87 protein-coding genes, 2 tRNA genes and 2 pseudogenes are annotated in these 89656 nt (G+C 49.0%); 45 read left to right on the plus strand and 46 right to left on the minus strand.

What is annotated here, in order from left to right; all coding sequences use genetic code 11:
- The 4 genes and pseudogenes from MPL1_RS07095 to MPL1_RS07110 all read left to right on the plus strand — a co-directional run.
- Positions 1-528 (plus strand): annotated as a pseudogene (locus tag MPL1_RS07095) (ABC transporter substrate-binding protein); the annotation flags it as partial.
- Positions 529-534: 6 nt separating this feature from the next.
- The gene (locus tag MPL1_RS07100; RefSeq protein ID WP_009726445.1) at positions 535-1917 is read left to right on the plus strand and encodes an ABC transporter permease; all 1383 of its coding nucleotides are present in this window, start codon (positions 535-537) and stop codon (positions 1915-1917) included.
- Positions 1910-3085 carry an ABC transporter permease gene (locus MPL1_RS07105; RefSeq protein WP_009726446.1) on the plus strand — a complete coding sequence of 392 codons (1176 nt, stop codon included), beginning with the start codon at positions 1910-1912 and terminating at the stop codon, positions 3083-3085. The genes MPL1_RS07100 and MPL1_RS07105 overlap by 8 nt, the downstream gene beginning before the upstream one ends.
- Positions 3086-3087: 2 nt before the next feature.
- A complete protein-coding gene (locus MPL1_RS07110; protein ID WP_009726447.1) occupies positions 3088-4749 on the plus strand; it encodes an ABC transporter ATP-binding protein in 1662 nt (553 codons plus the stop codon).
- 321 nt (positions 4750-5070) lie between these two features.
- On the opposite strand, the gene MPL1_RS07115 is transcribed toward MPL1_RS07110, so the two are convergent.
- From MPL1_RS07115 to MPL1_RS07150, 8 genes are all read right to left on the minus strand, one after another.
- A tRNA-Arg gene (locus MPL1_RS07115) sits at positions 5071-5147 on the minus strand.
- A gap of 60 nt (positions 5148-5207) precedes the next feature.
- Positions 5208-5297 (minus strand) — tRNA-Ser (locus tag MPL1_RS07120).
- A 56-nt stretch (positions 5298-5353) separates the two neighbouring features.
- Positions 5354-5539 (minus strand): carbon storage regulator CsrA, encoded by a 186-nt coding sequence (gene csrA / locus MPL1_RS07125; RefSeq protein ID WP_009726448.1) that lies wholly within the window; start codon positions 5537-5539, stop codon positions 5354-5356.
- 233 nt (positions 5540-5772) lie between these two features.
- Positions 5773-6990 carry an aspartate kinase gene (locus MPL1_RS07130; protein WP_009726449.1) on the minus strand — a complete coding sequence of 406 codons (1218 nt, stop codon included), beginning with the start codon at positions 6988-6990 and terminating at the stop codon, positions 5773-5775.
- A gap of 4 nt (positions 6991-6994) precedes the next feature.
- Positions 6995-9598, minus strand: a complete 2604-nt coding sequence (gene alaS / locus MPL1_RS07135; protein ID WP_009726450.1) for an alanine--tRNA ligase — start codon at positions 9596-9598, stop codon at positions 6995-6997.
- On the minus strand, positions 9582-10040 hold the full coding sequence (gene recX, locus MPL1_RS07140) for a recombination regulator RecX (RefSeq protein ID WP_009726451.1): 459 nt from the start codon (positions 10038-10040) through the stop codon (positions 9582-9584). Before recX ends, alaS begins: the two co-directional genes overlap by 17 nt.
- Positions 10037-11077 (minus strand): recombinase RecA, encoded by a 1041-nt coding sequence (recA, locus tag MPL1_RS07145; RefSeq protein ID WP_009726452.1) that lies wholly within the window; start codon positions 11075-11077, stop codon positions 10037-10039. Before recA ends, recX begins: the two co-directional genes overlap by 4 nt.
- 156 nt (positions 11078-11233) lie before the next feature.
- A complete protein-coding gene (locus MPL1_RS07150) occupies positions 11234-11746 on the minus strand; it encodes a CinA family protein (protein ID WP_009726453.1) in 513 nt (170 codons plus the stop codon).
- A gap of 17 nt (positions 11747-11763) precedes the next feature.
- Between MPL1_RS07150 and mutS the strand changes: the two genes are divergently transcribed.
- Positions 11764-14328 (plus strand): DNA mismatch repair protein MutS, encoded by a 2565-nt coding sequence (gene mutS / locus MPL1_RS07155; RefSeq protein ID WP_009726454.1) that lies wholly within the window; start codon positions 11764-11766, stop codon positions 14326-14328.
- Positions 14329-14455: 127 nt separating this feature from the next.
- Here mutS and MPL1_RS07160 read toward each other — a convergent pair whose 3' ends face one another.
- Positions 14456-14722, minus strand: coding sequence for a YcgL domain-containing protein (locus MPL1_RS07160; protein WP_009726455.1), 267 nt, complete (start codon positions 14720-14722; stop codon positions 14456-14458).
- 32 nt (positions 14723-14754) lie between these two features.
- The gene (locus MPL1_RS07165; RefSeq protein WP_009726456.1) at positions 14755-15174 is read right to left on the minus strand and encodes an OsmC family protein; all 420 of its coding nucleotides are present in this window, start codon (positions 15172-15174) and stop codon (positions 14755-14757) included.
- A 100-nt stretch (positions 15175-15274) separates the two neighbouring features.
- Between MPL1_RS07165 and crp the strand changes: the two genes are divergently transcribed.
- Complete coding sequence (gene crp / locus MPL1_RS07170) at positions 15275-15940, plus strand: cAMP-activated global transcriptional regulator CRP (RefSeq protein WP_009726457.1); 666 nt, start codon at positions 15275-15277, stop codon at positions 15938-15940.
- Between the two features lie 149 nt (positions 15941-16089).
- On the opposite strand, the gene trpC is transcribed toward crp, so the two are convergent.
- The 6 genes from trpC to rpe are packed head-to-tail and all read right to left on the minus strand — an operon-like array spanning position 16090 to position 20890.
- Entirely contained in the window at positions 16090-16887 is a 798-nt protein-coding gene (trpC, locus tag MPL1_RS07175) for an indole-3-glycerol phosphate synthase TrpC (RefSeq protein ID WP_009726458.1), read from the minus strand.
- Positions 16884-17921, minus strand: coding sequence for an anthranilate phosphoribosyltransferase (gene trpD, locus MPL1_RS07180; RefSeq protein ID WP_009726459.1), 1038 nt, complete (start codon positions 17919-17921; stop codon positions 16884-16886). The genes trpC and trpD overlap by 4 nt, the downstream gene beginning before the upstream one ends.
- On the minus strand, positions 17914-18501 hold the full coding sequence (locus MPL1_RS07185; RefSeq protein ID WP_009726460.1) for an aminodeoxychorismate/anthranilate synthase component II: 588 nt from the start codon (positions 18499-18501) through the stop codon (positions 17914-17916). The genes trpD and MPL1_RS07185 overlap by 8 nt, the downstream gene beginning before the upstream one ends.
- A 13-nt stretch (positions 18502-18514) precedes the next feature.
- Positions 18515-20014: an anthranilate synthase component I gene (gene trpE / locus MPL1_RS07190; protein WP_009726461.1), complete on the minus strand. Its 1500-nt coding sequence runs from the start codon at positions 20012-20014 to the stop codon at positions 18515-18517.
- Positions 20015-20063: 49 nt separating this feature from the next.
- A complete protein-coding gene (locus MPL1_RS14290) occupies positions 20064-20195 on the minus strand; it encodes a hypothetical protein (protein WP_268743758.1) in 132 nt (43 codons plus the stop codon).
- Between the two features lie 2 nt (positions 20196-20197).
- Positions 20198-20890, minus strand: a complete 693-nt coding sequence (rpe, locus tag MPL1_RS07195) for a ribulose-phosphate 3-epimerase (protein ID WP_009726462.1) — start codon at positions 20888-20890, stop codon at positions 20198-20200.
- A gap of 159 nt (positions 20891-21049) precedes the next feature.
- Here rpe and MPL1_RS07200 point away from each other — a divergent pair, with 159 nt between their 5' ends.
- The 6 genes from MPL1_RS07200 (at position 21050) to MPL1_RS07225 (ending at position 26926) form a co-directional block, all read left to right on the plus strand.
- Positions 21050-21967: a DUF3530 family protein gene (locus tag MPL1_RS07200; protein WP_040576971.1), complete on the plus strand. Its 918-nt coding sequence runs from the start codon at positions 21050-21052 to the stop codon at positions 21965-21967.
- On the plus strand, positions 21967-22767 hold the full coding sequence (locus MPL1_RS07205; protein ID WP_009726464.1) for a spermine/spermidine synthase domain-containing protein: 801 nt from the start codon (positions 21967-21969) through the stop codon (positions 22765-22767). The genes MPL1_RS07200 and MPL1_RS07205 overlap by 1 nt, the downstream gene beginning before the upstream one ends.
- Before the next feature lie 103 nt (positions 22768-22870).
- Positions 22871-23428, plus strand: a complete 558-nt coding sequence (locus MPL1_RS07210; protein ID WP_009726465.1) for a L,D-transpeptidase family protein — start codon at positions 22871-22873, stop codon at positions 23426-23428.
- 80 nt (positions 23429-23508) lie between these two features.
- Positions 23509-25689 (plus strand): YgiQ family radical SAM protein, encoded by a 2181-nt coding sequence (locus MPL1_RS07215; protein WP_009726466.1) that lies wholly within the window; start codon positions 23509-23511, stop codon positions 25687-25689.
- 99 nt (positions 25690-25788) lie between these two features.
- Positions 25789-26331: a cytochrome b gene (locus tag MPL1_RS07220; RefSeq protein WP_009726467.1), complete on the plus strand. Its 543-nt coding sequence runs from the start codon at positions 25789-25791 to the stop codon at positions 26329-26331.
- 16 nt (positions 26332-26347) lie between these two features.
- Positions 26348-26926 carry a YceI family protein gene (locus MPL1_RS07225; RefSeq protein ID WP_009726468.1) on the plus strand — a complete coding sequence of 193 codons (579 nt, stop codon included), beginning with the start codon at positions 26348-26350 and terminating at the stop codon, positions 26924-26926.
- A 1-nt stretch (position 26927) separates the two neighbouring features.
- Here the strand turns inward: MPL1_RS07225 and MPL1_RS07230 are convergent, their stop codons facing one another.
- Together MPL1_RS07230 and MPL1_RS14295 are read right to left on the minus strand one after the other, a co-directional pair.
- On the minus strand, positions 26928-27164 hold the full coding sequence (locus tag MPL1_RS07230) for a hypothetical protein (RefSeq protein ID WP_009726469.1): 237 nt from the start codon (positions 27162-27164) through the stop codon (positions 26928-26930).
- 47 nt (positions 27165-27211) lie between these two features.
- Positions 27212-27346 (minus strand): hypothetical protein, encoded by a 135-nt coding sequence (locus MPL1_RS14295; protein WP_009726470.1) that lies wholly within the window; start codon positions 27344-27346, stop codon positions 27212-27214.
- Between the two features lie 121 nt (positions 27347-27467).
- Here MPL1_RS14295 and tsaB point away from each other — a divergent pair, with 121 nt between their 5' ends.
- Genes tsaB through cmoB form a run of 3 tightly spaced genes read left to right on the plus strand, consistent with a single transcriptional unit; the run spans position 27468 to position 29850 of the window.
- Positions 27468-28151, plus strand: a complete 684-nt coding sequence (gene tsaB, locus MPL1_RS07235) for a tRNA (adenosine(37)-N6)-threonylcarbamoyltransferase complex dimerization subunit type 1 TsaB (RefSeq protein ID WP_009726471.1) — start codon at positions 27468-27470, stop codon at positions 28149-28151.
- Positions 28151-28882, plus strand: a complete 732-nt coding sequence (gene cmoA, locus MPL1_RS07240) for a carboxy-S-adenosyl-L-methionine synthase CmoA (protein ID WP_009726472.1) — start codon at positions 28151-28153, stop codon at positions 28880-28882. The genes tsaB and cmoA overlap by 1 nt, the downstream gene beginning before the upstream one ends.
- A complete protein-coding gene (gene cmoB, locus MPL1_RS07245) occupies positions 28879-29850 on the plus strand; it encodes a tRNA 5-methoxyuridine(34)/uridine 5-oxyacetic acid(34) synthase CmoB (protein ID WP_009726473.1) in 972 nt (323 codons plus the stop codon). Before cmoA ends, cmoB begins: the two co-directional genes overlap by 4 nt.
- Before the next feature lie 4 nt (positions 29851-29854).
- On the opposite strand, the gene MPL1_RS07250 is transcribed toward cmoB, so the two are convergent.
- Positions 29855-30238, minus strand: coding sequence for a hypothetical protein (locus tag MPL1_RS07250; RefSeq protein WP_235045549.1), 384 nt, complete (start codon positions 30236-30238; stop codon positions 29855-29857).
- Positions 30239-30520: 282 nt separating this feature from the next.
- On the opposite strand from MPL1_RS07250, the gene MPL1_RS07255 reads away from it, so the two are divergent.
- Complete coding sequence (locus MPL1_RS07255) at positions 30521-31453, plus strand: ZIP family metal transporter (RefSeq protein ID WP_009726475.1); 933 nt, start codon at positions 30521-30523, stop codon at positions 31451-31453.
- 7 nt (positions 31454-31460) lie between these two features.
- Here the strand turns inward: MPL1_RS07255 and MPL1_RS07260 are convergent, their stop codons facing one another.
- The 4 genes from MPL1_RS07260 to MPL1_RS07275 all read right to left on the minus strand — a co-directional run bounded on the left by MPL1_RS07260 (position 31461) and on the right by MPL1_RS07275 (position 35416).
- Positions 31461-33227, minus strand: coding sequence for an SLC13 family permease (locus tag MPL1_RS07260; protein ID WP_009726476.1), 1767 nt, complete (start codon positions 33225-33227; stop codon positions 31461-31463).
- 121 nt (positions 33228-33348) lie between these two features.
- The gene (locus MPL1_RS07265) at positions 33349-33885 is read right to left on the minus strand and encodes a lipocalin family protein (protein ID WP_009726477.1); all 537 of its coding nucleotides are present in this window, start codon (positions 33883-33885) and stop codon (positions 33349-33351) included.
- A 70-nt stretch (positions 33886-33955) separates the two neighbouring features.
- Entirely contained in the window at positions 33956-34765 is an 810-nt protein-coding gene (locus MPL1_RS07270; RefSeq protein ID WP_009726478.1) for an ion transporter, read from the minus strand.
- A gap of 150 nt (positions 34766-34915) precedes the next feature.
- Positions 34916-35416, minus strand: coding sequence for a hypothetical protein (locus tag MPL1_RS07275; RefSeq protein ID WP_040576972.1), 501 nt, complete (start codon positions 35414-35416; stop codon positions 34916-34918).
- A 189-nt stretch (positions 35417-35605) separates the two neighbouring features.
- Between MPL1_RS07275 and MPL1_RS07280 the strand changes: the two genes are divergently transcribed.
- From MPL1_RS07280 to MPL1_RS07335, 12 genes are all read left to right on the plus strand, one after another.
- Positions 35606-37636, plus strand: a complete 2031-nt coding sequence (locus tag MPL1_RS07280) for an EAL domain-containing protein (protein WP_161604012.1) — start codon at positions 35606-35608, stop codon at positions 37634-37636.
- A gap of 208 nt (positions 37637-37844) precedes the next feature.
- Complete coding sequence (locus MPL1_RS07285) at positions 37845-38258, plus strand: TraR/DksA C4-type zinc finger protein (RefSeq protein WP_009726481.1); 414 nt, start codon at positions 37845-37847, stop codon at positions 38256-38258.
- A complete protein-coding gene (gene zigA, locus MPL1_RS07290) occupies positions 38239-39453 on the plus strand; it encodes a zinc metallochaperone GTPase ZigA (protein ID WP_009726482.1) in 1215 nt (404 codons plus the stop codon). Before MPL1_RS07285 ends, zigA begins: the two co-directional genes overlap by 20 nt.
- The gene (locus tag MPL1_RS07295; protein WP_009726483.1) at positions 39453-40106 is read left to right on the plus strand and encodes a DUF1826 domain-containing protein; all 654 of its coding nucleotides are present in this window, start codon (positions 39453-39455) and stop codon (positions 40104-40106) included. Before zigA ends, MPL1_RS07295 begins: the two co-directional genes overlap by 1 nt.
- Before the next feature lie 22 nt (positions 40107-40128).
- Positions 40129-40731 carry a ZrgA family zinc uptake protein gene (locus MPL1_RS13435; RefSeq protein ID WP_083859216.1) on the plus strand — a complete coding sequence of 201 codons (603 nt, stop codon included), beginning with the start codon at positions 40129-40131 and terminating at the stop codon, positions 40729-40731.
- The gene (locus MPL1_RS07305; RefSeq protein WP_009726485.1) at positions 40728-41183 is read left to right on the plus strand and encodes a Fur family transcriptional regulator; all 456 of its coding nucleotides are present in this window, start codon (positions 40728-40730) and stop codon (positions 41181-41183) included. The genes MPL1_RS13435 and MPL1_RS07305 overlap by 4 nt, the downstream gene beginning before the upstream one ends.
- A 115-nt stretch (positions 41184-41298) precedes the next feature.
- Positions 41299-42000, plus strand: a complete 702-nt coding sequence (locus MPL1_RS07310; protein WP_009726486.1) for an ABC transporter ATP-binding protein — start codon at positions 41299-41301, stop codon at positions 41998-42000.
- Positions 42001-42018: 18 nt separating this feature from the next.
- Positions 42019-44022: a TonB-dependent receptor gene (locus MPL1_RS07315; RefSeq protein WP_009726487.1), complete on the plus strand. Its 2004-nt coding sequence runs from the start codon at positions 42019-42021 to the stop codon at positions 44020-44022.
- Complete coding sequence (locus tag MPL1_RS07320; RefSeq protein ID WP_009726488.1) at positions 44022-45455, plus strand: DUF3526 domain-containing protein; 1434 nt, start codon at positions 44022-44024, stop codon at positions 45453-45455. Before MPL1_RS07315 ends, MPL1_RS07320 begins: the two co-directional genes overlap by 1 nt.
- A gap of 44 nt (positions 45456-45499) precedes the next feature.
- Positions 45500-46822 (plus strand): DUF3526 domain-containing protein, encoded by a 1323-nt coding sequence (locus MPL1_RS07325; RefSeq protein ID WP_235045550.1) that lies wholly within the window; start codon positions 45500-45502, stop codon positions 46820-46822.
- Positions 46822-47835, plus strand: coding sequence for a CobW family GTP-binding protein (locus MPL1_RS13700; RefSeq protein WP_009726490.1), 1014 nt, complete (start codon positions 46822-46824; stop codon positions 47833-47835). The genes MPL1_RS07325 and MPL1_RS13700 overlap by 1 nt, the downstream gene beginning before the upstream one ends.
- Positions 47816-49459: a formylmethanofuran dehydrogenase subunit A gene (locus tag MPL1_RS07335; protein ID WP_009726491.1), complete on the plus strand. Its 1644-nt coding sequence runs from the start codon at positions 47816-47818 to the stop codon at positions 49457-49459. Before MPL1_RS13700 ends, MPL1_RS07335 begins: the two co-directional genes overlap by 20 nt.
- An 8-nt stretch (positions 49460-49467) precedes the next feature.
- Here MPL1_RS07335 and MPL1_RS07340 read toward each other — a convergent pair whose 3' ends face one another.
- Positions 49468-50037: a DUF3299 domain-containing protein gene (locus MPL1_RS07340; RefSeq protein ID WP_009726492.1), complete on the minus strand. Its 570-nt coding sequence runs from the start codon at positions 50035-50037 to the stop codon at positions 49468-49470.
- Between the two features lie 52 nt (positions 50038-50089).
- Here MPL1_RS07340 and MPL1_RS07345 point away from each other — a divergent pair, with 52 nt between their 5' ends.
- Complete coding sequence (locus tag MPL1_RS07345) at positions 50090-50797, plus strand: ABC transporter ATP-binding protein (protein ID WP_009726493.1); 708 nt, start codon at positions 50090-50092, stop codon at positions 50795-50797.
- The gene (locus MPL1_RS07350) at positions 50787-52031 is read left to right on the plus strand and encodes an ABC transporter permease (protein ID WP_009726494.1); all 1245 of its coding nucleotides are present in this window, start codon (positions 50787-50789) and stop codon (positions 52029-52031) included. Before MPL1_RS07345 ends, MPL1_RS07350 begins: the two co-directional genes overlap by 11 nt.
- A gap of 11 nt (positions 52032-52042) precedes the next feature.
- Here the strand turns inward: MPL1_RS07350 and MPL1_RS07355 are convergent, their stop codons facing one another.
- Positions 52043-52429 carry a hypothetical protein gene (locus tag MPL1_RS07355; protein ID WP_051057034.1) on the minus strand — a complete coding sequence of 129 codons (387 nt, stop codon included), beginning with the start codon at positions 52427-52429 and terminating at the stop codon, positions 52043-52045.
- A 130-nt stretch (positions 52430-52559) separates the two neighbouring features.
- On the opposite strand from MPL1_RS07355, the gene MPL1_RS07360 reads away from it, so the two are divergent.
- Positions 52560-52877: a hypothetical protein gene (locus tag MPL1_RS07360; protein WP_009726496.1), complete on the plus strand. Its 318-nt coding sequence runs from the start codon at positions 52560-52562 to the stop codon at positions 52875-52877.
- A 12-nt stretch (positions 52878-52889) separates the two neighbouring features.
- On the opposite strand, the gene MPL1_RS07365 is transcribed toward MPL1_RS07360, so the two are convergent.
- From MPL1_RS07365 to MPL1_RS13445, 3 genes are all read right to left on the minus strand, one after another.
- Positions 52890-53483, minus strand: coding sequence for a TetR/AcrR family transcriptional regulator (locus tag MPL1_RS07365; protein WP_009726497.1), 594 nt, complete (start codon positions 53481-53483; stop codon positions 52890-52892).
- 100 nt (positions 53484-53583) lie between these two features.
- Positions 53584-53655, minus strand: coding sequence for a pyrroloquinoline quinone precursor peptide PqqA (gene pqqA / locus MPL1_RS13440; protein ID WP_081443609.1), 72 nt, complete (start codon positions 53653-53655; stop codon positions 53584-53586).
- 186 nt (positions 53656-53841) lie between these two features.
- Positions 53842-54048, minus strand: a complete 207-nt coding sequence (locus tag MPL1_RS13445; protein ID WP_009726498.1) for a cold-shock protein — start codon at positions 54046-54048, stop codon at positions 53842-53844.
- 436 nt (positions 54049-54484) lie between these two features.
- Between MPL1_RS13445 and MPL1_RS07375 the strand changes: the two genes are divergently transcribed.
- Together MPL1_RS07375 and MPL1_RS07380 are read left to right on the plus strand one after the other, a co-directional pair.
- Complete coding sequence (locus tag MPL1_RS07375) at positions 54485-55558, plus strand: NAD(P)-dependent alcohol dehydrogenase (protein ID WP_009726499.1); 1074 nt, start codon at positions 54485-54487, stop codon at positions 55556-55558.
- Positions 55559-55642: 84 nt separating this feature from the next.
- The gene (locus tag MPL1_RS07380) at positions 55643-56050 is read left to right on the plus strand and encodes a surface-adhesin E family protein (protein ID WP_009726500.1); all 408 of its coding nucleotides are present in this window, start codon (positions 55643-55645) and stop codon (positions 56048-56050) included.
- Between the two features lie 69 nt (positions 56051-56119).
- On the opposite strand, the gene MPL1_RS07385 is transcribed toward MPL1_RS07380, so the two are convergent.
- Positions 56120-56485 (minus strand): cupin domain-containing protein, encoded by a 366-nt coding sequence (locus tag MPL1_RS07385; RefSeq protein WP_235045551.1) that lies wholly within the window; start codon positions 56483-56485, stop codon positions 56120-56122.
- Positions 56486-56633: 148 nt separating this feature from the next.
- Here MPL1_RS07385 and MPL1_RS07390 point away from each other — a divergent pair, with 148 nt between their 5' ends.
- The gene (locus MPL1_RS07390) at positions 56634-56984 is read left to right on the plus strand and encodes a DUF3147 family protein (RefSeq protein WP_009726502.1); all 351 of its coding nucleotides are present in this window, start codon (positions 56634-56636) and stop codon (positions 56982-56984) included.
- On the opposite strand, the gene MPL1_RS07395 is transcribed toward MPL1_RS07390, so the two are convergent.
- Complete coding sequence (locus MPL1_RS07395; protein WP_009726503.1) at positions 56931-58691, minus strand: NAD-dependent malic enzyme; 1761 nt, start codon at positions 58689-58691, stop codon at positions 56931-56933. The genes MPL1_RS07390 and MPL1_RS07395 overlap by 54 nt on opposite strands.
- 153 nt (positions 58692-58844) lie before the next feature.
- Here MPL1_RS07395 and MPL1_RS07400 point away from each other — a divergent pair, with 153 nt between their 5' ends.
- Positions 58845-59147, plus strand: coding sequence for a hypothetical protein (locus MPL1_RS07400; RefSeq protein ID WP_009726504.1), 303 nt, complete (start codon positions 58845-58847; stop codon positions 59145-59147).
- A 26-nt stretch (positions 59148-59173) separates the two neighbouring features.
- Here the strand turns inward: MPL1_RS07400 and MPL1_RS07405 are convergent, their stop codons facing one another.
- Entirely contained in the window at positions 59174-59815 is a 642-nt protein-coding gene (locus MPL1_RS07405; protein WP_009726505.1) for an arylesterase, read from the minus strand.
- 48 nt (positions 59816-59863) lie between these two features.
- Between MPL1_RS07405 and MPL1_RS07410 the strand changes: the two genes are divergently transcribed.
- Complete coding sequence (locus tag MPL1_RS07410) at positions 59864-60583, plus strand: ABC transporter ATP-binding protein (protein ID WP_009726506.1); 720 nt, start codon at positions 59864-59866, stop codon at positions 60581-60583.
- An 88-nt stretch (positions 60584-60671) separates the two neighbouring features.
- Positions 60672-63146, plus strand: coding sequence for an ABC transporter permease (locus MPL1_RS07415; RefSeq protein ID WP_009726507.1), 2475 nt, complete (start codon positions 60672-60674; stop codon positions 63144-63146).
- A gap of 1 nt (position 63147) precedes the next feature.
- On the opposite strand, the gene MPL1_RS07420 is transcribed toward MPL1_RS07415, so the two are convergent.
- Positions 63148-64611: a sensor domain-containing diguanylate cyclase gene (locus tag MPL1_RS07420; protein WP_009726508.1), complete on the minus strand. Its 1464-nt coding sequence runs from the start codon at positions 64609-64611 to the stop codon at positions 63148-63150.
- A gap of 66 nt (positions 64612-64677) precedes the next feature.
- A complete protein-coding gene (locus MPL1_RS07425; RefSeq protein WP_009726509.1) occupies positions 64678-65358 on the minus strand; it encodes a haloacid dehalogenase type II in 681 nt (226 codons plus the stop codon).
- Positions 65359-65511: 153 nt separating this feature from the next.
- Here MPL1_RS07425 and mtgA point away from each other — a divergent pair, with 153 nt between their 5' ends.
- Both mtgA and MPL1_RS07435 read left to right on the plus strand, forming a co-directional pair.
- A complete protein-coding gene (mtgA, locus tag MPL1_RS07430; RefSeq protein WP_009726510.1) occupies positions 65512-66207 on the plus strand; it encodes a monofunctional biosynthetic peptidoglycan transglycosylase in 696 nt (231 codons plus the stop codon).
- 274 nt (positions 66208-66481) lie between these two features.
- Entirely contained in the window at positions 66482-67294 is an 813-nt protein-coding gene (locus MPL1_RS07435; RefSeq protein ID WP_009726511.1) for a hypothetical protein, read from the plus strand.
- A 61-nt stretch (positions 67295-67355) separates the two neighbouring features.
- Here the strand turns inward: MPL1_RS07435 and secD are convergent, their stop codons facing one another.
- The 5 genes from secD to MPL1_RS07460 all read right to left on the minus strand — a co-directional run bounded on the left by secD (position 67356) and on the right by MPL1_RS07460 (position 74848).
- On the minus strand, positions 67356-69881 hold the full coding sequence (gene secD / locus MPL1_RS07440; protein ID WP_009726512.1) for a protein translocase subunit SecD: 2526 nt from the start codon (positions 69879-69881) through the stop codon (positions 67356-67358).
- 45 nt (positions 69882-69926) lie between these two features.
- Positions 69927-70307 carry a hypothetical protein gene (locus MPL1_RS07445; RefSeq protein ID WP_009726513.1) on the minus strand — a complete coding sequence of 127 codons (381 nt, stop codon included), beginning with the start codon at positions 70305-70307 and terminating at the stop codon, positions 69927-69929.
- Between the two features lie 123 nt (positions 70308-70430).
- Positions 70431-71843 (minus strand): D-alanyl-D-alanine carboxypeptidase/D-alanyl-D-alanine endopeptidase, encoded by a 1413-nt coding sequence (gene dacB, locus MPL1_RS07450; protein ID WP_009726514.1) that lies wholly within the window; start codon positions 71841-71843, stop codon positions 70431-70433.
- Positions 71844-71955: 112 nt separating this feature from the next.
- The gene (locus MPL1_RS07455) at positions 71956-72483 is read right to left on the minus strand and encodes a hypothetical protein (protein ID WP_040576987.1); all 528 of its coding nucleotides are present in this window, start codon (positions 72481-72483) and stop codon (positions 71956-71958) included.
- Positions 72484-72703: 220 nt separating this feature from the next.
- Positions 72704-74848, minus strand: a complete 2145-nt coding sequence (locus MPL1_RS07460; RefSeq protein ID WP_009726516.1) for a methyl-accepting chemotaxis protein — start codon at positions 74846-74848, stop codon at positions 72704-72706.
- A 313-nt stretch (positions 74849-75161) separates the two neighbouring features.
- Here MPL1_RS07460 and fae point away from each other — a divergent pair, with 313 nt between their 5' ends.
- Positions 75162-75713 (plus strand): formaldehyde-activating enzyme, encoded by a 552-nt coding sequence (fae, locus tag MPL1_RS07465; protein ID WP_009726517.1) that lies wholly within the window; start codon positions 75162-75164, stop codon positions 75711-75713.
- Between the two features lie 47 nt (positions 75714-75760).
- Here fae and MPL1_RS07470 read toward each other — a convergent pair whose 3' ends face one another.
- From MPL1_RS07470 to MPL1_RS07480, 3 genes are read right to left on the minus strand one after another with little or no spacing between them, the layout of a single operon-like run.
- Complete coding sequence (locus MPL1_RS07470) at positions 75761-77239, minus strand: DUF3482 domain-containing protein (RefSeq protein ID WP_009726518.1); 1479 nt, start codon at positions 77237-77239, stop codon at positions 75761-75763.
- Complete coding sequence (locus tag MPL1_RS07475; protein WP_009726519.1) at positions 77236-78678, minus strand: DUF2868 domain-containing protein; 1443 nt, start codon at positions 78676-78678, stop codon at positions 77236-77238. The genes MPL1_RS07470 and MPL1_RS07475 overlap by 4 nt, the downstream gene beginning before the upstream one ends.
- A 36-nt stretch (positions 78679-78714) precedes the next feature.
- Positions 78715-79074 (minus strand): DUF4870 family protein, encoded by a 360-nt coding sequence (locus tag MPL1_RS07480; protein WP_009726520.1) that lies wholly within the window; start codon positions 79072-79074, stop codon positions 78715-78717.
- A gap of 211 nt (positions 79075-79285) precedes the next feature.
- Here MPL1_RS07480 and MPL1_RS07485 point away from each other — a divergent pair, with 211 nt between their 5' ends.
- The 5 genes from MPL1_RS07485 (at position 79286) to MPL1_RS07505 (ending at position 83828) form a co-directional block, all read left to right on the plus strand.
- Complete coding sequence (locus tag MPL1_RS07485; protein ID WP_009726521.1) at positions 79286-79816, plus strand: rhodanese-like domain-containing protein; 531 nt, start codon at positions 79286-79288, stop codon at positions 79814-79816.
- Positions 79817-79821: 5 nt separating this feature from the next.
- Entirely contained in the window at positions 79822-80655 is an 834-nt protein-coding gene (locus MPL1_RS07490) for a sulfite exporter TauE/SafE family protein (protein ID WP_009726522.1), read from the plus strand.
- Between the two features lie 4 nt (positions 80656-80659).
- Complete coding sequence (locus MPL1_RS07495; protein ID WP_009726523.1) at positions 80660-81361, plus strand: MBL fold metallo-hydrolase; 702 nt, start codon at positions 80660-80662, stop codon at positions 81359-81361.
- A 245-nt stretch (positions 81362-81606) separates the two neighbouring features.
- The gene (locus tag MPL1_RS07500; RefSeq protein ID WP_009726524.1) at positions 81607-83256 is read left to right on the plus strand and encodes a methyl-accepting chemotaxis protein; all 1650 of its coding nucleotides are present in this window, start codon (positions 81607-81609) and stop codon (positions 83254-83256) included.
- A gap of 104 nt (positions 83257-83360) precedes the next feature.
- Positions 83361-83828 (plus strand): hypothetical protein, encoded by a 468-nt coding sequence (locus MPL1_RS07505; RefSeq protein ID WP_009726525.1) that lies wholly within the window; start codon positions 83361-83363, stop codon positions 83826-83828.
- A gap of 36 nt (positions 83829-83864) precedes the next feature.
- Here the strand turns inward: MPL1_RS07505 and MPL1_RS07510 are convergent, their stop codons facing one another.
- From MPL1_RS07510 to MPL1_RS07530, 5 genes and pseudogenes are all read right to left on the minus strand, one after another.
- On the minus strand, positions 83865-84917 hold the full coding sequence (locus MPL1_RS07510) for an NAD(P)-dependent alcohol dehydrogenase (protein WP_009726526.1): 1053 nt from the start codon (positions 84915-84917) through the stop codon (positions 83865-83867).
- A 122-nt stretch (positions 84918-85039) separates the two neighbouring features.
- Positions 85040-87233 (minus strand): annotated as a pseudogene (gene katG, locus MPL1_RS07515) (catalase/peroxidase HPI).
- Between the two features lie 147 nt (positions 87234-87380).
- Positions 87381-87701 carry a hypothetical protein gene (locus MPL1_RS07520; protein WP_009726527.1) on the minus strand — a complete coding sequence of 107 codons (321 nt, stop codon included), beginning with the start codon at positions 87699-87701 and terminating at the stop codon, positions 87381-87383.
- 164 nt (positions 87702-87865) lie between these two features.
- On the minus strand, positions 87866-88537 hold the full coding sequence (locus tag MPL1_RS07525) for a response regulator (protein ID WP_235045552.1): 672 nt from the start codon (positions 88535-88537) through the stop codon (positions 87866-87868).
- The coding region (locus MPL1_RS07530) for a sensor histidine kinase (protein ID WP_009726529.1) at positions 88534-89656 on the minus strand (1123 nt) is incomplete at its 5' end. The genes MPL1_RS07525 and MPL1_RS07530, both read right to left, overlap by 4 nt.

Here is an 89656-nt window from a genome sequence, read left to right on the forward strand (position 1 = left end):
GGACGCTGTCAGGGAAATAATTTCGAATTTGAAATGACTTTCTTTCAGGACAATGAAGATACCCGACGTATGGTTTTGTTCCTGAGAGATCTCTACGCCAGAGCAGGTATTCTGATGAGACCACGACCTACAGAATGGTCAGTGATGATTGAGAATATCCAGCAAAAGGATTTTGATGCCATCACACTGGGCTGGACCTCGGGTATCGAGATAGATATTTTCCAGATGTTCCATTCCACTCAGACGATGGAGGGTGGGGATAACTTTATCAATTATCGAAACCCTCAGCTGGATGAGTTGATTGACAAGGCCCGTGCAGAAGTCGATGAAACCAAACGGATGAAACTTTGGCACGCTGCGGAACGAATTCTGGTCGAAGATCAGCCATACACCTTCCTGTTTCGCAGGAACACATTGGCATTTGTCGATAGCCGTATCGCCAATCTTAACGAAACTGCATTGGGTTTGAACTTGATGATGGTGCCGGTTGAAATATACGTGCCGGCCTCGAAACAACGCAGACGGTAACCGCAAATGCTGAACTATCTGTTGCGACGCATGTTGCTGATGGTGCCGACGCTGTTCGGCATCACCCTGGTCGTATTTATTGTGATGGCGGCAGCGCCGGGCGGAATCAGTGCTCAATCTCTGGTTGATGGTACCGATCTCGAGCCGGAAACAAGACAGGCACTTGAAGACTACTACAACCGACTCTATGGCCTGGATCAACCAGCACCGATTCAATATCTGAGGTGGTTGAACAATATTTCACCGATCGGCTGGGAGAGAGAGATTGACGGCTCGCTGGGAGAGTTTTCACTGACAAAGGGCGTCGATTTTGGTGTGAGTTTTCGTTACGGCCGACCGGTGACAGCGCTTTTGGCTGAACGTTTACCCATCACCTTGTTACTCAATGTGCTATCCATTCCGCTGATTTATGCAATTTCCATCGCGATTGGCGTTCAGGCAGCACGATCCAGAGGTGGACGCTTCGATGTCACCTCCAACGTATTCTTGCTAGGGCTATGGTCTGTGCCGACCATGTTGGCAGGGGTGTTGTTTATCGGTTTTTTCGCCTCTGAGCAGTATTGGCAGTGGTTTCCCACCGCAGGACTGGTAAGGAGGGAAGCGATTGATCAGACATTTTTACCGTTGATGTCAGGCCCAGCAGATCTGTTGTTAGTGTTTTTCTGTCTTGGTCTTGTCACTTCACTGCTTATCTGGGCCGCCGCAAAAGCACCGCTGGCAATGCGACTATGGGGTGGCACGGCCATTGGGGCTGTGCTTGGTTATCTGATGGCATTTGATTTGGTTGGTGCTGGCTTTGGCATCAGCCATCTCATTCTAATGATTGCTGCGGCGCTTTTGGTCAGACTGCTTGCAGGACTGGGCAGTCACCCTCTGAGAATTGTTTTTGCCGGTGGTTTGGGCGTCGGGCTTGGTTTAGGCCTTGCTAAATTATTCGGTGTCGAATTCTTACACGGTGGCTATCTGTTTGATCGCATCTGGCATCTCATTCTCCCAGTGATTGCTCTCTCATATGGTGGCCTGGCTTTTCTGGCCAAACTGACCCGATCCTCGCTGCTGGAAAATCTTGCGGCTGACTATGCAAGAACTGCCAGAGCTAAAGGCGTCGATGAGGAAACAGTGCTTTGGCGACATGTGTTCAGAAACTCCTTGTTGCCACTGATTACCGTTTCCGCAACATTACTGCCCAGCTTGTTGGCAGGTTCGGTGATTGTTGAGAGTATTTTCAGTATTGATGGCATGGGCAAACTAGCGGTCGAGGCTGTGCAAACACGCGACAGGGAGCTGGTGCTTTCGGTGACGCTAATTTCAGGTTTGCTGACACTGGCAGGCTATCTTCTGGCTGATATTGCCTATGCAATTGCTGATCCGAGGGTGAGTTATGACTGACATGGCAATACAGCGTTCCAGGCCCTGGTCGGCACAAGTGCTCGGTACCTTATTGAAGAGAACCGGTGCCAGAATCGGTTTAGTGTGGATTTTGCTGCTGGTGATTGTGGCAACGTTTTCTCCATTTATTGCCAGCAGTCATCCGATTTATATGGTCGTTGACGGGCAGACTAGCAGCCCATTGCTCAGACACCTCGATCCGCTGGACTGGGTCTGGCTGGCGGGTTTTTTTCTGGCTATTGTTGTATTTTTCCTCAAACTGGCTATCTGGAAACGATTGTTAATTTGGCTGGGAGGTTTAGCGGTTTCGGCAATATTGGCCTATTCCATCGCTGCGCCACCGGTCTTGGTGATATATGAACAGTACCGTGAAATGGAAGCTGCCGGGCAAGTCGAGTTCGTGCTAAGGGCGCCGATTCCATACTCGGCCAAGGATTATCTGAGAGATTTTGGTGACACTGGCATCGAGGCGCCGCTTGCTGCTTCACAGCGCCTGCATTTTCTGGGTACTGAAGAAAATGGTGCTGACGTGGCAGCACGCATGATTCACGCATCCAGAATTGCCCTCGGCATCGGCTTTATCGCCACGGGTATCGCTCTGGTCATCGGCACTATTATCGGCGGGCTGATGGGCTATTTTTCCGGCATTATCGATATTATCGGTATGCGATTGGTGGAGATATTTGAGGCCATCCCAACCTTGTTCTTATTGTTGTCGTTTGTGGCATTTTTTGGCCGCTCTATTTATATGATGATGATCATTATCGGCATAACTTCATGGTCGGGATATGCGCGCTATGTCCGTGCAGAGTTCCTCAAGCTTCGGCAGCAGGACTTCGTCCAATCAGCAGTCGCCTGCGGTCTGCCGCTTCGATCAATTTTGTTCAGACACATGCTGCCCAATGGCCTTGCGCCGTTGCTGGTCGCGGCTAGTTTTGGTGTTGCTTCAGCGATTCTGGCGGAAGCAACACTGAGTTTCCTTGGCTTAGGGTTGGTTGATGACCCTTCATGGGGGCAAATGCTAAATCAGGCAGTGCAGTCATCGACCTTTAACTGGTGGCTGGCAGTATTTCCAGGTGGGGCCATTTTCATGACAGTCTTTGCCTACAATTTATTGGGCGAATCACTGCGTGATGCTGTTGATCCCCACACTCGCAAGGGGCACTGATAGTGAGTTGTCTGCTGCAAATCGATCAATTAGTCACCGAACTGGGCGAAGGCGACTCATGGATGCGCGCTGTTGATGGCATCAGCTTAACGGTTGAGGCAGGGCAGACCTGTTGTCTTGTTGGCGAATCCGGCAGTGGTAAGTCAGTCACCGCCTTGTCTGTCATGGGTCTATTACCCTATGGCAGATATCGACATCCAGAAGGCCGTATCCGCCTGTTTGATCAACAGGGCGGTTCAGAAGAATTGCTGTTGGCTGAAGAAAGTCTGCTACGCAAAGTGCGCGGTGGGCGCATCGGCATGATCTTTCAGGAACCAATGACTTCGTTAAATCCTGTGCTGACTATTGGTGAGCAACTGGAAGAAGTGCTTCAGCTTCACCAACCAGAACTTGATGTCACGGAAAGAAAACAACGCGTCATCAATGCACTCAAAGAGGTTCGCATTCCGCAAGCGGAAAGCCGTGTGAATGAATATCCACATCGACTGTCTGGTGGACAGCGGCAGCGCGTGATGATCGCCATGGCATTGATTTGTGAGCCGGATTTATTGATAGCAGATGAACCGACCACAGCACTGGATGTGACGGTACAGGCCGAAATTCTCAAACTGATGCGAGAGCTTCAGCAGAAACATGGCATGGGCATGTTGTTTATCACGCATGACTTTGGAGTGGTCGCCCAAATCGCTGATACCGTGGGTGTAATGCGTAAAGGCAAACTTGTCGAGTCCGGCCCAGCGGCTGAAGTGTTAACACAGCCAAAACACGAATATACCCAAAGTCTGATTGCCGCATTGCCAGAGCGATTGCCAAAACCCAGTCGACCCAGTGTTCAACATGATACTTTACTGGAAGTCCGTGATTTATCGGTCTATTTCCCGGTGCGCCGAGGTTTGATGCGCAGGGTAGTGGATAACTTCAAGGCCGTAGATCAAGTGTCCTTAAAGGTAAACAGTGGTGAAGTTGTGGCGCTGGTTGGTGAATCAGGATGTGGTAAGACCACGCTGGGAAGAGCCTTGTTAAGGTTACAAGATGTAACGGCAGGCTCTATCTTTTTGCAAGGACAGGATATTACTCACCTGGCGGCGAAGTCGTTGCGCAGTCTGCGCAGACAAATGCAGGTGGTCTTTCAGGATCCCGGTTCCAGCCTTAATCCACGTCTTCCAATTTTCACCACGCTGGTAGAACCGATGCGTGTGCATGGTGTGGGGCGTGATGATGAAGAGCGAACTCAACGTGCGGCTGCATTGTTGGACAGGGTAGAAATGCCGACAGATAGCCTGTGGCGATACCCTCATGAGTTTTCCGGTGGTCAGCGACAACGACTGGCCATCGCCAGAGCTTTGGTACTTGAACCAAAGTTTATTCTCTGTGATGAAATCACCTCGGCGCTGGATGTTTCGGTTCAGGCAGGCATTTTGCGACTACTCAGACGATTGGTCGATGAAGAAGGTCTGGGCATGTTGTTTATCACGCACAATATGGGCGTGGTTGAATATCTGGCAGACAGAATGGCCGTTATGCATTCGGGAAAACTTGTTGAAACCGGTGTGACGGAGTCAGTGCTCAAATCTCCAGAGAATGACTATACCCGCGATCTGCTCGCCGCTGTGCCACGTCTGGACGATTCGCTACAACTGCGTTGGGGCAGCACAGCGGTTTAATCAAAAGCTTTCATCAGTAATATCTGTCTGTCACTCGCCCTCAGCCACTTGAATCCGGCTTGTACTGTCCGGCTATCGATAGAAAATCTGAATAAAAAAAAGGATGGTCAAAAAATTTGACCATCCTAGTGTCAACAGACATTAGAGAGAAATGTGCCAACGGGGGTGCGGTTCCGTCGGTAATACTATGACAACCTGAATTCGAAAAATTTCCCCAAGAGGATAATTTTTTATAAATTTTCCAACAGTTGTTTAATTTAGACACAAACAAAAAAGCAGCTATCGATGTATCGATAACTGCTTGATTGTTTCACCATTAAATGGCGCGCATGGAAGGATTCGAACCTCCGACCGCCTGGTTCGTAGCCAGGTACTCTATCCAGCTGAGCTACATGCGCATTAAGCGTGGAATTATACTTTTTTAACCATTCATCCGCAAGCTGTAAAGCGAACAAAAATGGCGGAGAGCGAGGGATTCGAACCCTCGATAGGGGTTAACCTATACGCCCTTAGCAGGGGCGCGCCTTCAGCCTCTCGGCCAGCTCTCCATCAAAGCCGCCCATTATATCAGGTATCTGATATTTGGCTAGCTATAATTGAGAATTCAACCGATGTTTGGCTGATCTTTTTCTGCTTGGATACGATCGTAAATTTCTTCACGATGAACGGTGACGTCTTTAGGTGCATCGACGCCAATTCTGACTTGATTTCCTTTCACTCCAAGAACATTGACCACGATATCGTCGCCGATGATGAGTGATTCTCCTACTCTGCGTGTCAGTATTAACATAATTTTCCCCTTACTCTCAAAAATGACGCGAAGCAACAGCGGAGAAAATTGACTCCATTCATGTTTGGCCTCGTGCCAGGTCCGTTTTTTCATCATTAGGAGAGGTCTCTTGTGCCTCTCTTGCATCTCAGACAGCAAACTTTTGCAATCTATCCCATTGTGTACAACATATTATATCAGTCATACACAAGGAAGCGATAGGGGAGAACCTGATTTGTTTCAGTAACTTATTTTCAGGCCTGTTCCAGATTAAAAGCTTTGTGCAAAGCTCTGACGCCAAGTTCAAGGTATTTTTCGTCAACAACGACCGAAATTTTAATTTCAGAAGTCGAGATCATGCTGATGTTGATATTCTCAGCCGCCAGCGCACTGAACATTGTGCTGGCAATTCCGGCATGTGAACGCATGCCAACACCCACCACCGAAATCTTGGCGATTTTCTCATCGCCGGTCACCTGACGAGCTGACAATTCCTGACAAATTTTTTGCAGGATATTCATTGCCGTCTGAAAGTCGTTGCGATGGACGGTGAAAGTGAAATCAGTCGTTGAGTCATGACCGATATTTTGAATGATCATGTCGACTTCGATGTTTTGTGCAGCGATAGGCCCCAAAATTTTTGCTGCCACGCCGGGCTGATCCGGCACACCTTCTATGGTGAGTTTTGCTTCGTCGCGGTTGAACGCAATACCTGAAATCAGTGCTTGTTCCATTGATGCTTCCTCAGACGTTATCAGCGTTCCACCACCCTCTGTGAAAGAGGAGAGTACGCGTAACGGTACGTTATATTTACTGGCAAATTCGACTGAGCGAATTTGCAAAACTTTGGCACCGAGACTGGCCATTTCCAGCATTTCTTCGAATGTGATGCGATCCAGCCGGCGAGCCTCGGGCACAACGCGGGGATCCGTGGTGTAAACACCATCCACATCGGTATATATCTGACATTCGTCAGCTTTCAGTGCGGCTGCTAGTGCTACAGCGGTTGTGTCTGAGCCACCTCGACCCAGCGTGGTGATGTTGCCCAGTTCATCACAGCCCTGGAAGCCCGCAACAACGACAACTTTGGCTGCAGACAAATCGGCACGAATTTTCTCGTCATCAATTTGCATGATGCGTGCCTTGTTGTGCGCATTGTCAGTGAGGATACGAACTTGTGGTCCGGTATAGGAGGTTGCTGGCATGCCCATTTGTTCTAAAGCAAGGCTTAGCAAGGCAATGGTGACTTGCTCGCCCGTTGACAATAAAACATCCACTTCACGGCCACGCGGATGATCATGCAGTTCGTTTGCCAGCCCAAGTAAACGGTTGGTTTCGCCGCTCATTGCCGAGACGACTACCACTACGTCATGGCCGTCATTGCGATACTGAATGACTTTTTTGGCGACTTCACGGATGCGATCAACAGTGCCGACCGATGTGCCACCGTATTTTTGAACGATTAATGCCATGCTGTCATTTATCCAATTGTGATTTCACCCAGTCATTGACTGAGGCGAGTGCATTTTCAAGATGTTGCAATTCAGTGCCGCCACCTTGCGCCATATCTGGACGACCGCCACCTTTGCCACCGACTTGTTTGGCGACATGGGCGACCAGATCGCCGGCGCGAATTTTATCGGTAATATCTTTGCTTACACCAGCAATAAAAGTAATTTTTTCGTCTTCGATGACTGAAAGCACGATGGCTGCCGAACCCAGTTTATTTTTGAGTTGATCCACAGCGTCACGTAAAGCTTTGGCATCACCTGCTTCCAGTTGGGCAGCAAGTACTTTGATACCGTTGATATCGGTCGCCTGAGAAGCGATATCCTGACCCGCGCTACTGGCCAGTTTGGCCTTGAGTGCTTCAAGTTCTTTTTCAAGCTGTCTGCTACGTTGAACCAGTTGCGCAGTTTTGTCCTCGACATTGTCCGCTTTGGCTTTGACCAAATCTGAAATTTTGCGCAGCCGATTTTCAGAATCTTCAATATAGTCGAGCGCCGCATCGCCGGTGACAGCCTCAATACGACGAACGCCTGAGGCGATACCTGTTTCACTGATAATCTTGAACAGGCCAATATCACCGGTTCTGCCGGCATGTGTGCCGCCACACAGTTCGATTGAGAAGTCCCCCATACTCAGTACGCGCACTTCATCCTCATATTTCTCACCGAACAGGGCCATTGCACCACTTTCACGGGCTTTTTCGATGGCCATCAACCGTGTTTCAATCGTGTGATTGATACGGATCTGCTGATTCACCAGGCGTTCAATTTCTCTTAGTTGGGCAGGGGAGACCGGCTCGAAGTGAGAGAAATCGAAACGTAAACGTTGTGCATCGACCAGTGAGCCTTTTTGCGTGACATGTTCACCCAGCAGTTGCCTTAATGCCGCATGCAACAAGTGTGTCGCCGAGTGGTTAAGTGCAGTGGCCAGCCGATTACTTTCGTTGACATGGGCAATGACTTTTTGGCCGAGCTCAAAGCTGCCATGCTTGCATTCACCGATATGAGTAAATGCTTTGCCTTGCTTACGGGTGTCTGTAACAACAAAATGAGCGCCCGCGGTGTTAATTTCACCCTGGTCACCGACTTGACCGCCCGATTCGGCATAAAACGGTGTGTGGTCGAGAACGATAATGCCTTGTTCGCCAGCATTTAGACTCGAAACATTCTCGCCGTTGACAAGAATGGCAGTGATGGTCGCTTCATCACGTACATGGTCATAGCCGCAGAATAAAGTTTCACCCTCGATAACCAGGTTATCCGATAATCCGCCACCAAACTGGCTGGCACTGCGGGCACGATTGCGCTGATCTTCCATGTGCCGCTCAAAGCCAGCGATATCAATGGTCAATCCGCGTTCACGGGCTATATCAGCGGTCAGGTCAATTGGAAAACCATAGGTATCGTAGAGCAGGAACACGGTTTCACCCGGTATTTCCTTGTCCGCCATTTCTTCAATCGCGTGCTCCAGAATCTTCAGACCATTATCCAAGGTGTCGGCAAAACGGTTTTCTTCCATCAACAAGCTGCGTTCGACCTGTGCTTGTGCTTGCGCCAGTTCGGGAAATGCCTCACCCATCACTTCAGTCAATGGGGCTACCAGCTTGTGGAAAAAGGCTTGTTTCAGTCCAAGTTTGTGTCCGTGGCGGATGGCCCGGCGAATGATTCTGCGCAGCACATAGCCACGACCTTCGTTTGAGGGTTGTACACCGTCGGTGATCATAAAAGCGCAGGAGCGAATATGGTCGGCAATCACGCGCAATGATGTGTGGCTGCTGTCTTCGACACCGGAGAGCTTCTGAATTGAAGCGATCAGATGCTTAAACAGATCGATCTCGTAATTGTTATGTACATCCTGCAAAACTGCGGCCAGGCGTTCAAGCCCCATACCGGTATCAACGGATGGCTTGGGCAGCGGTGTCAACGTGCCGTCGGCGGCGCGATCAAACTGCATGAACACCAGATTCCAGATCTCGATGTAGCGGTCACCATCTTCCTCTGGCGTACCTGGGGGGCCACCAGGAATACTTGGGCCATGATCGTAAAAAATTTCCGAGCATGGGCCGCAGGGACCGGTGTCGCCCATCGACCAGAAGTTATCTTTGGCTCCGATACGTGAGAAACGGGCAGGGTCGATGCCGATTTCCTTAAGCCAGATATCAGCGGCTTCGTCATCTTCTTCGAATACAGTGACCCACAGTTTGTCGGCGGGCAATTGCAATGTTTCCGTGAGAAATTGCCAGGCGTATTGGATGGCTTCGCGTTTGAAGTAATCACCGAAGCTGAAGTTACCCAACATTTCGAAAAAGGTGTGATGACGCGCGGTGTAACCAACGTTTTCCAGATCATTGTGTTTACCACCAGCACGCACACAGCGTTGTGTGGTTACCGCTCGGGTGTATTTTCGATGTTCCAGTCCGAGAAACACATCCTTGAATTGCACCATGCCGGCATTGGTAAACAGCAATGTCGGATCGTTGGCCGGAATCAAGGGGCTGCTGGAGACCACTTCATGGCCTTTCTGCTCGAAAAAATCGAGGAACAATTTACGAATGTCAGCGCTGGTTTTCATGTGAGCCTAAGTCAAAACTTTCTGTAATGTGTTCATGAGAAAAGCCCCGGTATTGCATGAAACGTTGCTGTTTTGCACGTTCCGTGAAATCCCGCGGCCCTTGCTCTCCAAAGCGCTTGCATCGTACTGTATCTGCAAGCGCAAACCAATCTATTTCTGAGTCCCGCATCACCGTCTGAATAAGCTCGGCATTGATGCCTTTTTGGCGCAGCTCATGTTCGATGCGCTGCGGCCCCATGCCTTTCTGGCTTCGATAACGAAGGTAGTTTTGTGCAAAACGCTGGTCGCTTTGTAACCCCTGCTCGCAGAGTTTTTGCAGGCAATTTTCTATCTCTGTCGGGTCAAGATCATGTTGCCCGAGTTTTTGCCGAAGTTCACTGGCACTGTGCTCACGCCGTGCCAGCAGTCCGATGGCGATAGTCTCAGCAGAGCGTTGCTTCACACTTCGACTTCGTCATCCATATCCGCCGAGTTGTTGGCTTTGATGTTTTTTGGCAACAGAACTTCACGCAGTTTAGCTTCGATTTCAGCGGCAACTTCGTTGTTTTCCTTAAGAAATGCCCGGACATTATCTTTGCCCTGACCAATACGGTTGCCGTTATAGCTATACCAGGCACCTGCTTTTTCGACGATGTTTTCCTGAACGCCGAGGTCGATTAGTTCGCCTTCACGGGAAATGCCTTCGCCGTAGAGTATGTCAAACTCGACTTGTTTGAATGGCGGAGCCACTTTGTTCTTGACGATCTTGACGCGTGTTTCGTTGCCCAGGATCTCGTCGCCTTTCTTGATAGCCCCAATACGACGGATATCCAGCCGAACGGATGCATAAAACTTCAGCGCATTACCACCTGTTGTGGTTTCGGGATTACCAAACATCACACCAATTTTCATACGAATCTGGTTGATGAAAATCACCAGTGTGTTGGAGCGTTTGATATTGGCGGTGAGTTTACGAAGTGCTTGTGACATCAGGCGCGCTTGCAGACCCATGTGACTGTCGCCCATGTCACCTTCGATCTCAGCTTTAGGGGTCAGTGCGGCTACTGAATCCACCACCACGATGTCGACGGCACCTGAACGTACCAGCATGTCTGTAATTTCCAGGGCTTGTTCACCGGTGTCCGGTTGTGACACCAGCAGATCGTCAATATTCACGCCCAGTTTTTCAGCATACAGGGGGTCGAGGGCATGTTCAGCATCAACAAAGGCAGCGGTACCGCCGAGTTTTTGCATTTCTGCAATGGCATGCAAGGTGAGTGTGGTTTTACCAGAGGACTCAGGGCCGTAAATTTCGATAACCCGGCCTCGCGGCAAGCCGCCGATACCCAGTGCGATATCGAGACCAATAGAGCCGGTAGAGACGGCATCAATGTCACGGGCGGCAGTTCCATCGCCAAGTCGCATGACCGCACCCTTGCCAAATTGTTTTTCTATTTGACCAAGCGCTGCGCCCAGTGCTTTTTTCTTGTTTTCATCCATCTAGACAACCCCTGAGTTGATGTTCGGAAAGTGTTCGATTATCCCACAGAATAGTCTCGGTCTCTAGGGTCTGTTAATCTTTCATAGCCCTCAATGTTGTGACGTTATCGCTGGTATATCGCGCTTGAACACCGCTCAGAGCGGAGAGTTGTCGTGTTAATGGCCCGTGGTCATGTTTCCAGTTTTCAGCAGGCCTTCGATCGCTGTTGCAACGGCAGCACGACGAACCTCATCCCGGTTCCCGGCAAAATGATGTGTTGCGGTGGTTACTGTGCCTGTTCGGTCTGCCCAGGCAAAGCACACCATACCTACTGGTTTCTCGGGGCTGCCGCCTGTTGGGCCGGCGATTCCGGTTATGGCAACCGATATGGTCGCTTCGGGTTCAGCGAGGGCGCCAGCAGCCATCTCGGCAGCGGTTTGTTCACTTACTGCACCAAATGTTGATAAAGTTCGTGGGCTGACGTTGAGGAAGCGCTGCTTTGCGTGATTGCTGTAACTGACAATGCCATAGAGAAACCAGGCCGAGCTTCCGGCCCGATCAGTACAGCATTTTGCCAGCCAACCACCAGTGCATGACTCGGCGGTCACCAACATGTTTTGGCCGGATGTCATGGCGTTTGCCAGGGCTTGCGTCAGAGACTGAAGATGAGCATCAGAATAACGTTCCATAGGCTACACTTATAGACATGTCTGAAAATTCACATCATACGCCGATGATGCAGCAATATCTGCAGATCAAAGGTGAACATCCCGATCAGCTGCTGTTTTATCGAATGGGTGACTTTTACGAGCTTTTTTTCGATGACGCTCATCGTGCAGCTGAGTTGCTTGATATTACCCTGACAGCCCGTGGCAACAGCAATGGTAAACCGATTCCCATGGCGGGGGTGCCTTATCACGCCGCCGAAAATTATCTGGCAAAACTGGTCAAGCTGGGGGTGTCGGTTGCCATTTGTGAACAGATTGGCGATCCGGCAAAAAGCAAAGGACCTGTCGAACGTCAGGTTGTCAGGATACTGACACCGGGTACCTTGACCGATGAAGCGCTGCTGGATAGTCGGCGTGAAAATCTGCTGGTCTCGGTGCATACGGATAAAAACAGCTTTGGCATTGCGGCTGCCGAAATCAGCAGTGGACGCTTTGTGGTACTTGAGGTTGACAGCGAAGAAGCACTTGATGCGGAGCTTGCCAGATTGCAACCCGCTGAACTGCTGTTGAGTGAGTCATCAAGTTATCAACCTTCGCTGACCTGCCAGCTACGATCATTGCCAGAATGGCATTTTGAATATGAATCTTCCAGACGTCGTCTCTGTGAACATTTTGTCACGCAGGATCTTAAAGGCTTTGGCTGTGACGCCATGGCTGCTGCGATCAGTGCCGCGGGGTGTCTGCTCAATTATGCACAGCAAACCCAACGCCATGCCTTGCCACATCTTCGAGGTCTGAGCGTTGAAAGCGTCTCTGACAGTATTGGTCTGGATCCTCAAACACGACGCAATCTGGAAATTGAGCAAAATCTCAGAGGTCAGCGAGATAACACCTTACTGTCGGTACTTGATCGCACAGCAACGCCAATGGGTTCAAGACTATTACGTCGCTGGCTGCTACGGCCGTTGACCCAGCATACGATTCTCAGAGAACGACAACAGGCGATTCAATCATTTCTGGATGCGCAGCAAAGCGATGAGCTGCATCAAACACTCAAACATATCGGCGATATCGAGCGAATTCTGTCGCGCATGTCATTGCGCAGTGCCCGCCCCAGAGACTTTGTGCAGCTCAGAAAGTTACTCGGTTTGTTACCACAGTTACACCAGCTGCTTGCGATTCATGGCAGTGGTCGGCTAAAGCAGCTCAAGCGTTCACTGGGCGAGTTCAATGAACTCAGACAACTGCTTGATAAGGCCATCATTGATGAACCGCCCATGCTGATTCGCGATGGTGGAGTATTGGCGCCGGGCTATAACGCAGAGCTGGATCGGCTGCGTGATTTACAACGCAATGCCAATGGCTTTCTGGAAGCTTTGGAACTCAAGGAAAAGCAGAGAACCGGCGTGAATTCGCTCAAGGTTGGTTACAACCGGGTACAGGGTTACTACATCGAATTGAGCAAATCTCATGATGTCAGTCTGCCAGATGAATATGTGCGGCGGCAGACACTCAAAAATGCCGAAAGATACATCACGCCAGAGCTCAAAGGCTTTGAGGATCAGGTTCTCAGTGCCAGTGACAAGGCACTGGCATTGGAAAAAGCACTCTACGAAGCGTTATTTGATTTGCTGGCCCCTGATCTGCCTGCCTTGTTTCAATCGGCGGCCGCTGTGGCAGAGATTGATGTACTCAGTGCTTTGGCGGAAAGGGCACATTCACTCGATTATGTAATGCCGCAACTGACCGACGAGTCAGTCCTGGATATTCAGGCAGGGCGACATCCAGTTGTCGAGTTGTCGCAGTCAACGCCGTTTTGTGCCAATGACTTACGGTTTGATGGGCAACAGACTTTGTTTGTACTGACCGGCCCCAATATGGGCGGAAAGTCGACGTATATGCGTCAGGTTGCATTGATTGTGCTGATGGCACATATCGGTAGCTTTGTGCCTGCAGAGCGTGCAGTGATAGGGCCAATTGACCAGATTTTCACTCGTATCGGTGCTGCCGATGATCTTGCCGGCGGCCGTTCGACCTTTATGGTGGAGATGAATGAAGCGGCCAATATCCTCAACAATGCCACAGCCAACAGTCTGGTGTTAATGGATGAAGTCGGGCGGGGCACCAGCACTTTTGATGGTTTGGCGCTGGCCTGGAGTTGTGCCGAGCGCTTGGTTCGCGATATTGGGGCTTACACACTGTTTGCCACGCATTATTACGAAATGACTCAATTGCCGACCCTGTTTCCAAAAGCTCACAACTTGCATCTGGATGCGGTGGAATACGGTGACAAGATAGTCTTCCTGCACCAGGTGAAAAGTGGTGCGGCCAGTCAGAGCTATGGTCTTCAGGTGGCTCGTCTCGCAGGGGTTCCACAATCAGTCATTGATGCCGCTAAGTTGAAGCTAAGAGAGCTGGAATCCACCCAAATAAGAACGGAAAATTCGCCGTCGCAAGCCGATTTGTTTGTCAGCGTTTCAACAGAGCTGCGACTGGAACAGCGGCTCAAGGAGATTAATCCTAACGAGCTGACTCCACTGGAAGCACTGAATTTACTGGCTGAGCTCAAATCCCTGGCACAAGGGTCTGTTGATCGGTCCTAGCCGTTATTCTGGCGTGAGTTTTTGTGTTCAACGACACCAAAGTGCCGCGATGATCGATGCTGCACAGGTATTTTGCTCGACCTTCATCGCCAAAAAGAGCATTGTCGATATGCTTGTGGTTGAGCGGTCAGTGTTTGAGGTTGCTGCTGGTCTGATGAATACTGCTGGGGGGCATTTGAATATGAAAGCCCTGGGTTGTCAGGTTGTGCATCACGACGCTGACATCTTCTCTGGCAAGTTTCTTTTCCGGGTGGAGTTCCAGTGTCATGACCATGTCAGGTGATTGGCCCATTACTTTGACTAGAGCTTCAGGTAGTACAGAGAAATCATCTTTGTCTCGCAGGTAGAGGTAGAGCTCTTCTTTTTTCCGGCTTTTGTAAATGTATGTCTTCATTGGCAATGCAGTGATCTTGATTGAGTGGAAGATTATTCGCTGTCGATGACTACAAATTCGTGGCTGATTTCAGCAGTTTTCCCGAGCATGATCGAAGCCGAGCAGTATTTTTCTGTCGACATTTTCACAGCGCGTTCAACAAAGTTTGTTTTCAGTTGTTTACCGGTGACCGTGTATTTGATGTGTATTTTGGTGAAGACTTTTGGTGCTTCTTCGCTTCGCTCTGCGTCAATTTCGACCACGCAATCCTGTACGTCTTGACGAGATTTTTTCAGGATTTCGATGACGTCATAAGAGGTGCATCCACCCAGACCAAGCAACAACAACTCCATGGGGCGCATTCCGGTGCCATGACCGCCTGCTTCTGCAGGCCCATCCATCACGACGGTATGCCCGGTTCCCGATTCGCCGAGGAACATGACATCCTCTACCCATTTGATGCGCGCTTTCATGATGGCTCCCTGAATAAAAAATACGTAATAATTTTGCCATATTCGCCATGTTTAGGCAGAATTAATTGGATGTCGAACAACCAAGGATATAGTGGCCGCAATGAAAGTGGATTACCACAAACATAAAGCGATTGAGCAGGGACTTGCCAGCTTTTTTCAACTGTGTCACTCGCGCACATATCCTGCCAAGAGCATTATCATCCGTCCGGGTGACCCTGCATCGACGCTTTACTATCTGCGTGAAGGCTCTGTCAGTATCTGCATTGAAAACGAAGAAGGTGAAGAATTGGTCATCGCCTATTTGAATCAAGGCGACTTTCTTGGTGAGATCGGTTTGTTTACGGATGTTGGTGACAGACAGGTGATTGTCAGGGCCAGAAGCAGTTGTCGCACCGAGGAAATCAGTTATCAGCAGATTCGTGCGATGGCGGATACCCAGCTCAAGGATTGTTATCCAACGCTATTGCAATTGTTATCAGAACAGATGGCAAGAAGACTGCTGAGCACAACGCGTAAAGCGACAGATATGGTATTTCTGGATGTGGCAGGCCGAGTTGAATCAGCGTTGCGGGAACTGGCGGAACAACCGGATGCAATGCGTCACCCAGATGGTATACAAATCAAGGTGACACGCCAGGAAATCAGCCGAATTGTCGGTTGTTCACGTGAGATGGTGGGCCGTGTACTGAAGGAATTGCAGGAAGCGGATGTACTCTGGGCGCACGGCAAAACCGTAGTGATTTATCCGCGTAAGGAAGATAATTAGGCCTTAGGTAACAGCGCATAAAAAATGCCGGAACATGTAAATGCTCCGGCATTTTTTTGGTATCAAAGTCTGAATTCGCCTGCACCTGTTCCACCTGCAAGCAAACAAATCCCCAGCACAACTGGCATATAGATTGTCAGGCCGTGGTATCAGCTAAATAATTTATGCAGTTCGGCGCCTGGATCTTCAGCGCGCATAAATGCTTCGCCTACCAGGAAGGCGTGCACATCATGATCTCGCATTAGCTTCACATCTGCCTGAGAATGAATGCCACTCTCGGTTACCACAATGCTGTTGTCTGGAATTTTGCTCAGCAGATTCAAGGTGGTATCAAGTGAAGTCTCAAAAGTATGCAGATTGCGATTATTGATGCCAATTAACGGCATATTGAGTATCAGGGCCCGTTCTAATTCCTGCTCATCGTGAACTTCAACCAAAACGTCCATATCAAGTTGCATGGCAAGCTGACTGAGTGACTCAAGTTGCTCATCATCCAGTGCCGAAGCGATCAGCAAGATACAATCTGCATTAATCGCTCGAGCTTCGAAGACTTGATAAGGATCGATAATAAAGTCCTTGCGAATCACCGGTAACTGGCAAGCATCCCGAGCTTGTTGCAGAAACTCTTCATGTCCCTGAAAGTAGTCGCGATCAGTCAGAACCGACAGGCAAGCTGCGCCATTGGCCGCATAACTTTGGGCGATAGCAGCAGGATCAAATTGCGCTCTCAACACGCCTTTGCTTGGTGATGCTTTTTTGATTTCGGCGATGACTGCGGCCTCACCAGCGGCTATCTTACTGGCGATAGCCTCGACAAATCCCCGTGTTGGTTCCGCCTGTTCAGCAAACTCCTGAACTTGCTGTATGGGGATGCGGCTACTGCGATGCTGGATTTCCTGAACTTTGGTTTGCAGGATTTTTTTAAGTATATCGGCCTGTTGAGTCATGATTGTGTCTGGCTTTGGCTACATTGAACGAGTGCATCAAGTTTTTGCATGGCTGCCCCGTTGTCGATAAGTTTTGCGGCTTGCTCAATACCCTCGGCCAAGCTTGCTGCGAGGTCGGCAGTGTAAATTGCCGCACCGGCATTGAGCAAAACGATATCTCGTGCAGGGCCGGCTTTGCCGGAGAAGATATCGCGAATAAAACTCAGGCTCTCGTTAGCGTTAGTGACAGTGAGCTGCTTGATATCACTGCGTTGCATCCCGAAATCTTCAGGTTGGATGGTATAGCAGCGGATTTGGTCATCCTTGAGTTCTGCCACACTGGTCGCAGCGCCAATGCTGATTTCATCCATGCCATCATCAGCATGCACAATCAGCACATGTTTGCTGCCGAGCTTTTGCAAAACTTCTGCCATGGGCCGCAACCATTTTTTGTCAAATACCCCCATAACCTGATGCGCTGCACGTGCCGGATTAGTGAGAGGGCCGAGCAAATTGAAGATGGTTCTGACCCCCATCTCGCGGCGTGGACCTATCGCATGTTTCATCGCACCGTGATGTTTTTGAGCAAACATGAAACCGACACCAACGCTGTCGATGCAGTGTTTGACCATCTCTGGTGTCAGATCAAGATTAACGCCAGCGGCTTCAAGCACATCGGCACTTCCAGAGGTGCTGCTGATAGAGCGGTTGCCGTGTTTGGCAACTTTGGCGCCTGCCGCGGCCACCACAAAAGCACTGGCTGTGGAGACATTAAAACTGCTTGCACCATCACCGCCTGTACCGCAGGTGTCAATGATGTGATCGCCTTCGATATGCACGGCCGTTGCCAGGTTTCGCATTACGCTGGCTGCAGCAGCGATTTCGTCAACCGTTTCGCCTTTCATCGACAAGCCAATCAAAAAACCGCCGATTTGAGCGGGGGTCGCCTGTCCGGTCATGATTTGCTGCATCACGCCGGTCATTTGTGATTCAGTCAGATTTTGATGCTGAGTGACCAGTCGGATAGCCTCTTGCATCGAGGTGGATTCAGTCATGAAATTCGTCCAGAAAGTTTTTCAGCAGGGCATGGCCTTGCTCAGTGAGAATGGATTCGGGATGAAACTGTACACCCTCAATCGCGAGTGTTTTGTGGCGAACGCCCATAATCTCATCAATTTGACCATCTTCCGTCTCTGTCCAGGCGGTGATATCAAAGCAATCAGGCAGGGTGTCCTTACGAATGACCAGTGAGTGATAGCGAGTCGCTTGCAAAGGATTGTTGAGGTTTTTGAATACGCCGAAATTTTTATGCACAACAGCTGATGTTTTTCCGTGCATGATTTCCCTGGCGTGCACAATCTCACCACCAAATGCCTGGCCGATGGCCTGATGTCCGAGGCACACGCCCAGAATGGGTTTTTTTCCGGCGAAATGCTTGATAACTTCCAGCGATATACCGGCTTCATTGGGTGTGCAAGGGCCAGGCGATATGACGATCTGTTGCGGATTCATGGCTTCGATATCCGCAATCGTAATAGCGTCGTTTCTATGCACGACTACATCTGCCCCTAACTCGGCAAAATATTGCACCAGGTTATAGGTGAAAGAGTCGTAGTTATCAATCATCAACAGCATGGCTTACCTGCTTTTATTGTTTTTGCTTGGTGTTGGGTGGTTCAAGTCCGGCTTCAGCCATGGACACAGCCTGAAAAACAGCGCGTGCCTTGTTCATGGTTTCCTGCCATTCCATTTCCGGCACAGAGTCGTAGACGATACCTGCGCCCGCCTGAATATGCAGCACTTTATCTTTGATAACCGCTGTACGAATAGCAATCGCTGTATCCATATTGCCAGACCAGGATAGATAACCCACAGCGCCAGCATAAACACCGCGTTTGACTGGTTCCAGTTCGTCGATAATTTCCATTGCCCGGACTTTAGGTGCACCGCTTACCGTGCCAGCAGGGAAGGTGGCACGCAGTGCATCCAGTGCTGTCATCTCCGGTAATACCTTGCCGGTCACATTAGAAACAATGTGCATTACGTGGGAGTAGCGTTCGATCACCATCTTGTCAGACAACAACACCGTTCCGGTTTGACTGACACGCCCCACGTCATTGCGACCGAGATCAATCAGCATCAGATGTTCAGCAAGTTCTTTGGGATCACTCAGCAGATCCTGTTCGAGCATCAGATCTTCTTCAGCTGTTTTGCCGCGAGGTCGAGTACCTGCGATCGGCCTGACTGTGACTTCACTATCTTCCATACGCACCAGAATTTCTGGCGATGAACCCACGATGAAAAAATCATCCAGATTCAGATAGTACATGTACGGGGATGGGTTAAGTGTCCGAAGTGCACGGTACAGATCTATCGGTGCCGCCGAGAAGGGGATGGATAGTCGTTGTGACAACACAACCTGCATGATGTCGCCGTCAGTAATGTACTGCTTGGCTTTGTTGACTGCACTGATGAAACCATCATGGGTAAAGCCGGATACAAAGTCCTGTTCTTTTACTGCATTGTGTGTGGTGTTTTCGCTGGCGCCAATTGTTTGCTCGCGCAATTCTCGAGTGAGTGCATCCAGCCTTGATTGCGCCATTTGATAGGCGTTTTCGATATTCGGATCGGCGTGCACTATCAAATAGAGTCGGCCGCTCAGGTTATCAAAGACAACCAGTTCATCGGAGACCATCAGCAGGATATCCGGACATTCCAGTGGATCTGCTGCCGGCGGCTTTTCGAGTTTGTGCTCGACGTAGCGCACGGTGTCGTAACCGAAATAACCCACCAGACCGCCATTGAATTTGGGCAGATTAGTCAGCTCAGGCACCTGGTAACGCTGCTGAAAATCGGCAATCCAGCTCAGTGGATCTTCGACCTGATGTGACTCTATCAGTGTGTTTTGATGATAGACATTGACCTGTTGTTGCTGAATCCGAACCACAGTCGAGCAGGGCAGGCCAATCATGGAATAACGACCCCATTTTTCCCCACCCAGTACCGATTCAAACAAATAGGAATACGGCGCGTCAGCAAGCTTCAGATAAGTGCTGAGCGGTGTATCAAGATCAGCAAGCACCTCACGTGACAGTGGGATGCGGTTGTAGCCTGCTTGGGCCAGTTGGTCAAATTCTGCCTGATTCATTCAGTTGGCTCTAATGTAGTGTTTCCAGTTAAGCAAGCTCTCTGTCACGTCAATTAGCTGCGCCTGATGGATGTCTGGAGCCAAGCCCCAGCATATCCTTGCAAAAGTTGCGGCCCGGCACGCTGGCTGGCAGCGTGCCATCGAGATAAACCGATAAGACCAGTAACTTTTGCAGTGGCATGATTAGATTTTTGCTTTGGAAAGCTCTTCTCTAAGTGCAGCAATGATGCTGTCATAGCGATTAGGATCGCTGTCTTTTCCTGCACCGAACACCGCAGAACCAGCCACAAAAGTGCGGGCACCTGCTTCAGCGATTTCGCGAATGTTGTTGACGTTGACGCCGCCATCAATTTCAAGATCGATGTCATAGCCGCTTTCGTCAATCATTTTGCGTGCCTGGCGGAGTTTTTCCAGGGTGTGGGGAATAAATTTCTGACCACCAAATCCAGGGTTCACCGACATCAGCAGAATCCGATCAACCTTGTCCAGCACGTGCTCTGCCAGTGACAGCGGTGTCGCCGGATTGAATACCAGACCGGTTTTACAGCCTTCGTCCTTGGCCAGTTGCAGACTGCGGTCGATATGTTCAGAAGCTTCAGGATGGAAGGTGATGAAGGTAGCGCCAGCCTTGGCGAAGTCAGGAATAATTCTATCGACTGGCTTGACCATCAGATGCACGTCAATTTCATGAGTGACACCGTGTTTACGAAGGGCATCGCACACCAGCGGACCGATAGTCAGGTTGGGCACATAATGGTTGTCCATGACATCAAAGTGAACGATATCAGCTCCAGAAGCCAGCACGTTGACCACTTCCTCTCCCAGACGGGCAAAGTCAGCGGAGAGGATTGAGGGTGCAATTTTGAATTCAGCCATAGTCTCTACTCTCGAATTGGATACAGATTAAAACCCGCTACTTTACCCCATGTAAGTGCATTTTTCAGCTTTTGAATTGAGTCCGGGCTGATTATACTGACGGCTGAATACCAATCCCGGAGGTTGCTTTTGAGATCGAGGCTCGGAATGCTGATGTGCATGATGTTGCTGAGTCCGTCAGGATTTTCTCAGGAGCAGGACCTTGATCCGCCTGAAACTGCACCGGAATCGACCGCGCCTGCCAGCGCCTCAGTTGCTATCAAAAGAATGCCTGGCCGAATACCCGGACAAATGGCTTTACCGGTCGCAGAACGTCAAATCGCCGCTACGCTGATAGAGGAAAGTTTGGGGCGTTTTCACGGCGCGGTGCTTATCCTGCATGGCCTTGATGGCCATATTGACAGTGTTGGCCCGGTTGCCACGCTGCGTCGTCAATTGCCTGAACATGGCTGGACATCAATGACGGTACAGCTGGTTTATCAAGCAAGCAGCGAAACAGAGCAAGTACAGGCTGAGCCGAATGAGTTAGCGCCAGACAACTTTGAGACTACCGAAACTGATTCAGAAGCAGACGCTGAGACCGAAGTCATCACCGAGACGGTTTCGGAAGATGCCGATGAACTCCCGCAGGCCGAGACCGATTCGCCAGCACCTGAACCCGCCAGCCAGGTGGATAACCAGCAACGCATCAGCGCAGCCATGGATCATCTGGAAACACTTGGCGCTGAGCGTTTGATTTTGATAGCACTGGGCGAAAGCGCTACTGACGCTGTTAATGCTGCGGCAGATAATCCGGCAATTGATGGGCTGGTAATGTTCAGTGTTGGTGAACTGGCTGAGAGTAATTTTGATCAGTTGACAATACCGGTGCTGGAAATTGTCGCTCAGCGTGATACTGAGTCTGTGCGCAGTGCGGCAAAGCGACGGTTTGCCCAAGCGAAAAGACAGCAGTCAGAGAGTTACTCTCAACAGGAAATTCCGGCAACAGACCGAAGTTATCGTGCGGCTGATTCGATTATCACCGGTCGAGTGCGCGCCTGGCTGTACCGTATGTTCATCGACGAAACGGAGCGTTGATGCGTATATACGATGGTGTTTTGGTACATCAGGCCATATCTGATGAAGGCATTATCGAAGTGGTTGATGTCGGTGATGTTCGCTCCTTACACTTTGGAACCCATCCACGGCAAAGCAGCATGTCACTCAAGGTGCCTTATCGACTTGAGTTAAGTTACACCCGAGCCATGATGGCTTGTCTGTTGTTTTGCGCGGCCCCCAGAAAAGTATTGTTAATCGGTCTTGGTGGCGGCTCTCTGGTTAAGTTTTTGCTGCATCATCTGCCTGATTGTCAGATCGAGGTGGTTGAGTATCGCGAGGATGTGATTCAAGTAGCGCAGCGATATTTTGCCGTACCTGACGATCCGAGGTTATCGATCAAAAAAGCTGATGGTTTTGCCCACGCCAGTCAGCAACATTATCTGGGTGAAACTAATTATGACCTGATTCTGGTGGATGCTTTTGATCACGAAGGCATGGCCGCGAGTGTTGGCGTGCAGCCTTTTTTTGATGCCTGTGCCGGAATACTCAGCAAATACGGCATTATGGCCACTAACCTGTGGGGAACAGATCGAGCCGGTTTTAATCTGACCATGCAGCGTATTAACCGAAGTTTTGACGACAACTCATTGGTTTTGCCGGTAGAAGACAAGGGCAATGTCATTGCCTTTGCGCGCCATCAAGCTTTTGATTTGACTACTCTCAGGAAACAACGCCAGCAGATTGAGATGATGGAGATGCAATACCAGACCGATCTGATGAAATCATGGCAAATACTGCTTCGCCAGAACACCACCTTCATCAGCCGCTGGTTTGGATGATAATGTGCTCTAATTTTGTCATGCAGGGTATTGAAATATCAGAAAAATGAAGACAATATATTGCACAGAAAAACGGTCCGTTTTCCGTTTCAGGGGGGAGTCAATGAAGTTTAGTGTATGGCTGGTACTGGCAAGTTGCTTTTTGACGACGGTGACAATAGCAAAAGCAAGCACAGTTGAACTGATTGTTGTGCATTCGCAGAACAAATTACTGGTCAAACAGGACGATCTCACGCTGCGGACCTTTCACGTGGCATTGGGCAGCGGTGGTCGTGAACACAAGCAGATGGAAGGTGATCGTCGAACCCCACTGGGCACCTATCGGATCACCGAAGTGCGCCCCAGTGATCGTTGGCACACATTTTTACAGATGAACTACCCGAACATGGATGATGCTCGCAGAGGCTTGCGTGATGGTCTAATCACGCGTGAACAATATCGCGCCATCCTGCAAGCTCACGTTTACGGTGAATTGCCACCGCAGAATACGCCGCTTGGGGGCGCCATTGGCATTCACGGCATTGGCGAAGAAACTGAAGAAAGATTGAGTATTCACGATGTCGCCAACTGGACTCAGGGCTGCATCGCCATGCGCAATCACGAAGTCAAAGAGTTGCTGATGTACATCAGAGAAGGCACTAACATCACCATTCTCGAATAATCGGGCCAATCAGTCAGCGGAATCACATCATTATTTGCTAAAATTGCAGATTATGTTGTTTTCTGACTGGCTGAGGTCTCATGCAAGCCGCACCTGATTTATTTTCCTACCGCAAATATTGGGCTCACCGTTTTGGTGTAGCACCGCAATTGCCTGTTTCACGTGCGGAAATGGACCTGCTCGGCTGGGACAGTTGTGACATTATCATCGTCACCGGGGATGCCTATGTTGACCATCCAAGCTTTGGTATGGCGCTGATAGGCAGATTGCTGGAATCCCAGGGCTTCCGTGTTGGCATCATTTCCCAGCCCGACTGGACCAGTGCCGAAGATTTTCGTCGTCTTGGCAAACCCAATCTGTTTTTCGGGGTGACCGGCGGCAATATGGATTCGATGGTCAATCGATATACATCGGATAAAAAAATTCGTCGTAACGATGCCTACACCGCCGGTGGTGAAGGGGGTAAACGCCCTGATCGCAGTGTTGTAGTGTACAGCCAGCGATGTCGAGAAGCCTTCAAAGAGGTACCCATCGTGATTGGCGGTATTGAGGCCAGTCTGCGCCGAATTGCGCATTTTGACTATTGGTCAGAAAAAGTCCGCAGAAGTGTCATCATGGATGCCAAGGCAGACTTGCTGGTCTACGGCAACGGTGAAAGGCAAGTTGTTGAGATCGCCCATCGTCTGGCGGCGGGTGAGCCTGTTAAATCACTTAACGATATTCGCGGAACTGCCTTTTTGACCAAGCATGCACGTCGCGAAGGGTGGTGGGAAAAAGACTCCACCAGCGTGGATACGCCTGGAAAACTCAACCCGCCGATTGACCCCTATCAGATGCAAACCGAGGCCAGCTGCGAGGAGTCGCGAGAATCCAGTCAATCTGAACAGAGCGAATCCGCTGGCAAAGTCATTCGAATCCATCGTGTGTCTCCACGCAATGCGGATAAAACCGTGATCCGCCTGCCGGCCTTTGAGCAAGTCAAAGACGATCCGGTCATTTATGCCCATACCTCCAGAATTCTTCATCTGGAAACAAACCCTGGCAATGCCTTGGCGTTGGTCCAACAACATGGTGAGCAGGATGTCTGGTTAAACCCGCCACCGATTCCGTTGACCACACATGAAATGGATGCGGTATTTGATCTGCCATACAGCCGGGTTCCTCACCAGTCCTACGCCGAACAAAACATACCGGCTTACGAAATGATTCGATTTTCAGTCAACATCATGCGTGGTTGTTTTGGTGGTTGTACTTTTTGTTCAATCACTGAGCATGAAGGACGGATTATTCAGAGCCGCAGTGAAGACTCGATCATCCGCGAGATCGAAGCCATTCGTGATACCACACCAGGCTTTACCGGTATTATTTCTGATTTGGGCGGTCCAACTGCCAACATGTATCGGCTTGCCTGTAATGATCCAGAGATAGAGGCGAGCTGCAGAAGACTCTCCTGTGTGTTTCCTGGGGTCTGTAAAAACCTCAATACCGATCACACGCCGCTGATTCACTTATATCGGCGTGCTCGACAATTACCCGGTATCAAGAAAATATTGATTGCTTCAGGCCTGCGCTACGATCTTGCGGTGCTGTCACCAGAGTACGTCAAGGAATTGGTTACTCATCATGTCGGCGGCTATCTGAAAATTGCGCCTGAGCATACTGAAAACGGTCCACTGGCACAGATGATGAAACCGGGCATCGGCACCTATGACAAGTTCAAGGCCATGTTCGATAAATACTCCAAAGCCGCAGGCAAGGAGCAGTACCTGATTCCATACTTCATCGCAGCGCATCCCGGCACTACCGATGAAGATATGATGAATCTTGCCATCTGGCTCAAACGTAATGGTTTTCGAGCTGATCAGGTGCAAGCGTATCTGCCATCACCCATGTCGGCTGCGGCTGCGATGTATCACTCGGGTAAGGACACCTTGCACAAGGTTCGAAGAAAAGGCGGGGATATCAGTGTTCCCAAAGGCCTAAAAGTGCGCCGATTGCACAAAGCTTTTCTGCGTTATCACGATCCGGAAAACTGGCCAATGTTGCGTGATGCACTGAAACGTATGGGACGGGCAGATCTTATAGGCAATGGCAAAAAACACCTGATCCCGACCTTTCAACCTGCAGGAACTGGTGATGCTGGTGAAGGAAAACGTATCAGCCGTAAAGCAAAGCCAGCTGCAAAAACGACGCAATTCAAGACACAGCACACTCGGCCCAAGTCGACCAAAGGCAAAGCATCACGTTCACGCAGAAGGTGAGATGTTCACTGGCTAAGTCAGGAATTTATTCCCGCGAACATTTGCATTTTTGAACAGTCTTAGCATGACAACTCAAGCATGCATGACAGGGAGAGAATGATGCGACTAGGCAACACTGCAGAAAGGTACGGATTGATTAGCCTGCTGTTGCACTGGACAGTTGCATTGTCCACGATTGGCTTGTTTGCACTTGGCTTGTGGATGGTCGGTCTTGGCTATTACGACCCCTGGTATTACAAAGGGCCTTGGTGGCACAAAGGCATTGGCGCCGTGGTGTTTGCACTGGTCTTTATTCGGTGGCTGGTGTTGCTGTTATCGCCGGTCAAGGCGCTGACAGAAATGCCGCGCTGGCAGCATCTTATTGCCAGACTGGTTCATCAGAGCATGAATCTGCTCATTCTTTTTCTCGGTCTGTCCGGCTATCTGATTGTAACTGCCCAGGGGCAAGCCCTGGTGATTTTTGATCAATTCCGACTGCCTTCAATCATGAATTTGCCTCCCGATAGTGCCGACTTCATCGGACAGCTGCACTTATGGGCTGCCTGGCTGTTGATTGGGCTGGCCTCAGTTCACGCACTTGCCGCTTTAAAACATCATTTCATCAACAAAGACGCAACGCTGAAACGCATGTTGCCGTTTTAACCTTAGGAGAACCTTAATGAAAAAAACCGCCTTTGCCACTTCAATGCTGCTGGCCAGTAGTCTTTTTTTACCCGCTCAGGCTGCTGAATATGTGATTGATACTGAAAAAGCACATGCCTTTATTGATTTTCGTATCCAGCATCTGGGGTTTAGCTGGATGAGTGGGCGTTTTAACGAGTTTTCCGGAAATTTCTTTTGGGACGCTGATAATCCCGAAGCATCTTCAATCGAGGTTGTGATCAATACCAACAGCATCGACACCAACTTCGCTGAACGAGATCGTCATTTACGCAGTGATGATTTCCTGGACGTCAGCCGTTATCCAGAAGCACGTTTTGTTTCGACCTCAGTTGAAGTCAACGAAGACGGCACAATGAAAATGACAGGCGATTTTACACTGCATGGCGTGACCAACCCACTGGTTATTGACGTTGAAAAAGTCGGTGAAGGTACCGATCCCTGGGGTGGATATCGTGTTGGATTCCATGGCGAAACCAGCTTTACCATTGCCGACTATGGTATTGATGTCACTCGTTTGGGCCCCGGTTCTCAGGAAGTCTATTTAGTGTTGTCTGTCGAGGGAATTCGTCAGTAATTTATTTCTGGAACGCCTGCGAAAGCAGGCGTTCTTTTTCAGATTCGATGCTGCACTCTGGAAGCGCCAAACCCGCGCGCTGGTACCAATAGGCAGCATTACCACGATCACCTTCAATAAGATGCAGCAGTCCATGAATCTGGCATGACAATGGATCAGATTCATTTTGAATCAGCTGATGCGCTGCATCCCACTGGTTAGACACCAACATTTCCATCGCGCGTGATTGTGTGCTCATGTGTGCGCTCCTGCTCCGCATTCAACACACACATTGTGCCAGATTGATCACGCCATATCAGGGGCTGTCATGCCTCCCAGCATCAGCAATCCGGCAACAATTGCAAAAGGAGAGGTGATAACCGTATAAGCCAGCTTGGTCAGTTCACGAGTGATATAAATCAAATCAATGATAAGTGACATACCTTTTCCTCCTTAAAGTTAACATTGACGAATTTCTCGTTGGCACGATGTGCGCAACAGAGTCTTATGTGTATGCACTATAATGTGCCGCTGTGACAGCATTGTGACGACTTGGAAACGAATGAATATTCTCGCCCTCGATACCTCAACAGAATCCTGCTCCGTAGCATTATTGTTTGAAGGTCAATTATTTGAACAATCCATCATGACTCAGCGTGAGCACTCGCAACGCATATTGGGGATGATGAATTCGCTTTTCAATGATGCAGGTACAGAGATAGCAGCAATTGATGCTGTGGCGTTTGGTCGTGGGCCCGGATCATTTACCGGGGTTCGTGTTGCCGTATCAGTGGCACAGGGCATTGCTTTTGCACGAGATCTGCCGGTGATTCCTGTTTCGACGCTGGCAGCAGTTGCCCAGGCTGCCATTGAGTCGACCGATTGTCAGCAGATTGCCGTGGCGATGGATGCACGAATGGGTGAAATTTACAGTGGTTCATTTGTCAATCAGCATGGTTTGGCTGTGCCCTGTTCTGAAGAGCAGGTGTCTGCGCCGGCTGTGTTCAGACCTGAGGGGCCAGGGGTTTGGACCGGGGCGGGCAGTGGTTGGACGGTTTACCAAAACGAGTTACAGCAAAATTTTGCCAATCAATTATCCGGCATCCTGCCTGATCTGTTACCCCAGGCAACCATGATTGCCAAATTGGCCGATGTTGAAGCACAGCAGGGGCGACTGTTCCCGGCTGCTCACGCCTTGCCGGTGTATCTGCGAAATAACGTTGCGCAAAAAAAGGCAGCACACTAATGGTTGGAAAATCAGACACGCTTTATCGTTCGCCTTTAGCAGAAATGGTCGACTTCAGGTTTGATGAACGGGTTGTCAGCGTTTTTCCTGACATGATTCAGCGTTCGGTTCCGGGCTATGGCACATTGATTTCAATGATCGGTGTGACGGCAGGCGCTTATGCTCAAGCTGATTCGAACTGCTATGACCTGGGGTGTTCGCTTGGCGCAGTGAGCCTGGCGATGCATGAATATATCAAGCAACCTGAATGTAAAGTGATTGCCGTAGACAACTCCATGGCGATGATTGAAAAAGCTCAGCAGATTGCGGCAAAAATTCCTGGCGCGGCGCAACGAATCGAATTTCAACTTGCGGATATCCTGGATGTTGAAATCAGTCAGGCATCGGTAGTGGTGATGAACTTTACGCTACAGTTTATTCGTCCAGAATTAAGAACCACGGTGATTGAGCAAATTTATCGCGGCCTCAAACCCGGCGGCGTGTTGATATTGTCGGAAAAGCTCAGTTTTGAGCAGCAGCAACAACAGTTATTGACAGACCTACATCACGAATTCAAAAGAGCCAATGGCTATAGCGATCTGGAAATCAGTCAAAAACGCAGTGCGCTTGAAAATGTGCTGATTCCCGAGTCGCTGGAAGCACATTGCCAGCGTCTGTCCTCTGCTGGCTTCAGTTCAGCAGGGCTCTGGTTTCAATGTTTTAATTTTGCATCAATACTGGCCGTCAAATGAGTCAGTACAACGCTTTTTTTGAGCAGCTTGAGCAACGCAAGCTGAGTCAGTGGGCGGCACTGCTCCGTGAACAAATTCCGGCCAAAATGGCTATTGATCGACATGGCAAAATGGCCGGTTGGCAAGCAGCTTTGGCGCAACTGCCGCAAGTAAAACCGAGTGTGATTGATTTGCTGGACAGCGTTTCGATTGGGCAATCAGCAGACCTTGAACATTACGATCGAGGGCATTTCATTGCGTTGCTCAAGCAGTTTCATCCCTGGCGAAAAGGTCCTTACCAGCTATTTGGCGTCAACATTGATACTGAATGGCGATCAGACTGGAAATGGCAAAGGCTATTGCCACACATTAGTCCCATGAAAGGTCGCCGCGTGTTGGATGTTGGCGGCGGTAATGGTTATCACGGCTGGCGCATGGAAGGTGCGGGAGCTGATTGGGTGGTGGGTATTGATCCAACCCTGGTGTTTGTCATGCAATATCAGTTGATGCAGCACTACATTGGCTCCACAAAACATACGGTATTGCCTGTTGGCATTGAACAGTTGCCTGAAAAGCTGCACTGCTTCGATACGGTATTCTCCATGGGCGTGCTTTATCATCGGCGTTCACCGCTGAAACATCTTTTTGAACTTCGAGATTGCCTGCGTCCTGGAGGCGAGCTGGTGCTGGAAACGCTGATTATCGATGGTCCAGAGGGCATGGCCCTGATGCCGCAACAGCGTTATGCCAAAATGAAAAATGTTTGGTTTTTTCCTTCGGCGCTGACCATGGAAAACTGGTTGCGACGTTGTGGCTTCAAACAGGTTCGCTGTGTGGATGTGAATATAACCAGTCTTGATGAGCAACGCAGCACTGAATGGATGACTTTTGAGTCACTCAAGGATTTTCTTGATCCGAAAGATCTGAGCAAGACGGTTGAGGGTTACCCGGCCCCAAAACGCGCAATTTTTATTGCCGAAGCTCCTTGATATTTTAAAAAATCTGGCTGCTGGGCATCACCGAGACCCAGTGCCCATTTCTGCTTTTACAGGCATCGAGTGACTTGGTTTCAGTGTTATTTTGTTGGCGAATAGTCAGATTGTAGGCGAGGCAGGGAAATAGCCCGTAGGTGTATGGGTATCTGATTTCGATTTCGTATTGGATACCGGTTTCACTGTTATGCCAAGCATGTGACTGACCTGGCTCGCGGGTAGACAATACTTGCTGGGTTCGATCCAGATCGCTGGAAGTCATTGCCGTGTCGGTATCAATACCAGCCTCAACACCTGCTAATAGTTCAAGTGACGCATCTGCTGGTACAGCCAATATGCCGCAGGCCAACAACACGCTCCAGTGAATTTTTGTGGTTGAAATCAAGTCGTGCCCCAGTCGTTTTGACAGTCTGTTATTAGAATACGGCTATGACTTCATCGAATGAGCAAACTATCCCGTAAAAACGGGATAATTTTCCTTAAAACAGCCTGGACTAATCCTGATAAATCAGCGCCTTAGCAAAATTGTGTCAGGCATTAGAGCGAGTAGCAGAGAGTGAACAGTTTGTTCGACAGCTTTCAGTTCACTAAAAACCAAAAGTGTCGAAAAACTCGGCTATATTGATCACAATCGTCGGAATACTTAATTTAATTACCGAGAAGTTTGATGCAAACCGCGACTAAAACCTCATTAAAGACGGTCTTTATTGGCTGGAGAGTGTTGCTGCTGGAGCGACCATTTGTTTCTTTGGGACTGGCCTTGTCTTTGATGTCAGTGCTGTTGATGGTCTTGCTGTCACTGATGCAGTTGTTTACTGATATCGAGCCTCAATATCTAAGATGGGCCTTACTGGCCGGCATGTTGGGTGCGGCGTCAACAGCTCTGGGGGCTTTGCCGGGGATTATCGTCAAAAAAACACCAGACATCGTTGAAGACAGCATGCTGGGCGTGGCTGCAGGCATGATGCTTGCCGCCACAGTATTTTCCCTGATTTTGCCTGGCCTCGAAGTCGCTGAAGTGCTGACAGCCAACACGCTATTGGGGGTGTTGCTGATCATTCTCGGCATGTCTTTTGGGGTATTGCTCATGCTGGGCCTGGATCACTTTCTGCCACACGAGCATCAACACACTGGCCCTTGTGGCGCCGGCCATCAACAAGTGGGCCGGGTCAGTTTATTTGTACTGGCAATTGCGCTTCATAACTTCCCGGAGGGCATGGCAATCGGGGTTGGCTTCACAGATGGAGATTTGTCTGTTGGCATTCCGATGACGGCGGCCATTGCTTTGCAGAACATACCTGAAGGTTTGGCAGTGGTACTGGCTTTACGCCGCATCAACATGCCAGCAGCCAAAGCTGTTGCGATAGCTGCCGCTACTGGATTGGTTGAACCGCTTGGAGCCTTGTTTGGAATTTTGATGGCGAGTGGTGCGCCCGTATCCTATCCCCTGGGACTCGGTATTGCTGCAGGTGCCATGTTGTTTGTCGTGTCACATGAAGTGATCCCGGAAACCCACCGTAACGGGCATCAAACACCGGCCACCCTGGGACTGATGGCCGGATTTTTTCTGATTATGCTGCTTGATACCTTGCTGGGCTAAAATTCACTCAGAGAGGCCAAATAAGCAAAAGCACGGTCATGGTGGTGATGCACACCAGAATATTCATAGGTATGCCTACCTTGATGAAATCCTTGAATCGGTAGCCACCGGGACCATAGACCATCAGGTTGGTCTGATAGCCCAACGGCGTTGCAAAGCTGGCCGAGGCAGCCATCATGATGGCAAAAATAAACGGCTCATTACTCAAGCCAGCTTTGGCCGTCATTTCAAGCACAATCGGCACCATCAGCACCGCGGCTGCATTATTGGTGATCATTTCTGTTAACAGGGACACCACCAGATAAGTTAGTAAAAGCATCAGCCAGGGTTTGTTTTGGCTGAATGAAATAATATTTTCAGCGATAGTGCTGGCGACGCCTGTTTTCTGTAGTGCCATGCCAAGCGCAAAAGAGCCGGCGATGGTGATAATAACGGTCAGATCCAGACTTTTTTCTGCCTGGCTAATCGACAAACAGCCGGTTAGCAGCATCAGACTGGCACCAATCAGTGCGGCGTTAAGCATGCTGATAAAGCCAAAGCCTGCCGCTGCAACCAGCGTAATTAAGATCGCCCAGGACAGATAGGCTTTGTTGTGACGTGGCTGTTCGGTATCAAGGTCATTAATTAACAGAAAGTCTTTGTTGTAGCGCTGACGACTGACAAAGGCTGGCCGAGCCTCCAGCAGCAAAGTGTCACCGGCAGACAAGATGATATTGCTCAGATTGCCTTCGACCCGTTCGCCATTTCGAGCGACTGCCAGAACAACGGCGCCATAGCGCTCCAAAAACCTGGCTTCACGAATCGCTTCGCCAATTGAGGCGCAATGTGGAGAAACCACTGCTTCCACCAGGCAGCGTTCCGGGCGTTCATCATCAAGTGCACTGCTGTTGGCATTGGTAGAGGGTTCTATGCCTCGAATACGCAACAGATCGGTAATGCCCTGGGTGTCACCCGCAAATACCAGTCGATCGCCGCCTTGGAGTCGTTCTTCTGAAGCAACAGCGGTCAACACCGTTCCGTTACGGTCGATTTCAACCAGATAAACACTTTTCAGATCACGCAGCCCGGCTTCACGGACACTTTTGCCAACCAGTGGCCCATTTTGCTCGACAGAAACTTCCAGTGTGAATTCGCGGACATTCTTGAAAGCTTGTCGCTTGTTTAAATCAGGCAACCATTTGGGGAAAAACACCCACATGAACAACAAGCCAGCGATAGCCACTGGCAGACCAATAATGGTGATAGAAAATATCGAAAAACCGGCTTCACCGGTCAGAGATTGGTATTGACCGTTTACCACCAGATTGGTGCTGGTGCCAATTAGCGTCAATGTGCCACCGAGAATGGCTGTGTAGCTGAGCGGTATCATGATTTTGGAAGGATTGATGCCGATTTTTTGTGCCCAGACGTTGATGGCTGGAATCATAGTGGCAACCACCGGAGTGTTATTGAGAAAAGCGCTTAACAACACCACAGGACTGAAAATACGTGCATAGGCGCCGCGAGTGGTTTTCGGATTACCCAATAACTTTCGCACCAAAATATCGATACCACCGGATGAGTGGATGCCAGCGGCAACAACAAACATGGCGGCAACAGTAATGAGTCCGCTATTACTGAATCCTGATAATGCTTCGCCTGCTGTAAGGATGCCTGATGCGCTCAGAAGAGTCAGCGCTATCAGCATGGCCACGTGTGGACGGACACTTGTCAGTATCAGGCTGAGCAGCACACCCAGGGTGATCGCGAGTGCAAACCATGCTTGCCAGTCCATAACAAATCCCACATCAGTCTTCAAAACGGCACATTATGGGCCAGTCGTTAATATTTTATAAAATAATATTAGGTTAATTGTATATTAACTTATTGAATATGAGTGGCGGTATGTCAAGTCATCAAGGCCAGCTTTGTGGTACTTTTTGAATCTTGTCAACGTCGTACCCTTGCTGATCAAGCAAGTCGAGCAAGCGCTGATAGTCAGCCTCAGGGATTTGCGGTGTTCTTGCCATGATCCAGACATAGTCGCGTTTGTTTCGACCGATGATGGTCTGGCTGTATGCATCGTCCAGATAGACAATTCGAAAATCAGCCTTGATGGGCCAGATAAATTGCATACCCCAAACGCTATTGGAGTCGGTATCGCGCACAAAACCTTTGGGACGATAGACCTTTTCTGGGCCGTCAAAGCTGCCTCGGCGGAAACTGAAGGTCGTCGCAATCGTGCCATCCGGGTTCAAATCGTAACGTTCAACAGCATTATGAGCGTCTCTTTCGATGAACGTTGGGATGTTTGCGATGACATACCAGTCCCCCATAAATCGCTCCAGGTCCACATAGTCAACGGTCTGGATTGGCGGGTGTGAAGTGCTGGCGCAGCCAGCCAGAGTGGCTAGCAGACCTAACCATGTAAAACGGCGTAATAAAGCCTTCATAACAATGCTCCTGTGTTTTCGAGCATTGTTATGAGTGGGTTGTGAACCGGGCGTGAAAGCTCGGCCTAGGTCAGCTTTTTTGTTTGAGAAGCTGTTTTAACTCTGCAATCTGGTTAGCCAAGTCCTGCAAAGTCAGTTCATTTTGCATGGCTTCTGCTCGCTCTTCAGCGCGTTCTTGTTCCATCACATTCACCACGATGCCGATCAGCATATTCAGAAAAGCAAAGGCATTCAGAAAAATAAAGCTGAGGTAGAAAATCCAGCTAAAAGGATAGACCTCCATGGTTTCGTACATGACGCCAGTCCAGCTTTCAAAGGTCATCACGCGAAATAAAGTCAGCATTGCAACCGCGATGTCGCCCCACAAATGCTCGTTGATACTGGCGAAAAATGTTGTACCAACAGCAGCGTAGATGTAAACAATGATAAACATCAGCAGTGCGACATAACCCAGTTGGGGCAGAGCACGTATCAGAGAATTGAGTAATAGCCGTAACTCGGGAATCACCGAGACCATTCGCAGTACACGGAATATTCTGATCAACCTTGCCACATAGGCCATTTCACTATCCTGAACAGGAATCAAGCTGACGGCGACTATCAGGGTGTCGAAAATATTCCAGCCGCTTTTGAAAAAATCGCGTTTGCGTTGTTCTGCAAAAAAGCGCACCGAGATTTCGGTTAGAAAAAACAGGGTGATGCCGTAATCGAGAATATCAACCAGAGTCAAAATCTGTTGCGGGATATCGTATGTCTTGGCACCGGTGACCAGCGCCGAAAAAATAATGACGCCAACCACGACAAGTTCGAACATGCGATCCTGGCGCAACCGCTCAAACCGCGATTGCCATGAGTTGGGGCTCGCTGACAGTGTGCTCATTGCCTGCTTCCGTGAAGTTAAAATGACTGGCGATCATAACGATTCCGATCAATCAGGCAAGCCCTGATGACAATGATGAGCGTGAATAGAATCGTGAGCAGGACTCTGTCCGCGAGACAGCAGGTCGAATAATTGGAAGGTAGCCTTGGATTAAACCTGGTTTTGTGCTGAGTCTCCCAGATTTTTGATTAAGCGAATGATAAGTTCTTTATTGCTGGTATTGAGTTTACGAAATACCAGCAGGAACTGTTTTTCGCTGTCTGTGATCTTCATCGTTTCTCCATCGAAACCATTGCCATTAGCATGCGCATGGATTACGTCGTTGCTGATTGAGCGATGATGCTTTTCTGAAGCCAGGCGCATCACGATTTCCTGGTTAAGACTCATCTGATGATTGTCACTGTGCATCTTCAGGATGGCTTTCAGGTCATCCGGAATTCTGAGGCCAAAAGCCTCTGTATTGTCACTGGGCGGGTTGTTTTTGATGAAGTTTTCCACCTGCTCATCGCAAAACTCTCGATCGAGGCTGTTTCGCAATTGGAAAAGCGCCTCACTCGTGGTGCTTCTGCTGCTGTGATCAGCCTCACTCTTGAGCCAGTCGAATAATGTGCCTGGCAAGCGGAGACCAAAGGGGCCTTTGCGTTCGCTCATTAAACAGGAGTGTAAACAGTTGTTATTGACATAGTTAGTTACCACAGGTAGCTTCATTACCACTGGTATTTACTCTGGTCATCATCAGAGTTAAATTCAGCTTAGGAAGTCTGCAAAATCAGACGTGAATCAGCTGTGAATACCCTCTGAATGAGGCTTATCAGCTGATGGTTAATGGAGCTTGTTACATTGAGAAACGCACTTCTGGAAGCAGCCTTCAATTGCACCGATGAAGGCATCATCATCACGGATGAAGACCAATGTATCCTTGAGGTCAATGAAGCTATTCGTCTGATGACTGGATTCACGCGCGAAGAGTTGCTTGGTAAAAAAGTCCCTTTCCTAAGTATCGGTGAGAGTGGCGAACTCTTTAGCCAGATCATGGATGATTTAAGGCAAAATGGAATCTGGCAAGGTTGTGTAAATTCCCAGCACAAAAACGGTGATGCCAGTCACGCTAACTGCAGTGTCAGGCAGATGGAATTGCAGTCCGGATTATTTTTTATCAGCCATATTAATATTCCAGGCCGACAATCCTTGGCACAAGCCTCTGACAGATATTGCCAATACCGCAATGAAGCCGCATCCAATCGAACTGTTTTACAGCAGACCTTTGATCAACTGAAACAGACAAACAAACATCAGCTGGCGATTTGTTTTTTCGATCTGGATGATTTCATTAGCGTTAATCAGCAGTACGGAACAGACGCTGGTGAGCATGTACTGGCTGAAATACCCAATAGAATCCATCAATTTGCCAAGGTTAGAATGATTCACCGTTATGCCGGTGATGAATTTGTCGTGTTGCTCAGCGACATTCATGATCACGTAGAGTGTGAACGAGCACTTGAGCGGATTCAGTCATTGTTATCTGCACCAATCACAACAGTATCTGGCCAATCAGTAGTGATCAGTGCCTCAATCGGCTACACCCTATATCCCGAAGATACGGATAATCTGGATACTCTGATAAGACACGCTGATCAGGCAATGCTGAATGCCAAAATGGATGGTAAAGGCAAATATTGTCGTTACGATACAAGCGAAGCCGTAGAGATTGCTGAAAAAAACCAGCAACGTCGCGAGATTGCCACAGCGATTGATGAAGATCAGCTGGAGCTGTTCTTTCAGCCCAAGATAAGACTCAGCACCGGTAAGATTTTTGGTTTTGAGGCGTTGATTCGTTGGCGTCACCCTGAGCGTGGGCTGTTGACGCCAGACAAGTTCATCAGTGCCATTTACGATACTGATCTGGAAGTCAAGCTTGGCAACTGGGTAATACAACGAGCGCTTGAAACTTTGTCGCAGTGGCAAAATCGCGGTTGGCAATATCAATTGAGCATCAACCTCTCGGCTGGACATTTGTGTTTTCGTTCTTTTTTTGTTGATTTGGAACAGTTTGCTCACAAATACGCCGATCTGGATTTATCCCGATTACAGATAGAAATTCTCGAGAGTAATCGTCTCAGTGATTTGACGCTGATACGCAAGGTCATCAGCAAGCTGGCATCGCATTACGGCATCAGTACCGCACTGGATGATTTCGGCACTGGTTATTCATCATTGACACATATCAGAAACCTACCGGTGTCACTGGTGAAAATTGATCAGCTCTTTGTCCGGCAGATGCTGATCAATCCTGAAGATTGCAAGATCGTAGAGGGCGTGATTGCACTGGCACAATCATTTAACGTAACCGTACTGGCAGAAGGGGTAGAGTCAATCAAACATGGCGAGATCCTTCTGGCCATGGGCTGCGACCTGGCTCAAGGTTATGCTATTGCCAAACCCATGCCGATGGATTTAATCAACCTGTTTTTGAATGCCTTTCGCGGCATTGCTGAGTGGACTAGCATGCGCGGAATTCGATCGCAGGGCAGAAACTCCCAACTCAGTCTTTTTTATCACTACACCTGCTTTTGGCTTGAACAACTTGATGTCGTCATCAATCACGATGAAATCCAAGGACAAACTCCACCGATTCTCAATCCACATCTTTGTCATTGTGGTATTTGGCTTGATCGGGCCAGACAACAAGATCTTTTTGATGGTAATACGCTCGCTGCACTAAGCGGCTGGCATGCAGAATTACATCGTCATGGTCAGTCACTTTCCGAGCTGCAACAGCAAGGTAAGATCTCAGAGAGCCGTCAGCTTTATCTTACTCTGCAACCAAATTTCAACGATATCCTCGAACAAATCCAATCTATCATTCGCTAAAACTGAAACACCATCTTGGCTGACAGTTCTACTTGCAGATTTAATGATATGATATATCCTATAGTTGTTTTAGACGGCCTGCGTCTGTGTGTTCAGGCGTTAACATCACACAGACATAGCGCTGTATCAAGAGAAGTGGATGAGTATTTCAGTGCGAAGATGCACTGAGTAAACATCATCATTTTTCCACCGAAAGAAGGTGTCACAGATGTTGGATGAACAAAGCCTGTTGCAAGCACCAGAAGAGGACTACATGAATGCCGAACAACTGGCGTTTTTTGATGAACTGTTGCTGCGAACCAAACAGGAAACCCAGGAAGAAATAGAACGGCTTCGACAGGACATGGATATGAGCGGCCAGGTTAGCGATGTCTCAGACAGAGCCACGCTTGAGGAGGAAGCGCAAATCGCCATAAGAATTGCAGACAGAAAGCGACAATTGATACCCAAAATTGACGCTGCGCGCAGGCGCATTCAAACCGGTGATTATGGCTATTGTCTTGAAACTGGTGAACCTATTGGTATTGCCCGGTTGTTGATTCGTCCGACAGCGGAATATTGCACGGACGTTAAACAACTCAATGAAAAAAGAGAACTCAACTATGACCACAAGCAACGATAAACGCCTGCCGGTGACCGTGCTGTCGGGATTTCTTGGCGCCGGTAAAACCACGGTGCTCAATCACATACTGCACAATCGGCAGGGCCGGCGAGTGGCTGTTATTGTCAACGATATGAGTGAAATCAACATCGATGCCAAACAAGTCCAAAACGATGTACAGCTCAATCGTGCCGAGGAAAAACTGGTTGAGATGAGCAATGGTTGCATTTGCTGCACCTTGCGTGAGGATTTGCTGGTTGAAGTGCGTGCATTGGCGGAAGCAGGCAAATTTGATTATCTGGTCATTGAGTCCACCGGTATTTCTGAACCATTACCTGTCGCCGAAACCTTCACCTTTGCAGATGAGGATGGCATCAGTCTGTCAGATGTAGCACGTCTCGATACCATGGTGACTGTGGTTGATGCAGTCAATTTTCTGCGTGATTACAATGAAGCAAAATACCTGCAAGAAACTGGTGAAAGTCTTGGCGAAGAAGATCAGCGCAGCGTGGCAGATTTGCTGGTTGATCAGATTGAATTTTGTGATGTGATTTTGCTCAGCAAAACAGATTTATGCAGCCAGACACAACAGGCAGAAGTCTCGGCCATTCTGAAAAGCCTCAATCCTGAAGCCGAAATCATTGCCATTGATCACGGCAAGGTGCCTCTGGATAAAGTTCTTGGAACGGGAGCTTTTAGTTTCGAACGTGCTGAGCAGGCTGCGGGTTGGTTAAAGGAAATGCGAGGCGAACATGTGCCTGAAACCGAAGAGTATGGCATTAGCAGTTTTGCCTACATTGCGAGAAGGCCATTTCACCCACAAAAGTTCCATGATTTTCTGCATCAAAAATGGCCCTCGGGCAAGCTGATTCGCTCTAAAGGGTATTTCTGGCTGGCCAGTCGACCACAGTTTGCCTGTCAATGGAATCAGGCGGGTGGTATTGCACGTTATGGTTTTGCTGGAATGTTCTGGAAAGCTGTGCCTGAGGATCGCTGGCCGGAAGATGAGGCTTCACGCGCGGTCATTTTGGAAAACTGGCAAGAACCATTTGGCGATATGCGTCAGGAGCTGGTGTTTATTGGCCAGAATCTCGATCAGCATTTGATCACCGAGCAACTGGATCAATGCTTGCTCAGTGATGCCGAATTACTGGCCGGCAAGACGCTGTGGGAAACGATGCCGGATCCATTTCCTGCTTGGGATGAGGTCGCCTGATGCTTGCCGAAAACCAGCCTTATTCTCCGATCAGCGTGTTTGCTGATGAGCCTATGGTGATGACTCGAATTTATGATGCTGAAGTGAATCTGGCCGTCTGGAATCGTAGTCTTGCGCGACAAGTTGTGGACTATGCTGAACTGCTTTGCCAGCAATCTGTGGCACTTCAACTTCGAAGCATTGTTGAGCCTGCCAGTACTACGCAACACCTCATTGATGGATTGCCTGACAAAACGGGGCGTTTGGATTTTGTCAAAGATGTAGCTGGATTGGTCGAGATGTTTGCTGATTTGTTTGAACTGGAACGCGTCGGAATCAGACTGAGTATTATCGACAATACCATGTGTCCAAGATTTCATACCGATCACTTGCCATGCCGGTTGGTGACCAGCTATGCAGGCGCTGCCACGCAATGGCTACCGGAAGCGACTGTTGATAGAAGTAAACTTGGCGCTGGTGCCGCAGGCTTGCCCGATCATCTGTCTGGAATCTACTGCGACCCGGCTATGATCCAGCAACTCAATACGGGTGACGTCGCATTGCTTAAAGGCGATGGCTGGCATGGCAATAGTGGATACGGTATTGTGCATCGATCACCTGCCATCAATATTGATGAAAAACGTTTGTTATTAACACTGGATTTTGCTGAGTAACTAATAAAGAGGATATGGACCAATGCGAATATCGTTGTTCGTAGCGCTATTGCCATTAATGCTGTCTTCTCAGGTCTATGGTCATGGGGATCATCACCACGATCACGGCCATTCCCATTCACATGATGACCATCACAGCCATGCACATGATCATCACCATGCTGATGACCACCGACATCATGGCGCTCATGTTCATGGCCTGGCTCATCTTGATGTCATCATCGCAGAAAATCAGCTGATGTTAAGCCTGCAGTCACCGGCGATGGATATCGTCGGCTTTGAACATCAGCCAGGCGACGCGGCACAGCAAGCTCAGTTAGAACAAGCTCTGAGCAAGCTACAACAGCCTGACAATGTTTTTAAGGTCAACAATGGTGCCTGTTCACTGCAACAACTGATCATTAACAATCCGTTTGATACGACGGAAAATCATGCAGATCATGTCGATATTGAAGCCGAGTACCTTTTCGACTGTGAAGCTGCCTCATCGATTAGCGTCATTGATATCACTCTGTTCCAGCATTTCCCGGATATCAGTAGCATCAATGTTCAGCTTGTCACTGATCATGGTCAGCAACAACTCAACTTGACGCCGAACCATTCTCAGATCAGGATCGCGGAATGACTTCCGCAAAACTTGAAAAAATACTCCACCAGGCTGAAAAGCAGTGCGCTGACAATGGCGCACGTCTGACCCTTAAGCGCAGACACATTCTGACGATACTGGCAGCTTCCGATTCACCCTTATCGGCATACGAAATTGCTGATCATTACCGTGAGCAGCACTCTGAAAATATCCCGGTCATGTCGGTGTATCGAATGCTGGATTTCCTGGCACAGAACAATCTGGTGCACAAACTCAGCTCGACTAATAAGTTTATTGCCTGCGCGCACATCGCCTGTAGTCACTCACATGAGATTCCCCAATTTCTTATTTGCGATAAATGCCACCACGTGCGTGAAGTCGGTATCAACCGAGAAGTTATCTCGGCCTTGCAGGAAAGTGTTGGCACCGTGGACTTTCAACTCAATAGTCCACAACTCGAGTTACATGGTCTCTGCGAAAACTGTCGATAACCTGTTTTGAACAACCTATCGATCCGCTTATCGTAAGAACGATATATCATATCTTGTTGTTAAGGGTGATAAGCCATTGTGCGTTTCGAGCCCGACATCAATACAGGAAAGCATCATGTTGGAAGTTAAAAATCTCAGCAAACAGTTTGCTGAGCATACGGCTGTGGACGATATCAGCTTTACGGTGAACGCCGGAGAGGTTTTTTGTTTGTTGGGTGCCAATGGTGCTGGTAAAACCACCACATTGAATATGCTACTGGGTTTTGAAATGCCAAGTGGCGGCAAAGCACTACTGGACGGTGTCGATCTGCTTGCAGATCGTGAGTTAAGAAGAAACAAAATCATGTATGTGCCTGAAAACGTCAATCTTTATGACGAGTTCAGTGCTGTCGAGAACATTGCTTATCTGGCAGAGCTTTCCAATACAGCCACCGCAAACGCCGATATCCATGCTGCACTGAAAACGGCTGGGCTTGCTGAAGAGTTCCATCATCGTTTGGTCGGCGGCTTTTCTAAAGGCATGCGTCAGAAAGTAGCCATTGCCTTTGCCATATTGAAACAAGCTCGATTGGTTTTGATGGATGAGCCGACATCGGGTTTGGACCCGGTCGCCACACGCGACTTTATTGCCGTTGTGCAGACCCTGAAAGCACAACAGGCTTCGGTGTTGATCGTCACCCACGATTTGCAGTGCGCACATTTGTTGGCTGATCAGATCGCCATTATGAGCCGGGGGAAAATTATTGATTTGATTGAAAACAAGGGTGTGTCACTGGAGCGAATTACCCAGCGATACTTCGACAATTTTGCCGCTTGAGCAAGGAATACTTACAGAATGAAATTAAGGACACTTTCAGCAATCATGATCACGGCCAGCAGTGCCATTCCAGCTGTCGTTAATGCTGATGATGACGCAGTTTTACGCAGCCCTGACACGATATTGGTGATTGGCAGCCGCCCTGATTATGCAACGACACACTTGGCTGGTTCACATGATGTCATTTCACGTGAAGAGCTGGCCCAGCTACATATCGATAACACTATGGAGCTGTTTACCAAGGTGCCTGGAGTGTATTTTGCCAGATACAATCAGGGCATCATTAATACTGATATTGGTATTCGTGGTTTTGCTGCCGAAGGCAGCACACCTCATGCAAAACTGCTGATCGATGGCATACCAGCCAATCTGCACAATGGCTACAGCGAGATGGATCAGTTGTTTCCACAGAATATTGATTCGGTTCAGGTGTTCAAGGGCAATAGCGATCCACGCTATGGTGCATTTAACGTCGCCGGTAACTACAACATCACCACCCGATCCGACGTTGGTCGCATGGTCGAGGCGACCGTGGGCAGCTTTAATGCTCGAGAGTTGCAAGCCTATTGGGGTGAGCAGAGTGGTGCACTGCAACACAGCTATTTTGCCGGCTATCGAAAAAGTGGCGGCTATCGGGATAATTTTGATGTTGAAAAATACTCGGTATCCGGACGCTGGTTTTATGATCTCAGTGATCTAACCACGCTGGGCTTTATTGCCCGAGTTGCAGGCTATGATGCCGATGCGCCAGGTTATCTGCCCCGTGATGAAGCCAGACGTCATCCACGTCGCTCTGCAGCTTATGCAAGGCAAGATGGTGGTGACAAATCACAACAGTCTTACAGTCTGCATTTTGATACCGCGCTGTCGGATCAACTCGACTGGTCGGTCAAGGCTTATTACAACACCTACGAACGCGAGCGCTGGGTACGTTTCAGTGAGGCCGGTTCTCTGCAAAATCGTTATGACGATCAATTGCATAAAGGCTTTATTTCTACCCTGGTCTGGGATATCAATGACCAATGGGCCATGACCTGGGGCGTTGATATGGATTACCAGAACGTGGTTGAACAGCGTTTTGGCACCATTGACAATCGCCGAGCACGTGACACCAGTGCGGTATCACGCAATTTCCGTTATAACTTCAATACCAAAGGCAGTTATCTGCAACTCAGCCACTCGCCTAATCAATATATCGACTGGAATGCAGCGGTGCGTGTTGACCGGCTGAATGGTTCGTTCAATCAGCGCGATGCCGCCGGTGTCAAGACATCACGCAGTATTTATGACTTTGGCAGTATTGTTCAACCGAAACTGAACCTGTTTGTGCACCCGACCGATACGGTCACTTTATTTGCCAACTATGGTCGCAGTTTTCAGCATCCGTTTGGTGCTGATGCCTATACCACAGGTGATCGCAATGCCCGCGATGTTTCCATCAATGATGGCTGGGAGCTGGGCGTGATGTGGGCAATGACAGCCGATGTTGATCTGCGGGTTTCCTATTGGCAGCAGGCGGCCAAGGATGAATTTGTGGTGGTGGATGGCACACCGCGCAACGTCGGTAAAACCCTGCGCAAGGGCACAGATGTCGGTGTGAACTGGCAAATCAATCCGGCACTGCTGTTATGGGGCAATATGTCGTTTATCGACTCGGAAATTCGTACCAGCGCCGACGGTAACAAGGGTAATTCATTAAGAAGTATCCCGGACTATGTGGGATCGATGGGCCTGAATTATCTGGTCACACCCAAGCTGACTAGTCGCCTGCATGTCCATACTCAAGGTGGTTCCTACGTTAACGAGCAAAACCGTGGCGGCAAGTTCGGTCAATACACCTTGGTCGATTTGAGCCTTGATTATGATACCGGCTGGGGCAATATTAATTTTCAGGTAAATAATCTGTTCAATCGTTACTACGAATACGTCTATGACTTCGGTGATAGTGGCAGTCCGGTCGACACCATTCACTCCCCAGGTGACGGTATCAATGCCAGCGTTTCCGTGCTGTACCGTTTCTGATGACAGATACGAAAATGATTGCTGGTGTATTTCGTCATGAGCTGCAAAAACAGGCCAGAAGCCGAACCCTTAGGCTGCTTGGACCTTTGTTGCTGTTGTTGACCTTGCTGGTTGCTGCTGCGCATTGGCAGCAGCAGCGGGACTTTACTGAAATGCAGGCACACTGGCAGGCAGAGAACGACGCCGCCTGGCAAGCACAGCCGGATCGGCATCCACATCGCGTTGCGCATTACGGCACGATGGCTTTTCGTACTCTGTCGGCACTTAATTTTCTCGATGCTGGCGTGAATCCGTTTGTCGGCAATGCCTTGTTTCTGGAAGCTCATCGCCAGAACAGCAGTCACTTCAGACAATACATGCACAGTACCGCCTATATGGGCTTGGGCTATCTATCAGCTGCCACCATCATTTTGGTGTTATGGCCGCTGGTGTTGGTGACAATTGCCTTTGCCAGTATCAGTCAGGAGCGCGAACGTGGAACACTGCGTCTATTGCTCAGCATGGGAGTGAGTCTCAGACAGTTATGGCTGGGTAAGGCTGCGGCTTATTTACTGATATCACTGCTTTTTTTGTTGATGATATTTGCCATTGCCCTGTTATTCATGGCCAGTGGCGCGTCTGCCGCGGTTGACATGACTCGACTGTTTGGACTGTTTGTACTGTATCTGGGCTACAGTCTGATATGGATCATGCTCATTCTGACACTGTCGCAATATGCAGCGAGCAGTTATCAAGCCTTGTTGCAGGCGGTACTGCTCTGGGCTGTCCTGGTGGTCATGCTGCCAAAGTTGAGCTTTTCACTGGGAGCGCACTGGTATCCGATGCCAGATAGAGCCAGTTTTGAAGCCCAACTAGAGCAGTTGATTGCAGAGGTTGGCGACTCACATAACCCGGATGATCCTCATTTCAGTGCATTTCGACAGTCCGTGCTCGATGAGTACGGGGTAAGTTCAGTGGAAGATTTGCCAGTCAACTGGCGAGGCCTGGTGATGACAGAGGGTGAACGCATCACCAGTGAAGTCTTCACCGAGCAATATCAACAATTGTTGCAACAGGCAGAGCGACAAAACCGCTTGTTCAGAGGGTTTGCGCTGTTGTCACCTTATATGTTGACTGCCGAGCTGTCATCGCGGCTGGCGGCCAGTGATGCAGCAAGTTTTTATTACTTCGAAGTACAGGCCGAAAGCTATCGCTATGAGCTTATTCAACAGCTCAATCAACTGCATACTTATGAAGTGGATTTGGCTCATGATCGGCAAACACGGTTGAGTCAGGACTTCTGGCAAAACTTTGAGATGTTTGAGTTACCGGAACAGAGTCTCGGTCAATCGCTACAGCAGGGCACTGCTCTGATAGTGACATGGTTAGTCTGGTTGTTACTGTTATCAGGCCTGGGTGGTCGATATAACCAAAGCAGGGGAGCGCGAGTCTGATGCAATCATGGAAGATGGAATTCAGACTGTTGTGGCGATCGCGGATGTCGCGAATGTTTCTGTTGGCTTACCTGATATTGGCATTACTGGCACTGTATTGGGGCCAGCAACGGGTCGATAGGGAACAGACTTTTCATGCACAGGTAGTCGAGCAAACGCAACAGGTGTTGGCAAGCTATCAGGCGGAGGGTGCCGAAGCACTGGATCCTGGCTATCTTGGCTATTACCTGTTTATGCCGGTCTGGCAAACGCCTGAAGTCTGGGCGGGGGTGATTCACGGTGAACGACATGAACATCCGGTGCAATTGCGCATTCGTCTGTTGGGTTTACAGGGGCAGTTACACGCGTCGGAGATTCACAATATCAGTGCCTTGGCTTATGGACATCTGGATCTGGCGTTTGTCTGGTTGTTTGTGATGCCCTTGCTGATAGGTGCCTTGTCAGTCAACTTGCTGGCCGAGGAAAAAATGCGAGGCCGTTGGCCAATCATTGCTGCACAGTCCAGCAATGCTGTGGTGATTCTATGGCGACGTCTGCTGTTACGTTTTGGCATGTTGGCCATCGTAAACAGTGTGGTGTTACTGGCCGTGTTGCTGATCACGCCGGTCAGTTTTGGCATTAGCTGGCTGCTGGTTGCTATGTTGGTGTTGCTGTACCAGTTATTCTGGATGGTACTGGCTGGCTGGATTATCAGCCTGAAACGACAAATGGCCTTTAATACCTTGTTATATCTATGTATTTGGCTGATTTTGAGTTTTGTCATACCGGGCGTTGGCTATCTACTACAAGCTCAGCAGCAACAGGCAGCAGAGCATATCGGCATGATGACCGAGCAGCGCCAGTACATGCATGACCGCTGGGATAGTGATCGACAGGCTGATTTGGATAATTATTTGCAGCGTTTTCCAGAGTGGGCTGATACGGCCCCGCTGGGTGAAGGGTTCGACTGGAAGTGGTATTTCGCCATGCAGCATATGAGCGATCTGATGGTTGAAGACCGCGTTGAGGATTATCGTCAGCAAAGACTAAAGGCACTGCAATTACAACAAGCCTTTTTGTGGAGCTCGCCAGTACTTAATTTGCAGACCTTACTTAACCGAATGGCGGGCAATGACACGCTGGCACATCAGGCGTTTTTGGATCAGGTCATTGCCTACCATGATGAACTGCGCGATTTTTACTATCCGTTTTTGTTTCATGATGCGTCTTTCAGCGAAGCTGATTTTGCCCGGATACCGGCATTTGTCTATCAAGCACCCAAACAGTCATTCCTGCTAATGGGCCTGATGCAGTTTGCTTTGGGATTTGTGTTATTGCTTGGCCTGCTACTGTCACGTCGAAAACACTGGCTAGAGAGTGATTTGTAATGCAGCGTGTACGGACCAACATTATCACTGGATTTCTCGGCACTGGAAAAACAACGGCCATTCGCAAGTTGTTACAACAAAAGCCGTCGAATGAACGCTGGGCGGTGCTGGTCAATGAATTTGGTGAAGTTGGTATAGATGGTGAAATTATCCAGCAGCAGGCAAATGGCCTGCCTCAAGTCAAGGTCAAGGAGGTCCCCGGTGGCTGCATGTGTTGCGCTGCTGGTTTACCGATGACAGTCGCTATCAATGAGCTGATAGGCCGAACAAACCGGCCGGATCGATTATTGATTGAACCCAGCGGCTTGGGCCATCCCGAGGAAGTCATCGCTTTGTTATCACGGGAGCCCTACCAGCAATTACTCGATTTGCAGAGCACGATCACCATGATTGATGCTCGCCACCTTGAAGATCCACGTTACTACAAACATGACATTTATCAGCAACAAATAGCTGTTGCTGACTTGTTGGTAGCAAATAAAACGGACCTGTACCCAGCAGAGCAACTGGAGCGACTAAATCAATTATTGCTGGATCACTATTTGGTGGATGTTCCGGTGGTGAGCACTAGCCAGGCCGAACTAAAGCCGGAATGGCTTGAACAACCGGCCAGATTCAATCAGGCTCGCTGGCAGCGTGAAGTCGAATATCTGTTTGTTGACAGCCATATCGAACAGCTTCCAGCCGGTGGGTATCTACGCAAGCAAAGGCAACAAGCAGGTTTTCATACCGCTGGCTGGCGATTTGAACGCACACTGAATTTTGATCTTCAACAGTTCATCCACTGGGTTCAGCATCTGGAGGTACTTCGACTCAAGGCGCTGATTAATACTGAACAGGGTGGACGCTTGATTCAACGGGTTGAAAAAGAGCTTAGCGTTGAGGCAGTGGCTGAGCCACAAGAAAGCCGAATAGAGATGATTTGCGCCACACCGATTTCAGCAGATCAATTACAAAACCAGTTGTTGTCCATACAGAACAAAAAGGCCGAGCATGTCACTCATCAAACTTAGCAATGCACGCGTTTATGACCCAATCCAGAATTTACATGGACAGTTGTCAGATCTTTATATTCAGGATGGCAAAATCATCAGTGCCGAAATGGCGGCAGGGCAGACCTGCAGCACGACATACGACTTGAAGGGCGCCGTGACGATGGCGGGAGCCATTGATGTACACAGCCATATCGCCGGTGGCAATGTGAATACCGCCAGATTGTTGCTGCCAGATCAACATCGTAATCATATGCAACGCAATCTCAATTTGCCGTTTGCCAATGCACGCTGGTCTGCTGCCGAAACCGGTTATCGTTATGCGCAAATGGGTTATACCATGGTGGTTGAGCCTGCGATGTTGCCGGTCAATGCACCTCAGGTACATCATGAAATGGCATCAATCCCTGTGATCGATACCGCAGCACTGGCAATTCTTGGCAGTGATGATTTGTTGGTCAATATGTTGCGCAGTGGGGCTTCACAACAACAAATCAATGACTATGTCGCCTGGACGGTGACGCATACCAAGGCGCTTGGACTCAAAGTCATCAACGCCGGTGGTTCCCAGGCCTTTAAAGCCAATGTATCAACATTCGGACTGGATGATGAGGTGCCTGAGTATGGCGTCAGCTCCAGACAGATTTTGCAGAAACTGCAAATGGCAGTCATGCAAACGGGCATTGAGCATCCGGTGCATGTGCACTGTAATAATCTGGGCACGCCGGGCAATGTGCAAACCGCGATAGACACCATGGAAGCAGCGGCGGGCATGCCGATGCATTTGGCACATGTACAGTTTTATGGCTACGGCGATGAAGGACAGCGCGGTTTTTCTTCAGCGGCTCCCAGATTAATGGAAGCATTTAATCGACATCCCAATATCACCATGGACGTGGGTCAGGTTTTGTTTGGTCAGACAGTCACTTTGTCTGGCGACATCATGGCTCAATTTTCCCGTCGCTATGATGCCAGTCCCGGCAAGTGGGCGATGTGGCATGCTGAATGTGAAGGCAGCGGTGGTATCGTGCCTTACCATTACAAAAAAGCCAGTTTTATCAATGGTCTGCAATGGGCTATTGGCCTGGAAATATTTCTGCTATCTGGTGATCCCTGGCGATTATTTTTCACCACTGATCATCCCAATGGTGCGCCTTTCACCCGTTACCCCGAACTGATGCGTTTGCTGATGGATCGTGATTATCGTTTGGCCTGTCTGGCAGAACTGCATCCGGATATTGCCGAGATGACTTTGCTGAAGGACATTCAGCAAGAATATTCAATGTCGGATATCGCGGTGATGACCCGCGCCGCGCCAGCCAAACTGTTGGGTTTGACCGATCGTGGACATCTTGCGCCAGGTGCGATTGCGGATATCGCGGTTTATACAGAACAAGATGACAAAACCGCCATGTTCGCCCGTGCCGACATGTTGTTTCGAAATGGCGAGCTGGTGATGGACAAGGGTGAGCTGTTATCAGCCAAACCGGGACAGACAGTGGCCGTCAGCCCTGGCTATGACAGGCATATCGAACGGACAATACAAGACTATTTTGATCGCTTCTACAGTCTCAAACTGAACAATTACGGCGTTGATGACGGACTGATTTCTGACCAGCCGGAACGGTTCGTGCTGGCCAGTTGAATCAATCATTACTCGGTATAGAGATAGACCTGATCAGCAAACAGTGAGTAGGCGGATACGGCGATTTCGTTTTCGACCAGTGAAGTTCTTAACAGGCCTTCAACCCAGTAGGGTTCATAGATGCTGTCGATAGTAATGCCGCCCGGCACATGAACGTAAATGATTTGATTGGGTGGTGGTGGCGGATAATGGATGCATGCGCCAAAATAGGGCACCAGAAAGAACTCGGTGACTTGTTGCTTGTCATTCATTTCAACCGGAACAGCAAAGCCGGGAAGTCTGATTTGACGATTATCGTAAGCTTCGACAACTTGCGTTGAAGAAAGCGCTTGCTGATAACGACTGTCACCAGACATTTCAAGCGCGCCGAGGATTTGGTTACTGATTTGATCCTCAAACGAGCCGTCTTCAATGTCATCCAGCCAGGAGGGAGGGTCAAGTAGTGCGGCAAGATCGTCTGCCGGAATGAGTTCGACCCATTCGATCTCTTCATACTCGGCATAGGCATTGTGCGTCAGGAATACGCTGCAAAACATCAGCAGTAGCAGCGTTGAAAAACGTTGAAGTGTAATCATCATAGGGTGCTTTTTTAGTGACTATGCATGTCTGAACCAACAAGCGGGAGTTATTGTGCAGCAGAATACAACCCAGTGTACAGCGATTGATATTCACAATCTGTGCTTTAGTTATGACAAAAAATCATCAACGAATATCCTTGAGATCGAACGTTGGCAAGTTAATGCCGGAGAACGGGTCTTTGTACACGGGCCGTCTGGCAGTGGCAAATCAACCCTGCTGAATTTATTGGCCGGTGTACTCAAGCCTCAGCGCGGAGAAATCAGCGTATGTGGACAGGCGCTGCACAGCATGTCTGGTCGGCAACGCGATGTGTTTCGGGCGCGTCATGTGGGTCTGGTATTTCAGCAATTTAATCTGATTCCTTATTTGACAGTGAGAGATAATATCCAACTGGTGCGTTATCACACACATACGTCGTCAAAGCTGGATGAGGCCATCATTACACTCTTTGATGGGCTGCAACTCGACCCGATACTGATGGACAGACGCGCCGATGCACTCAGTGTGGGACAACAACAGCGTGTTGCCATTGCCAGAGCCTTAATCAATCAGCCTGAATTACTAATTGTCGATGAACCCACCTCTGCACTTGATATGGCTGCGCGAGACAGCTTTATGCAATTGCTGCTGGCATTACCCGGGGCAGAAGACAGAACGCTGGTGTTTGTCAGTCATGATCCTGGCTTAGCCGACTATTTTTCACTCAAGGTCGAAATGCAACAACTCAGCAAGCATAAGGAGCTGGCAGATGCTGTTTAAACTGGCCTGGAAAAGCTTGTTGGAAAGAAAAGTCAGCATGATGCTGACGGTGTTAATGATTGCGGTGAGCGCTTTTGTATTGCTCAGTGTCGAGACCATTCGCTATCAGGCGAAAGAGAGCTTCAGTCAGACCGTTTCCGGCGTGGATCTGATCGTTGGCGCCAGAACCGGGCAGTTAAATTTACTGCTGTATTCGGTGTTTCACATTGGTCATCCCAATAACAACATCTCCTGGCAAAGTTATCAGGACATTGCCAGCCACCAGGCCGTGGAATGGACAATTCCACTGTCGCTGGGAGATTCACATCGCGGCTATCGCGTCATTGGCACAAGCGATGCTTTTTTTGAGCATTTCCGTTATGCCAACAGACAATCACTAAAGTTTGCCGATGGGCGACCATTCGATGACACTTTTGACGTGGTGATCGGTGCCGCTGTTGCCAGACAATTAGGTTATGAATTAGGCCGAAAAATTGTGCTTGCCCATGGCATTGCAGCCGTCAGTTTCAGTCAGCATGATGATTACCCGTTTGAGATAGTGGGCATCTTGGCGCCGACGGGTACCCCGATTGATCAATCACTGTTTGTCAGTCTGAATGGTATAGAGGCTATCCATGTCAACTGGCAGCACGGTGCGCCCATACCCGGATCAGGCAGAGTTGATCCTGACAGTGTTGATCTGACACCTGACTCCATTACTGCATTTATGGTCGGCCTCACTTCGAGAATTCAGACATTCAATGTGCAGCGCATGGTCAATGATTATCGTCAGGAAGCACTGATGGCGATTCTTCCCGGCGCAACACTCAGTGAATTGTGGCGAATGCTCGGTTCAGTTGAAAATCTGTTGCGATTGATTTCGATGCTGGTACTCACAGGCGCCTTGTTTGGCATGTGTAATATGTTACTGGCATCAATGCGTGAGCGACGCTATGAAATGTCGGTACTTCGGGCACTGGGTTATGGTCCGTGGACAGTCTTCAGCCTATTGCAACTGGAAGCGCTGATCATGTCCGTGGTTGCGATATTAGTGGCGGTTGCCGGACTGCATTTAGCTGTGCATATCATGCATGATCAGCTAATGGTCGATTACAGTCTGCATTTGTCAGGACAACTGCTTAACAGCGAACTGTGGCAAATGATTGGCTTGATATTGGTGGCGACTTTTGTGGTTGCGCTATTGCCTGCCGTCAGTGCTTATCGACATGCTTTGCATACCAATCTGGGACGCTGATAAACGCGTTGCTAGATGAGTCTTAATGCAGGCAAATGACTACGAATGTGGTTTTTGATTTCCTCGACACTGACTCGAAACACCAGCGGATAGATGTGTTGCTGACTGTTGGGTTCAATGATCGGGGTGATTTCATAGCCTTCCAGAAATAGCTCGACGCGAGCCTGACAGACTTTTTGGATGCCACCACTAAAGGCCTGATTGTCGGCGGCACTGGATTGATCTTCGCCCACCGTCCATTCGAGTTCCTGCCATTGTTGATAGCAGTGATCGGTCAGTTGTGTGACCAGCTGGTTAGTGCGTTCGGCATGATCAATCGGCGACTGCTGTACATCAGTTGTCTGATCACAGCCAGCCAGTAATAATGCCATGGCACACAATGCTGATAATCTCTGCATGTTTCATCTCAGCCTCGAAGACATTGACTGAAAAATACCACCAAACCAAAATTCAATCCAATATCGGAGAGTAATCAGCTTAGATTTTTAGTCTATCAAGTCATCGGCAAAACATTGACTGGAGGCAAAAGTGACAGAGTTTTCAATAACTGGCTGGGTGCTGCTTGTCATTTTGGCAGTTATCGGCGGTGGCATGACTGGCTTGTTTGCCGGTTACATGTATCAACTCGGTAAGAAGCGCTTTGGTCATGCATTAGCGTTCTCGCTCAATATGGTGTTTTGGGTGGTCGCGCTCTGGGCTTTGTTCGGCCTTGGTCGCGAAGATAACCTGTTCTTGTTTTATTGCCTGTTGCTGCTGTTTTATGCACTGGGCATGTTGTTTTCCAACTTTCCTCCGACCCGCAATCAGCAAGCCGACGCTATCTATGAGCCGGAGAACAGACCTTGAGATCACAAGCCTCTAGTCTGTTTTACTGTCGCGAAACAGACATCGACTGAACCGCTCGGCAATCGATAATTTGAAATCCAGCAATTGCCGAGTGGCTTGGTATTGATGAGAACGATCATTGAGCCAGAAGCCAAACGTTGCGATGTAGATACTGGTCAGTGCTGTCTCTTCCAGTGCCCGGCGTGGCAGAGGTGCATTGCGCTGCGCGGCCTCGCGTAACCATTGCACCGTGCGACTGATTCGCATAATCGCAGGAAACTGGATGTGCACATGACCAAACTCAAGTTTGGCGGCGATCATTTGTCGGGTGACTTGCTGTTGTTTGCCTAAAGCCTCAAACCAGGCCATCAGACAATGAACGATTTTTTGGCGTGCCGACATCTCTAAGAAACCGGTTTGCTCACAAGCGTCAAGCATCGCTTGATCGGCACGGTCAAACCAGGCATCAACTATGGCATCTTTCTCGTTAAATTGTGATCGTATGTCATTGAGGCTGATGCCAAGTTTTTCTGCGACTTGATAAAGTCTGAGCGATTCCCAGTCTGACTGGGCGGCCAGCATGACAGCTGTGTCAATAATGGCATCGGTGAGGGGTGTTTCAGACATCAGATTATTCCTCTGCACTCATGGCACCAGAATAATCTGCAAACGCTAAAAACACAAAAGCCCCGGGGTTACCGGGGCTTTTGCAGGCATATCGCTCTAATTAGCGATTGCAGATATACATAGTGACTTCAAAGCCGAAACGCATATCTGAGTATTCTGGTTTAGTCCACATGGTCGTATCCTCAACTGATTGATGTGTGTGGTCATCCGTTCAGATTCAACCACAGCTTCATGTTAACTTGGCCGCTAATATTAAAAATCAGCTTGATACTCGATTATGGTCAGGATTTTTCTGAACATAAAAAAAAGCCCTGCTGAAAATCAGCAGGGCTTTTTGGTAAGCGTCTATCGTGGACTATTACAGTCTGACGATGTTTTCGGCTTGTGGACCTTTTTGGCCTTGAGTCACAGTGAACTCAACGCGTTGGCCTTCGGCCAGGCTTTTGAAACCTTCGCCTTGGATTTGGCTGAAGTGAGCAAAAACGTCAGGGCCGTTTTCTTGTTCGATGAAACCGAAGCCTTTAGCGTCGTTAAACCATTTTACGGTACCAGTAGAAGTAGCCATGTTAAATTTCCTATTCGTAAATATAAAAACTGCCCAGTTGGGCCTCGCTGGAAAAGAGCATGATTGTTACAAACAGGACGAGCTACGGCAGCGGTGACACTTAAGGTAAAACTTCGAAATGCGTAAATAATCATCAAGCGGTTTTCAAGCAATTGATACTGTATAGGGATTTTTAAACAAGGTCAAAACATTTTAACAGCCTGATTTTTATTATTTTGATGCCTTTAAAAGGCGACTTTTCAGTGATTCCCAGAAGGCCGTCAGCTTGCCGCTCTCCAGGAACATTTCTCAAGCGTGAATATTTTTACAAATATCTGATTTATATAATCTTTATGGGTATATGTCTGGGTGAGTTGACAGATAATTACCCTATTGATTGTGATGATAATAGCTGTTAGCGTGGGTATGCAGCTGATGCAATGAGAGGAGAATTCCAATGGCAATGATGAAAGCGGCGGTGTTTGTCGAACCCGGGCGAATTGAAATCGAAGATAAACCCATTCCGGATGTTGGGCCCAATGAAGCCTTGATCAGAATCACGACGACGACAATCTGTGGAACAGATGTGCATATCCTGAAAGGGGAATACCCGGTCGCGCCTGGATTGACCATCGGTCATGAGCCAGTCGGTGTGATTGAAAAGCTAGGACGTAATGTTCAGGGATATCAGGAAGGACAGCGTGTGATTGCTGGTGCCATCTGTCCAAGTTTTTCCTCTTATGCCTGTCAGGATGGCTGTTCGGCTCAAGATGGTGGTTCACACAGTCATGGCTACAAACCCATGGGGGGCTGGCGTTTTGGCAACACCATTGACGGTGCACAAGCCGAGTATCTTTTAGTGCCGGATGCTCAGGCCAATTTGTCACCAGTTCCTGAAAATCTAAGTGATGAGCAGGTGTTAATGTGTCCTGACATCATGTCCACTGGTTTTGCTGGCGCAGAATCAGCCAATATCCGTATTGGTGACATAGTGGCGGTGTTTGCCCAAGGTCCCATTGGCCTGTGTGCAACAGCAGGTGCTCGCTTACGCGGAGCGAGTCTGATTATTGCGGTCGATGGAGTGGATGAGCGGCTTACCATGGCCAAGCAAATGGGCGCAGACATCACACTGGATTTTCGTAAAGATGATGTGGTCGCCGAGATCATGAAACTGACCGGTGGTCGCGGGGTGGATGCCTCGATAGAGGCGCTTGGCTTGCAGCAGACATTTGAGTCGGCACTTCGAGTGCTTAAACCTGGCGGCACCCTGTCTAGCCTCGGGGTGTACTCCGGCAATCTGACTATCCCGCTTGATGCTTTTTGTGCGGGCCTTGGCGACCATAAAATCATCACTTCATTGTGTCCTGGAGGCAAGGAACGCATGCGCAGGTTGATGGATATTATTGCTTCGGGACGTCTGGATCTTGGAGCGATGGTGACTCATCGTTTCAAACTTGAGCAGATAAAAGAGGCCTATGAGCTGTTTTCACATCAGCGTGATGGCGTACTCAAGGTCGCCATTGAGACCTGAAATCTCTTTCTCGGTCCCTATTGAGGAACTCACTATTTTGGATCTGGTCGGCTAATACTTGTTGGTAAAGATACAAGGAGCATCATGAAATTAGTATCACTTGCATCCGCCGTTGTACTGATGACTGTCCCACAGCTGCATGCAGCAGAATCAGAGCGTGTCTGGTCTGCGATTGGTAAAGAAGGCGGTGTCAGTTTCTTTGCAGACCTGACCACTATTGATCGACAGTCAGGCAATGCCACTATGTGGATGTTGTCAGACTTTGCTGAGGCTAGAGAAGATCGCAGCAGTGGCGAAGCGTTCGTTTCACAGATGGGTTTTTTTGAATTCGACTGTCAACAAGCCAAGTCGCGTATTCTTTATTATTCACGTCATACTGAACATCAGGCGGGTGGTGAAACAATCTTCGAACGTGATTTACCGGATAACGATTGGCGACCAGTTCCTGAAGAGACGCAGCGGGATGCTGAACGCATGCTTGCCTGTGACTGAGCTGGTTTGATTGGTGATAAAAAAGGGCGCTCATCGAGCGCCCTTTTTATTGGCAAAAACAAACAGCGTTTAATCGTAGCTGTAATGTTTTTTCAGTTGTTTGGTGACGCGCCACATGCTTTTCAGTCCGGCTGGAAATTCTACATAGTCACCAGGAACGATGGTGACAGACGCCGCACCATCTGGAGTGACAACAATTTCACCTTCGAGAATATAGGCTTTTTCGGTTTCATCGAAGTCCAGTCTGAATTCTGTTACCGGGCAATCCCAAGTCTCCCAACTGGCAACGCCAATTTGCTTGAGAAAATCTTCAGTCGGGTTCTTCACAATCTTGATTTCTGGCATAACTATCCTGAATAAACTTAATGATAAATCAGGGTCGAGCGGGGAGACCCTGACTGGAAGCAGGTAACCCAAGGCCTGTTGATCTTTCATCGCTGCCTCCGAAACATCAACAGGCCCTGGTCATTGTTACATGCTGCGGCTGTCAGTCATTGACCGGGGAATAATAGCAAAAAAGCAATCGCATCGGCATAATCTACGACCTGTATTCAGCGCGCATCTTAGTTTGGGAGAGACAACAATGGCCTGGCTCATTAGCAAGTACCTCATTACCGCGGGAATGGTGGTACTGATTTCAGAGATCGCCAAGCGCAGTGACAAACTCGGTGCACTGGTGGCTGCCTTACCTTTAATCACGGTTTTGACCTTGTTATGGCTGTATTTTGAAAAACAGCCGGCGGACAAAATTGCCAATCATGCCTGGTACACGTTTTGGTATGTGATCCCTACATTGCCAATGTTCCTGGTATTTCCTTACATGATGCAACGATATGGCTTCTGGCCAGCGATGCTGGTGTCTATCCCGATCACCATGGGCTCATTTTTGCTGTTTGCACTCATTGTCAAACGTTTCGGCATACACTTGATCTAAAGCCTGTTTTGCAACTTGATACGGGCGGTAGCGTGGTCTCCACAGGTGTTGTTTGATTGCGTGGTGAATCTGTGAATCATCCATCTCTGCTGCCAGACCTTGCGATTGTGCGACCTTGATAACACTGAACGCAATCGTCTGACTGAGTTCGAACACGTCATCAAGTGCAGGCAACAGTGCCGGATTCTCGCCAGCAGACTGACCAGCCGGTGAAGCTTCTGCCAATACCTCACTGGCCTGTGTCAGCATCTCATCAGTGATAGAGTGAATGTTGCCTGCAATGACTGCAAGGCCAATACCGGGGAAAATATAACTGTTATTACACTGGGCAATCGGTATCCATTGATCATTTAGTTTTACCGGTTTAAATGGGCTGCCGGTGGCGATGATCGCCTGCCCTTGGGTCCAGTGCAGCAAATCTGAAGGCACTGCTTCAACGCGACTTGAAGGGTTACTTAATGGAAAAATAATCGGCCGCTGGCATTGACTGTGAAGTTGTTTGACCATGGCTTCATCAAACAGGCCGGGTTGACCTGAGACACCAATCAGTACTGTGGCAGCACTGAATTTGATAGTGTCAGCCAGGCTGATGAATGTACTGTCGACTGGCCAGTGTTTGAGTTTATCGGCAGATTGAGCCAGTTGCTGTTGGAAGTCGAATAGACCCTGCATATCCGAACTCAGCAATCCCTGTCGGTCTACCATATAAATTCGGCTTCGTGCTTCGGCTTGTGTCAGACCTTCGGCCTGCATTTGAGTGACAATCTGTTCGGCAATGCCGCAGCCCGCAGAGCCGGCACCAGCAAAGACCAGTGTTTGATCTCGCAATTGTTCACCTTTGACCTTGCAGGCTGCCAACAGTGTGCCTACAGTGACGCTGGCTGTTCCCTGGATATCATCATTGAAACAGCAGATCTGTTGCCGATAGCGTTGCAGTAAGGGCAGTGCTTTTTGTTGCTCAAAATCTTCAAATTGCAGCAGCACATCCGGCCACTTAGTCTGAGCAGCCTCGATAAACAGATCCACAAATGCATCGTAGTCATGGTCGCTGATACGCTTGTGTTGCCAGCCGATGTAGAGCGGGTTATCAAGCAATTGGGGATTGTTGGTGCCAACATCAAGCATCACCGGCAGCGTCACTGCCGGGTCAATACCGGCACAGGCGGTGTAGAGTGAAAGTTTGCCAATCGGAATGCCCATTCCGCCTGCACCCTGATCGCCCAAACCCAGAATACGGCTGCCATCAGTGACCACGATAACCTTGATGTCCTGATGATCAACGTTATCAAGCAACTCCTTGATTCGATGTCGATCCGGGTAGCTGATGAACAAGCCTCTGGGGCGGCGGTATATTTCGGAGAATTGCTCGCAGGCCTCACCGACAGTTGGGGTGTAAATCACCGGCATCATTTCATCAAGATGCTGTTCTAGCAGGTAGTAAAAAAGCGTTTCATTGGCATCCTGAAGCATTCGTAAATAGATGTGCTTATTGATGGCCTCGGAAAAGCTATTGTATTGATGGTAGGCGCGGGCGGCTTGTTGTTGCAGGCTTTCGATGCGTCCGGGTAGCAGGCCTTTTAATTTAAAGGCTTCTCGTTCTTCAGCGGTGAACGCTGTGCCTTTGTTGAGCAGTGAATTGGCCAGAAGATCGCTGCCTGTGCTCGAAACAAAAAGTGCTGCTTGTGCTGTCTGCTCTGGCTTTGACATAAAGGACCCTTAGCGTCGAAACTGTTCAAATGTGTTGGCTTCACCATACCTTATGTTGAGATTGGATTGCATCCGGCACAGTCCGATTGGCATGAGGAATTTTTGTTCAGTTGATTGTGTCAGAGACACTAATACAAGCCAAGCGAGATGCCGATGAAAACTCCCCTGACCGTTCTGACGATGCTCAGCCTGAGCCTGTCAATGTCTGCTGCCTTGGCAAGCGACAACCCGCAATGCGAAATGATCGCCGCGCTGACCAGTGATTATTATCACCACAAGCAAAGTGGCAAAAGCTATGACGAAGTCATGCAGCAACACAGGCCGGAGTTTGCCAATGATGAATTTTTAAGAATGGCCGACCTGGCTATCAATCTTGCTTATGCCTTGCCTGACGAGATGTCGGAGAGTGATGTTAAAGAGAAAGTGCATGAAAGCTGTGCCCGGTTTCAGCCATAACTTCGGTGTCACTTGATTTAAGTAAATCAAAGTCGAGCAGACAGATTAGCGCTTGTCAGTAAAGGTTTTAGATAAGGCCAGATGTTTTCCAGCAATTGTGGTTGTGCTGCTTCTGTAGGGTGGAGCCCATCAGCTTGCATCATGGCATCGGCATCATAGACACCTTCAAGGAAAAACGGCAGCAAATCGACCTGATAAGCCTCGGCAAGCTCCCGATATATATCGGCAAAAGCGCGGGTATAACGTGGTCCATAATTGGGCGGTAATTCAATGCCCACCAGGAGGATTCGTGCGTCTGTCAGGGTCATTTGAATCATCTGTTCCAGATTGGCCCGAATCGATGGTAATGGGTGACCTCGCAGACCGTCATTTCCGCCGAGTTCAATGATGACCAAATCCGGCTGGTGTTGTGCAAGCAATCCGGGCAGTCGTGCAAGGCCACCTTCTGTGGTTTCGCCGCTGATACTGGCATTAACCACCTGCCAGTCAGGCGTGTTGTCATCGGAGAGTCTCTCTCGTAACAGGGCAACCCAGCTTTTATCCGTATCAATACCATAGGCAGCACTGAGGCTGTCGCCCACTACCAATAATACGGGTTCAGTTTCACTCGCCTTTAGCGGAGTAGTGAGCCAGAAACTGACACTGAGTAAAAAAATGAAAACTTTCATAGTCAAAAAAGGGATCTCATGCAAACTGTAAGCAACAAAGGAGACGATATGCTCACAGATAGACAATCGGCAAGTGGCAATGACTGCATGATCGAAGTACGCAAGCTGAATCATCACATCACATTGTCTGATCAACAGTTGCCTATCCTTAGCGATATCAACCTGAAAATTGCTTATGGGGAATCTGCCGCCATCGTTGGCCGCTCAGGTTCTGGAAAAACCACATTGCTAGGTCTGATGGCCGGATTGGACACTGCGGTATCCGGTGAAATATGGCTGGATGGACACTCGCTGTTGACCATCAGCGAAGATGAACGCGCCGCTTTACGGGCAAGTCGTGTTGGATTTGTATTTCAATCTTTCCAGTTATTGCCCGCTTTGACTGCGTTGGAAAATGTCATGTTGCCACTGGAGTTGTCAGGGGTTGATTCGGCTCAGCAGCGTGCACAAGATCTATTGAAACGGGTTGGGCTTGAGCAAAGATTACAGCACACGCCGAGGCAATTATCGGGCGGTGAGCAGCAGCGAGTTGCCATTGCGCGTGCTTTTGCAGTGGAGCCGAAAATTTTGTTTGCCGATGAGCCTACTGGAAACCTCGACAGCCAGACCGGCAACACAGTGGCCGAGTTGCTGATGCAACTTAACCGTGAGCAAGGCACAACGCTGGTGATGGTCACTCATGATGAAGCATTGGCTGATCGCTGCGACCGCCAGTTCATCATCGAAGCCGGTCATCTGCATGAGCGACCACAGGGGATGGATGCGTGAAAACTCAACAGCACCATGCCATAGATTTTCAAATATTGAAGGGACATTCGCTCATGACTTTATTGGTCCAGCTACGACAAGGACGCAAATGAACGGAGTACTGATATTCAGGGATTTGCGGCAGCGTACAGTCAAGGTCATGCTGATTTCATTGCTGATTGCGGTCAGCAGTGTTGCCACGATAAGTCTTTTTTCTGAGCATTTGCAGCAAACATTACTCAGCTCTGCCAATGCCTTTCTTGCAGCAGATCGGCAACTGAACAGTCGTAGCAGTGCGCCGATCCCGAGTGAGTGGATAGGGCAGGCCCAGTCACAAGGTCTGAAAACCAGTCTGGTGGCTGAATTTTCCACCATGGTGGCAAGTGATTCGGGCTTTCATCTGGTTGCGGTTAAAGCGGTCGATGATCAATACCCATTAAGAGGAGAGCTGGACTGGCAGAGTGATCTGGATAGCCCTCGGCAATCGATTATGCATGGCCCGGCGCGAGGCGAAGTTTGGCTGAATCCCCGGCTGATGAGAATGCTGGAAGTATCATTAGGTGATGAAGTCGAAATAGGGGTAACGGCGTTCAAGGTGAGCGGCCTTTTGGTGCGTGAACCGGATGCCAGAATGAATTTATCGGCACTTGCACCCAGACTGATGATGCATTTTGATGATGTGCCGTCCACCGAGGTGATCCAGCCGGGCAGTCGCATTCGGCATCAGGCATTGTTTGCTGGCGCAGAGTCAGCGCTTGTCGATCTCGAACAATGGCTCGAACCGCAAATTGCCGGAGAGTTTCGTTGGGTTGATGTGCGACAGACTGAAAGTCTGGGCGAAGCACTGGCGCGAGCCGAGGCGTTTTTAATGCTGGGTGGCAGCTTGGCCGTTTTACTGGCGGCAGTTGCGATTGCTGTTTCCAGTCGAGAATATGCGCGCTCACAAAGAGATGTCGTGGCGCTTTACAAAACCTTCGGCATGACCGGACGGAAAATCCAGCAACACTATCTGTTCAGGCTGGGGCTGTGGGGTGTTTGTACGGCGATTTTGGGACTATTACTGGCGATACCTGCCGCCTTGTTATTGGCCAGCATAGCGGCCAGATTGATGGATCAAAGCTTGCAGTTTCAGTGGTCACTATGGCCGGTCTGGCCAGCCGTGCTGACAGCCGCTGTTGTCTTGTTTGCCTTTGCCTGGCCAGCCATCTCTCGATTGCGTGATATTCCGGCAATGCGGGTATTCAGAAGTCTTGAACAATCGAAACCGGCCGCTAGCCTTGTCGAAACCAGCCTGGCACTGTTGGCCGTGTTTGCCTTGATTTGGCTATACACCGCTGATGGCCTGCTGGTGCTGGCGCTGTTTTCTGGCTTGTCTTTGTTGTTAGTGACTCTGGCCACAGGCAGTGCCGTGCTGTTGAAGCTTCTCGGCAAACTGTCATTTACCTGGCAAAGCTGGAAGATGGCGGTTATCCGACTCAAACGTCATCGCTCCGCCAGTCTGGTTCAGTTAACGGTGTTTGCAATGACGCTGATGCTGGCTTCGACACTGATTCTGACCAGGACAGCTTTATTATCCGACTGGCAAGCACAACTGCCGGAAGATGCCCCCAATCATTTTCTGTTGAATATCCCCGCTGATTCGGTCGAGTCAGTTGAAGCTTTTTTGACTCAACATGACATCGACCAAAACCCGCTTTATCCGATTGTCCGCGGGCGCTTAATCGCTATTAATGGCACATACGCCAATGAGTGGATTGTCAACCCGGAGCAGGTGAGTGAGTTGAACCGGGAATTGAGTTTAACTGCAAGCAGTGCACTGCCAGAAGATAATAGCGTCCTGGCAGGGCAGTGGTTTACTCAGCAAGAACGTTGGGGTGTGTCTGTTGAACAATCCATTGCTGAAACGCTCGGTTTGCAGATAGGTGATGAACTGCAATTCAGTATCGGTGCTGAGGTTATCAGTGAACCTGTGACCAGTATCAGAAGTGTTCAGTGGGACAGCATGCGGCCTAATTTCTTTTTCATGTTTCCTGAACAGGGCGCGCTGACCAACCAACCAGCCACATGGCTGACCAGCTTTTATCTGGCAGATGAAGACAAATTGATCCTCAATGATTTTGTCAGGCAATTTCCCACCATTGCCTTGTTAGAAATTGATCACATCATTGAGCGTATTCAAAACATCATTTCTCAGGTCAGTCAGGCAGTCGAAGCCATTCTGGTGATGATTCTGCTGGCGGCATTGGCGGTGATGTTCTCGGTCGTCAGTGCCACACTGGCAGAGCGTCAGCGAGAGGGCGCGTTGATTCGCACACTTGGTGGAACACAGCGATTGATGAATCGAAGCATCATGCTTGAGTTTGCCATGATCGGCTTTTTCGCTGGACTTGCTGGTGTCATGGCTGCAGAACTGGCGGTGTGGGGATTGCAATATCGTTTGTTTGAGGGTCAGTTTCAGTTGCATTGGCCACTGATATTGGTGGTGCCAGTGGTCAGTGCTGTGTTGATTGCAGCCTTTGGAAGATGGCAGTTAAAGCCGGTATTGGAGGTATCGCCGATGTTATTGTTACGACGTTTGGAATAATTCAGGCGGCATCATCTGCGGCACGGCAAACCCGGTTACGCCCTGAGTTTTTCGCCAGATAAAGCGCCTGATCGGCACGGCTCATCACCTGTTCGGCACTGCTTTGCGGTGTAATTTCGGCAATGCCAATGCTGACAGTTAATTGAATAGACAAAGTGTCCCCCAGATGCAGCTCGGTTAGCTCGATGACATTTCGCAAGGATTCGGCAAAATGATGTGCTGCTTCAGCATCGGCACCTGGTAGCAGCAAAGCAAACTCCTCACCACCGACACGTGCTGCGACATCTGTATCTCTGAGTCGTTGACGAATAATATCGGAGAAAGTTTTCAGGGCAGTGTCGCCTGCTGCATGACCAAAACGATCGTTGATATCTTTGAAATGATCCAGGTCCAGCATCAACAAGCTGGCCGGATTCAAAGAACGCTGAACGCGACTGATTTCTGCTTCCAGTCTTTGAAAAAAAACTCGCCGATTGGCCAGGCCGGTGAGATAGTCCGTGGTCGCCAGTCGATTCAACTGCTCAGTGTCCCGGGCACGTTCGATGGCGATGCCAGCAAGTTCGGCAGCATGGCGAATAATGGTGAAGTCTTCTTTACCGGGGCTGTGAGGTTCACGGTGGTAAATGGCAAAAGTGCCTAGTATTTCACCTTGTGAGGAAAATATCGGTGCTGACCAGCAGGAATGAAGTCCGGCTTTTTGGGTAAGATGAAGAAAGTCCTGCCAGTCAGGGTGATTGTTGATGTCTTCGGCAATGACAATTTCCCCGGTAACCGCCGCCGTTCCACAGCAGCCGATACCAATTTCAGCGGTCAGTTTTTCAACCTCCTGCGTGTAGAAGTCGGGCAGGCTGGGAGCCGCTCCATTTTTGAGTTTTAGAGTTTTTGGCTCCAGTAACTGGATGCTGCACAAAGCTTCTGGTTTTGCTTTTTCGATGCCTGAAACAATGGTGTGCAGAATAAATTTTAACGGCATGCCGGTGGCGACCTGCGACAATGCTTCGCTGCGGGTTTGTTCGAGAATTTCGTTGCGTTTATGCTCGGTAAAATCCAGACAGTGGCCGATAAAACCAACAAATTGCTCACCTCTGAAGCGTGGTGCGCCATGACAAATTATCCAGCGATATTCACCATCGTGACGTTTCAGTCGATAGATAACTTCAAATCGCTGTCGAGCGGTGAAAGCCTTTCGGTAAGTGCTGATGCATCGGCTGATATCTTCAGGATAAACCGTTTCAATCCAGCCAAAGCCGGACAGTTCGCTCAACTGTTTGCCGGTAAACTCAAGAAAGGGTTGATTAAAGTAGTGATATTTCTGATCGCTTCCAGACATCCAGATCATCGCGCTGGCGGACTCTGAAATATCTTGAAGTAGTGACAGCGCCGCTGTTAACTCATCGGTCACTGTATTTAGTTGTTCAGCCTGTTCCTTCAGCGACTTGTATTCTTGTTCGTTGAGCGTGATCATCGAACTTACCCTGAGTGGTCAGCGGAAAATCCTTTAATCGCCCTGAAATACATCCCTACATATTACTTATAAGCCTGTTCTGATGAGTTCTGCAAGCTCTTGAAGCGAAGAAAGCGTGTGATCCGGTCTGCCACCCCAAGGGTCATAGTGTGTATTTTGACTGCGTTGGCACCAGATTGTTTTTATACCGACGGCATTCGCGCCTATTAAATCAAAGGCATTACCGGACACCAGATAAACTTTGCGAGCGCTGGTTTTGCAAGTCTCGATGAGATGGTGATAAACCTTCGGATCCGGTTTGAAACTGGCCACGGCATCAACACTGATAATCTGGTCAAAATATGATTCGATTGAAGCATGTGATAGTAATTCATGCAGCGTTGCTGACTCGGCATTACTGAATGTGACCAGTTTTACCGGCAGTTTGCTAAGCTCCGACAGGCACTGTCTGACATCGCCATAAGCTGGCAAATGCGCATAGGCATCCATCAACATGTGTTTTTGTCGCTCGGTGGCTTCGATTTCAAACAGGGCGCAGCAGTAGTCAATGGCATCACGAGTACATTGATCAAATCCTGTGTATTGGCCCATCAAAGCCCGGCGAAAAGTGTATTCAAGCTGTTTTTGCCTGAGCGTGGCGGCAAAGCGTTCAGTGTTGATATTGGGGGAGAGTTTGGCAATAGAATGATGCGCGCCATTCATGTCCAGTAAAGTACCATACACATCAAAAGCAATCGTCAATGCCATTGTTCGCTCCGAGCTTTGTTTCAAATACTCTATTGCATCGCGCTATTGCTGTCAGTTTCGATCACAACACAGTGCTTGCATGTTGATATCCGGGTGCGGATCATGTGCTGAATTGTGCTGTCATCATTTAACTTGTCGGGTATAAAACGATACGTGCGTCTGCTTCTGCGAATAGCCGCTTGGCTGATATTATTCTGGCTGATACTCAGTGTACTGGTGGTTTTGCCATTTCGCTGGGTAAATCCACCTCTAACCATGGTGATGTTTGATCGCTGGTTAACAACCGATAACCCCGAGTTTCGTCTCTATCAGAATTGGCTGAGCTGGGAGGATATTCCCAAACATGCTGCGCTGGCAGTGGTGGCTTCTGAGGATCAACGTTTTCCGCTGCACCGTGGTTTTGATGTGGATGCGATACAGCAAGCACTGCGTGAACGTGAGCGGCGTGGTCAGTTACGTGGTGCCAGTACTATCAGCCAGCAAGTCGCTAGAAACATGTATCTGTGGACGGGGAGAAGCTGGTTCAGGAAAGCACTTGAAGCCTGGTTCACTGTACTGATCGAGTTTTTCTGGGGCAAGCAGCGAATTCTTGAGGTTTATCTGAATATCGCAGAGTGGGGCGAGGGCATTTTTGGTCTTGATGCTGCCAGTCAGTATCACTTTGGCCGTCCTGCATCACAATTGACACGTATGCAGGCAGCCTTGCTTGCCTCAAGCCTGCCCAGCCCATTGGGTTACAACCCTTCAAGTCCGGGCCCGCGCTTGCAGCGTCGGGCCGAGTGGAATCTGGAGCAACAACGTAGATTGGGCGGCGAACAGTGGTTAAGACCACTCAGTGAGCCAAAGTAGTAACAAGGCGTCAATAAGCCCTAGTGTTTTTGAACGCGAGATTGAACCAGCTGGCTGTCCATACGCCAGGGTTTTCCCTGACAAACTGTGTAACAGGGGCAATTGTGGGTACAGCCACGACAAGGTAAGCGTGTGCTGCTATTGTGCGGTAAATCGTTTTTTTCGTTGGTCATAACATTTCCATCAATGATTTCACGCAGCCTCTGACAGAGATGGCATCATAAAATTCCATTTCTCTGAGGCTTTATCTCAGCCAGCGCACAGGCAAATAAAGATGACAAAATCAGGCACGCACTTTCCGACACATCGAGCCTTCTACTTGTTGGCACTGGTGTGTTTTTTATTGGCAATGATTCCCGCTGAGGCCGGACTGACTGGACGCCAATTAAGTCAAATGCTGACGGTGACCTTGAGTGTGTTTGCCATTGCCAGAACACTCAATGCGGTTATTTCCGTCGCGCAGGGTACAGAAGTTTCAATCGAGCCGATGGGGGTTGGATTGACGCTGACTCCTGGCCAGATACTGGATCCTTTGAATGATCTGATTGAGCAGTTCTCATTGATTTTACTGGTAGCCTCAGCGTCCATTGGCTTGCAGAAAATCATGCTTTATATCGGCGATATCTGGGCCATCAGACTGGTACTGGCTGTGTTGTCGATACTGGTTTTTCTGGTGTGTGTACGCGGTTTATGCCAGGCACGAATGCAAAAACGACTGGTTAAGTTGCTGGTGTTTCTGACCTTGTTACGACTATTAATCCCCATTACGGTCATGGTGACCTGGCAAGCACAGCAATGGCTGCATACTGAACGTGAACAACGGGTAGCGCTGCTGGTTGAAGTTACGGAACAAGTCGATACATTGGGCCTTGAAGTCACTGAAGGTCAACGATCATGGAGTCAGAACTTACGTTCCCGGCTGGATATTTCAGCCAAACTGGAAGCAATAAAACTACGTGCCGATCGAGCTGTAGAAGCCACGGTGTTTCTGGTTGCCGAGTTTGTGTTGGTGATGGTGTTGTTGCCGATTTTGATGCTGTGGTTGTTTGTCAGAATGATTCGACGTATTGATTTATGGATTAAGTGATACTAATAAAGCAAATAAAAACAGCCTGTTGAGCGTAAATCCTCAACAGGCTGAACCGTTTTTAAAGAATCGCGTCGAGTTTTTTTTGCATCTCTTCACGCGAAGGCCGAAGCTGAGCCAGTCCTCTTTGCATACGTCGCTGACCAAGTAACAACACCAGCGGAGAGGCAATCAGTACTGATGAGCTGGTGCCAATAATGATGCCGAAGATCATTGGGATGGCAAAACTGGCAACGGCATGACCGCCAGCAATCGCCATCGGTAACAGCGCCAACAGGGTTGTGACCGAGGTAAATACCGTCCGGGTCAAAGTAGCACTGATACTTTCATTCAGCAGCTGCATTAACGGTTTATCAGGGGTGGCTCTCAGGTTTTCCCGGATGCGATCAAAAACCACCACCTTGTCATTGACCGAATAACCAATCAAAGCCAGCAGCGCAGCGACTGCCGTCAGATTGAACTCAATACCGGTCAGCGCAAAAAAGCCAATGGTTTTGGTCAAATCAAGAGCAATGGTGGTGGTCGCAGCCAGAGCAAAATGAAACTCGAAACGCACCCACAGATACGCCAACATGCCCAGACCTGCAAAAACGATAGCGAGAATGGTTGCATCGCTGAAATCACCACTGACTTTGGGGCCCACCATCTCAACTCTAGGAAACTCGGCAGCATCCGATAATGCGGTGAGTGCCTGTTTGAGTTGCTGCAGTTGGTCACCGCTGGCAATTTGTTGAGCGTCTTTCATCGGCAGACGCAACAAATAATGTCCGGCATCGCCAAACTCCTGCAACTGCGTTTCATCGAGCCCTGCCACGTTCAATGCCAGCCGAACCTGATCCACATCGGTACCGGGAATTTGGCTTTCGACCACAATACCGCCGCTGAAATCAATGCCATAGTTCAGGCCGGGAGAGATGAACAAACCAATCGAGGCGATAGACAACAGCGCGGATGCAGCCAAACCGATTTTTCGGCTGCGCATAAAGTTGATAGTACGACGACTGAGTCTGTCCAGCGCTTTGATGCCGGAAATGCTCAGATGCAAACCTGAGTGCTTTCTGGCTCGCCATTCCATTAACAAGCGTGTCAGCGAAATAGAGGTGAACAGCGAGGTCAGCAAGCCAATCGCAATGGCCACAGCAAAACCGCGCACCGGACCGCTGCCGAACATGAACAGCAAGCTGACCGCAATCAATGAGGTGATATTGGAGTCCAGGATGGTGCTATAGGCGCGTCTAAAGCCAGAATCAATAGCGTGCCAGGCTTTTTTGCCACGTCTGATTTCTTCACGGATGCGTTCATTGATCAGAATATTGGCATCTACTGCCATACCGATGCTGAGAATAATCCCGGCAATCCCCGGTAATGTCAGTGTCGCCCCAAGCAAACTGAACACCGCAAATATCAACAACAGATTGACCAACAAGCCAATGCAGGCAATCAAGCCCCACACACCATAGATAGCCACCATGAAAAACAGCACCAGAACTGCGCCGGTGATACCGGTGAACAAGCCCATCTGAATAGCATCACTGCCGAGATCCGGGCCAACGGTACGTTCCTCAATGACCAGCAGTGGAGCGGGTAGTGCGCCGGATCTCAGCAATAATGCCAATTGGCTGGCTTCACGCAAAGTAAACTGACCACTGATTTCACCGCGACCGCCACCAATGACACTGCGAATCGACGGTGCAGTGATAACTTGATCATCAAGCACGATGGCCAGTTGTCGATCGATATTGTGAGTAGTCATGTCAGCAAACTGCCGGGCGCCTGTTTTATCCAGGGTAAAACTGACCACGGGTTGTCCTGTTTCCTGACTGAATGCCATGCGCGCATCACGAATATGTTCGCCTTCCATTGCGATACGTGATTCGATTCGATAGTGTTGCTGTCCGGAAGGATCTGTCAGTTGCAGAATATTGGCTGAACTTGTGCTCAGTTCATCCACCACCCAGTGAAAAGTCATACTGGCGGTAGTGCCCAGTAAATCACGAATCGCTTTGGGGTCATCCACACCTGGCAGCTGCACTTGAATACCTTGCTTGCCATGGCGGGTAATGCCCGGCTCAACCAGACCGGACTCATCAAGCCTTTTTCTGACGATCTGCAGACTCTTTTCAACAGCCTCATTCACAGACTTATTGATATATTCTTCGGTCGGCAACAGTGTCAGGTGATCGAGCCTGGCTTCAACCCGATACAGCGGTAAGCCACCCTCAGGGTTTTCGATAAGTGGTCTGATTAGGCGTTTCATCGCCGATAGATCAGCCAGATCGCGCGGATAAATTTCGACTTGCTGCTGATCGCTGTTGATGGCGCGCACAAACAAGCGTGCCTCACGCAGATTATCAGTGATGAGTTCTGCCAGTTGCTGATGCTGGGCTTTCAGCAAGGCTTCACTGTCCACCTCAAGCAGTAAATGTGAACCACCGCGTAAATCCAGCCCCAGCTTGAAACTGGTGGTTTGATACCACTGTGGTAGCTGATTCAGTGTGCTGTCAGGCAAGAAGCTAGGCAGGGTAGACAGCAGCCCCAATAAAATGACCAGACCATAAACTATGGCCCGTTTCGATAAAGATCGCATAGGACATCCTTAAAGTAATTCTGAAAAAGTGGTTTTCGGAATGCCTTAGCGGATGGGCGGTGCGCGGGGAATTGCCAGAACAAAACGTAGTTGTCCTGGGTGGATTAGGTGGTTTGCAAAAGCTGCCAGCAATAGACCGAAGCAGATAGCTCCGGTGTTGATACTGAGCAGTAACAGATCGTGAGGTTCACCATCACTATGCTGAATTTTGCTGATGTCAGCGAAAATAAAGCCATGCTGTTGATGCTCGCGGATGAGCGCCAGTCGTTCGGTTTGCTCACCAACAGCATTGAGCTGGTCGTTGGCTTGCAGGGAAGTGTATAAGCTACCATGCAATATCAGGCTGAGAGACAGTACAAACAGCCACAACCAGGCCAGCCGGAGGCCAGTCTGTTGTGGAGCTGCAGTGCTATCAGAGTCTGACATCAGACCTAAGATTCCTTTGAGTCATCGAAGTAATTCACTTCGAATGGGAACAGCCAATAAGACATGACTATCTCGCCATTGTGGTGGCAAAATCAGCAAATTCAAGCGACATGCCTGATTATTTTAGTAGTCGTTATACAGCGATTCGTAAAGTCTGCGTTCAAATGCCCGGAGCGGTTGGCGGCGATTACGATCATCTGCAGGGTGATAGTTAGAGATGATTTGCACAAAATACAAATGCCGACCTGAACGCGCCTGAATGCGCCCGGCCAGGTTATAGGTGCCATAAATAGCACCGGTTTTAGCGGCGATTTTACCTACCAACAGCTCATGGGAAACGCTGGGACGACCACGCAGTGTGCCAGAGCGGCCCGAAACCGGCATGGTGGAAACCAGGCCCAAATCCGGGTTTTTGAAGATATATTGCACGACTTGCATCAGTTGCGAAGCTGTCATTCGATTGTTTCTGGATAAACCTGAACCATCAACAATGATGGCAGAGTCCAGATCAATGCTGGCTTCACTTCGCAAAATTGCCTTGATGGCGGCTGCACCATTTTCAAAACTACCCGGTTTGTCGTAGTAGAAACGACCAATGGTTTTAAGCAGGTTATCTGCGATCAGATTGTCTGAGTCTTTGACCATGGTATCGATGAGTTCCATCATCGGCGCAGAGCGATGTACTACCAGAATTTCATCACCTTTTACCCGGTCGTTACGAATAATTTCGCCATTGAGTCGAATGCCTGCGCGTTGCAGTTCTTCATTGAGGATTTTGGCGGTGAACACCGTCGGGTTTTGAATCGCCAGGTGGAAGTTAACCGGCAGGCGGTGCGTTTCCAGACAGCCGCCCACCGTGTAATTATTTTGATTATCGGCAATTAATTTCAGGCCACAATCCACGCTCAGATACTCAAGCCCCTGACGCATTGAAATGTCACCTGCCCGAATATTGACTTGCTCGGGCGCTGTGGCGCGTACGCCGGTGATGGGAGGTTCAGAGGTCGCTTCAAGTCGACCATAAACACAATTACCATTGAGCGTCAGCGCACTTGAGGGGGCGCTGTAACATACCCCCATGATATCCCAGGGAACACCAATCGCACGTTCAAAGGTGTCAAAAGCAGCGCCATTAAGATAGACATTGCCTTCAATGCTGTCCTGATAGCTTTTCAGTCTTTCTACCAACACTCTGAGCTGACTGCGCGTCAGTGTCGGGTCGCCGGTAAAATGGAAAATGATGTCCTGATTATTGCGTTCTACCCGTGTCTCAAAGCGATAATCTTTCAGGTAAATCGCAGCGGCAAGCGCGGTGACCAGTTTTTGAGTGCTTGCAGGTTGTCTCACTTGATCGGCATATGAGGAATACAACACCTCATTGCTGTTGGCATCCACCACCATCAGGGCGACGTCTGTGCCGTCGGGCAAGCGATGACCATTAAGCGCAGGGTGCGTCAGATCTTTGAGGGATTCCTGAGCATGAATAACAGGAGCGAGCAGGGAAAGGGAGAGAAGGCTGGCCAGAATGAGTTTCATAGATGTCTGTGTGTGTCATGAAAAAGCAATCAGACCATGATAGCCAGCCTCCCGCCATTCGTCAGTCAGTTTTTGCAGAGAATTTTGCAGGCTTTGCTAAGTGCTTGTCTGATCAGAGTGTTTCGCTGAGCGATAAAGCACGATGCTGAAGCAGATCTTTGGCTCGGCTGAGTGCATCGCGATTTTTGACATGTACGATCAGTGTCCAATGACGCTTTTGTGAAGCTTCTGTCGTTTTGTTGATCATTAAATCGTGATCAGGTCGGATTGACACCACGCCCGCCAGCATCATACCTGCCAGCATGCCAAAGAACGCCAGCGCGAGCACCGTGGTGATAGGACTTGCCTGAAAGTATAGTGGACCCACACTGATCAAAAAGCCAGCCAGAATAACGCCGGTGGCAATACCCGCCAGTCCAAGCCAGAGATGTGACTTGATGAGCGTTTGATAAATACCCGTGCTTTCAGGTTCGATTTTTTTGCTCAATGTGTCATCTTCAGGGCGGATGATGTTGATAGAATCCGCGGTGAATTCGCCTTCTTTGAGCAATGTTTTTTCAGCGTTGATGGCGGCGCTTTTGTCTGCAAATACCGCGGCCAGCTTATGCGATTTTTGTTCTTCGATAATATTGACTTCCATTTTGCATGTCTCCTGTGTTTTGAATACAAAAACACGGATGATCGAAGGTTTTTTTTCAGTGATAACAGTGAACAAAAGATCTGCAAAACCTTCGAGCACACGCTATAAAGATGGTCAATCTTAAGTACGGAAAGTTTCAAACCAGCAGTTTTATACGCAAGTTTTCAGTCATATATTACATTATAAACATTAATTTAAAGTGGTTTATTAATGTTTTTTGTTATCTTTCGCTAACCTGAAAAACACCGACTAACTGGCTGAGTTTCTCGGCAGTGTTTTTTACCATGACGGCACGTTGTTGCAGGGCATGGACCGAACTGTTCATCTGCGCTGCAGAGACGCCTACCTGACGCGCGGTATCTCCATGCTGCTGACTGTTGTAATCCAGTTGCTGGATAGTGGCAAACATAGTCTCAACCAGTTCGTGAAGTTGAGTGTTTTCTCCAGAAGCTTCTTCAGCCATTTTGAGACTTCGGTCAACGTTGGCAACGCCGGTTTCCATAAATTTGGCGGCCTCCTGGGTTTCTTGTTGCATTCCCTCAATCATTCGCTGAATCTCATCAGCAGAACTGGCGGTCCGCATGGCGAGGCCTCTGACTTCTTCTGCGACCACCGAGAAGCCTCTGCCATGTTCCCCTGCACGGGCTGCTTCGATCGCGGCATTGAGTGCCAGCAAGTTGGTTTGATTAGTAATGTCGGTGATTACGCTGATGATTTTGCCGATGTCCTGTGTCCGGCTATTGAGCGAATGCACGGTATGCGCTGAAGTATCAACAACATCACGAATTTCCTGAGTTCCTTGCCGCACCGATTCAAACTGTTCACGTGCCTGACGTACCACCTCATCCATGGTTTGCTTCATAGCTTCAGCGGTGGTCGCTGCCTGTCCAATATCAGCAATTTGCTGTTCGATAAGGCCAAGCATTTGTTCAATAGCTACGGCAACTTCTGTGGAAACCTCATAGGCCTCACGATTGGTTTGCAGCATGACCTCATTACTGGTTTTAACTTGATCACTGGTTGAAATGACTTGCCCGACAATGCCATCCAGATTGTCGATAAAGCTGTTGATCCAGCGTCCTATATCGCCACTTTCATCATGTGCCAGCTTCTGAGTTTCAAGGCGTTGTCTCAAGTTTCCTTCACCTTCAGCGATGGTTCTTAATACTTCTGTCATGGCGTTGAGTCGGCTAGCCAGACGTTTGGTATTGAGTTTTTGCAGCATCATGGCAACGAGGGCCAGTGTCACCAGAGAAATACCATCAATTGCCGGTTGTGGCAGTTGGGTCAAATACTGAAGCCCACTGTTTACGCCCAATAAAGCCAGCATGGCAAATACAACACCGCGCATCAGGCTGATATTGACCGAACGGCGTCGGTAGACTTCTTCCAAATCGCCCTCACACATCATGCCCCATGTATCCATTGAGCCTTTCAATTTGAAGGTGACACCTTTGCCGATCACTGGGATGTGTCGATAATCGGAGTAACCGGGGTAGGTGACAAACAGGTTCTCATCGTTGTGAATCGTTTCTCTGACGCCGGGATGTAATTGTCCGGTGGCCGGATCAGTAAAGCGAATTTCAAACTCGGTATGTTTGTTAACCTTGACTACCCCCCAACGGGTATTGATGCCACTTTTGAGATTTTCACCGTGTGAGAAGGTGCTATCTTCAAATCGAGATCGCGACAACGCAACACCCGGCTGAATGGTTCCATCAAAGCGAGAGCTGACCATGAAGATATAGTTATCGCCTGACTCTGGATAGATATGGCCGGCTTCGCGCTGAATCAGATCGCCCATCACATCATTGGGTACGCGTCCGCATAACACACCAACGGGCAAGCCATCTCGAGTCAGCGGCTGGTAAAACATCAGGGTGACTTCATCATGAAAGCTCGAGGATGAGGGCCCAAGTTGCAGGGTGAGGGGATCAACATAGGGGCCATGCAGAAACTGTTGAGTCAGGCCTTTGTTAACGGCTTTGGCTGACAAATCATTCTGACCGACGTGAGCTGGCCAGGTTGAGTGCGTGACTTCGCCTTGTGTATCAATGATAAAAAGCTCGGAGAAGTCCGGTGCAGCCTTGAGCCTGTCATGCAATGTAGAAATATCGACTTCAGGGTATCGGCTCATCAGATCTTCGGCCAGCAATTCCAGCTGTAGCCAATGACTGTCAGTCCACTGATGCAGTAGCTTGACTCGAGTTGCTGCGATGCCTTCGAAGCTTTTTTCTACCGCTTCGTAGTGACTGCGATTTAAAAAACAGGCCCAGGCCATTTTGAATTTGCCTGTCGGCCCAAACCACGGTAACCAGCGACGTTCTGCCAGACTTAAATTCATGGAGTGACTTTTAAGTGTCATTGAGGCTTGCCTTTGTTGTTGTCATTTAAATCAGCCATGGCAACTTTCAGGCCACATCAGTCAATAGCTAAAATCAACAGCTTATCTGCGCTTTGGCGCGACGATTGCACTTAATCTGTGCAGTCTTTCCATACCATGATTCATTTACAGTGCACGCTAAAAAAGCATTTTAAATATCTGTTTTTATTGGAAAATGTGAACTTATTCACATTCGGGGCTGCAGGTATATCCGCATATGAAAAAATAATTCTTGTGAGTAACTTCGAGCCCATCATAGAATGCGGTTTTTTCTAGTGATTCAATGGAGAGTTTCATGTCAGAACCTGTTTGGTTTAGAACCGCCGAGGCCACTGTTTTTGCCAGTGATGATCAAGGTACCGATGCGATGCCAGAAATACTGATTGGCAGTGTAAAAGGACCAGCAGGTCAGGCTTTTGCCAATCTGATGGGGCAAACCGAAGGGCACACCCGAATGTTTGCCATTCGTGCCACCAATCAGCAAGTCAAACCTGCCACTTTGATGGTGCCCAAAGTCACAATCAAATCCAGTGCTTATGTTGAATTACTGGGTGGACCGGTGCAATCTGCGGTGGCCGATGCGGTACTGGACAGCGTGATTGAAGGTGTGATTCCTAAAGAACATGCGGATGAGCTTTGCATTATCGCGATGTTGTGGATCGCACCGAGTGCAGCGGCTGATCCCGATGTTGACCGCAAAGATCTTTACCGTACCAACTACGAAGCGATGAAACTGGCCATCAAACGTGCCATGACTGGCTCACCAACCATTGATGAACTGATTGAGAACCGTCAAAAGATTCATCATGAAATGTATGATCCTGAAACCGGTGAATCCATCTGGTAGGTCGACTGATAGTCAACAAAAGCCCCGTCCATGACGGGGCTTTTTTTTTAAACTTTTTCAGCCGGTGATTTCTCAATTTCGGCAATAATCCTTTTTTGCAGTTCGTTCACCGCTTGATCTCGGGCTTCTTTGTTTTCTGCGATAGACTCAATGACGATTTTTCGAAGTTTCTGCCAGATGAGCTGGCTGACACTGCTTTGTGAAAGCATGGTCAGGTAACTCGACAATTGCTGATTAGATTGATAGCCAGCCCATGCCGGATAATCTCTTGCCTTGAGTAGCGGCTTGTTGATTTTGCCACCAAATGCGAGCCTTTGACCGTGTTCGCTATCAAGCGCCGCCATTCTTCCGTGACCACGATGTTCAAGATGTTTGATCAGAGCCAAATTTCGACTGGCGATCAGCAAGATAATCTCGTCAGCCAGCGCAATCAATGTCGCTTGGCGCACTTTATCCAGATAGATATTGCGTAACATCCGTCGTGCACCGAGCAAACCGCCGGCCAGGATGCCAATAAGGGTCGGCATGCCCAATGTCATGCCGGCAGTCATCAGATCGATGGTAATGCCAATGCCGGCACCGCCTGCACTGGTTTTGACCACATCAAAACCTTGTTGCTTGAGTGTCTCAGCATCAAATGGATCTCGCTGCCAGGCCATGTTGGCAAAATCCTCATGCAATTGGCTTCCATGCAGCTTGGGATCATAGTTGTAAGAAGCAAGAATCTGTTCGACGCAAGCGGATTCCTGCTCTCGGACAAATTGCTGAAGTTTGGCCGTCTGTTGTTGTAGTTTGTCTGGCTGATCCTGGGCGGCAATATCTTCAGCCGCGGCGAGGCAAATCAGTGTTTCAGCCAGCGCAAAGCTTGCTCCTTGCAAGCGCCAGTCATTTTCCTGCTGACGTGCTTGTGCCAGTTGCTGGATAGCCGCTTGCCAGTCAGGCAAGACATTGGTCAGGGCGCTGTAAAGCAGTGATTCAGCTTGCCAGTCATAGACAACAGCATCGAATGCCAAAACAAGATGCTGACCGATATCGGCCAGTTTCTGTCGCCATTCATGACCGCGATGTTGTCCCTGGGTAAAGTTGAGCAGACAGATAATCGGTTTGCCACACAAGCCAAGCAGATAAATTTCATCCAGATACTTTTCCAGCACGGGTTCACGAGCATCGATAATGTAGAGCAGGGCATCGCACTGTCTTGCGGTATTGAGTACCAAGACTTCAAAGCCGTATTGCTGCTGAATTTCAGTGTCCTGAAGTGCTTCAGATAAGGCTTCTGACTGATCGCGTCGATTGAAAATCTTCGGATTTAATACATCGCGCAGCTCAGGTGCGCTTTCAAATCCAGGGCTGTCATAGATGTCGATGGAAAGTGTCTGCGAATCCAGCAGCCGCATTTGCTCAATGGTGCGGGTAGTACCAGACAATGCAGAAACCTCGCCAAACTCATGACGTCTGCCCAGTGTTCTGAGCATCGAGGTTTTGCCGGTATTGGTATGGCCTGCGACCAGCAGTTGCAACGTCATGTCTGTTGCTCCCGTTCTGCTGCATTCAACACATCATTCACATTGACCTTATGACTGCAATCAAAATCAACCAGGGCAAGAGCATGCTCATGTGCTCTGGTTTGCCAGTCGATCAGTCTTGAATGGATATCCACCTGGTGAGACTCAGCAATCGCTTGCTCACACAGCACAATCAGCACTCGGCCTTCGGCGATATCCTGAATGTTTCTGAGTCGTTTTAATGTGGTGTTATCGGGGCTGCGGGCATAAGAGCAAAATGCCAGCACATCGACAGGTTTTTCCAGGCTTTCCAGTGCTGTCAGCGCGGATTGGTATTGTTGACTGTTTATCAGATGACCCAGATCTTTGACTGTGTCTTCTTTAATCAATGGCCATCGGTCTGATTGATCCAACTCGATGCCGATACTGGCAATGGTGTTGGCGCCTGTATGAGCTGCGCGGTCTGCGGGTAGTGGATAGCGCGGCGCAAGCATAGGCTGCTGAGACTGCTCTGACAATGATTTAATGCGTTTCAAGGCCTGACGAAACAGGGGATAAGCATAATTGTCGGGCAGATTTTTCAGAGACTGTCGTAACTTGACTTGTGACAGGGCAATAAACGCCAGTCTCGGCACGATGCCATAGACCACAATGCTCATTAGTAACAGCTGCGCCCATACTGCCCGGTCGGTTTGAATTGACGATTGATCTAACTGTGCGCTGGCAATTAGATCTGCGTTTAAAGGGATGCCTGCCAGCGCCGCGGGTAGTGCAAAACTGATTTGTACAAAAACTGCAATCTGCTGACTATCAAGCAGGGTAGAGCCCCAGTAGAAATCATATTGATAAAAGCTCAGTCGGAATAAGGTGCCCAGCAGCGCGCCCAGAGAAAAAAACAGCCAGCTGCTGTGTGTTAGTAAGCTCAGTTGCCAAGGGTTTACCCATTGACGACCTGCTCGAAATACGGCGTTTTGATGGACTGATGGTGCTGTATTTGCAGCGATCATCAGTTTGCTCAGTAAATGAGTGGCCGCGTTGACCAGGCGCCCCAACATGCCACCACTGATGCTATCTGACTGGCCAAAGCGTAACAGGCTGACTCCAAGCCACAAGCACAAGCTGAACATCGGCAGCAAGGCACAAAATAGCGTCACACTCATCAAGTTCACATGATTTGCTGTCGCCGTCAGCAAAGCAAAAGCGGAAGATGCGCCGACCAAAAAAGCCACCAGCCAAAAAACAATACGTGCCATATCGAAATAGCGGCGATAGTCGTCAATGACGGTAATAAGCTGACTGCTGATTTTCAAGTGTTCTGTAAACACGGCCAGCTTCTCGGCATCATTTCCCTGACAAGCTGACGCTGCCTGAAGCGCCTCATTATCGTTGAGTAATGCTTGTTGATCTGGGTGATGGGCGAGTGCGTTGTCCAACAGCCAGCGGTTAAGTTTGTCTTGCACCAGGATGTCTGTTCCAGTTTGTGGATTGTTTCGATTCTACATGGGCTTGTTTTCGTATAGGTAGAGCCAGCCCTTAGTAATGCGATAAATCAACCAGATTGCATTGAGCAGCAGGATAACCACACCAATAAATACTACAGTCAGAAGTGCACCGATGACTGCCCACAGTAAACCAAACCAGAAAGTGCGGATCTGCCAGCGGAAATGAGACTCCAGCCAGGTGCCTGCGACATCATCACGCTTGATGTAGTTGATGATCACTGCGACCAAAAAGGTGATACCCAGCAGAAATGATGCGGCCTGCAGGCCGTAAACAACCATGGTGATCATTTTTGCTTGGTTGTCTGCAGCATTGTGTTTGTTGTTATTTTCAGGCATCAACTGAGTGTCGGCCATTACATTACCTTTGAGAACAAATGGTGTCGGGGTGCTTACTGTAGATCAAATCGAATCTCTGGCAGCTCAGGTCGCCATAGATCAATTGCATCCAGGACAGGATAGCGTTATCTGATTGTTTGGCAATTGTTCGATGGAAATCGTAAATTAGTGTTTACTAAATTAGATAATTCTAATATTCTATAGGCATAAGCAATATGAGGATTACACGATGAGTGTCGAGAAAATAAGCGCAGAGCAGTTTTTGCAATTACAGCCTGCTGAGGATTTGTGTCTGCTGGATGTCAGGACAGCAGCAGAAGTCAGAAACGATGCATTGCCTGGGATTATTGAAGTCCCTGTTGATCAACTGGACGCAGAAAAATTCAAGACAATTTTGCAGCAGCGAGACCATTCAGGGCCGGTCTATCTGATTTGTCAGTCAGGCAGAAGGGCTGAGATTGCGGCCAGCAAACTGGCTAAAGCCATAGAAAATCCATTGCTGATTGTCGAAGGCGGAATGGCGGCTATTCGTCAGAAGAAAAAGCCGACTACGACTACGACGGGAACGATGATCAGTCTGGAACGTCAGGTGAGAATAGCCGTTGGCATTCTGATTATCCTGACGGTACTGGCAGGTTTCATTTTCAGTCCGGTGTGGTTTGGCGTAACCGGTTTGATGGGGCTGGGGTTGTTATACGCGGGCATTACCGATAACTGCATGCTGGGCATGATCATGGCCAAAGCGCCCTGGAATCGCTGAGCATCATGTTTTTGCTGACGGGCATATTGATTGGGCTGGTACTGGGACTGACCGGAGCCGGTGGTTCGGTGTTTGCCGTTCCGTTATTAATCATGCTAACCGGCATGTCTGTGCATCAAGCGGTCGGACTGTCATTGGGCGCTGTTGCGGTGACTGCCATGTTTGGTTGTTTACGTGGCAAAACCAGAAAAACCATGTTGCTGGTGCCCGCCATATTGTTATCAATTTCGGGCATGTTGCTGGTGCCAGTAGGGCAGTGGTTGGCTAGTCAGCTTGATGCAATGGCACTGGTGATTGGTTTTGCCATATTGGCGATTTTAATTGCCATCCGGATGTGGCGAATGGCCGTTCGCAACCCCGAAAGCTCGGCAATTACCCGTGCCAGTGACTTAACAATTGATAGCAGCCAGGGATTGTTGTGCAGATTGAGTCCCAGCGGTCAGTTTCAGATGCGTCCCCGTTGCATGAGTGGTTTGCTGGTTGGCGGTGCTGTAGTAGGCGTTTTGTCAGGCATGTTTGGCGTCGGTGGTGGCTTTTTGATTGTGCCATTGTTGTTGTATCTCAGTCAGGTCACTTTCAGACAAGCCGTAGGAACATCGTTGCTGGTGATTACTGTGATCAGCGGAGTTGGCTTTATCAGCTTTCTGTTGATGTCCGAATACGCACAAAGCTTGCCGGTAAATCTGATGCTGTGGTTGATGGCGGGCGGTGTGCTAGGGATGATTTTTGGACAATTACTGACAGATAAAATCGCCAATGCCCGTTTGCAGAAGATCTTTGCCATTGCCTTGATAGTCATCGTCAGTGTGATGACATTAAACGCCGTTTTAGGAGGATAGTTCTATGATTTTCAGACAATTATTTGAGAAAGTTTCCAGCACCTACACTTACCTGATTGCTGATGAAGTCACTGGCGAAGCCTTGTTGATCGATCCGGTGCTGGAAGAAACCGACATGTATCTGCGGCTTCTGAATGAATTGGGGCTGACGCTCAAAGTCGCCATGGATACTCATACGCATGCTGATCACATTACAGCGCTCGGCAAATTACGCGAACAAACTGGTTGCCTGAGTTTGATGGGCGCACAGGCGCAATCAGCTTGTGCCAGTGGACAGTTTGAAGATCAGCAGATCATCAAAATTGGTCAGCTGCAAATCAAGGCACTGCACACGCCCGGTCACACAGATGACAGCTACAGTTTTGTGTTGGAGCATCAAGACCAAACCTATCTGTTCACCGGCGACACTTTATTGATTCGTGGTACCGGTCGTACCGATTTTCAAAATGGCAATGCGGATGACCAGTTCAACAGTTTGTTTAATGTTCTGTTGCAACTTCCTGATAACACATGGGTTTACCCTGGCCATGATTATAAAGGCTGGATGGTCAGCACACTTCATGAAGAGAAGCAGCACAATCCAAGGCTTCAGGTCAGTAATGCCATGGAATATCGACAAATAATGGACAATTTGAATCTGGCGAATCCGAAAATGATGGATGTTGCCGTTCCTGCCAATCGTGCCTGTGGAGAGGTGAGTCTCTGACCGAGTGGAAGGGGCATTACAACACCAGACTGATAAGGCAGTCGGCACTTCGGTTTCAGTAGTGAATCTGTGTCGAAAGTCGCTGCTTTGTCAGTCACATTAATCCTTTGATTTAGATCAACAAAGCGGCGAAATCATCTGTTGGCGCAAAGCCGATCTTGTACTCTTGCACCCGCAATCACTAGCCCCAGAAAAATAATCATTTTCACACATTGTTTCAATGTGCTTACGCAGGATAAATCGACATGCTCAATTTCAGAAATAGAACGCTGAGGACAAAACTCGGTATCAGCTTCGCCGTGGTGATATTCCTGTCATTTCTGATAGCAAGCTTCTCAATATATTCACTCCGGCAAATGACTGAGGCCAAGCAGCAAGTCATTGAATTGATGGATCTTGCGATTTATCAAGTGGAGAAAGAGGTCGATCATCTTGCCTGGACCAATCAACTGGCCAACAGTTTTCTGCTTGAAACACCATTTACAGGGCAGTTGGATCCTGAAAAGTGTGATTTCGGTCAGTGGTATTACGCATTCAGAGAAACAAACATCTACGAAAAAGCGTCACCGGAGTTCAGAGCTGCTTTTGATGCGATAGAGCAACCGCATTTCAACTTGCATCAGAGTGCCGTACGTATTCAGGATTACATGCAAAGCAATCAGGGGAATGCTGCGATTGGTGTTTACGGTCGTGACGTACAACAGCATTTGCAGCAGGTTCGGTTGCACCTCGATGAGATCAAATCCTCTCTGGCAGCAGAGAGGGCGTTAATCATTTCAGAAGCGTCCAAGTCGGCACAAAGGATGACTTATGTTCAGATTGCGCTGGCATTGCTTGTCTTGTTAATCAGCGCAGTTCTAGCGACAAAAATAATCAACAGTATCAGTTCCAGAATGTCAGCATTGACACAGCGGGTTAAGGAGATGGCTGATGGTCATTTCAATCAACAAGCGTTGCCAGTTGATGACAAAGACGAAATAGGCATCAGTATTGAGGCATTTAATGTAATGGCAGAAAAAACTGCCAATCTGGTGATGGAAGTGAATAATTCCGTCGCTCATTTGATGAAGTCGGCTGAAAAACTCTCTTTGGTGAATATGGAAACCAATAAGGGGGTTCATCAGCAACAAACGGAAACCGATCTTGTTGCGACGGCAATGAATGAAATGTCGGCGACAGTACAGGAAGTTGCCAGGAATACCCAAATGGCTGCAGATGCGGCTCAGAATGCTTCATCACAGGCGGTCGCGGGTCAGTCAATTGTGGTCGAAAGCATTCGGGTTATTAATTCGCTTGCTTCTGAAATTATCAAAACCTCATCGGTCATTGAAAATGTGCATAGCAGCTCACAGTCAATTAATCAGGTGTTGGAAGTGATTCAGGGAATCGCCGAACAAACCAATCTGTTGGCACTCAATGCAGCAATTGAGGCGGCGAGAGCCGGTGAACACGGTAGAGGCTTTGCGGTGGTCGCTGATGAGGTACGCCATTTGGCAAACCGTACTCACCAATCAACCGATGAAATCAAAGATATGATTCGACAACTCCAAACCGCAGCAACGACGGCTGTGGAAGTGATGGAAAAGAGTGAAACAGAAGCAAAACTCAGTGTTCAACGAGCGGCTGAAACTGACGAAGCACTCACAGCAATCAATCAGGCAGTTGCCCAAATTAATCAAATGAATATTCAGATTGCCAGTGCGTCAGAGGAGCAAAGCGCCGTGGCAGAGGAAATCAATCGAAATCTGTGCAACATCAGTGCGATTGCTGAATCTAACTCTGAACTTTCAGACAAAACTATGGACGCGAGTCGTGCCCTCGAACAAACTGCAGAAAATTTGCATGTCACGGCCAGCAAATTTAATGTGAGTGGGGCAGGGTCTGTAAATCCCTGATAGCTGAAGCTTCTGGTGTGCAAACAGCCACCCGCAGTGGTGGCTGACAGAAAGTGACAGACGCTGGTGATACTCTGGTAGATAGCTATCAAACAGGATAAATCATGAGTGACTCCACCATTCAATCAAGCATGATCACATTGGCCAGACATCGACTCAAAGCATTAAAAGTCGCCTTGGTTGGCCGCGCAGCGGATCTCAATCTGGTTCAGAACACTTTCCATCAACTCACCGGACTGACCAGTCTGCGTTTTGTACAGAATCACGGATTAGATGAGGCAACATGCAAGGAGCTGAGCATTATCGATAATCTTGCGATTTTGAGTGTGCTGTATTCTCACCCTGAAGTCTTGGACAAGTTTTCCAGCGAGTCACAGCAGTTATCTCGATATCTGGATATGCCCGGTCGCGAGCTGCTGGATCTGTTGTTCAAACAAGGTGGTCGCTTTAACAATCAGGAAGCGGTTTCCGTGGCAATTCATCGCGGCTTGATTGACGATATTCATCACGAGGCTGAAGCCTACCGGCGATTAGAACTTCGAGAACGGAGCTCTCAAGACAGGGGACATTAACAGGAGAGACGGCAGGCTCCATCTCTCCTGAAGTCGTTATTGACTGGCTTGCAGTGAGGCCATATCAATGACAAAACGATAACGTACATCCGCCCGTTCCATCCGCTCAAAAGCTTCATTGATTTGATCCATGCGGATCATTTCACACTCCGGCAGCACATTCATGCGCGCACAAAAATCCAGCATTTCCTGAGTTTCGGCAATGCCGCCAATCAATGAACCGGAAATATGTCGACGACCAAACACCAAGGGTGAGGTATCGGTGCCATCGACAGGGCCTAACTGACCAACCAGTACCAGACTGGCATCCAGATCCAGCAAGGGCACATAAGGTGTCAAATCATGTTTGACCGGCACGGTATCGATGATCAGATCAAAACTGGATTGCGCCTCGGTCATTGCTTGTGCATCTTTGGATACCAGAAAAGCATCGGCACCCAGTGACATGGCATCCGCTTGTTTGCTGGCTGAGGTGCTGATGACAGTGACATGAGCACCCAATGCAACGGCCAGTTTGACCGCCATATGGCCCAGACCACCCATGCCAATCACACCGACGCGTGAGCCAGGACCGACGCCCCAATGCCGCAGTGGTGAATACGTGGTGATACCGGCACATAACAAGGGCGCCGCACGCGCCAAATCCAGAGTTTCTGGTACTTTCAGTACAAATTCCTCACGCACGACAATGTGTTTTGAATAGCCGCCATGGGTGATGCTGCCGTCAATGCGATCAGGTGAACCGTAGGTGAGGGTGAAACCATTGCGACAGTACTGTTCTTCGCCGCTATGGCAGGAATCACAATCCTGACAACTATCGACCATGCAGCCCACGGCGACATGCTCACCTACTTGATACTGACTGACTTCCGCGCCGATGGCAGTGACCTTGCCAACGATTTCATGGCCGGGCACCACCGGATAAGTGCTGGCATTCCAGTCGTTGCGTGCCATGTGTAAATCAGAGTGGCAAACACCGCAATAAAGAATCTCTATGGCGACATCGTTATCGCGTAGTGCTCGTCGTTCAAATGACAAGGGCGCAAGTCTGGATTGAGCCGTCTGAGCAGCATAACCAATGGTTTTCATAGCAAGACTCCAAGTGACTTTTTTGAGAGAAAATCAAGCATAGCAGCTTGAGGTGACAGTTAAAAAAAAACGAGCACCCCACCAAAGCAGGGCACTCGTTTTTGTCTGTGATGTGAAGCGAGTTACTTCAAATCAAACCGATCAGCATTCATCACTTTGACCCAGACCTTGGCAAAATCACGAACAAATTTCTCCTGATTATCATCCTGGGCATAGACTTCAGCGTAGGAACGCAGAATCGAATTGGAACCAAACACCAAATCAACACGAGTCGCGGTCCATTTCACCTTGCCGGTTTTACGATCCACAATCTCGTAAAGATTAGTGCCTGCCGGTTTCCAGCTATTGGCCATATCGGTCAGATTCACGAAGAAATCGTTACTCAGCACGCCCTCACGGTCGGTGAACACACCATGTTTGCTGGCACCGTGATTGGTGCCCAATACCCGCATACCACCAATCAGTACAGTCATCTCATGTGCGGTTAATCCGAGTAATTGCGCTCTATCCAGCAATAATTCCTCGGGAGCGACTGCGTAGTCCTTCATCTGCCAGTTACGGAAACCGTCATGAATTGGCTCCAGTGGTTCGAACGAGTCAATATCGGTCTGTTCCTGACTGGCATCGCCCCGACCTGCTGCAAACGGCACGGTGATATTGACACCCGCGGCCTGAGCCGCTTTTTCAACCGCTGCAGTACCGCCAAGCACGATCAAGTCAGCCAGACTGACTTTTTTACTGAGACTCGATTGAATGCTCTCAAGCTGTTTTGAGTACTTTTTGTAAACGCTCCGGCTCGTTGCCTTGCCAGTCTTTTTGAGGCGCAAGGCGAATCCGTGCACCATTGGCACCGCCACGGAAATCCGAACCACGGAACGTTCTGGCACTGTCCCAAGCCGTTGCCACCAGTTCGGCGATGCTAAGACCACTATCGAGCAGTTTGGCTTTCAAGTCAGCTACTTCAGCATCAGTCAGTGTGTAATCAACGCTGGGCACTGGATCCTGCCAGATTAAATCTTCGGCTGGCACATCGTCACCCAGATAGCGTGCTTTGGGGCCAAGATCACGATGGGTCAGCTTGAACCATGCACGAGCAAAGGTTTCAGTGAAATAATCTGGATCTTTATAGAAGCGCTCGGAAATCTTGCGATATTCCGGATCCATTTTCATTGCCATATCGGCGTCGGTCATAATTGGGTTGCGACGCACACTCGGATTGAAAGCATCAACGGGTTTGTCTTCCTCGCGGATGTTGACCGGCTCCCACTGCCAGGCACCTGCCGGACTTTTGGTCAGCTCCCAGTCGTAGTTCAGCAATAAATGGAAGTAGCCGTTATCCCATTGGGTTGGATGTGTTGTCCAAGCACCTTCAAGACCACTGGTCACTGAATCCTCGCTGTGACCTTTGCCTTTTGGGTTAGTCCAACCGAAACCTTGTTCATGAATATCGGCTGCTTCCGGTTCTGGTCCCAGTACACTGGCATCGCCATTACCATGGGCTTTACCGACAGTGTGCCCACCGGCAGTCAAGGCCACCGTTTCTTCATCGTTCATGGCCATTCGGGCAAAGGTTTCACGAACATCCTGTGCCGTTCTCAACGGATCAGGCTGACCATCAACACCTTCCGGGTTAACGTAAATCAGGCCCATCATCACCGCTGCCAACGGGTTTTCCAGTGACTGGCGATCACCGGGATAGCGACTGTCTTTGTTGGTGCTCGGCGCCAGCCATTCTTTTTCTGAACCCCAGTAGATATCTTTTTCCGGATGCCAGATATCGGCACGGCCGCCGCCAAAGCCAAAGGTTTTCAGCCCCATTGATTCGTAGGCGATATTGCCGGCCAAAATGATCAAATCAGCCCATGACAGTTTGTTGCCGTATTTTTTCTTGATCGGCCAGAGCAGACGACGTGCCTTGTCGAGATTGCCGTTATCGGGCCAACTGTTCAAAGGCGCAAAGCGCTGATTACCCGTACCTGCGCCACCGCGACCATCGGCGACGCGGTAAGTACCTGCGGCATGCCAGGCCATACGAATCATCAAACCGCCGTAATGGCCCCAGTCGGCTGGCCACCAATCCTGGCTGTCAGTCATCAGGGCATGCAGATCTTTTTTGACCGCTTGCAAATCCAGTTTTTTGAATTCTTCGGCGTAATCAAAATCTTCGCCGAGTGGGTTGGTTTTAGTATCGTGCTGATGAAGAATGTCCAGGTTGAGTGATTTCGGCCACCACTCCGTTACAGTAGTGCCAGATTCAGTCATGGCACCGTGCATAACGGGACATTTACCGCTGTGTGAGTTATTTTTTTCGTTCATGGTTAGTTCCTTCCCCCCTGATTACCGGTTTCGAGAGGTTCACAGTTGAACCTACATTTCAAGACTATCACGGCTAATAATTGATAATCATGAGAATAAACTATGCCAGTAATCGCCTCTAGCGATTACTGGTTGAGTGGATCAATGCTAACAGCGACCCTGCATCGCAAGTCCAGGCGGACAGTGCTTGGTGCGACGGCCATCGATATAGGTTCTGCCATCATAGTGATGACGATCTCGATAATTCTGATGGCCTTCATCTTCAGCAGTTGTCACAGCAGCGCCTACACCAGCGCCTAATGCGCCCCCGATAATTGCACCATCACGTCCAGCAACTTCATTACCAACAGCTGCACCGAGTCCACCGCCAATGGCACCACCAATTGCTGCATCAACCGTGCTTGAATCAGTCGCACCAGCGTTGAAACTAAATAAAGCCAGCGCAAGCAAAAAATATCGTTTATTCATAAGATGACTCCTTTTTATGTTGGGCGCTACAGATTATCACCTGAGATGACTCCGAAGGGTTCTGACCGTTTCACTTATTAGCTGATATCGGGAAATTTTTCCCGAAATTGAGGCAGTCATTGGGCTTAAGGCGCCTGAAAGACTCATTGGAAATATTTCTGAGCCTAGTGGTTAAGCAGGGATGGATCCATTGGTTGAATCAGACTGTGCTGAATCGCCAACAGCGTGAGTTCTATATCGGAGTTCACGCCGAGTTTACTCTTGATCTGATAATGGTAATTGCAGACCGTTTTTTGACTGATGTTAAGAAATTGCGCGATTTCTTCGGTTGAATGGGCATTAACCAACAAGCGCAGAATTTCATACTCGCGTGCTGAGAGTGTGTTCAGCAAGGTGCGATTGCCTAGCAGACTCTCCAAGGCAAGCAGTTTTTCGATATCCGAACTCAAGGCCACTTTGCCCTGATGGACACGATAAACCGAATCAATCAGGCTTTGCGGCGGCATGTTTTTAGTGACATACCCTAATGCGCCAGCCTGAATAGCTCTGGTCACCAATTCCGGGTTTAGATGCATGGTGAAAACAACGATCTTGGCGCGGGCATCGTATTTGATGATTTTGCTGATACATTCAAGTCCACTACCTCCGGGTAGTGATAAATCCGTGATCATCACATCCGGCTGGTGTGTTTTGTACTGAATATAGGCTTCCTTGGCAGTAGTTGCCTCGGCCACCACAATCAGATCGGGAGATTCAGCCAGCAAGGCTTTATAGCCATCTCTGACAATGGCATGGTCATCGACCATCAGGATACGGATATTATTTTCATTCATCATTTTGTAGTGCTATGGCTGCTGATAATTGGGATAGTGACATTGATCACCAGTCCATGAGGCGATGCAATGGCAAAGTCAATCTTGCCATCAAGCATTGCAACACGTTCAAAAATTCCTGAAATCCCAAAACCAGGATTTGAAACAAAGTCCAACTGTTCAATGGTGCCATTGTCCATGATGATAATGTGCAACTGTTGCTTTGTCGGTGACGCGCTTATTTCAACGCTGGCCTGCGTTGCGTCGGAATGCTTATAAATATTGTGAAGGCACTCCTGAATGACACGAAAGACATTCAGCTGGACTGATTCTGGCAGTTTAGAAAGTTCTGCTTTATTGTGATACTGCAATTGAATCGGACTGTTAATTCGTGCTTTCCAGTGATGAATAAGTCTATGCAGACTGTTATCAAGCCCCGAATGAAGAAGGCTGTCGGTGAGTCGAAGGCTGAACAGGATATTACGCATCTGATTCATCATTTCCTGAGCGGTTACGGTCAATTTTTCAGCTGTTTCGGCCAGTTCAGGTGATGACTTTTGTGCTTTGATCGTCAGCAGAGACGACAATGCCAGCATGCCGGTCAGTGATTGTCCGAGATCATCGTGCAGTTCTCTGGAAATATGGCGTCGTTCGTCTTCCTGTACCCTGACCAGTTGTTCGGCGAGCGATTGGTTTTTTTGCTGAGCCAATCGCAGGCGTTGAACAAAATCATTGATGGCAAGGCTGATGCTCTGCCACTCGTTAATTCGGAAATCAGGCACTGGTGGACCAGATAAGTCGTTTGATAAGGCTCTTATGCTTTTTTCTATTTTCCGACTTGGCCGAATAACAATATTCATGGCAAACACCATCAACAGGCTGGTCGTCAGGATCACTACTGTACTGACGATGGCCACCTCTCGAAGTGTTGTCCAAGCGTTTGTAATCGCTTCCTTGTGACTTGGATGAAGACTTAAAACACCGTAACTTTTGTCACGATAGTCGATGCTTTGCATGGCAGGTGATTTGAGGCTGAACAGTTTGGGATACACCCAACTAAACCAGGAAGGGGCGGCGGAAAGGTGATTGCTGACCTTTGCAATAATGATAGACCGCATCGTCCAGATGATTGTGAAAAGATAA

Origin of the sequence: Methylophaga lonarensis MPL, from assembly GCF_000349205.1 — a bacterium.
GTDB classification, from domain to species: Bacteria; Pseudomonadota; Gammaproteobacteria; order Nitrosococcales; family Methylophagaceae; genus Methylophaga; species Methylophaga lonarensis.

What these genes read in the sequence shown, in the direction of transcription:
- MPL1_RS07100 (WP_009726445.1), top strand. Translation starts at nt 535, where the DNA reads ATGCTGAACTATCTGTTGCGACGCATGTTGCTGATGGTGCCGACGCTG.
- MPL1_RS07105 (WP_009726446.1), top strand. Translation starts at nt 1,910, where the DNA reads ATGACTGACATGGCAATACAGCGTTCCAGGCCCTGGTCGGCACAAGTG.
- csrA (WP_009726448.1), bottom strand. Translation starts at nt 5,539, where the DNA reads ATGTTAATACTGACACGCAGAGTAGGAGAATCACTCATCATCGGCGAC.
- MPL1_RS07130 (WP_009726449.1), bottom strand. Translation starts at nt 6,990, where the DNA reads ATGGCATTAATCGTTCAAAAATACGGTGGCACATCGGTCGGCACTGTT.
- alaS (WP_009726450.1), bottom strand. Translation starts at nt 9,598, where the DNA reads ATGAAAACCAGCGCTGACATTCGTAAATTGTTCCTCGATTTTTTCGAG.
- recA (WP_009726452.1), bottom strand. Translation starts at nt 11,077, where the DNA reads ATGGATGAAAACAAGAAAAAAGCACTGGGCGCAGCGCTTGGTCAAATA.
- MPL1_RS07150 (WP_009726453.1), bottom strand. Translation starts at nt 11,746, where the DNA reads ATGGAACGTTATTCTGATGCTCATCTTCAGTCTCTGACGCAAGCCCTG.
- mutS (WP_009726454.1), top strand. Translation starts at nt 11,764, where the DNA reads ATGTCTGAAAATTCACATCATACGCCGATGATGCAGCAATATCTGCAG.
- MPL1_RS07160 (WP_009726455.1), bottom strand. Translation starts at nt 14,722, where the DNA reads ATGAAGACATACATTTACAAAAGCCGGAAAAAAGAAGAGCTCTACCTC.
- MPL1_RS07165 (WP_009726456.1), bottom strand. Translation starts at nt 15,174, where the DNA reads ATGAAAGCGCGCATCAAATGGGTAGAGGATGTCATGTTCCTCGGCGAA.
- crp (WP_009726457.1), top strand. Translation starts at nt 15,275, where the DNA reads ATGAAAGTGGATTACCACAAACATAAAGCGATTGAGCAGGGACTTGCC.
- trpC (WP_009726458.1), bottom strand. Translation starts at nt 16,887, where the DNA reads ATGACTCAACAGGCCGATATACTTAAAAAAATCCTGCAAACCAAAGTT.
- trpD (WP_009726459.1), bottom strand. Translation starts at nt 17,921, where the DNA reads ATGACTGAATCCACCTCGATGCAAGAGGCTATCCGACTGGTCACTCAG.
- MPL1_RS07185 (WP_009726460.1), bottom strand. Translation starts at nt 18,501, where the DNA reads ATGCTGTTGATGATTGATAACTACGACTCTTTCACCTATAACCTGGTG.
- trpE (WP_009726461.1), bottom strand. Translation starts at nt 20,014, where the DNA reads ATGAATCAGGCAGAATTTGACCAACTGGCCCAAGCAGGCTACAACCGC.
- MPL1_RS14290 (WP_268743758.1), bottom strand. Translation starts at nt 20,195, where the DNA reads ATGCCACTGCAAAAGTTACTGGTCTTATCGGTTTATCTCGATGGCACG.
- rpe (WP_009726462.1), bottom strand. Translation starts at nt 20,890, where the DNA reads ATGGCTGAATTCAAAATTGCACCCTCAATCCTCTCCGCTGACTTTGCC.
- MPL1_RS07200 (WP_040576971.1), top strand. Translation starts at nt 21,050, where the DNA reads ATGATGTTGCTGAGTCCGTCAGGATTTTCTCAGGAGCAGGACCTTGAT.
- MPL1_RS07205 (WP_009726464.1), top strand. Translation starts at nt 21,967, where the DNA reads ATGCGTATATACGATGGTGTTTTGGTACATCAGGCCATATCTGATGAA.
- MPL1_RS07210 (WP_009726465.1), top strand. Translation starts at nt 22,871, where the DNA reads ATGAAGTTTAGTGTATGGCTGGTACTGGCAAGTTGCTTTTTGACGACG.
- MPL1_RS07215 (WP_009726466.1), top strand. Translation starts at nt 23,509, where the DNA reads ATGCAAGCCGCACCTGATTTATTTTCCTACCGCAAATATTGGGCTCAC.
- MPL1_RS07220 (WP_009726467.1), top strand. Translation starts at nt 25,789, where the DNA reads ATGCGACTAGGCAACACTGCAGAAAGGTACGGATTGATTAGCCTGCTG.
- MPL1_RS07225 (WP_009726468.1), top strand. Translation starts at nt 26,348, where the DNA reads ATGAAAAAAACCGCCTTTGCCACTTCAATGCTGCTGGCCAGTAGTCTT.
- MPL1_RS07230 (WP_009726469.1), bottom strand. Translation starts at nt 27,164, where the DNA reads ATGAGCACACAATCACGCGCGATGGAAATGTTGGTGTCTAACCAGTGG.
- MPL1_RS14295 (WP_009726470.1), bottom strand. Translation starts at nt 27,346, where the DNA reads ATGTCACTTATCATTGATTTGATTTATATCACTCGTGAACTGACCAAG.
- tsaB (WP_009726471.1), top strand. Translation starts at nt 27,468, where the DNA reads ATGAATATTCTCGCCCTCGATACCTCAACAGAATCCTGCTCCGTAGCA.
- cmoA (WP_009726472.1), top strand. Translation starts at nt 28,151, where the DNA reads ATGGTTGGAAAATCAGACACGCTTTATCGTTCGCCTTTAGCAGAAATG.
- cmoB (WP_009726473.1), top strand. Translation starts at nt 28,879, where the DNA reads ATGAGTCAGTACAACGCTTTTTTTGAGCAGCTTGAGCAACGCAAGCTG.
- MPL1_RS07255 (WP_009726475.1), top strand. Translation starts at nt 30,521, where the DNA reads ATGCAAACCGCGACTAAAACCTCATTAAAGACGGTCTTTATTGGCTGG.
- MPL1_RS07260 (WP_009726476.1), bottom strand. Translation starts at nt 33,227, where the DNA reads ATGGACTGGCAAGCATGGTTTGCACTCGCGATCACCCTGGGTGTGCTG.
- MPL1_RS07265 (WP_009726477.1), bottom strand. Translation starts at nt 33,885, where the DNA reads ATGAAGGCTTTATTACGCCGTTTTACATGGTTAGGTCTGCTAGCCACT.
- MPL1_RS07270 (WP_009726478.1), bottom strand. Translation starts at nt 34,765, where the DNA reads ATGAGCACACTGTCAGCGAGCCCCAACTCATGGCAATCGCGGTTTGAG.
- MPL1_RS07275 (WP_040576972.1), bottom strand. Translation starts at nt 35,416, where the DNA reads ATGAGCGAACGCAAAGGCCCCTTTGGTCTCCGCTTGCCAGGCACATTA.
- MPL1_RS07285 (WP_009726481.1), top strand. Translation starts at nt 37,845, where the DNA reads ATGTTGGATGAACAAAGCCTGTTGCAAGCACCAGAAGAGGACTACATG.
- zigA (WP_009726482.1), top strand. Translation starts at nt 38,239, where the DNA reads ATGACCACAAGCAACGATAAACGCCTGCCGGTGACCGTGCTGTCGGGA.
- MPL1_RS07295 (WP_009726483.1), top strand. Translation starts at nt 39,453, where the DNA reads ATGCTTGCCGAAAACCAGCCTTATTCTCCGATCAGCGTGTTTGCTGAT.
- MPL1_RS13435 (WP_083859216.1), top strand. Translation starts at nt 40,129, where the DNA reads ATGCGAATATCGTTGTTCGTAGCGCTATTGCCATTAATGCTGTCTTCT.
- MPL1_RS07305 (WP_009726485.1), top strand. Translation starts at nt 40,728, where the DNA reads ATGACTTCCGCAAAACTTGAAAAAATACTCCACCAGGCTGAAAAGCAG.
- MPL1_RS07310 (WP_009726486.1), top strand. Translation starts at nt 41,299, where the DNA reads ATGTTGGAAGTTAAAAATCTCAGCAAACAGTTTGCTGAGCATACGGCT.
- MPL1_RS07315 (WP_009726487.1), top strand. Translation starts at nt 42,019, where the DNA reads ATGAAATTAAGGACACTTTCAGCAATCATGATCACGGCCAGCAGTGCC.
- MPL1_RS07320 (WP_009726488.1), top strand. Translation starts at nt 44,022, where the DNA reads ATGACAGATACGAAAATGATTGCTGGTGTATTTCGTCATGAGCTGCAA.
- MPL1_RS07325 (WP_235045550.1), top strand. Translation starts at nt 45,500, where the DNA reads ATGTCGCGAATGTTTCTGTTGGCTTACCTGATATTGGCATTACTGGCA.
- MPL1_RS13700 (WP_009726490.1), top strand. Translation starts at nt 46,822, where the DNA reads ATGCAGCGTGTACGGACCAACATTATCACTGGATTTCTCGGCACTGGA.
- MPL1_RS07335 (WP_009726491.1), top strand. Translation starts at nt 47,816, where the DNA reads ATGTCACTCATCAAACTTAGCAATGCACGCGTTTATGACCCAATCCAG.
- MPL1_RS07340 (WP_009726492.1), bottom strand. Translation starts at nt 50,037, where the DNA reads ATGATGATTACACTTCAACGTTTTTCAACGCTGCTACTGCTGATGTTT.
- MPL1_RS07350 (WP_009726494.1), top strand. Translation starts at nt 50,787, where the DNA reads ATGCTGTTTAAACTGGCCTGGAAAAGCTTGTTGGAAAGAAAAGTCAGC.
- MPL1_RS07355 (WP_051057034.1), bottom strand. Translation starts at nt 52,429, where the DNA reads ATGCAGAGATTATCAGCATTGTGTGCCATGGCATTATTACTGGCTGGC.
- MPL1_RS07365 (WP_009726497.1), bottom strand. Translation starts at nt 53,483, where the DNA reads ATGTCTGAAACACCCCTCACCGATGCCATTATTGACACAGCTGTCATG.
- MPL1_RS13445 (WP_009726498.1), bottom strand. Translation starts at nt 54,048, where the DNA reads ATGGCTACTTCTACTGGTACCGTAAAATGGTTTAACGACGCTAAAGGC.
- MPL1_RS07375 (WP_009726499.1), top strand. Translation starts at nt 54,485, where the DNA reads ATGGCAATGATGAAAGCGGCGGTGTTTGTCGAACCCGGGCGAATTGAA.
- MPL1_RS07380 (WP_009726500.1), top strand. Translation starts at nt 55,643, where the DNA reads ATGAAATTAGTATCACTTGCATCCGCCGTTGTACTGATGACTGTCCCA.
- MPL1_RS07385 (WP_235045551.1), bottom strand. Translation starts at nt 56,485, where the DNA reads ATGAAAGATCAACAGGCCTTGGGTTACCTGCTTCCAGTCAGGGTCTCC.
- MPL1_RS07390 (WP_009726502.1), top strand. Translation starts at nt 56,634, where the DNA reads ATGGCCTGGCTCATTAGCAAGTACCTCATTACCGCGGGAATGGTGGTA.
- MPL1_RS07395 (WP_009726503.1), bottom strand. Translation starts at nt 58,691, where the DNA reads ATGTCAAAGCCAGAGCAGACAGCACAAGCAGCACTTTTTGTTTCGAGC.
- MPL1_RS07400 (WP_009726504.1), top strand. Translation starts at nt 58,845, where the DNA reads ATGAAAACTCCCCTGACCGTTCTGACGATGCTCAGCCTGAGCCTGTCA.
- MPL1_RS07405 (WP_009726505.1), bottom strand. Translation starts at nt 59,815, where the DNA reads ATGAAAGTTTTCATTTTTTTACTCAGTGTCAGTTTCTGGCTCACTACT.
- MPL1_RS07410 (WP_009726506.1), top strand. Translation starts at nt 59,864, where the DNA reads ATGCTCACAGATAGACAATCGGCAAGTGGCAATGACTGCATGATCGAA.
- MPL1_RS07415 (WP_009726507.1), top strand. Translation starts at nt 60,672, where the DNA reads ATGAACGGAGTACTGATATTCAGGGATTTGCGGCAGCGTACAGTCAAG.
- MPL1_RS07420 (WP_009726508.1), bottom strand. Translation starts at nt 64,611, where the DNA reads ATGATCACGCTCAACGAACAAGAATACAAGTCGCTGAAGGAACAGGCT.
- MPL1_RS07425 (WP_009726509.1), bottom strand. Translation starts at nt 65,358, where the DNA reads ATGGCATTGACGATTGCTTTTGATGTGTATGGTACTTTACTGGACATG.
- MPL1_RS07435 (WP_009726511.1), top strand. Translation starts at nt 66,482, where the DNA reads ATGACAAAATCAGGCACGCACTTTCCGACACATCGAGCCTTCTACTTG.
- secD (WP_009726512.1), bottom strand. Translation starts at nt 69,881, where the DNA reads ATGCGATCTTTATCGAAACGGGCCATAGTTTATGGTCTGGTCATTTTA.
- MPL1_RS07445 (WP_009726513.1), bottom strand. Translation starts at nt 70,307, where the DNA reads ATGTCAGACTCTGATAGCACTGCAGCTCCACAACAGACTGGCCTCCGG.
- dacB (WP_009726514.1), bottom strand. Translation starts at nt 71,843, where the DNA reads ATGAAACTCATTCTGGCCAGCCTTCTCTCCCTTTCCCTGCTCGCTCCT.
- MPL1_RS07455 (WP_040576987.1), bottom strand. Translation starts at nt 72,483, where the DNA reads ATGGAAGTCAATATTATCGAAGAACAAAAATCGCATAAGCTGGCCGCG.
- MPL1_RS07460 (WP_009726516.1), bottom strand. Translation starts at nt 74,848, where the DNA reads ATGACACTTAAAAGTCACTCCATGAATTTAAGTCTGGCAGAACGTCGC.
- fae (WP_009726517.1), top strand. Translation starts at nt 75,162, where the DNA reads ATGTCAGAACCTGTTTGGTTTAGAACCGCCGAGGCCACTGTTTTTGCC.
- MPL1_RS07470 (WP_009726518.1), bottom strand. Translation starts at nt 77,239, where the DNA reads ATGACGTTGCAACTGCTGGTCGCAGGCCATACCAATACCGGCAAAACC.
- MPL1_RS07480 (WP_009726520.1), bottom strand. Translation starts at nt 79,074, where the DNA reads ATGGCCGACACTCAGTTGATGCCTGAAAATAACAACAAACACAATGCT.
- MPL1_RS07485 (WP_009726521.1), top strand. Translation starts at nt 79,286, where the DNA reads ATGAGTGTCGAGAAAATAAGCGCAGAGCAGTTTTTGCAATTACAGCCT.
- MPL1_RS07490 (WP_009726522.1), top strand. Translation starts at nt 79,822, where the DNA reads ATGTTTTTGCTGACGGGCATATTGATTGGGCTGGTACTGGGACTGACC.
- MPL1_RS07495 (WP_009726523.1), top strand. Translation starts at nt 80,660, where the DNA reads ATGATTTTCAGACAATTATTTGAGAAAGTTTCCAGCACCTACACTTAC.
- MPL1_RS07500 (WP_009726524.1), top strand. Translation starts at nt 81,607, where the DNA reads ATGCTCAATTTCAGAAATAGAACGCTGAGGACAAAACTCGGTATCAGC.
- MPL1_RS07505 (WP_009726525.1), top strand. Translation starts at nt 83,361, where the DNA reads ATGAGTGACTCCACCATTCAATCAAGCATGATCACATTGGCCAGACAT.
- MPL1_RS07510 (WP_009726526.1), bottom strand. Translation starts at nt 84,917, where the DNA reads ATGAAAACCATTGGTTATGCTGCTCAGACGGCTCAATCCAGACTTGCG.
- MPL1_RS07520 (WP_009726527.1), bottom strand. Translation starts at nt 87,701, where the DNA reads ATGAATAAACGATATTTTTTGCTTGCGCTGGCTTTATTTAGTTTCAAC.
- MPL1_RS07525 (WP_235045552.1), bottom strand. Translation starts at nt 88,537, where the DNA reads ATGATGAATGAAAATAATATCCGTATCCTGATGGTCGATGACCATGCC.